105 protein-coding genes and 1 tRNA gene (2 of these 106 cut by a window edge) are annotated in these 112,935 nt (G+C 68.4%); 71 read left to right on the forward strand and 35 right to left on the reverse strand.

Going from position 1 to position 112,935, the window contains the following annotated elements; all coding sequences use genetic code 11:
- From leuC to AAG565_RS02475, 18 genes are all read left to right on the forward strand, one after another.
- On the forward strand, positions 1–313 hold the 3' portion of the coding sequence (gene leuC / locus AAG565_RS02390) for a 3-isopropylmalate dehydratase large subunit (RefSeq protein ID WP_348817944.1). Its footprint begins 1,091 nt before the window's first position; only the last 313 of its 1,404 coding nucleotides appear in the window; the start codon falls outside the window, past its left edge; its stop codon occupies positions 311–313.
- A 2-nt stretch (positions 314–315) separates the two neighbouring features.
- Positions 316–954, forward strand: a complete 639-nt coding sequence (leuD, locus tag AAG565_RS02395) for a 3-isopropylmalate dehydratase small subunit (protein ID WP_348817945.1) — start codon at positions 316–318, stop codon at positions 952–954.
- A gap of 101 nt (positions 955–1,055) precedes the next feature.
- Positions 1,056–2,135: a 3-isopropylmalate dehydrogenase gene (gene leuB, locus AAG565_RS02400; RefSeq protein ID WP_348817946.1), complete on the forward strand. Its 1,080-nt coding sequence runs from the start codon at positions 1,056–1,058 to the stop codon at positions 2,133–2,135.
- Between the two features lie 12 nt (positions 2,136–2,147).
- Entirely contained in the window at positions 2,148–3,263 is a 1,116-nt protein-coding gene (gene asd, locus AAG565_RS02405; RefSeq protein WP_348817947.1) for an aspartate-semialdehyde dehydrogenase, read from the forward strand.
- A gap of 44 nt (positions 3,264–3,307) precedes the next feature.
- A complete protein-coding gene (locus tag AAG565_RS02410; protein WP_348817948.1) occupies positions 3,308–4,327 on the forward strand; it encodes an Asd/ArgC dimerization domain-containing protein in 1,020 nt (339 codons plus the stop codon).
- A 127-nt stretch (positions 4,328–4,454) separates the two neighbouring features.
- Positions 4,455–6,956, forward strand: a complete 2,502-nt coding sequence (locus AAG565_RS02415; RefSeq protein ID WP_348817949.1) for a FimV/HubP family polar landmark protein — start codon at positions 4,455–4,457, stop codon at positions 6,954–6,956.
- A 33-nt stretch (positions 6,957–6,989) separates the two neighbouring features.
- On the forward strand, positions 6,990–7,649 hold the full coding sequence (locus tag AAG565_RS02420) for a hypothetical protein (RefSeq protein WP_348817950.1): 660 nt from the start codon (positions 6,990–6,992) through the stop codon (positions 7,647–7,649).
- Complete coding sequence (truA, locus tag AAG565_RS02425; protein ID WP_348818072.1) at positions 7,646–8,431, forward strand: tRNA pseudouridine(38-40) synthase TruA; 786 nt, start codon at positions 7,646–7,648, stop codon at positions 8,429–8,431. The genes AAG565_RS02420 and truA overlap by 4 nt, the downstream gene beginning before the upstream one ends.
- Position 8,432: 1 nt before the next feature.
- The gene (locus AAG565_RS02430; RefSeq protein ID WP_348817951.1) at positions 8,433–9,065 is read left to right on the forward strand and encodes a phosphoribosylanthranilate isomerase; all 633 of its coding nucleotides are present in this window, start codon (positions 8,433–8,435) and stop codon (positions 9,063–9,065) included.
- Complete coding sequence (trpB, locus tag AAG565_RS02435; RefSeq protein ID WP_348817952.1) at positions 9,062–10,258, forward strand: tryptophan synthase subunit beta; 1,197 nt, start codon at positions 9,062–9,064, stop codon at positions 10,256–10,258. Before AAG565_RS02430 ends, trpB begins: the two co-directional genes overlap by 4 nt.
- A gap of 49 nt (positions 10,259–10,307) precedes the next feature.
- Positions 10,308–11,114, forward strand: a complete 807-nt coding sequence (trpA, locus tag AAG565_RS02440) for a tryptophan synthase subunit alpha (RefSeq protein ID WP_348817953.1) — start codon at positions 10,308–10,310, stop codon at positions 11,112–11,114.
- A 42-nt stretch (positions 11,115–11,156) separates the two neighbouring features.
- Positions 11,157–12,041, forward strand: coding sequence for an acetyl-CoA carboxylase, carboxyltransferase subunit beta (gene accD / locus AAG565_RS02445; protein WP_348817954.1), 885 nt, complete (start codon positions 11,157–11,159; stop codon positions 12,039–12,041).
- Between the two features lie 29 nt (positions 12,042–12,070).
- Positions 12,071–13,315, forward strand: coding sequence for a bifunctional tetrahydrofolate synthase/dihydrofolate synthase (gene folC / locus AAG565_RS02450; protein ID WP_348817955.1), 1,245 nt, complete (start codon positions 12,071–12,073; stop codon positions 13,313–13,315).
- Positions 13,308–13,955 (forward strand): SPOR domain-containing protein, encoded by a 648-nt coding sequence (locus tag AAG565_RS02455; RefSeq protein WP_348817956.1) that lies wholly within the window; start codon positions 13,308–13,310, stop codon positions 13,953–13,955. Before folC ends, AAG565_RS02455 begins: the two co-directional genes overlap by 8 nt.
- Positions 13,956–14,031: 76 nt before the next feature.
- On the forward strand, positions 14,032–14,550 hold the full coding sequence (locus AAG565_RS02460) for a CvpA family protein (RefSeq protein WP_348817957.1): 519 nt from the start codon (positions 14,032–14,034) through the stop codon (positions 14,548–14,550).
- A gap of 2 nt (positions 14,551–14,552) precedes the next feature.
- Complete coding sequence (gene purF / locus AAG565_RS02465; RefSeq protein WP_348817958.1) at positions 14,553–16,064, forward strand: amidophosphoribosyltransferase; 1,512 nt, start codon at positions 14,553–14,555, stop codon at positions 16,062–16,064.
- 74 nt (positions 16,065–16,138) lie between these two features.
- Complete coding sequence (locus tag AAG565_RS02470; RefSeq protein ID WP_348817959.1) at positions 16,139–17,323, forward strand: O-succinylhomoserine sulfhydrylase; 1,185 nt, start codon at positions 16,139–16,141, stop codon at positions 17,321–17,323.
- The gene (locus AAG565_RS02475) at positions 17,320–18,078 is read left to right on the forward strand and encodes a ferritin-like domain-containing protein (RefSeq protein WP_348817960.1); all 759 of its coding nucleotides are present in this window, start codon (positions 17,320–17,322) and stop codon (positions 18,076–18,078) included. Before AAG565_RS02470 ends, AAG565_RS02475 begins: the two co-directional genes overlap by 4 nt.
- Here AAG565_RS02475 and AAG565_RS02480 read toward each other — a convergent pair.
- Genes AAG565_RS02480 through dusA form a run of 3 tightly spaced genes read right to left on the reverse strand, consistent with a single transcriptional unit; the run spans position 18,075 to position 20,413 of the window.
- A complete protein-coding gene (locus AAG565_RS02480) occupies positions 18,075–18,794 on the reverse strand; it encodes a UDP-2,3-diacylglucosamine diphosphatase (RefSeq protein ID WP_348817961.1) in 720 nt (239 codons plus the stop codon). The genes AAG565_RS02475 and AAG565_RS02480 overlap by 4 nt on opposite strands.
- Positions 18,795–18,807: 13 nt before the next feature.
- Entirely contained in the window at positions 18,808–19,350 is a 543-nt protein-coding gene (locus tag AAG565_RS02485; RefSeq protein ID WP_348818073.1) for a peptidylprolyl isomerase, read from the reverse strand.
- A gap of 55 nt (positions 19,351–19,405) precedes the next feature.
- A complete protein-coding gene (gene dusA / locus AAG565_RS02490) occupies positions 19,406–20,413 on the reverse strand; it encodes a tRNA dihydrouridine(20/20a) synthase DusA (RefSeq protein ID WP_348817962.1) in 1,008 nt (335 codons plus the stop codon).
- A 138-nt stretch (positions 20,414–20,551) separates the two neighbouring features.
- On the opposite strand from dusA, the gene AAG565_RS02495 reads away from it, so the two are divergent.
- Positions 20,552–21,475, forward strand: coding sequence for a DUF808 domain-containing protein (locus tag AAG565_RS02495; RefSeq protein WP_348817963.1), 924 nt, complete (start codon positions 20,552–20,554; stop codon positions 21,473–21,475).
- Here the strand turns inward: AAG565_RS02495 and AAG565_RS02500 are convergent.
- The gene (locus AAG565_RS02500) at positions 21,465–22,247 is read right to left on the reverse strand and encodes a heme ABC transporter ATP-binding protein (protein WP_348817964.1); all 783 of its coding nucleotides are present in this window, start codon (positions 22,245–22,247) and stop codon (positions 21,465–21,467) included. The genes AAG565_RS02495 and AAG565_RS02500 overlap by 11 nt on opposite strands.
- Complete coding sequence (locus AAG565_RS02505) at positions 22,244–23,284, reverse strand: iron ABC transporter permease (protein WP_348817965.1); 1,041 nt, start codon at positions 23,282–23,284, stop codon at positions 22,244–22,246. Before AAG565_RS02505 ends, AAG565_RS02500 begins: the two co-directional genes overlap by 4 nt.
- 63 nt (positions 23,285–23,347) lie before the next feature.
- Between AAG565_RS02505 and AAG565_RS02510 the strand changes: the two genes are divergently transcribed.
- From AAG565_RS02510 to clpX, 4 genes are all read left to right on the forward strand, one after another.
- Positions 23,348–23,432: transfer RNA gene (locus AAG565_RS02510), tRNA-Leu, on the forward strand.
- Between the two features lie 53 nt (positions 23,433–23,485).
- Positions 23,486–24,811 (forward strand): trigger factor, encoded by a 1,326-nt coding sequence (tig, locus tag AAG565_RS02515; RefSeq protein ID WP_348817966.1) that lies wholly within the window; start codon positions 23,486–23,488, stop codon positions 24,809–24,811.
- A 64-nt stretch (positions 24,812–24,875) separates the two neighbouring features.
- Entirely contained in the window at positions 24,876–25,496 is a 621-nt protein-coding gene (gene clpP / locus AAG565_RS02520; protein ID WP_348817967.1) for an ATP-dependent Clp endopeptidase proteolytic subunit ClpP, read from the forward strand.
- Positions 25,497–25,616: 120 nt separating this feature from the next.
- Complete coding sequence (gene clpX, locus AAG565_RS02525) at positions 25,617–26,891, forward strand: ATP-dependent Clp protease ATP-binding subunit ClpX (RefSeq protein WP_348817968.1); 1,275 nt, start codon at positions 25,617–25,619, stop codon at positions 26,889–26,891.
- 53 nt (positions 26,892–26,944) lie between these two features.
- Here clpX and AAG565_RS02530 read toward each other — a convergent pair whose 3' ends face one another.
- The 5 genes from AAG565_RS02530 to glgP all read right to left on the reverse strand — a co-directional run bounded on the left by AAG565_RS02530 (position 26,945) and on the right by glgP (position 35,368).
- The gene (locus AAG565_RS02530; protein ID WP_348817969.1) at positions 26,945–27,904 is read right to left on the reverse strand and encodes a glycerophosphodiester phosphodiesterase family protein; all 960 of its coding nucleotides are present in this window, start codon (positions 27,902–27,904) and stop codon (positions 26,945–26,947) included.
- A 254-nt stretch (positions 27,905–28,158) separates the two neighbouring features.
- A complete protein-coding gene (locus tag AAG565_RS02535; protein WP_348817970.1) occupies positions 28,159–29,523 on the reverse strand; it encodes an alkaline phosphatase family protein in 1,365 nt (454 codons plus the stop codon).
- 3 nt (positions 29,524–29,526) lie between these two features.
- Positions 29,527–30,672, reverse strand: coding sequence for a hypothetical protein (locus tag AAG565_RS02540; protein WP_348817971.1), 1,146 nt, complete (start codon positions 30,670–30,672; stop codon positions 29,527–29,529).
- A 330-nt stretch (positions 30,673–31,002) separates the two neighbouring features.
- On the reverse strand, positions 31,003–32,697 hold the full coding sequence (locus AAG565_RS02545; RefSeq protein WP_348817972.1) for a DUF1631 family protein: 1,695 nt from the start codon (positions 32,695–32,697) through the stop codon (positions 31,003–31,005).
- A gap of 163 nt (positions 32,698–32,860) precedes the next feature.
- Positions 32,861–35,368: an alpha-glucan family phosphorylase gene (gene glgP / locus AAG565_RS02550; protein WP_348817973.1), complete on the reverse strand. Its 2,508-nt coding sequence runs from the start codon at positions 35,366–35,368 to the stop codon at positions 32,861–32,863.
- A gap of 173 nt (positions 35,369–35,541) precedes the next feature.
- On the opposite strand from glgP, the gene AAG565_RS02555 reads away from it, so the two are divergent.
- Positions 35,542–36,375, forward strand: coding sequence for an SDR family NAD(P)-dependent oxidoreductase (locus tag AAG565_RS02555; RefSeq protein WP_348817974.1), 834 nt, complete (start codon positions 35,542–35,544; stop codon positions 36,373–36,375).
- Here the strand turns inward: AAG565_RS02555 and AAG565_RS02560 are convergent.
- Both AAG565_RS02560 and AAG565_RS02565 read right to left on the reverse strand, forming a co-directional pair.
- Positions 36,365–37,489, reverse strand: coding sequence for a HupE/UreJ family protein (locus AAG565_RS02560; RefSeq protein WP_348817975.1), 1,125 nt, complete (start codon positions 37,487–37,489; stop codon positions 36,365–36,367). The genes AAG565_RS02555 and AAG565_RS02560 overlap by 11 nt on opposite strands.
- Positions 37,490–37,493: 4 nt before the next feature.
- Entirely contained in the window at positions 37,494–38,321 is an 828-nt protein-coding gene (locus tag AAG565_RS02565) for a hypothetical protein (RefSeq protein WP_348817976.1), read from the reverse strand.
- Positions 38,322–38,394: 73 nt separating this feature from the next.
- On the opposite strand from AAG565_RS02565, the gene AAG565_RS02570 reads away from it, so the two are divergent.
- Positions 38,395–40,635 carry a DUF3604 domain-containing protein gene (locus AAG565_RS02570; protein WP_348817977.1) on the forward strand — a complete coding sequence of 747 codons (2,241 nt, stop codon included), beginning with the start codon at positions 38,395–38,397 and terminating at the stop codon, positions 40,633–40,635.
- A gap of 13 nt (positions 40,636–40,648) precedes the next feature.
- Here AAG565_RS02570 and AAG565_RS02575 read toward each other — a convergent pair whose 3' ends face one another.
- Positions 40,649–41,098 (reverse strand): DUF5610 domain-containing protein, encoded by a 450-nt coding sequence (locus tag AAG565_RS02575; RefSeq protein WP_348817978.1) that lies wholly within the window; start codon positions 41,096–41,098, stop codon positions 40,649–40,651.
- A gap of 294 nt (positions 41,099–41,392) precedes the next feature.
- On the opposite strand from AAG565_RS02575, the gene AAG565_RS02580 reads away from it, so the two are divergent.
- Positions 41,393–42,763: a diguanylate cyclase gene (locus AAG565_RS02580; RefSeq protein ID WP_348817979.1), complete on the forward strand. Its 1,371-nt coding sequence runs from the start codon at positions 41,393–41,395 to the stop codon at positions 42,761–42,763.
- Here AAG565_RS02580 and yjgA read toward each other — a convergent pair.
- Both yjgA and AAG565_RS02590 read right to left on the reverse strand, forming a co-directional pair.
- Entirely contained in the window at positions 42,744–43,313 is a 570-nt protein-coding gene (gene yjgA, locus AAG565_RS02585; protein WP_348817980.1) for a ribosome biogenesis factor YjgA, read from the reverse strand. The two genes, AAG565_RS02580 and yjgA, sit on opposite strands and share 20 nt — an antisense overlap.
- A 71-nt stretch (positions 43,314–43,384) precedes the next feature.
- On the reverse strand, positions 43,385–44,467 hold the full coding sequence (locus tag AAG565_RS02590; protein ID WP_348817981.1) for an MBL fold metallo-hydrolase: 1,083 nt from the start codon (positions 44,465–44,467) through the stop codon (positions 43,385–43,387).
- Between the two features lie 104 nt (positions 44,468–44,571).
- On the opposite strand from AAG565_RS02590, the gene AAG565_RS02595 reads away from it, so the two are divergent.
- From AAG565_RS02595 to AAG565_RS02610, 4 genes are read left to right on the forward strand one after another with little or no spacing between them, the layout of a single operon-like run.
- Positions 44,572–45,351: a peptidylprolyl isomerase gene (locus AAG565_RS02595; protein ID WP_348817982.1), complete on the forward strand. Its 780-nt coding sequence runs from the start codon at positions 44,572–44,574 to the stop codon at positions 45,349–45,351.
- Positions 45,348–46,322: a HupE/UreJ family protein gene (locus AAG565_RS02600; RefSeq protein WP_348817983.1), complete on the forward strand. Its 975-nt coding sequence runs from the start codon at positions 45,348–45,350 to the stop codon at positions 46,320–46,322. The genes AAG565_RS02595 and AAG565_RS02600 overlap by 4 nt, the downstream gene beginning before the upstream one ends.
- A 19-nt stretch (positions 46,323–46,341) precedes the next feature.
- Complete coding sequence (locus AAG565_RS02605) at positions 46,342–48,594, forward strand: DUF3604 domain-containing protein (protein WP_348817984.1); 2,253 nt, start codon at positions 46,342–46,344, stop codon at positions 48,592–48,594.
- A 46-nt stretch (positions 48,595–48,640) separates the two neighbouring features.
- Positions 48,641–49,495 carry an SDR family NAD(P)-dependent oxidoreductase gene (locus AAG565_RS02610; protein WP_348817985.1) on the forward strand — a complete coding sequence of 285 codons (855 nt, stop codon included), beginning with the start codon at positions 48,641–48,643 and terminating at the stop codon, positions 49,493–49,495.
- 23 nt (positions 49,496–49,518) lie between these two features.
- Here the strand turns inward: AAG565_RS02610 and AAG565_RS02615 are convergent, their stop codons facing one another.
- Positions 49,519–50,784, reverse strand: a complete 1,266-nt coding sequence (locus AAG565_RS02615) for a DsbA family protein (protein ID WP_348817986.1) — start codon at positions 50,782–50,784, stop codon at positions 49,519–49,521.
- Between the two features lie 96 nt (positions 50,785–50,880).
- Between AAG565_RS02615 and AAG565_RS02620 the strand changes: the two genes are divergently transcribed.
- Genes AAG565_RS02620 through AAG565_RS02635 form a run of 4 tightly spaced genes read left to right on the forward strand, consistent with a single transcriptional unit; the run spans position 50,881 to position 54,831 of the window.
- The gene (locus tag AAG565_RS02620) at positions 50,881–51,573 is read left to right on the forward strand and encodes a glutathione S-transferase N-terminal domain-containing protein (protein WP_348817987.1); all 693 of its coding nucleotides are present in this window, start codon (positions 50,881–50,883) and stop codon (positions 51,571–51,573) included.
- Positions 51,574–51,584: 11 nt separating this feature from the next.
- Entirely contained in the window at positions 51,585–52,688 is a 1,104-nt protein-coding gene (locus tag AAG565_RS02625) for a glutathione S-transferase family protein (RefSeq protein WP_348817988.1), read from the forward strand.
- Positions 52,688–53,827, forward strand: a complete 1,140-nt coding sequence (locus AAG565_RS02630; RefSeq protein ID WP_348817989.1) for a glutathione S-transferase family protein — start codon at positions 52,688–52,690, stop codon at positions 53,825–53,827. Before AAG565_RS02625 ends, AAG565_RS02630 begins: the two co-directional genes overlap by 1 nt.
- A complete protein-coding gene (locus AAG565_RS02635; RefSeq protein ID WP_348817990.1) occupies positions 53,827–54,831 on the forward strand; it encodes a glutathione S-transferase N-terminal domain-containing protein in 1,005 nt (334 codons plus the stop codon). Before AAG565_RS02630 ends, AAG565_RS02635 begins: the two co-directional genes overlap by 1 nt.
- 33 nt (positions 54,832–54,864) lie before the next feature.
- On the opposite strand, the gene AAG565_RS02640 is transcribed toward AAG565_RS02635, so the two are convergent.
- Positions 54,865–57,012: a DUF1302 family protein gene (locus tag AAG565_RS02640; RefSeq protein WP_348817991.1), complete on the reverse strand. Its 2,148-nt coding sequence runs from the start codon at positions 57,010–57,012 to the stop codon at positions 54,865–54,867.
- A gap of 111 nt (positions 57,013–57,123) precedes the next feature.
- Here AAG565_RS02640 and AAG565_RS02645 point away from each other — a divergent pair, with 111 nt between their 5' ends.
- Positions 57,124–58,533 (forward strand): DUF1329 domain-containing protein, encoded by a 1,410-nt coding sequence (locus tag AAG565_RS02645; protein WP_348817992.1) that lies wholly within the window; start codon positions 57,124–57,126, stop codon positions 58,531–58,533.
- A gap of 8 nt (positions 58,534–58,541) precedes the next feature.
- Here AAG565_RS02645 and AAG565_RS02650 read toward each other — a convergent pair whose 3' ends face one another.
- On the reverse strand, positions 58,542–59,174 hold the full coding sequence (locus AAG565_RS02650) for a helix-turn-helix domain-containing protein (RefSeq protein WP_348817993.1): 633 nt from the start codon (positions 59,172–59,174) through the stop codon (positions 58,542–58,544).
- A gap of 189 nt (positions 59,175–59,363) precedes the next feature.
- Here AAG565_RS02650 and AAG565_RS02655 point away from each other — a divergent pair, with 189 nt between their 5' ends.
- Positions 59,364–60,182 (forward strand): HDOD domain-containing protein, encoded by an 819-nt coding sequence (locus AAG565_RS02655; RefSeq protein ID WP_348817994.1) that lies wholly within the window; start codon positions 59,364–59,366, stop codon positions 60,180–60,182.
- Positions 60,183–60,194: 12 nt separating this feature from the next.
- On the opposite strand, the gene AAG565_RS02660 is transcribed toward AAG565_RS02655, so the two are convergent.
- The 6 genes from AAG565_RS02660 to AAG565_RS02685 all read right to left on the reverse strand — a co-directional run bounded on the left by AAG565_RS02660 (position 60,195) and on the right by AAG565_RS02685 (position 66,776).
- On the reverse strand, positions 60,195–61,625 hold the full coding sequence (locus AAG565_RS02660; RefSeq protein WP_348817995.1) for an alanine/glycine:cation symporter family protein: 1,431 nt from the start codon (positions 61,623–61,625) through the stop codon (positions 60,195–60,197).
- 158 nt (positions 61,626–61,783) lie between these two features.
- Positions 61,784–62,995: a SufS family cysteine desulfurase gene (locus tag AAG565_RS02665; protein ID WP_348817996.1), complete on the reverse strand. Its 1,212-nt coding sequence runs from the start codon at positions 62,993–62,995 to the stop codon at positions 61,784–61,786.
- Positions 62,992–64,050 carry a SufD family Fe-S cluster assembly protein gene (locus tag AAG565_RS02670; RefSeq protein ID WP_348817997.1) on the reverse strand — a complete coding sequence of 353 codons (1,059 nt, stop codon included), beginning with the start codon at positions 64,048–64,050 and terminating at the stop codon, positions 62,992–62,994. The genes AAG565_RS02665 and AAG565_RS02670 overlap by 4 nt, the downstream gene beginning before the upstream one ends.
- The gene (sufC, locus tag AAG565_RS02675; protein WP_348817998.1) at positions 64,050–64,793 is read right to left on the reverse strand and encodes a Fe-S cluster assembly ATPase SufC; all 744 of its coding nucleotides are present in this window, start codon (positions 64,791–64,793) and stop codon (positions 64,050–64,052) included. Before sufC ends, AAG565_RS02670 begins: the two co-directional genes overlap by 1 nt.
- Positions 64,794–64,850: 57 nt before the next feature.
- Complete coding sequence (gene sufB / locus AAG565_RS02680) at positions 64,851–66,314, reverse strand: Fe-S cluster assembly protein SufB (protein ID WP_348817999.1); 1,464 nt, start codon at positions 66,312–66,314, stop codon at positions 64,851–64,853.
- A 3-nt stretch (positions 66,315–66,317) separates the two neighbouring features.
- A complete protein-coding gene (locus tag AAG565_RS02685) occupies positions 66,318–66,776 on the reverse strand; it encodes an SUF system Fe-S cluster assembly regulator (RefSeq protein ID WP_348818000.1) in 459 nt (152 codons plus the stop codon).
- A gap of 113 nt (positions 66,777–66,889) precedes the next feature.
- Between AAG565_RS02685 and AAG565_RS02690 the strand changes: the two genes are divergently transcribed.
- A complete protein-coding gene (locus AAG565_RS02690; protein ID WP_348818001.1) occupies positions 66,890–67,348 on the forward strand; it encodes a thioesterase family protein in 459 nt (152 codons plus the stop codon).
- Here AAG565_RS02690 and AAG565_RS02695 read toward each other — a convergent pair.
- Complete coding sequence (locus AAG565_RS02695) at positions 67,321–67,704, reverse strand: hypothetical protein (RefSeq protein ID WP_348818002.1); 384 nt, start codon at positions 67,702–67,704, stop codon at positions 67,321–67,323. The genes AAG565_RS02690 and AAG565_RS02695 overlap by 28 nt on opposite strands.
- A gap of 41 nt (positions 67,705–67,745) precedes the next feature.
- Here AAG565_RS02695 and AAG565_RS02700 point away from each other — a divergent pair, with 41 nt between their 5' ends.
- Complete coding sequence (locus AAG565_RS02700) at positions 67,746–69,071, forward strand: aminotransferase class V-fold PLP-dependent enzyme (protein WP_348818003.1); 1,326 nt, start codon at positions 67,746–67,748, stop codon at positions 69,069–69,071.
- Positions 69,072–69,077: 6 nt separating this feature from the next.
- On the opposite strand, the gene AAG565_RS02705 is transcribed toward AAG565_RS02700, so the two are convergent.
- Both AAG565_RS02705 and AAG565_RS02710 read right to left on the reverse strand, forming a co-directional pair.
- Positions 69,078–69,503: a DUF3293 domain-containing protein gene (locus AAG565_RS02705; RefSeq protein ID WP_348818004.1), complete on the reverse strand. Its 426-nt coding sequence runs from the start codon at positions 69,501–69,503 to the stop codon at positions 69,078–69,080.
- A complete protein-coding gene (locus tag AAG565_RS02710; protein WP_348818005.1) occupies positions 69,500–70,042 on the reverse strand; it encodes an alpha/beta fold hydrolase in 543 nt (180 codons plus the stop codon). Before AAG565_RS02710 ends, AAG565_RS02705 begins: the two co-directional genes overlap by 4 nt.
- A 28-nt stretch (positions 70,043–70,070) precedes the next feature.
- Here AAG565_RS02710 and AAG565_RS02715 point away from each other — a divergent pair, with 28 nt between their 5' ends.
- Genes AAG565_RS02715 through murI form a run of 7 tightly spaced genes read left to right on the forward strand, consistent with a single transcriptional unit; the run spans position 70,071 to position 76,690 of the window.
- Entirely contained in the window at positions 70,071–70,364 is a 294-nt protein-coding gene (locus tag AAG565_RS02715) for a hypothetical protein (RefSeq protein ID WP_348818006.1), read from the forward strand.
- Positions 70,361–70,657, forward strand: coding sequence for a hypothetical protein (locus AAG565_RS02720; protein WP_348818007.1), 297 nt, complete (start codon positions 70,361–70,363; stop codon positions 70,655–70,657). Before AAG565_RS02715 ends, AAG565_RS02720 begins: the two co-directional genes overlap by 4 nt.
- The gene (locus AAG565_RS02725) at positions 70,654–72,069 is read left to right on the forward strand and encodes a hypothetical protein (protein ID WP_348818008.1); all 1,416 of its coding nucleotides are present in this window, start codon (positions 70,654–70,656) and stop codon (positions 72,067–72,069) included. Before AAG565_RS02720 ends, AAG565_RS02725 begins: the two co-directional genes overlap by 4 nt.
- Before the next feature lie 30 nt (positions 72,070–72,099).
- Positions 72,100–73,221: a beta-ketoacyl-ACP synthase III gene (locus AAG565_RS02730; protein WP_348818009.1), complete on the forward strand. Its 1,122-nt coding sequence runs from the start codon at positions 72,100–72,102 to the stop codon at positions 73,219–73,221.
- 21 nt (positions 73,222–73,242) lie between these two features.
- Entirely contained in the window at positions 73,243–75,120 is a 1,878-nt protein-coding gene (gene sppA / locus AAG565_RS02735) for a signal peptide peptidase SppA (protein WP_348818010.1), read from the forward strand.
- Complete coding sequence (locus tag AAG565_RS02740; protein WP_348818011.1) at positions 75,120–75,932, forward strand: alpha/beta hydrolase; 813 nt, start codon at positions 75,120–75,122, stop codon at positions 75,930–75,932. The genes sppA and AAG565_RS02740 overlap by 1 nt, the downstream gene beginning before the upstream one ends.
- Positions 75,929–76,690 carry a glutamate racemase gene (murI, locus tag AAG565_RS02745; protein WP_348818012.1) on the forward strand — a complete coding sequence of 254 codons (762 nt, stop codon included), beginning with the start codon at positions 75,929–75,931 and terminating at the stop codon, positions 76,688–76,690. Before AAG565_RS02740 ends, murI begins: the two co-directional genes overlap by 4 nt.
- A 12-nt stretch (positions 76,691–76,702) precedes the next feature.
- Here the strand turns inward: murI and nadC are convergent, their stop codons facing one another.
- The 3 genes from nadC to AAG565_RS02760 all read right to left on the reverse strand — a co-directional run bounded on the left by nadC (position 76,703) and on the right by AAG565_RS02760 (position 79,126).
- Positions 76,703–77,566 (reverse strand): carboxylating nicotinate-nucleotide diphosphorylase, encoded by an 864-nt coding sequence (gene nadC / locus AAG565_RS02750; RefSeq protein ID WP_348818013.1) that lies wholly within the window; start codon positions 77,564–77,566, stop codon positions 76,703–76,705.
- 4 nt (positions 77,567–77,570) lie between these two features.
- On the reverse strand, positions 77,571–78,473 hold the full coding sequence (gene argF / locus AAG565_RS02755) for an ornithine carbamoyltransferase (RefSeq protein WP_348818014.1): 903 nt from the start codon (positions 78,471–78,473) through the stop codon (positions 77,571–77,573).
- Between the two features lie 77 nt (positions 78,474–78,550).
- Positions 78,551–79,126 carry a Fe-Mn family superoxide dismutase gene (locus AAG565_RS02760; RefSeq protein ID WP_348818015.1) on the reverse strand — a complete coding sequence of 192 codons (576 nt, stop codon included), beginning with the start codon at positions 79,124–79,126 and terminating at the stop codon, positions 78,551–78,553.
- 211 nt (positions 79,127–79,337) lie between these two features.
- Between AAG565_RS02760 and grxD the strand changes: the two genes are divergently transcribed.
- On the forward strand, positions 79,338–79,667 hold the full coding sequence (gene grxD, locus AAG565_RS02765; protein ID WP_348818016.1) for a Grx4 family monothiol glutaredoxin: 330 nt from the start codon (positions 79,338–79,340) through the stop codon (positions 79,665–79,667).
- Between the two features lie 52 nt (positions 79,668–79,719).
- On the opposite strand, the gene AAG565_RS02770 is transcribed toward grxD, so the two are convergent.
- The gene (locus tag AAG565_RS02770; protein ID WP_348818017.1) at positions 79,720–80,265 is read right to left on the reverse strand and encodes a DJ-1 family glyoxalase III; all 546 of its coding nucleotides are present in this window, start codon (positions 80,263–80,265) and stop codon (positions 79,720–79,722) included.
- A gap of 119 nt (positions 80,266–80,384) precedes the next feature.
- On the opposite strand from AAG565_RS02770, the gene icd reads away from it, so the two are divergent.
- Positions 80,385–82,151 carry an isocitrate dehydrogenase (NADP(+)) gene (gene icd / locus AAG565_RS02775; RefSeq protein ID WP_348818018.1) on the forward strand — a complete coding sequence of 589 codons (1,767 nt, stop codon included), beginning with the start codon at positions 80,385–80,387 and terminating at the stop codon, positions 82,149–82,151.
- 54 nt (positions 82,152–82,205) lie between these two features.
- Here icd and AAG565_RS02780 read toward each other — a convergent pair whose 3' ends face one another.
- On the reverse strand, positions 82,206–83,528 hold the full coding sequence (locus AAG565_RS02780; protein ID WP_348818019.1) for a diguanylate cyclase: 1,323 nt from the start codon (positions 83,526–83,528) through the stop codon (positions 82,206–82,208).
- Between the two features lie 150 nt (positions 83,529–83,678).
- Here AAG565_RS02780 and AAG565_RS02785 point away from each other — a divergent pair, with 150 nt between their 5' ends.
- Positions 83,679–84,443 (forward strand): molybdopterin-binding protein, encoded by a 765-nt coding sequence (locus AAG565_RS02785; RefSeq protein WP_348818020.1) that lies wholly within the window; start codon positions 83,679–83,681, stop codon positions 84,441–84,443.
- Positions 84,444–84,448: 5 nt separating this feature from the next.
- Here AAG565_RS02785 and AAG565_RS02790 read toward each other — a convergent pair whose 3' ends face one another.
- Complete coding sequence (locus AAG565_RS02790) at positions 84,449–85,315, reverse strand: DMT family transporter (RefSeq protein ID WP_348818021.1); 867 nt, start codon at positions 85,313–85,315, stop codon at positions 84,449–84,451.
- A gap of 77 nt (positions 85,316–85,392) precedes the next feature.
- On the opposite strand from AAG565_RS02790, the gene AAG565_RS02795 reads away from it, so the two are divergent.
- From AAG565_RS02795 to AAG565_RS02870, 16 genes are all read left to right on the forward strand, one after another.
- Positions 85,393–85,848: a response regulator gene (locus tag AAG565_RS02795; RefSeq protein ID WP_348818022.1), complete on the forward strand. Its 456-nt coding sequence runs from the start codon at positions 85,393–85,395 to the stop codon at positions 85,846–85,848.
- A gap of 88 nt (positions 85,849–85,936) precedes the next feature.
- A complete protein-coding gene (locus AAG565_RS02800) occupies positions 85,937–86,215 on the forward strand; it encodes an FmdB family zinc ribbon protein (RefSeq protein ID WP_348818023.1) in 279 nt (92 codons plus the stop codon).
- A 41-nt stretch (positions 86,216–86,256) separates the two neighbouring features.
- Positions 86,257–86,880: a DUF502 domain-containing protein gene (locus AAG565_RS02805; protein WP_348818024.1), complete on the forward strand. Its 624-nt coding sequence runs from the start codon at positions 86,257–86,259 to the stop codon at positions 86,878–86,880.
- 153 nt (positions 86,881–87,033) lie between these two features.
- Positions 87,034–88,809: an aspartate--tRNA ligase gene (aspS, locus tag AAG565_RS02810; RefSeq protein ID WP_348818025.1), complete on the forward strand. Its 1,776-nt coding sequence runs from the start codon at positions 87,034–87,036 to the stop codon at positions 88,807–88,809.
- A 21-nt stretch (positions 88,810–88,830) separates the two neighbouring features.
- Entirely contained in the window at positions 88,831–90,243 is a 1,413-nt protein-coding gene (locus tag AAG565_RS02815; protein ID WP_348818026.1) for a hypothetical protein, read from the forward strand.
- A gap of 129 nt (positions 90,244–90,372) precedes the next feature.
- A complete protein-coding gene (gene nadA / locus AAG565_RS02820) occupies positions 90,373–91,470 on the forward strand; it encodes a quinolinate synthase NadA (protein WP_348818027.1) in 1,098 nt (365 codons plus the stop codon).
- 20 nt (positions 91,471–91,490) lie between these two features.
- Positions 91,491–92,777 carry a serine hydroxymethyltransferase gene (gene glyA / locus AAG565_RS02825; RefSeq protein WP_348818028.1) on the forward strand — a complete coding sequence of 429 codons (1,287 nt, stop codon included), beginning with the start codon at positions 91,491–91,493 and terminating at the stop codon, positions 92,775–92,777.
- A gap of 101 nt (positions 92,778–92,878) precedes the next feature.
- The gene (nrdR, locus tag AAG565_RS02830; protein ID WP_348818029.1) at positions 92,879–93,418 is read left to right on the forward strand and encodes a transcriptional regulator NrdR; all 540 of its coding nucleotides are present in this window, start codon (positions 92,879–92,881) and stop codon (positions 93,416–93,418) included.
- A 15-nt stretch (positions 93,419–93,433) separates the two neighbouring features.
- The gene (ribD, locus tag AAG565_RS02835) at positions 93,434–94,540 is read left to right on the forward strand and encodes a bifunctional diaminohydroxyphosphoribosylaminopyrimidine deaminase/5-amino-6-(5-phosphoribosylamino)uracil reductase RibD (RefSeq protein WP_348818030.1); all 1,107 of its coding nucleotides are present in this window, start codon (positions 93,434–93,436) and stop codon (positions 94,538–94,540) included.
- Position 94,541: 1 nt separating this feature from the next.
- Positions 94,542–95,144: a riboflavin synthase gene (locus tag AAG565_RS02840; RefSeq protein ID WP_348818031.1), complete on the forward strand. Its 603-nt coding sequence runs from the start codon at positions 94,542–94,544 to the stop codon at positions 95,142–95,144.
- An 84-nt stretch (positions 95,145–95,228) separates the two neighbouring features.
- Positions 95,229–96,374 (forward strand): bifunctional 3,4-dihydroxy-2-butanone-4-phosphate synthase/GTP cyclohydrolase II, encoded by a 1,146-nt coding sequence (ribBA, locus tag AAG565_RS02845; protein WP_348818074.1) that lies wholly within the window; start codon positions 95,229–95,231, stop codon positions 96,372–96,374.
- The gene (gene ribH, locus AAG565_RS02850) at positions 96,375–96,959 is read left to right on the forward strand and encodes a 6,7-dimethyl-8-ribityllumazine synthase (RefSeq protein ID WP_348818032.1); all 585 of its coding nucleotides are present in this window, start codon (positions 96,375–96,377) and stop codon (positions 96,957–96,959) included.
- A complete protein-coding gene (gene nusB / locus AAG565_RS02855; protein ID WP_348818033.1) occupies positions 96,956–97,393 on the forward strand; it encodes a transcription antitermination factor NusB in 438 nt (145 codons plus the stop codon). Before ribH ends, nusB begins: the two co-directional genes overlap by 4 nt.
- Before the next feature lie 28 nt (positions 97,394–97,421).
- Positions 97,422–98,363, forward strand: coding sequence for a thiamine-phosphate kinase (gene thiL, locus AAG565_RS02860; protein ID WP_348818034.1), 942 nt, complete (start codon positions 97,422–97,424; stop codon positions 98,361–98,363).
- Entirely contained in the window at positions 98,360–98,884 is a 525-nt protein-coding gene (locus AAG565_RS02865) for a phosphatidylglycerophosphatase A (RefSeq protein ID WP_348818035.1), read from the forward strand. The genes thiL and AAG565_RS02865 overlap by 4 nt, the downstream gene beginning before the upstream one ends.
- 110 nt (positions 98,885–98,994) lie before the next feature.
- On the forward strand, positions 98,995–100,791 hold the full coding sequence (locus AAG565_RS02870) for an acyclic terpene utilization AtuA family protein (RefSeq protein ID WP_348818036.1): 1,797 nt from the start codon (positions 98,995–98,997) through the stop codon (positions 100,789–100,791).
- A 3-nt stretch (positions 100,792–100,794) separates the two neighbouring features.
- On the opposite strand, the gene AAG565_RS02875 is transcribed toward AAG565_RS02870, so the two are convergent.
- Entirely contained in the window at positions 100,795–101,892 is a 1,098-nt protein-coding gene (locus AAG565_RS02875; RefSeq protein WP_348818037.1) for an OmpA family protein, read from the reverse strand.
- Between the two features lie 218 nt (positions 101,893–102,110).
- Between AAG565_RS02875 and AAG565_RS02880 the strand changes: the two genes are divergently transcribed.
- The 4 genes from AAG565_RS02880 (at position 102,111) to AAG565_RS02895 (ending at position 107,268) form a co-directional block, all read left to right on the forward strand.
- Complete coding sequence (locus AAG565_RS02880) at positions 102,111–103,772, forward strand: electron transfer flavoprotein-ubiquinone oxidoreductase (protein ID WP_348818038.1); 1,662 nt, start codon at positions 102,111–102,113, stop codon at positions 103,770–103,772.
- A gap of 127 nt (positions 103,773–103,899) precedes the next feature.
- Complete coding sequence (locus AAG565_RS02885; RefSeq protein WP_348818039.1) at positions 103,900–104,646, forward strand: electron transfer flavoprotein subunit beta/FixA family protein; 747 nt, start codon at positions 103,900–103,902, stop codon at positions 104,644–104,646.
- Positions 104,647–104,661: 15 nt separating this feature from the next.
- The gene (locus AAG565_RS02890) at positions 104,662–105,594 is read left to right on the forward strand and encodes an FAD-binding protein (RefSeq protein WP_348818040.1); all 933 of its coding nucleotides are present in this window, start codon (positions 104,662–104,664) and stop codon (positions 105,592–105,594) included.
- Positions 105,595–105,717: 123 nt separating this feature from the next.
- Positions 105,718–107,268: an alkaline phosphatase family protein gene (locus AAG565_RS02895; RefSeq protein ID WP_348818041.1), complete on the forward strand. Its 1,551-nt coding sequence runs from the start codon at positions 105,718–105,720 to the stop codon at positions 107,266–107,268.
- Here the strand turns inward: AAG565_RS02895 and AAG565_RS02900 are convergent, their stop codons facing one another.
- Positions 107,269–108,528 (reverse strand): citrate synthase family protein, encoded by a 1,260-nt coding sequence (locus tag AAG565_RS02900; protein WP_348818042.1) that lies wholly within the window; start codon positions 108,526–108,528, stop codon positions 107,269–107,271. It lies immediately after the preceding gene.
- Positions 108,529–108,627: 99 nt separating this feature from the next.
- Here AAG565_RS02900 and prpB point away from each other — a divergent pair, with 99 nt between their 5' ends.
- The 3 genes from prpB to acnD form a co-directional block, all read left to right on the forward strand.
- Complete coding sequence (gene prpB / locus AAG565_RS02905; RefSeq protein ID WP_348818043.1) at positions 108,628–109,521, forward strand: methylisocitrate lyase; 894 nt, start codon at positions 108,628–108,630, stop codon at positions 109,519–109,521.
- Between the two features lie 113 nt (positions 109,522–109,634).
- On the forward strand, positions 109,635–110,792 hold the full coding sequence (prpC, locus tag AAG565_RS02910) for a 2-methylcitrate synthase (protein ID WP_348818044.1): 1,158 nt from the start codon (positions 109,635–109,637) through the stop codon (positions 110,790–110,792).
- A gap of 100 nt (positions 110,793–110,892) precedes the next feature.
- On the forward strand, positions 110,893–112,935 hold the 5' portion of the coding sequence (gene acnD / locus AAG565_RS02915; protein ID WP_348818045.1) for a Fe/S-dependent 2-methylisocitrate dehydratase AcnD. 558 nt of this gene lie beyond the right edge of the window; only the first 2,043 of its 2,601 coding nucleotides appear in the window; its start codon is at positions 110,893–110,895; its stop codon lies off the right edge, out of view.

Genomic DNA, 112,935 nt, shown 5'->3' on the forward strand with positions numbered 1-112,935 from the left:
GGGCCGGCAGAAGGCCGCCCACGTCAAGCTGGCGCTGGTCGTGCCGGGCTCGGGTCTGGTGAAGGCGCAGGCGGAAGCCGAGGGCCTGGACCAGGTCTTCAGGGCTGCCGGCTTCGAGTGGCGCGAGCCGGGCTGTTCGATGTGCCTGGCGATGAACGCCGACCGCCTCGAGCCGGGCGAACGCTGCGCCTCGACCAGCAACCGCAATTTCGAGGGCCGGCAGGGGCAGGGCGGTCGCACGCACCTGGTCTCGCCGGCGATGGCCGCCGCGGCCGGCATTGCCGGCCACTTCGTCGATGTGAGGAGTTTCTGAACATGCGCGCCTTCACCGTGGTGACGTCCAAGGTCCTGCCGCTGGACCGCCCCAACGTGGACACCGACGCGATCATCCCCAAGCAGTACCTCAAGTCGATCCGCCGGACGGGCTTCGGTCCTTTTTTGTTCGACGACTGGCGCTACCTCGACCCGGGCACGCTGGACGTGGACCCGGCGACGCGTCGGCCGAACCCGGCGTTCGTGCTCAACGATGCGAAGCACCGGGGTGCCCAGATCCTGATCGCGCGCGACAACTTCGGCTGCGGATCCTCGCGCGAACACGCGGTGTGGGCGCTGGACGACTACGGCTTCCGGGCGGTGATCGCGCCGAGTTTCGCCGACATCTTCTACTCGAACTGCTTCAAGAACGGCGTGCTGCCGGTGGTGCTGAAGCCCGACGAAGTGCAGGCGATCTTCGCGCTGGTGAATGCCGATGCCGATGCCCGGATCACGATCGACCTGCCGGCGCAGCAGGTGCAGCTGGCCGACGGCCGCAGCTTCGGTTTCCAGATCAACCCGCACCACAAGCACAACCTGATCCACGGACTCGACGAGATCGGCCTGACGCTGCAGAAGGCCGATGCGATCAGGGCCTACGAAGCGAGGCGGCGCGTCGAAGCGCCGTGGCTGTTCAACTGACCCGAAGGGTCATCCCCGCGCAGGCGGGGATCCAGACCGCGGTGCGGAAATCTCCTGGATTCCCGCATTCGCGGGAATGACGAGAGAATCGAGCGACGTAAATGAGCAACAAGAAGATCCTGATCCTCCCCGGCGACTACATCGGCCCGGAAATCATGGCCGAGGCGGTCAAGGTGTTGGAGCTGTTCAAGGCCGAAGGCGAGCAGATCGAATGGACCTTCGGCCATCTCGGCGGTGCGGCCTACGATGCCGAGGGCCATCCGTACCCGCCATCCACGCAGAAGGCGGCGCGTGAGGCCGACGCAATCCTGATGGGTGCGGTCGGCGGCCCCAAGTACGACAGCCTGCCGCGTGCGGTGCGCGCGGAACAGGGCATCCTCGGCATCCGCAAGGACCTGGGCCTGTTCGCCAACCTGCGCCCGGCGCTGGCCTACGAGGAGCTGGCCGCGGCCTCGTCGTTCAAGCCGGAAGTGATTGCCGGCCTCGACATCCTGATCCTGCGCGAGCTGACCGGCGACATCTACTTCGGCCAGCCGCGCGGCCGTCGCCGGAACGCCGAGGGCGCCGAGGAAGGCTACGACACCATGCACTACAGCCGGCCGGAGGTGGAGCGCATCGCGCACGTCGCCTTCCAGGCGGCGCGCAAGCGCAACAAGCGGCTCTGCTCGGTGGACAAGGAGAACGTGCTGGAGACCTCGCGCCTGTGGCGCGAGGTCGTGATCGAGGTCGGCAAGCAGTATCCCGACGTCGCGCTGAGCCACATGTACGTGGACAACGCGGCGATGCAGCTGGTGAAGAACCCCAAGCAGTTCGACGTGATCGTCACCGGCAACCTCTTCGGCGACATCCTCTCCGACGAGGCTTCGATGCTGGCCGGTTCGATCGGCATGCTGCCGTCGGCCTCGCTGGACGTGAACAACAAGGGCCTCTATGAGCCGATCCACGGCAGCGCGCCGGACATCGCGGGGCAGAACAAGGCCAACCCGCTGGCGACGATCCTGTCGGTGGGCATGATGTTCAAGTACACGTTCAACCGTGCCGATCTGTCGGATCGCATCGATGCGGCGGTGAGAAAGGTGCTGCGGCAGGGTCACCGCACCGGCGACATCGCGCAGCCGGGCGAGAAGGTGATCGGTACACGTGAAATGGGCGATGCCGTTGTGCAGGCGCTGAAGAAGTAAGAGAGAAGGAACATGATGAAGCTGGGTATGGTGGGCTGGCGCGGCATGGTCGGTTCCGTGCTGATGCAGCGCATGCAGGAAGAGAACGACTTCGCGCTGGTGGAGCCGCATTTCTTCAGCACGTCGAGTGCCGGCGGAACCGGCCCCAAGGTCGGGGGCAGGGACACGCCGCCGCTGAATGACGCGAACAGCATCGACGCGCTCAAGCTGATGGATGTGATCATCACCTGCCAGGGCGGTGACTACACGAACGAGATCTTCCCGAAGCTGCGTGCCAGCGGCTGGAACGGCTACTGGATCGACGCGGCCAGCGCGCTGCGCATGAAGGACGATGCCGTCATCGTCCTCGACCCGGTCAACCGCGGCGTCATCGATACGGCGCTGGCCCGCGGCGTGAAGAACTACATCGGCGGCAACTGCACGAACTCCATTCTGCTGATGGGCGTCGGCGGCCTGTTCCGCGAGAACCTGGTCGAGTGGGTCAGTTCGATGACCTACCAGGCGGCGTCCGGCGGTGGTGCCAACCACATGCGCGAGCTGCTCAAGGGCATGGGCGTCGTGCACGGGGCGGTCGCCGACGAACTGGCCACGCCGTCGTCAGCGATTCTCGACATCGACCGCAAGGTCGCGGCCGCAATCCGCAACGAGGTGCCGACCGAGTTCTTCGGCGCGCCGCTGGCCGGCGGCCTGATCCCGTGGATCGATTCGCAGCTCGACAATGGCCAGTCCAAGGAAGAGTGGAAGGGCCAGGCCGAGGTCAACAAGATCCTCGGCAACACCGGCGACAAGATCATCCCGGTCGATGGCCTGTGCGTGCGCATCGGCGCGATGCGCTGCCACAGCCTCGCGCTGACCCTAAAGCTCAGAAAGGACCTGCCGCTGGCCGAGATCGAGGCCATCATCAAGAGCGGCAACGACTGGGTGAAGTGGGTGCCCAACGACAAGCCGGCGACGATCAAGGAATTGATCCCGGCGGCGATCACCGGCGGCCTGCAGGTGGGCGTCGGCCGCGTGCGCAAGCTCAATCTCGGCCCGCAGTACGTATCGGCCTTCGTGATCGGCGACCAGCTGCTGTGGGGTGCGGCCGAGCCACTGCGTCGCATGCTGCGCATCCTGCTCGCCCGCTGACGACGGGCTAGAATCGGCCGCCTGATCGCTCGCAGAGTCATGGGATGAGCCGCCGATTCGATGTGGCCGTGCTCGGTGCCGACAGTGCCGTCGGCGCCGCCGTGCTGGAACTGCTGGCCGAGCGGCGTTTCCCGCTCGGCGAGCTGTCGGCGCTGACGCTGGATGGCGAAGAGGCGGCGACGGTCGAGTTCGCCGGCAACCCTCTGCCGCTGGAGGACGCCGTCGGTTTCGGCTACGGGCAGGTGCAGCTGGCCTTCCTCGCCGGCGACGACCCACGCTACGTCGCGGAGGCGGAACGTGCGGCCGACGCCGGCTGCATCGTGATCGATGCCAGCGGACAGGACTGGCGCGATCCGCAGATTCCACGGGTGGTCACCAGCGTCAATCCGGTGGCGCTCGCCGATTTCAACGAACGTGGCATCGTCGCGGCGCCGGATCGCATCATTACCGCGCTGCTGCCGGCGCTCGACGCCCTCGACCGCGTCGGTGGCCTGCAGCGCGTCACCGCGACGGTGATCGTGCCGGTGTCCGATGCCGGACGCGCGGGGCAGGAGGATCTGGCGCGCGAGACCGCGGCGCTGCTCAATGCGCGCGCCTACGAGCGGCGCGTCTTCCCCCAGCAGATCGCGTTCAATGTGCTGGGACAGCTGGGCGCCACCGGCGAGGACGGACGCACCGGGCGCGAACGGCGTATCGTCGGCGAGTTGCGCGTGCTGCTGAATCGGCCGGAACTGCCGGTCGGGCTGCAGCTCGTGCACGTCGCGAGTTTCTTCGGCTATGCGATGTCGCTGGAGCTGGCGCTGGAGCGCATGCCGGAGGCTTCAGTGCTGGTCGAGGCGCTGGCGGGTGCACCGGGGGTCGAAGTGGCCGACAGCCCGGATCCGGCGGACTGCCCGTCGCCGGTGGTGGATGCCACGCGCAGCGCAGTCGTGCGCGTCGCGCGGTTGCGGCTCGGCGCCGGTCCGCAGGCGCTGGCGCTGTGGCTGACTGCCGACAATATCCGTTACGCCGCGGCGCTCAATGCGGTGACGGCCGCCGAGATCCTGGCGCGGGACCACCTCTGAAGCGGACGGTGGCGGCGGAAGTATTTGTTGCCCGATCAATAATTCATCGGGTATAAAAGGGCTTATACGCGCAAATTAACCTCCTGCGTGAACAGTTGAGGGACGCCGGTTGGATTCTGGAGAGGATATGAGGCGCTTGCTCCGACGCATCGCGGCCGTGCTACCGGTGCTCTGGCCCCTGCTGTGGGTGTCCAGCGCCGCCGCGTTGGGGCTGGGCGAAATCGATGTCCGCTCCGGGCTCAACCAGCGCTTCGTGGCGCAGATTCCGATCACGGCGGCCAGCGCCGAGGAGCTGGAAACCCTCAAGGTGTCCCTGGCCAGCAACGCGGAGTTCGAGAAGGCGGGCATCGAGCGGCTGTCCTACCTGTCCACGCTGCGCTTCGAGGTCAAGGGTGGCCCCGCGCCACGCATCGAGATCAGCAGCGACCAGCTGGCGCGCGAACCCTTCCTGACACTGCTGCTGGATGTGCGCCAGGCGGGCAATCGCCTCGTGCGCGAGTACACGGTGTTCCTCGATCCGCCGGAGTACCGGGCGCCTCCGAACCGGACCCCCGAGTTCTACGAGACCGCGGCGGAGCGCGCCGCCCGGCCGGCACCGACGCCGCAGCCCGCTGTTCCGGCGCCGCCGCGTGCGCCGGAGCCGCGCGAGCCGGTCGCGCAGCGTCCGCGCGCAGAGCCCTACGGCGAACCGATGCTGGCGGCCGATGGCGGCCGCTATGGCCCGGTCCAGGGACAGGAGACGCTGTGGAGCATCGCCGCGCGCCTGCGCCCGCCCGCGGCGACCATGGACCAGATGATGCTGGCGCTGTATCGCGGCAATCCTTCGGCCTTCGAGGGCGGCATCAACGGCCTGCTCAAGGGTGCGTTGCTGACGGTCCCCTCGGCCGAGGACGTGCTCGCGGTCGATCCGCAGACGGCGAAGGAAGAGGTGCTGCGCCTGCGTGGCCAGCGTGCGCCGGTGCGGCCGCAGCCGCGCACGGAACCGGCCGTGACGTCCGCGCCGGAACCGGTGCCGACGGTCCGTCCGCCGCCGATCACGACGCCGGTGCCCACACTGGCCCCCACCCCGGCGCCCAGCGCAGCACCCACCCCGGCGCCGACCGCCGAGCCGACCGCTCAGCCGACCCCACAGCCGACCGCCGAACCCACCGCGGGTCCGGCCGGCGAGATCACCGAACCGGTGACGGAGATCGGTGCGGTTCCCGCGGATGAAGTCGCGCCGACGCCCGCGCCCAAACCCAGGGTCACGCCGGCAGCCGACGACGTCGTGGCGACGAAACCGCGCCCCGAACCGGAAGCCGGGCTGCTGGAAACCTTGCTGCTGCCGCTGATCGGCGGTCTGATCGTACTCGGCGGGCTCGGCTATCTGGTGTCGCGCCTGCTGGCGCGGCGCAAGGCGGCGCCCGTCGCGCCGCCGCTGGCGGCGCGGCAGATGCCTTCCGCCAGACCGGTCGAACCGCCGGTGGTCGCGGTGGCCAAGCCTGCTGCGGCCGCCGCCGCAGCCGCCGCAGCGCCGGCCGCAGCAGCGGAGGCCGCGGCGCGCGCTGGCGCGGCCGGTTTCGACACCGAGCAGATCAAGACTCAGCAGATCCCGACCCAGCAGATCCCGGCTGCGGCGGCGCCGGCCGCGGCGGAACCCGCCCCGTCCGACGCGCTGCCGACGGATACCGTCGATTTCGATCTCACCGGGCAGTTCGAAGCGCAGACGGTGCAGATCAACCTGGATGCCAACGACCCGGTATCCGAGGCGGATTTCCATCTGGCCTACGGGCTCTACGACGAGGCCGCGCTGCTGCTCAAGCAGGCGGCGGAGAAGGAGCCGCAGCGCACCGACATCCGCGTCAAGCTGGCGGAGACCTATTTCGCGGCGGGCAAGCGCGCCGAGTTCGAACAGTGCGCGCGCGAGATGAAATCCATGTTGCCCGAGGCGGAGTGGCAGAAGATCGCCATCATGGGGCAGCAGCTCGCGCCGGACTCGGAGCTGTTCAAGGATGGTGCCGGCGCTGCGGCGGTCGGCCGCACCGATTTCGATCTCGATTTCGGTACGCCGTCCGCGGTGCCCGCCGCAGCCCCAGCGGCCGCGGCTGCGGCCGAACCCAGGCTCGACCAGGGCCTCGATTTCAAGCTCGAGGATCTCGAGGCGCCCAAGCTCGAACAGCCGAGTCTGGAGGTCGCGCCGGACAAGGGTGAAGCGCTGGAGTTCGATCTCAGCCAGTTCGACCTGGCCGAGTCCGCGCCGGCCGCTGCGGCGCCGGCTGCTGCGGCGAAGGACCAGGGCAATTCGCTGGATTTCGACCTGGATCTGTCCGGATTCGACGTGCGCGAGGCATCCGAGGTCGCGGCCAGCGCGCCGCCGCCCCCCGAGCCAGCCCCGGCTGCAGCGCCCGCGCCCAAGGCTGCGCCCGAAGACATGGGCGAGATCCGGCTCGACGACATCGACCTGGGCGAGTTCGGCGGCGAGCCACCGACCGCAGGCAGCGACGAGGTTTCCACCAAGCTGGATCTGGCCCGTGCCTATGTCGATATGGGTGACCACGACATGGCGCGCACCTTGCTCGACGAAGTCGCGCAGCAGGGCAACGCGGAGCAGAAGAAGGATGCCCAGGCGCTGATGGCGCAACTGGGTTGAGCCGGGCCGGTCCTGGTCCTGCAAGCACGCACAGTGCATCCCGCGGTTCGCGTCCTGGTGCTGCTGGTGCTGGCGTCCGCGCTGCCGGCGATGAGTGCGGCCGCGCTGGCGCTGCTCGGTGCGCTCAGTGCGCTGCTGTACTTCAGGTTCGCGCCGGATGCGCTGGATCGTCTGCGCACCGGCCTGCTGCGCCTGCGCTGGCTGCTGCTGGCGATCTTCGTCCTGTACGTCGGCTGCACGCAGGGCGAACCGCTGTTCGCGGCGCTGCCTGGATTGAGCCGTGAGGGACTGGCCGAGGGCACACGGCGTGCCCTGGTCCTCATTGATCTGCTGACGATGGTTTACCTGTTGCTCGCACTCACTCCGGTGCACCGGCTGGCGTCGGCGATCTGCCTGTTGCTGGGACCTCTGCGCTGGGCCGGTGTCGATCCGGCGCGCGTCGGTCTGCGCCTCGCATTGGCGCTCGATGCGGTCGGTGAGATGCACGCGCGGTTCAAGGCCGTCGTCCACCACGACCAGGGTGCCCGTGCCTCGCCCTGGCAGCGCGCGGCCGCGCTCGTCGAGCAGATCGAGACTCAGGCCGGCGCCGCAGCCGTCACGGTGCCGGCCACGGATGACAACCCGGCGCCGCACTGGTGGGAGTGGCCGATTCCGGTGCTGCTCGCCGTCGCGCTGCACACGTGGACGCCGTGACGCGCTACGCCGCGGGCGTCGAGTACGTCGGTACGGAGTTTTCCGGCTGGCAGGCGATCGAACGGCAGCGCACCGTGCAGCGTGAGCTGGAACGCGCCCTGAGTCAGGTCGCCGCGCACCCCGTCGAAGTCGTCGCCGCGGGGCGCACCGATGCCGGCGTGCACGCCCTGCAGCAGGTGGTCCACTTCGACTCGCCTGCGCCGCGCAGTGCCTACGCGTGGCTGCTGGGCACGAACACCCACCTGCCGCCGGACCTGTCACTGCGCTGGATCCAGCCGGTCGCTGAGCGTTTCCACGCACGCCACGACGCGCGCCGGCGCCGGTATCGCTACGTGATCCACAATCACCGCGCGCGCAGCGCCCTGCTGCGCCAGCGTGCCGGCTGGTGGCCGCAGACGCTGGACACGGCGGCGATGGACGCCGCCGCACAGTGCCTGGTCGGCGAGCATGATTTCTCCGCGTTCCGCGATTCGCAGTGCCAGTCGCCGACGCCGGTGCGCCGCGTCGAGTCGCTTGCGGTGCGCCGCGCGCAGGACTTCGTCGTGATCGACATCTGCGGCAACGCCTTCCTGCATCACATGGTGCGCAACATCACCGGCACGCTGGCGCTGGTCGGCCTGGGCAAGCAGCCGGTCGGGTGGGTCGCGCAGGTGCTGGCGAGCCGCGACCGCCGACAGGCGGGGATGACCGCGCCCGCCGCGGGACTCTATTTCGTGGGTCCGGAATATCCGGCAGAATTCGCCCTCCCGCCGCCGCCGCGGCCCTGGTTTCCTCCCCTGTAGCGTGTTTCGCACCCGCATCAAGTTCTGTGGCATCCGCCGTGCGGCGGACGCCAGGGCCGCCGTCGAGCTGGGGGTCGATGCCATCGGCTTCGTCCTCGTCGCGCAGAGCCGGCGCTACATCGCGCCGGAACGCGCCGCGCGCCTGCGGGCCCAGTTGCCGCCGTTCGTGTCCGCGGTGGCGCTGTTCATGGATGCCACGGCGGAGGAAGTGCGCCGGAGCGTCGATCTGTTGCGCCCGGACCTGCTGCAGTTTCACGGACACGAGGATCCGGCGTTCTGCGCGAGCTTCGGCGTGCCCTACATGAAGGCGATCGGGATGGGCGGCGCGTCGGCACCCGCGCGGTCCGCGCGGCGCTTCGGCAGCGCCGCGGCGCTGCTGCTCGACGGCCATGCGCCCGGGGCGATGGGCGGAAGCGGCGAGACCTTCGACTGGTCGAAGGTCGGCGGCTTGCGCCGCCCGCTGGTGCTGGCCGGCGGACTGACGCCGCGCAACGTGGGCCTGGCGATCCGGGCCTTGCGGCCCTACGCGGTGGACGTGTCGAGCGGAATCGAGCAGAAGCCCGGCGTCAAGGATCTGGACAAGATGCGCGCCTTCGTCAAGGCGGTACGGCGCGCCGACGAGGCAAAGAGATGAGCTATCACTACCCCGATGCGCGCGGACATTTCGGCCCTTATGGCGGACAGTTCGTCGCCGAAACCCTGATGCAGCCGCTGCGCGAGCTGGAGGACGCCTACGAGCGTCTGAAGAACGATCCGTCGTTCCTGCGCGAGTTCGGCGAGGATCTGCGCGATTACGTGGGCCGTCCGTCGCCGCTGTATCACGCCCGGCGCCTGACGCGGCAGTGGGGCGGTGCGCAGGTCTGGCTCAAGCGCGAGGATCTGAATCACACCGGCGCGCACAAGATCAACAACACGGTCGGCCAGGCGTTGCTGGCGAAGCATCTGGGCAAGACGCGCATCATCGCCGAGACCGGGGCCGGCCAGCACGGGGTCGCGTCGGCGACCATCGCGGCGCGTCTGGGACTCAAGTGTGTGGTTTACATGGGCTCCGAGGACGTGCAGCGGCAGTCGCCCAATGTGTACCGCATGAAACTGCTGGGTGCCGAGGTCGTGCCGGTGAACAGCGGCACCAAGACCCTCAAGGACGCGATGAACGAGGCCTTGCGTGACTGGGTGACGAACGTCGATGACACGTTCTACGTGATCGGCACCGCCGCAGGACCCCATCCGTACCCGATGCTGGTGCGCGATTTCCAGTCGGTGATCGGTCGCGAGGTGATGGCGCAGAGCCGCGACAAGTTCGGTCGCCTGCCGGATGTGCTGGTGGCCTGCGTCGGCGGCGGCTCGAATGCGATCGGCCTGTTCTACCCGTTCATCGACGAGCCCGAAGTGGCGATGTACGGCGTCGAAGCCGGCGGCCATGGGCTGACCACGGCCGATCATGCCGCGCCGCTGTCGGCCGGCAAGCCGGGCGTGCTGCACGGCAACCGCACCTACATCATGGCCGATGCCAACGGCCAGATCCTGCCGACGCATTCGATCTCCGCCGGTCTCGACTATCCCGGCGTCGGACCGGAGCACTCTTGGCTCAAGGACAGCGGCCGCGTCCGCTACGTCGCGGCCACCGACGACGAGGCGCTGGCGGCGTTCCACGAGCTGACGCGCCTGGAAGGCATCATCCCCGCGCTCGAATCCGCACACGCCTTCGCCTACGCGAGGAAGCTCGCGCCGGAACTCGGGCCCGAGCGCCACATGGTCGTCAACCTGTCCGGCCGCGGCGACAAGGACATCTTCACGATCGCCCGGCTCGAAGGCATCACGCTATGACCATCTCCTTCGCCAACCGGCCTTCCGCGGCCGGGCTTTCAGGATCAGCATGAACCGGCTCGAAACGACTTTTGCGGCGCTCAAGGCGGCCGGGCGCAAGGCGCTGATTCCGTACATCACCGCCGGCGATCCGCAGCCCGGCGTGACCGTGGAGCTGATGCATGCGCTGGTCCGCGGCGGTGCCGACGTGATCGAGCTCGGCGTGCCGTTCTCCGACCCGATGGCAGACGGCCCGGTGATCCAGCTCGCCTGCGAGCGGGCGCTGCGGCACGGCACCGGGCTGTGGGACGTGCTGGACATGGTCGCCGCGTTCCGGCGCGCGGATGCGCAGACGCCGGTCGTCCTGATGGGCTACCTCAACCCGATCGAATCCCGCGGGGCCGCGGTCTTCGCGCGGCGCGCGCGCGAGGCTGGCGTGGACGGCGTGCTGATCGTCGATCTCGCGGTCGAGGAGGCGCCGGAGTATCTGCCGGCGCTCCGCTCCGAAGGCCTCGACTGCATCTTTCTGCTTGCGCCGACCAGCCCCGACGATCGCATCGACGCAGTCGCACGCGCCGCCAGTGGCTATCTGTACTATGTCTCGCTCAAGGGCGTGACCGGCGCGGCAAGCCTCGATGTCGCCGCGGTGTCGGCGAAGCTCGACGTGATCCGCAGGCACACGCGGCTGCCGCTGGCGGTCGGCTTCGGCATCCGCGACGCCGCTACGGCACGCGCGGTCGGACGACTGGCCGATGGCGTCGTCGTCGGCAGCGCCCTGGTGGCGGAGATCGAGCGACTGCAGGACCGGCCAGGCGATCTGCCGTCGGTCATCGAGCAGCGCCTGCGCAGGCTCCGCGAGGCCTTGGATTCAATTTGAGGCGGCTGGCCTTAAGATGAGCGGCGAACTTCCGACGCGATCATGTCCGACTCCATGAGCTGGCTCGATAAAATTGCCGGATCCAAGCTGCTCGCCAGCGGCGCGAGCAAGCGCAACGTGCCGGAGGGGCTGTGGACCAAGTGCGACAGCTGCCAGTCGGTGCTGTATCGCGCCGAACTGGAGCGCACGCTGGAGGTTTGTCCGAAGTGCGGTGCGCACCACGCGATCGGTGCGCGGCAGCGCCTGGATCATTTCCTCGACGCAGAGCCGCGCCACGAGATCGCCGAGGATGTGGTCTCCAAGGACCCGCTCAAGTTCAAGGACAGCCGCAAGTACGTGGATCGCCTCAAGGAGGCGCAGGCCGATACGCATGAGAACGACGCGCTGATCGTCGTGCGCGGCCAGTTGATGGGCCTGCCGCTGGTCGCTGCAGCATTCGAGTTCGGCTTCATGGGCGGCTCGATGGGCAGCGTCGTCGGCGAGAAGTTCGTGCGTGGCGTCAACGCCTGCCTCGAATTCGGTGTGCCGTTCGTCTGCTTCCATGCGTCCGGCGGGGCGCGCATGCAGGAATCGCTGTACTCGCTGATGCAGATGGCCAAGACTTCCGCCGCGCTCGCCAGGCTCGCGGAACGCGGTCTGCCGTATGTCTCCGTGCTGACGCATCCGACGATGGGCGGCGTGTCGGCGAGCTTCGCCATGTTGGGGGACGTCCATATCGCCGAGCCCAAGGCGCTGATCGGCTTCGCAGGCCCGCGCGTGATCGAGCAGACCGTGCGGCAGAAGCTGCCCGAAGGGTTCCAGCGCGCCGAGTTCCTCCTGGAGAAAGGGGCCATCGACCTGATCGTCGATCGTCGCGAGATGCGCGAGCGCATCCACCGGCTGCTGGCGATGCTGACGCATTTCTCGCCGAGCGTCAGTTCGACCTGACCGGCGCGCTGGCCGCAGCGACGCGGACCATGACCCGCACACTGGATGAATGGCTGCGCTGGCAGGAGACCCTGCATCCGCGCGCGATCGAACTGGGCCTGCAGCGCGTCGCCGAGGTCGCGGCGCGCCTGCGTCTGCTCGAACGGTCGCCGCCGACGCTGGTCGTCGGCGGCACCAACGGCAAGGGGTCCAGCGCCCACCTCGCGGCGCTGATCTACCGTGAGGCGGGTTATCGCGTCGGCCTGTACACCTCGCCGCACCTGCGGCGCTACAACGAACGGGTGCGCGTCGATGATCGCTGTGCCGACGACGCGGAGCTGTGCGGCGCGTTCGCGGCGGTGGAAGCCGCGCGCGGCAGCACGCCGCTGACCTACTTCGAGTTCGGGACCCTGGCGGCGCTGTGGCTGTTCCGCGAGTCGGCGGTCGAGGCCCGCGTGCTCGAGGTCGGCCTCGGCGGTCGTCTCGACGCGGTGAACATCGTCGATGCCGATGCCGCGCTGGTCACCAGCATCGGACTCGACCATCTCGACTGGCTGGGCCCGGACCGTGAGTCCATCGCGCGCGAGAAGGCCGGCATCTTCCGTCCCGGCCGGCCGGCGGTGGTGGCCGAGCCCGATCCGCCGCGCAGTCTCATCGACACGGCGTGCGCGCTCGGCGCCGATCTGCGCGTGGCCGGCCGCGACTTCGGCCACGACGCGACGGCCGGTGGCTTCGACTGGCATGGCCGCGCCTGGCGCCTGGGTGGCCTGCCATCGCCGGGACTGCCGGGTGCGGTCCAGGTGCAGAACGCCAGCGGCGTGCTGGCCTGCATCGAGGCTCTGGCGCCATCGCTGCCGGTGGAGGAGGCGGCGATCCGGCGCGCACTGCCGGCGTTGCGCGTGGCGGGGCGCTGCGAGCAGCGCGGTCGCTACCTGCTCGATGTCGCGCACAACCGCGAGGCCGCCGAGGTGCTGGGTGCGCATCTGGATACTCTGGAGCGTGGCACGCCGCGGGTCCTGGTCCTGGGCATGCTCGCCGACAAGCCGCATGCCGCAGTCGCGCGGGTGCTGGCGCCGCGCGTCGATCACTGGGTGCTGGTGGACACGCCTGGCGAACGGGGCCTTGCGGCAACCGAGCTGGCGCGCCGGATCGGCACTGACGCGGGCGTCCGATGCTGCGACAATATGCGCGATGCGCTGTCCGCGGCTCGCGCGCTGGCCGGGCCGCGGGGGCGCATCGTCGTGACCGGTTCGTTCCTCACCGTCGCCGCAGCGGCCGCCGAACTCGATGGATGAAGCCCTCAAACGCCGCCTGATCGGCGCCGCGCTGCTGGTGCTGGTCGCGTTCGCGATCGCGTCGGTACTGCCCGAGCCCCAGCTGAGGAGCGCCCCACAAGACGGTCAGCAGGTCGTGACCATCGAATTGCGGGAACCGGAACCGACGCCCGTCGGCAGACGCACCGCGCCGAGCGACACGCCGGTGCCGGCGCCGATCGCCACGCCGCCGCCGGTCGAACGCAGTGCCGAGCACGGCGGAGATCCCGATGCGCCGCCGGAGATCGTGGCCGGCGACCGGCCCGATCCCGTGCCGGCAAGCCCGGCACCCACCGCGACGCCCAGGCCGGCGCCCACCCCTGCCGCGAGTCCGGCGCTCGCTGCGCAGGTGCCCGCACCGACGCCACCTGCCGAGCGTGCCGGCGCCGGAAGTCCGTGGTGGGTCCAGATCGGTTCCTACTCGGACATCGCCAACGCGCGCCTCGTCGAGTCGCGCATGCGCGCACTCGGTCAGACCGTGGTCATCGCGCCGATCGATACGCCGCGAGGTGTGCTGTATCGCGTGCGCTGCGGGCCTTACGCGTCGCAATCCGCCGGCCAGGAGGCGCATGCGCGCATCGTCGCGGCCGGCTATCCCGAGGCGCGCCTGATCAACCCCTAGGGTCACCGTGCGCATACGCGGCGGGGTAGTGCCGTGAAGTGATAAGATGCCGCGCTGCCGCACGTATTGCCCGCGCATGACTTGGATCGACTACTGCATCCTGTCCGTCTTCATCGTTTCCGTGCTGGTCGGCGTCTGGCGCGGATTCACCCGCGAGGTGTTGAGTCTGGCGACCTGGATCGCGGCCTTCGTCGCCGCGTGGCTGTTCAGCAGCATGGTCGGCGTGCGGCTCGAACCGCACCTCGGTGACCCGGCGCTGCGCGAGGCGGCCGCCAGCGCGATCGTGTTCCTGCTGGCGCTGTTCGCCGGTGCGGTGATCACGCATTTCATCGTCGTCGCCGTGCGCGACAGCCGCTTCTCGCCCGCCGACCGCACGATGGGCGGCGGCCTCGGTGTCGTGCGCGCGGTCGTTGCCGTCAGCCTGTTCGTGCTCGTCGCGGGTCGCATGGGTGCCGGCGAAAACCTGTGGTGGCGGCAGTCGCTGCTGATCGACCGCTTCACGCCGCTGGCGCGCGGCGCCGAGACGCTCATCCCGGCGCGCTGGCTGGACCTGCTCAAGCCGGCGCTTCCGTCCAGTTCCTCATCGAGCCAGTAACCATGTGCGGAATCTCCGGCATCGTCTCCCAGGGCAGCGCGGTCAACTCGGAACTGTTCGACGCGCTGACCATGCTCCAGCACCGCGGACAGGATGCCGCGGGGATCATCACCAATGAAGGACATCGCCTGTACCTGCGCAAGGAGAACGGGCTGGTGCGGGACGTGTTCAACGCCGACGACCAGATGGTCAAGCTGCGCGGCCGCATGGGTGTGGCCCATGTGCGCTATCCGACCGCGGGCTGTTCGACGTCGGCCGAGGCGCAGCCGTTCTACACCAACACGCCGTTCGGCATCTCGTTGTCCCACAACGGCAATCTGACCAATGCCGAGGAGCTCAAGCAGGAGCTGTTCCTGCAGGACCGCCGGCATCTCAACACGGAGTCGGACTCGGAAGTCCTGCTCAACGTCTTCGCACACGAGCTGCTGCAGCGCGGTGTGCTGCGCCTGACCCCGGAGGACGTGTTCGCGGCCGTGTCGGGGGTGCACCAGCGCTGCCGCGGTGCCTATGCCTGCGTGGCGATGATCACCGGTTACGGCATCGTCGGCTTTCGCGATCCCTTCGGCATCCGTCCGGCGGTGTACGGGCAGCGCGAGACGCCACGCGGCATGGACTACATGATCGCCTCGGAATCGGTCGCGCTGGCGGCGCTGGGCTACGAGATGATCGGCGACATCGCGCCGGGCGAGGCGGTGCTGATCACGCTGGATGGCAAGCTGCACAAGCGGCAGTGCGCGGCCAATCCGATCTATTCGCCGTGCATCTTCGAGCACGTCTATCTGGCGCGGCCGGACTCGGTGATGGACGACATCTATGTGTACAAGGCGCGCCTGCGCATGGGCGTGAAACTCGCGGAGAAAATCCTGCGCGAGTGGCCCGACCACGACATCGACGTCGTGATCCCGATTCCGGACACCTCGCGTGTCGCCGGCGCCGAGCTGGCGGCCCGTCTGGGCGTGAACTACCGCGAGGGCTTCATCAAGAACCGCTACATCGGCCGCACCTTCATCATGCCCGGCCAGGCGCAGCGCAAGAAGTCGGTGCGCCAGAAGCTCAATCCGGTCGATATCGAATTCCGCGGCAAGAACGTGCTGCTGGTGGACGACTCGATCGTGCGCGGCACGACCTCGAAGGAGATCATCCAGATGGCGCGCGATGCCGGCGCAAACAAGGTGTATTTCGCCTCCGCGGCGCCGCCGGTGCGCTATCCGAACGTCTATGGCATCGACATGCCGACCAGCTCCGAGCTGGTCGCGCACGGACGCAGTGTCGAGGAGCTGACCACGCTGCTCGGCGCCGACCGGCTGATCTACCAGGATCTCGAGGACCTGATCGAGGCGGTGCGCGCCGGCAACCCGGCGATCACGCGCTTCGACTGCTCGGTGTTCACCGGCGAGTACATCACGCAGGACGTTACCGCCGAGTACCTGAGTCAGCTCGAGCTGTTCCGTTCGGATTCGGCCAAGGCCGCGCGCCAGCGTGCGCAGACCATGATCGAACTGCCGAATGCCTGACGGCGGTTTCCGGTCGGCAGTTTCCGGACCGAGAACAACTGGAAACCGGAAGCCGGAAGCCGGAAACTAAACCGATGAACGAGTTTTTCGATCCCGACTGGGGTTACTCGACCCTCGGCGTGCGCGCCGCCGAGCCGCGCACCGAGAACCGCGAGCATTCGGCGTCGGTGTCACTGACGTCGAGCTACGTGTTTTCCAGTGCGGCCGAGGCCGAGGCCGTGTTCAAGGGCGAGGCGCCAGGCTACATCTACTCCCGCTTCACCAATCCCACCGTCGAGGCATTCGAACGCCGTCTCGCCGCGCTGGAGGGCGGGCAGAGCTGCGTGGCGACCGCCAGCGGCATGGCCGCGGTGCTGAGCCTGTGCCTGGCGCTGCTCAAGCAGGGCGATCACATCGTCGCGTCCAACGGCTTGTTCGGCTCGACGATCAACCTGTTCAACAACGTCATCGCACGGTTCGGCGTCGCCACCAGCTACGTGCCGATGGCCGATCTGGCCGCCTGGGAGGCGGCGATCCGGCCGAACACGCGGCTGCTGTTCGTCGAGACGCCATCCAATCCGCTGTGCGAACTGGCCGACATCGCCGCGCTGGCCGGGATCGCCCGACGCCGCGGCGTGTGGCTGTGTGTCGATAACTGTTTCCTGACGCCGGTGCTGCAGCAGCCGCTGCGCTTGGGCGCCGACTTCGTGATCCACTCGGCGACCAAGTACATCGACGGACAGGGCCGCTGCGTCGGCGGCGCGATCGTCGGTGATGCCGAGCGCGTCGGCAAGGACGTGTTCGGCTTCATGCGCACGGCCGGTCCATGCATGAGTCCATTCAATGCCTGGGTGTTCCTCAAGGGACTGGAAACCCTCTCGGTGCGCATGAATGCGCATTGCGCAAACGCACAGGCGCTCGCCGAGTGGCTCGACGAGCAGCCGGCGGTCGAGCGGGTCCATTACCCCGGTCTGGCCAGCCACCCGCAGCACGTGCTCGCGCAACGCCAACAGAGCGGGTTCGGCGGCATCGTCAGCTTCGAACTGAGTGGCGGTCGCGCGGCAGCGTGGAAGCTGATCGACAGCACGCGCATGGTTTCGATCACCGCCAACCTCGGCGACACGCGCACGACCATCACCCATCCGGCGACGACGACGCATGGACGCATCACGCCCGAAGCACGCGCCGCGGCCGGCATCGGCGAGGGTCTGGTGCGCGTCGCCGTGGGCCTGGAGGATGTCGCGGACATCAAGGCGGATCTCGCGCGCGGCCTGACGTGAACCTGCGCGCGCGGGCTTTCGATGCGCTGATCGAGCGCGATCCAGAGCGCAAGTGCACGCTCGTCCACGCGCTGACGGGCGCGAGCGGCGATCTCGCGGCATCCGGTTTCGACTGGACGCAGGTGCCCGGCCGGCCGCAGCGGCCGGTGCTGGTGGGCCCGCGCGAAGTGCCGCGCCGCGGACTCGGCACGGTCGAGGGGCGCTGTGCGCTGCTGCATGCGGTCGCACACATCGAGTTCAACGCCATCAACCTCGCGCTGGATGCCGTCTGCCGTTTCGATGGACTGCCGCCGGCCTTCCATGCCGACTGGATCAGCGTGGCCGAGGACGAGGCGCGCCACTTCGAGATGCTGCAGCACCGGCTGCGCCGCATGGGCCGCGCGTACGGCGACTTTCCCGCGCACAACGGGTTGTGGGAGGCGGCGGAGAAGACTGCGCACGATCCGCTGCTGCGCATGGCACTGGTACCGCGCGTGCTGGAGGCCCGCGGACTCGACGTGACCCCTTCGATCATCCGGCGCCTGCGCGACGTCGGCGACACCGACAGTATCGCCGTGCTCGAAGTGATCCTGCGCGAGGAAGTGCGCCACGTCGCCATCGGCACGCACTGGTTCCGTCACTTGTGCGCGCAGCGCGGGCTGGAGCCGGAGCCGACCTTTCGCAGGCTGCTGCAGGAACACGGCGTGCGCCTGCATCCGCCGTTCAACCGGCCGGCGCGGCTCGATGCCGGCTTCAGCGACGCGGAGCTGGTCTAGAGCACGATCCGGCGCAGCGCGCCACGGTCCGCCTCGAGGTACTCCATGCGCTGCGGGCGCCAGTCGGCGAGGACGATGCGCTGGGCGGGCTGTCCGTCGATGTGCAGCGCATGGTCGTCCGGACGATGCGTGTGACCATGGATCAGCAGGCGTGTGCCGCTGCGCCGCAACGCCCGTTCGATCGCAGCCGGGTTCACGTCCATGATCGCCTCCGGCTTGTTGCGTTTCTCGCTGTCACTGCGACTGCGCACGCCGCCGGCGACACGTTCGCGCAGCCGCCGGGGCAAGCGCACGAAGAGCGCCTGCGCGGCGCGGTTCCGCGAAAAACGCCGCCAGCGCTGGTAGGCGTGATCGTCGGTGCACCACAGGTCGCCATGCGACAGCAGCGCCGCCCGTCCATCGAGTTCGACGACGACCGGGTCTTGGGCCAGCGTCACGTCGGCCGCGTGCGCGAAACGCCGTCCGACGAGGAAATCGCGGTTGCCATGCATGAAGTGCACGGCGACGCCGTGCGCGGTCAGATCGCGCAGGGCGGCGACTTCGGGCGCATAGACCTGCAGGCCGACATCGTCGCCGATCCAGTACTCGAAGATGTCGCCGAGCAGCCACACCGACCGTGCGGCACGCGCAGGGCCGGCCAGAAAACGCAGAAAGCCCTCGCGCAGCGGCGAGGGCTCGGCGGGCAGATGCAGATCGGAGAGGAAGAGCGCCTTCATGCGCCCCGCTCCGTCATTTGACCTTGGTGGACGCCTCGACGACGCTGACGCGCTTGATCACCACCGGCGTCATCGGCACGTCGCGGCCGAACGGCGGGATGTTGCCGGTCGGCATCGCCGCGATCTTGTCCACGACGTCCATGCCTTCGACGACCTTGCCGAACACCGCGTAGCCCCAGCCATCCTGGCCCGGGTAATCGAGGAACGCGTTGTCGGCGTGGTTGATGAAGAACTGCGACGTGGCCGAGTTCGGCACCGCCGTCCGCGCCATCGCGATGGTGCCGCGCGTGTTCTTGAGGCCATTCTTGGCCTCGTTGTCGATCGGCGCGCGTGTCTTGCGCTGCGCGTAGGTCTCGTCGTAACCACCGCCCTGGATCATGAAGTTCTTGATCACGCGGTGGAACACCAGGCCGTCGTAGTGCTTGTCGTTGACGTACTGCACGAAGTTGGCCACCGACTTCGGTGCCTTGTCGGCGTCGAGTTCGAGCGTGATGTTGCCCATCGACGTTTCCATCAGGACACGGACGGGTGCAGCGGCATTGGCGGTGGTCATCATCAGGCTCAGGATCAGCGAGGTCAGGAGTGTCTTGATCGAATCGAGTTTCATTGGATCAGGCAGCAATGGCAGGGTTGGGAACGGAATCGACTTCGGCCAGGGCATGGTCGAGCAGTTCGAGATCGCCGGCGCCGTGGTGCACGCCCTCGGAGAGCGTCCTGCGGAAGCCGCGAGCGCCGGGCAGGCCGCGGTACAGGCCGAGGATGTGGCGCGTGATGTGGCCCAGCGGTGTGCCGCTGTCGAGTTCACGCGCGACGTAGGGCTTGAGCAACTCGACCACTTCGTGGCGTGACGGCGCGGGGCGGGCGTCGGCGAACAGATGCCGATCGACGTCGGCGAGGAAATACGGATGATCGTAGATCTCGCGGCCGAGCATCACGCCATCGACATGGCGCAGATGCGCGTCGCAGTCCGCCAGGGTCTTGATCCCGCCGTTGATGACGATGGTCAGTCGCGGGAACTCCTGCTTGAGCCGGTACACCTGCTCGTATTGCAGCGGCGGAATCTCGCGGTTCTCCTTGGGCGACAGACCCTTGAGCCAGGCCTTGCGGGCATGGACGATGAACACCTCGCAACCGGCGGCCGCGACGGTCTCGACGAAGTGGCGCATGAACGCGTAGTCCTCGGATTCATCGACGCCGATGCGGTGCTTCACGGTCACCGGCAGCGAGGTCGCCTGGCGCATCGCGCGTACCGAGTCGGCGACATGCCGCGGTTCGTTCATCAGGCAGGCGCCGAAGCGGCCTTCCTGCACCTTGTCGGAGGGACAGCCGCAATTGAGGTTCACCTCGTCGTAACGCCACTGCTCGGCGAACTCGGCGCACTGCACCAGTTCGTCGATCTCCGAGCCGCCGAGCTGCAGTGCGACCGGCTGTTCGCACGGGTCGTGGCGCAGCAGCCGGCGACGCGGGCCGTAGATCAGCGCCTGCGTACACACCATCTCGGTGTACAGGCGCGCGTGACGCGACATCTGGCGCAGGAAGAACCGGCAGTGACGGTCCGTCCAGTCCAGCATCGGGGCGACGGCAAAACGCCAGGGCGAATGGGCTTGATGGACGCTCATCGTGCGATTTTACACGGCCCGGGCCCGTTTCCGACCGCAGATCCTCTCGGCGGGACGATTCGCCGCTATGCTGCGCCCGCGGCGGGCTGCGGCGGCCGCCGTGGGTTCACTGCCGCGCAATCTTCCGGGATGGGTGTGATGGCAGGCAGCAGCTTGTTCGCATTGATCGACGACATCGCGACGATCCTCGACGACGTCGGGGTCATGACCAAGGTCGCCGCCAAGAAGACCGCCGGCGTGCTCGGCGACGATCTGGCGCTGAACGCGCAGCAGGTTGCCGGCGTCAGCGCCGACCGCGAGCTGCCGGTGGTCTGGGCGGTCGCGAAGGGATCGTTCGTCAACAAGCTGATCCTGGTGCCGGCGGCGCTGGCGATCAGCGTGCTGGCGCCGTGGGCGATCGTGCCGCTGCTGATGATCGGTGGTGCGTTCCTCTGCTACGAGGGCTTCGAGAAACTCGCGCACCGTTTCCTGCACGGCGCCGACAGCGGTGGCGACCTGCGTGCCGAGCGGCTCAGGGCGATCGCCGATCCGGCCATCGACCGGGTCGCGCACGAACGGGACAAGATCCGGGGCGCGGTGCGGACCGATTTCGTGCTGTCCGCGGAGATCGTCGTGATCTCGCTCGGGACCGTCGCGGACGCCGCGTTCGGCCGCCAGGTCGCCGTGCTGTCGGCCGTCGCGATCGCGATGACGGTGGGGGTGTACGGACTGGTCGCCGGCATCGTCAAGCTCGACGATCTGGGCCTTTACCTGAGCCGGCGCAAGGGCACGTTGCCGCGGCGCCTCGGTGCCGGGCTGCTGCGTCTGGCGCCTTCGCTGATGAAGCTGCTGTCGGTGGCAGGCATGCTGGCGATGTTCCTGGTCGGTGGCGGCATCCTCGCGCACGGGATTCCGGCGCTGCACCCCGCGGTCGAACACGCCGCCGCGACGTTGGCCGCGGTGCCGGGTGCGGCCGGCCTCGTGTCGGTGCTGGTCAACGCGCTGCTCGGCGTGCTGGCCGGTGCGCTGGTCCTGGCGGTGCTTCGCCTGTGGGGGGTGCTGGTGCGCGTGCTCAGGGCCTGACGGCGATGTACGGCCGGCTCGCGCCAGTGGCGCGCAGCAGTTCGACCTCGACGCCGTAGATCCGTGACAGACGCTCCGGGCTCAGTACGGCCTGCGGCGTGCCCTGCGCGATCGTCTCGCCGCAGCACAGCAGGGTGGCCGTGTCGGCATAGCTCATGGCCAGGTTCGGGTCGTGCAGGACGACGACCACGGCAACGCCCTGGGCGGCGAATTCGCGCGCGATCCGCAGGCAGCGGTGCTGGTGCGCGAGATCGAGGCTCGCGGTGGGTTCGTCGAGCAGCAGCGTGCGGGGGCCGAGGTCCACCGGGTTCCAGATCTGCGCCAGCACCCGTGCGAGCTGCACGCGGGCGCGCTCGCCTCCGGACAGGCTCGTGTAGCGGCGCTCACGCAGGTGACCGGCGCCGGTGCGCTCCAGCGCGGCGTCGATGATCGCGCGCTCCTGTTCCGGCGGCAGGTCGGGGCAGGGCAGGCGGCCCAGGTGCACGACCTCGGCTGCGGTGAAGCCGAAGCCGAGCTGGTCCCGTTGCGGCAGCACCGCGCGCAGGCGCGCCAGTTCGCGCGGGCTCCACGCGTGCAGCGCCCGGCCGGCGCATTCGACCGTCCCGGCCTGCGCGCGCAGCTCGCCCGACAGCAGCCGGAGCAGCGTCGATTTGCCCGCGCCGTTGGGGCCGAGCACGGCATGCACCTCGCCGCTGTGCACGTGCAGCGACACGTCGCGCAGCAGTGCGCGGCCGCCGGCGGCATGGCTCAGTCCGCAGGCCTTCAGGCTCATGCCATCTCCGCGCGGTCGCCGTGGCGCAGCAGCAGTCCGATGAAGAGCGGTCCGCCGATCAGCGCCGTCAGCACCCCGATCGGCAGCTCCGCCGGCGCGAACAGCGTGCGTGCGGCGGTGTCGGCGAGCAGCAGCAGCAGCGCGCCGAGCAGCATGCAGGCCGGCAGCAGCCGGCGATGGTCGGGACCGGTCCACAGCCGCACGAGGTGCGGCACGATCAGGCCGACGAAGGCGATGCTGCCGGCGAGCGCGACCGATGTCGCCACGGCGAGCACGACCAGAGCGATCATGCGCCGTTTCAGTGACTCGACATCGACGCCGAGGTGCTGCGCCTCGGCCTCGCCCAGCAGCAGGGCATTCAGCGACCGGGCGTGCAGCGCGATCGCCACCAGCGCCAGCAGCAGCAGCGGCGCGCCGATGCTCAACTCGGCGAGGCCGGCGCGGCTCAGCGAGCCGAACATCCACAGCGTGACCGCGCGCAGGGCGTAATCGTCGGCGACATACGACAGCAAAGCGATGCCGGCGGTGGCGACGGCGTTGAGCGCCAGGCCGGTCAGCAGCAGCGTGGCCACGCGGGTGCGGCCATCGACCAGACTCAGGCGCAGCACCGCCCACGCGGCGACGGCGCCGCCGGCGAAGCTGACCGCCGGCAGGGTCAGGGCCGGTGGCAGCCCGGGGCCGAGTCCGAGCACGATGAAGGCGGCAGCGGCGAGCGCGGCGCCCGCCGAGACGCCGAGGAGGCCCGGATCGGCCAGCGGATTGCGGACGATGCCCTGCATGCCGGCGCCGGCGACGGCCAGTGCCGCGCCGAGGAGCAGCGCCAGCAGCACGCGTGGCAGACGGATCTGCAGCAGCGCGATGCGCTCGAAGCCGTCCAGTGGCGGATCGGCCGGCCAGCCGGCCAGCGACGCCAGTTTGGGCAGGCTGATCGTCACCGGACCGGACAGCAGCGCAGCCGCGATCGCCGTGGCCAGCAGCAGCACGAGCGCGGCATAGGGCCACCGCGTATGGCGGCGAGCGGTCGGGTCCGGAGGCATGGCGCGCAAGGGTAGCCGATCGGTGCCGAGTCGGGCGATGGGCGCTGCTATACTGCGCGACCCGCGAAAGTGGCGGAATTGGTAGACGCACTGGATTTAGGTTCCAGCGCCGCAAGGCGTGAGAGTTCGAGTCTCTCCTTTCGCACCAGCTGCGGCGCCATAATCCTCATATAAATCTCTATTACGGTCAGAGTGTTAGAAATGGAAGTTCATGTCGAATCGCCGGGCGGACTGCACCGGCAGATGCGTGTCCGCGTGCCCGCCGAGCGTGTCGCCAAGGCCGTCGATGAACGCCTCAAGCGCTATGCCAGCCGCGCCAAGCTGCCGGGGTTCCGTCCGGGCAAGGCGCCGCGCAAGGTGGTCGAGCAGCAGTTCGGCGAGGCCGCGCGTATCGACGCGATCTCCGACATCGTCCAGCAGACCTACCCGGAAGCGATCAGCCAGGCCGGCGTGAATCCGGCCGGCCAGCCGAAGATCGACATCACCGCGGAAAAGACCGGCGAGGCGCTCGAGTACGTCGCGCACTTCGAGGTCTATCCCGAGATCAAGCTGCAGGCGCTCGAGGCGCTGAAGATCGAGAAGCCGGTGGTCGAGGTGTCCGAGGCGGACATCGACAAGCTCGTCGAGAACCTGCGCAAGGCGCGCCGCGAATTCGCCGTGGTCGAACGTGCGGCGGCAGCCGGCGACCGCGTCAAGATCGACTTCCTCGGCAAGCTCGACGGCGAGGCCTTCGCCGGCGGCGAGGGCAAGGACGTCAGCTTCGAGATCGGCGCCAGCCAGTTCCTGCCGGACCTGGAGAATGGCGTCGTCGGTCACCGCGCCGGCGAACAGTTCATCGTGGACGTGCGCTTCCCCGCGGACTACCGTGCCGAGAACCTGCGCGGCCGGACCGCGCAGTTCGAGGTGAACCTCAAGTCGGTCGAGGAAGCCAAACTGCCGGAGATCGACGCGGAGTTTCTCAAGTCGCACGGCGTCGAGGACGGTGGCGGCGTCGCGGCACTGCGCGCCAAGTGCAAGGCGGCGCTGGAGAAGGAGCGTGACAAGGGCGTGCAGAACCGGCTCAAGGCGCAGGCGCTGGACCAGCTGCTGGCGGCCAATCCGATCGAAGTGCCGGACGCGCTGATCCAGCAGGAAATCCCGCGCATGCGCCAGGAAGCCGCGGCGCGCATGAACGTCGCCAAGCTCGATGCGGACCGGCTCAAGGAGATGTTGCCCGACGCCGTGTTCGAGCCGCAGGCGCGCCGCCGCGTGAGCCTGGGACTGCTGATCGGCGAGGTCATCAAGTCGCGGCAGATCAAGCTCGATCCGGCGCGCCTGGACAAGGCGCTCGACAACATGGCCGCCGATTACGAGCAGCCGGATCAGGTCAAGGCGTTCTACCGCGCGCGTCCCGACCTGATGCAGGGGCTGGGCGCGATGGTGCTCGAGGACCAGGTCGTCGATGCACTGGTCGCCGGCGGCACGGTCAGCGACAAGTCCATGACGCTGGACGAGCTGCTGAATCCGCAGGCCGCCGCCAAGGCGTAGAGAAAGCCCGCAGTCCGGTACGCCGCTGCCGGACTCCGCCCCTCCACTCATGACACACCGAGCCATGACCGACATCCTGACCCGCGCGCAGCACCTCGTTCCGATGGTCGTCGAACAGACCGCCCGCGGCGAGCGCGCGTTCGACATCTACTCGCGACTGCTCAAGGAGCGCGTCGTGTTCATCGTCGGGCCGATCGACGACTACATGGCGAACCTGGTGGTCGCGCAGCTGCTGTTCCTGGAGTCGGAGAATCCGGACAAGGACATCCACCTGTACATCAACTCGCCCGGTGGCGTGATCACCTCGGGCCTGTCGATCTACGACACGATGCGCTTCATCAAGCCGGATGTCAGCACGATGTGCATCGGCCAGGCGGCGAGCATGGGGGCGTTCCTGCTGTCGGCCGGCGCGAAGGGCAAGCGTTATGCGCTGCCCAATGCGCGCGTGATGATCCATCAGCCGTCCGGCGGCGCGCAGGGCCAGGCCAGCGACATCGAGATCCAGGCGCGCGAGATCCTCTATCTGCGCGAGCGTCTCAACCAGATGATGGCCGAGCACACCGGTCAGCCGCTGGACAAGATCGCCCGCGACGTCGAGCGTGATTTCTTCATGAACGCCGAACAGGCCAAGGAATACGGCCTGATCGACCAGATTCTGGTCCAGCGGGTCGTTTTGGCTGCATGAATGGTGCATTCGGGCACGGTTTCGACGCCCGTTTTGCAGGAAAATGGCACTGTGCTATACAGAGACGGCCGGGCGAGCCATCGCCGCGGACGGCTCCACCGAGGTGAGTAAGGTAAGACGATGACGAGCGAGACCCGGAGCGGATCACATGGCGGACGCGTGCTGTACTGCTCGTTCTGCGGCAAGAGCGAGCACGAGGTTCGCAAGCTCATTGCGGGTCCTTCGGTGTACATCTGCGATGAATGCGTCGATCTGTGCAACGACATCATCCGCGAGGAGGTGCATGCCAAGCCGCAGACCAAGGGCCTGCCCAAGCCGCACGAGATCCGCGCGGTCCTCGACGAGTACGTGATCGGCCAGGACCAGGCCAAGAAGATCCTGTCGGTCGCGGTGTACAACCATTACAAGCGCCTGTCGCTCAAGGGCACGGCCGACGGCGTCGAGATCGCCAAGTCGAACATCCTGCTGATCGGTCCGACCGGCTCGGGCAAGACGCTGCTCGCGGAAACGCTGGCGCGCCTGCTCGACGTGCCGTTCGCGATCGCCGATGCGACGACGCTGACCGAAGCCGGTTACGTCGGCGAGGACGTCGAGAACATCATCGCGCGTCTGCTGCAGAAGTGTGATTACGACATCGAGAAGGCGCAGCGCGGCATCGTCTATATCGACGAGATCGACAAGATCTCGCGCAAGTCCGAGAACCCGAGCATCACGCGCGACGTGTCCGGCGAGGGCGTGCAGCAGGCGCTGCTCAAGCTGATCGAAGGCACGATCGCCAGCGTGCCGCCGCAGGGCGGACGCAAGCATCCGCAGCAGGAGTTCCTGCAGGTCAACACCGCCGGCATCCTGTTCATCTGCGGCGGCGCTTTCGCCGGTCTCGACAAGGTCATCCAGAGCCGCACCGAACGCACCGGCATCGGTTTCTCTGCGCAGGTGAAGTCGGAGAAGGACAGCAAGCGCGTCACCGAGCTGCTGGCGCGCGTCGAGCCGGACGACCTGATCCGCTTCGGCATGATTCCGGAATTCATCGGCCGCCTGCCGGTCTGCGCCGTGCTCGAGGAGCTCGACGAGACCGCGCTGATGGCGATTCTGCGGGAGCCGAAGAACGCCCTGGTCAAGCAGTACGCCAAGCTGTTCAGCATGGAGGGCGTGCAGCTCGAGTTCCGCGAGGAGGCCCTGCAGGCGATCGCCAAGCGTGCCAAGGAACGCAAGACCGGCGCGCGCGGCCTGCGCACGATTCTCGAAAACATCCTGCTGGACGTGATGTACGACCTGCCGTCGATGCAGAACGTCAGCAAGGTCGTGGTGGACGACGCCGTCGTGCGCGGCGAGGTCAAGCCCTTCGTCGTTTACGAGAACGCCGAGGTCAAGGCGCCGAAGAGCACAGCGGCCTGATCTGCGCGGTCCGTCTCAACGCAAGCCCCGCCCTCGTGCGGGGCTTCGCATTTTCAGCGGCATGGTTCGAGTTCGACGGCACCGGCTTCGGCGGGCGCGAGCCGGGCGGTGTGCAGGCGCTCCTGCATGGCCAGCAGGCAGCCGGGGTAGTTGGTGATGATGCCATCGACGCCGAGTTCGATCAGCGTGCGGATATCGGCTTCACGGTCGGCGGTCCAGGGTTCGACAAGTTTGCCGGCCGCGTGGGCCGCAGTGACGAACGCCGCGTCCAGGTCCGGCGAGTCGAACGAGGGTGCCACGTAGTCATGGCCGCCCGCGATGGCATAGGCGAGACTCAGGTAGGCGCCGCTGGGCGTCAGGTAGAGGGTCTTGATCGAGGCATCGAGCCGTTTGACGCTGTCGATCGCCAGCGGGTTGAAGGACTGCACGATGATGCGGTCGGCGATGCCGCTGGCGTGGATCAGTTCGACCAGCGCCGCGGCGGCCGTCGCGCCGAGCGGATCGGCCGGCGCGATCTTGATCTCGATGGTCACCGTCGGCGCATAGGCGCCCTGAAAGCCTGCAGCGAAGGCGAACAGCTCGGCGGCGGTCGGCACGGTCACGCCGCGGCCGCGCAGTGGATGCGCGCGTGCCGCGTCCGGCGAAGTCGTGGCCTGGCCCGGCGACCACCAATACGCGGCGTCGCAGCCGAGGATCTCCGCGTAGGTCTTGTCGGCGACGTTGCCGCTGCAGTCGGTGGTGCGGTCCAGCGTGTCGTCGTGGATCAGCACGGCGACGCCGTCGGCGGTCAGCAACATGTCGGTCTCGAAGTCGTCCACGCCCAGGCGCGCCGCATTGCGGTAGGCGAGCATCGTGTTCTCCGGCGCGTAGGCAGCACCACCGCGGTGTGCCGACACGAAGGGCACGGCGACGAACGACGCCGGCGGCGGCGTGTCTTCGCCGTCCGGCGCACCGGGTGCGGCGACCGGATCGGAACCCGCGCAGGCCACCAGCACCAGGATCGCCAGGAGCATCGACGGAGCGGCGGCTCGCCGGATCGACGGTGGTTTCATCTCAAGTCCCCATGGCCGGATCGCTGATCGAGTGGCGCCCGGTCTCGACGCGTCCCGCGATGCGCCGCCGCCGAGGATGCGAGCGGGCAGTCTGAGCCACCGGTGCTGAGCGCCGTGCCGAATGAGGTCGTTCGGCCCCACGGGAGCGGGATCGCCTCTGGCACAACGCAGGAGCGCCAGCGTCGCCAGCGTCACTGTCCGCCGACAGGGCGCGCTCATACCGGGAAACCGGCCAGTCGCGCCTTCGCGCGCAGGCTTTCGACCTCGGCGACGTGTTCCGCCATGCTCGCGCTGATGCCGGGCAGTCCGGGCAGCGACTGCTCACAGAACGGATCGCCGAACGGCCCCGCCGGCACGTCGAAAGCCGGAGCGTCGGGGTTCGCTGGCTGGTCGAAATCCAGCGCCAGGGCGAGATTGTTCGTCGTCGCCGAGCGCACGCCGAGCGGGCGCAGGTTCCAGCGCCATTCCATGAACTTGAGGATCGAGTTCGGCTCGAACAGCGTGTGCTCGACGTGGCCGCGGCGCACGCGCGGCCCGATCAGCACGCAGGGCACGCGGAAGCCCAGACGGCCATCGTTGTTCACGTTCGTCGCTTCGCGCTCCGAGACCGGCATGACAGGCGGCGGCACGTGGTCGTAGAAGCCGCCCCATTCGTCGTAATTGATCACCAGGAGCGTGCGCTCCCAGGTGGGGGCGCGGCGCAGCGCGTCGTAGATGCGGTTGAGGAAGGCCTGGCCGTTGCGCACGTCGGCGTGCGGGTGGTCGTCGTTGCACAGCGGATCGAAACCAGCCTGGTAGAAGAACGGATCGACGTAGGTGATGTTGGGCAGCTGTCCGGCCGCGCAGACCGCCTCGAACAGTTCGTAAGGTTTGGAGATCGCCAGGTACTTGTCCATCCACAGCGCGGTCAGCGGCAGGTTGCCGAAGAAGTAGCCGGCACGGATGCCGGCTTCGGCGGCGGCGTCCCAGAGGGTCGGCAGCGAGCAGGTTTTCGGCAGACCGGTGACCGGATCCGCGTCGTTGCTGCGGCGGTCGGTCTGCCCACAGTGCATGTAGACACGGTTGGCCTGCGTCGAGGCGAGGATGCCAGAGTGGTAGCGGTCGCAGATCGTCCAGTGCGCGGCGCAGCCCTTGTAGAACGGCAGGTCGTCGGCGCTGTAGTAGCCGATCGGGAACAGGTCGCCGGGTTCGGTTTCCTGGAGGAAGCCGTCCATCGCACCATTGTTGTAATGCACGCGGCCGGAGCCGTAGCCGTGGTGCGGATCTTCGAGTCCGCAGCCGGCAAAATCCGGACTCAGGCGGTGCGTGAACTGCGGCACGCCGTTCTTGTCCGGGAAGCTGAAGCCGTCCTGACGGCCATCGGCGCCGGGGACCCAGCCGAGCATGTGGTCGAAGGAGCGGTTCTCCATCATCACGACGACGACGTGGTCGATGCCGCTCTGACCCGGATCGGGCAGGCGGCGCGGATCGACCGCCACGCCTGCGGAGGCACCGTCGCTGCTGCAGCCCTGCAGCAACGGCCAGGTGGCGACGCCGGCGGCGGCGCGGATGAAGTCGCGGCGTGAGATCGGTGGAGCCATGTCTTATTGTCCTGTGATCCAGACCGGCGCGAGATAGGCCAGCGATCCGCCCTCGGGCGCATCCACGCGGACGAAGTACCAGCGCTCGGATCCCGCGACGATCGGCAGCGCGAACTCGGCCCGGGTGCCGCTGTGCGTGGCCAGTTCGTCGCCGCCGGGGCCGAACAGCCGGTAGGTGACGGCCACTGGGGTGCCGTCGCGCTCGGCCATTTGCACGCTCAGGGGCAGCGTGCCGGCGGACGACGGACAGGTCAGGCGTGCGCCCATCGGTGCCTGGTGATCGACGACCAGGTCGGCGCGCAGGTGCTGGCCGGGCGAGAGCGCGTAGGTGCGGCGCGCGAGCCAGGCTTCGCGGAAGTCGGCCTCGGTCAGCCCCTGCGCCAGCGTCACGGTCTTGGGGCGGTGTTCGACGGCGTACTCGGCGAAATGCTCGTCCTCGGACCCGACCGGTGCGAGATGCCAGCCCTTGTCGAGTGCTCGGACGTAGTAGGGCAGGTAGCGGTCCTCGCGGTTGGCGTCGTTATAGACCTCCATGCCGAACATGCGCAGGTCGGCGTCGGCGACGTAGGCGTAGTCGTTCCAGTCGCAGAAGCCGCGCGTCAGGTCGGTCGGGTCGTTGCCGGTCAGGCACTTGTTGTGCGGATGGTTGAAGTGCGCCAGGCCGTCGCCGCCGCCGCCGAAGGGCACCGGCGAAGACGCCGCACCGGCCAGGCCCGGCACCTGCGGATCGCGCGTGAACCAGTCCCAGAAGGTCTCCAGGGTGAGCGCGTAGCCGCCGTCGGTCTTCGCATTGGTGAAGTTCTGCGAGAAATAGACGTTGATGTGGCCAAACACGTCGGAGGTCCACTCGAAGCCGCGGATCGCCAGGAAACGGTCGCTGCTGGCGGCCTGCGCCTGGTCCTGCGTGGCCAGCCACTTCTGCAGCTTGTCTCCGGTCGGGTTGAGGAAGCAGTACTCGAGCGCGGTCGGATCGAAGCGGGACGACGTGGGATCGCAGCTCGCGTGCAGTGCCAGAAAATTGCCGGCATCGAGGCTGTCGGAGTGCTCGGAGCCGGCCATGTAGTCGTAGCCGTTCTGCAGGCCAATGTCGTAGTAGTCGGCTGGAATGAAGTGCGGATCACCGTCGGAGTAGGCCGAGTGCTCGTGCATCATGCCCTCGTAGTGTCGCAGGGACGCCGCTGTCGGGCCGACATACGGCTCACAGACCGCGGCCCCGTTGCGTGGGCCGTCGGTCGATCGGGCGGGTTCGGACGATGTTCCGCAGGCGCTCAGGACGACGGCGAGCAGCAACGCACCGCGGCCAGCCGGATACGGGCGAAACGGTCGATGGCGGGCGGATTCTGTGCAGCGGGACGGTCTCATCGGCAACGCGGCGCGGACATGGCGGGGCGCGCATGCTAGGAACGCCGCGTTACGACGGTTTGAAGGTCTCGTGAAGGCGCCCTGGTAAAAATCGCTCAAGGCGCGCCGGGGCGCGATTCAGAGCGAGAACTGTTGCTTCGGTGCCTGCCAGGCCGCATCGAGCAGCGCCAGCGCACGCTTGACCCGATCCTCGGACAGGCCGCCTTCGCGCAGGTCCTTGCCCATCGCCGCCGCGGTTTCCTGCCACTCCGCCGGCGGCGGCATCTGCTGGTCGGAAATCTCGAGCTGGTCGAGCATGCTCTCCATGCGGTCGATGCCGGCGCGCCAGTGCGCGCTGTCGGCGCCGTGCTGCAGCAGGCCCTTGACCAGCAGCGGTCCCCAGCAGGTGTTGAGGAACTTGATGGCGGGCGCCGGCACGGAACGGCCGAAGGTGCGCAGTTCGAGTTCGCGCACGACCAGGCGCTTGGCCTCGGCGACGACCGCTTCGCGGCGCTGCACGGTCTGTTCCTTCTGCGACTCGAAGAACGACTGGATCTGTTCTTCCTGGATCGGTTGCGCAGTGAGCATCGCCTCGCGGACGAAGTCGGGCGCGAGGTCGAACTGCACCAGCACCTGCTGCAGCACCTCGGCCATGCGCCGCGCTTCGGCGGTGCCGGTGATGCGCGATGTCGCCGACTTGAGCATCAGGTCGTTGACCAGCGCGCGCAGCGGATGCGTGACCGCCGTGAACAGCGTCGCGTCGGTGATCGCCGACTTGATGACCGGGAAGCGCACCGCCTCGTGCTGCTTCTCCTGGTCCTTCGGCACCAGTGGGTCGGCGATCGCCTCGTTGAGGAATTTGCCGGCCAGCGAGATGCGCTGCAGCGGCACCCAGCGCTGTTCGGGCTTGATATCGACGCCGGCCAGCGGTGCGTCGGTCTGCAGGGTCAGCAGATCCTGAGCCAGCGACACGTCGGAGTAGTCCTTGTCGGGCGGCGGCGGCTGCATGGCCACGCCCTTGAGCATCGACGCGGTCTTGCTGTCGATCTGCGGGGGCGGCGGCGGGGCGCCGGGTTTCGCGGCCGGTGCCGGCGCCGGCGTCTCGGCAGCGCCGGGCTGCAGCTGGCGCAGGGTCTCGGCGCGCGCCTTCTCGCGTTCCAGCAGGGCCGACGCCTCGGCGGCGCGCGCCTCGATATCGGCCAGGGCGTCGAGCACGACCTGATACAGGCGCGGCAGTTGCGGCAGTACGGATTCGTCGAACTGCTCGAACAGGATGCGCAGCGGCGCGCCGCTGCATTTCTGCGCCGTGGCGGCATCGAGCAGCGTGCGGCACAGCGCGGCCGGCGCCAGCGCACCGGCCCGGACCGGGAAGTGGGTCGTGCGGCGGATCTGGCCGAGCCGCACGTCGAGATCGGCGATCAGGGCGGCGTACTGGGTCTGCGCGCGCAGTTCGCGCTGGGTCAGGACGATGACGTCGTTGGCATCGGCTTCGAGCGGCTGGCGGTCGCCGGCGGCGACCGTGGCGATCAGATGGGCATCGAAGCGGGTGGTGAACTCCTGCAGCCAGCGTTCGGCGGCGGTACCGCCGGTCAGACGCGCCAGCTCGGCACAGCCGCGCTGTTCCGACGGCAGACTGCTGGCCTTGGCGCGCTGCGTGAGCGTGACTGGCAGGAAGCGTAAAAAATTGCCGATCAAGTCGGCCAAGGCGGCGTGCACCGTGCGGCGCAGTGCGTCCACGGCCGGATGCCCCAGCCGCTGCATGCGCGTGCGCTCGGGGGCGCTGTCGTCCATCGAGCCGGCAGGCGCCGGTGGCAACTGCGATGCGGTCTTCATCTGAACCTCTGATCGTCGGTCCCGGGGCCCGGATGCATCCATGCCGCCGGACCACCGGTCCGGACGGGCCGCCGGACGAGACATTACGCGATCCGCGGACAATTTCGTAGGACCGTCCGCTGCAGTGCGCCGCCCTCGTCGGGGGGCTCCGTCGAACCCGCGCTCAGGGCCACCAGCGGATCAGCGAGACTTCCAGCGGCACGATGGCCTCGGGGTGGTGGGGCAGGACGCGTGGCGTGAAATCGGTCGCCGGCCGTGCGCTGGTGATGGTCGTCTCGTAGTTCCAGGCGTTCAGGGCGCCGTCGATGGGTGCCTGGCGCCGCATCGTCCAATGCGTGGTGTCGCCGGCGCCGCGCGGTTCCGCATAGATCTGGACGGCCACGGCGTCGGCCGGCACCTCGCCGAGGTACAGCGGCACGCGGAACGACCAGCCGCCTTCGATCGGGTCGATGTCGAGCTTGCCGAAACGGATCTGCGACCAGCCCGTCGTCAGCGTGCGCTGCCAGTGCAGCAGCTCGGCGGCGAGGCGTGCGCCGTCGGCGCAACGACGGCGATGCGCGGCAGCGGCGGGGCGGTAGAGTGCATCGAGATACTCGTCGAGCATCCGGTTGCTGGAGTAGTGCGGGGCCAGCGTCGTCAGGCTGCCACGGATGCGCGCCAGCCATTGACGCGGCAGTCCCTCGGCATCGCGGTCGTAGAACAGGGGCACGACTTCGCGTTCGAGCAAGGTATAGAGCTGTTCGGCCTCGGCACGATCGGTGGCGGCGTCGGAGTCGCGGTCCGCGCGGATCGCCCAGCCGGCGTCCGCGCTATAAGCTTCGTCCCACCAGCCATCGAGCACCGAGATGTTGAGGCCGCCGTTGACCAGCACCTTCATCCCGGACGTGCCGCAGGCTTCCCAGGGACGCCGTGGTGTGTTGATCCAGGCGTCCACGCCCTGGACCATGCACTGGGCGAGATTGACGTCGTAGTCCTCGACGAACACCACCCGCGCACGCACGTCCGGACGCTGGACGAATTCGGTCCACGCGCGGATCAGGCGCTTGCCCTCGGCGTCCTGCGGGTGCGCCTTGCCGGCAACGACGATCTGTACGGGTTTCTCGCCGTGGGTCAGCAGGCGGGCGAGGCGGTCCGGATCGGTCAGCAGCAGATTGGGGCGCTTGTAGGCGGTGAAGCGGCGCGCGAGGCCGAGCGTGAGGACATTCGGGTCGAGCACGTGGGCAGCGGCCTCGACCGTCGCCGCGTCGAGTCCGCGCTGGCCGAGCTGGCGCTTGAGCCGCGAGCGGACCTGATTGACGAGCTCGAGCCGCTCGTCGCCGATCAGCCGCCACAACGCGTGATCGTCCACGCGCTGGATGTCGCAGGCCAGCGTCTTGAGATCGCCGCGCCAGCGTCCCTTGCCGCAGGTCTCGGTCCACAGGCGGTCGGCGGCCGGCGAGTCCCAGCTCGGCGCATGCACGCCGTTGGTGATGTGGCTGACCGGCACTTCCTGCCGAGGCCAGCGCGGGAACAGTCCACCGAACAGCCGGCGGCTGACTTCGCCGTGGATGCGGCTGACGCCGTTGACCGCGCCGCAGCTGCGCAGCGCCAGGAACGTCATGTTGAAGGGCTCGTCGCGCGAGCCCTGCAGTGGCTGCCCGAGGCGCGCCAGCTCGTCCTCGTCGATGCCGATGTCGCGCGCATAGACGCGGCCGTACTTGCGCGCCAGCTCGATCGGAAAGACGTCGAACGCCGCGGCGACGGAGGTGTGCGTCGTGAATACGTTGCCCGCGCGTGTCGCCCACAGCGCTTCGCGGAAGCCGATGCCGGTGCTGCGCATGAACTGGCGTGCCCGCTCCAGCGTGGCGAGCGCGGCATGTCCCTCGTTGAGATGGCAGACCTCGGGTTGATGGCCCAGCGCCGCCAGCGCGCGCCAGCCGCCGATGCCCAGCGCGATCTCCTGCAGGAAGCGCGCCTCCGGCGCTGCGGGATAGAGCGTGTTGGTGATGCCGCGATCCGCCGGACTGTTGAACGGGTGATTGCTGTCGAGCAGCAGCAGCGGCACGCGTCCCACCTGCGCCTGCCAGACGCGCAGCATCGCGTCCCGTCCGGGCAGGCGCAGCGTGACCGACAGCCACTCGCCGTCGGGACCGAGGGCCGGCGAGATCGGCAGGTCGCCGGGCACGTTCGCCGGATAGAACTCCTGCTGCGCGCCCACACTATCGAGCATCTGCCGGGCGTAGCCCTGCTGGTAGAGCAGTCCGACCGCGATCATCGGCAGGCCCAGGTCGCTGGCGGTCTTGAGCGTGTCCCCGGCGAGGATGCCGAGCCCGCCCGAGTACAGCGGCAAGGCTTCGGCGAGGCCGTATTCCAGGCAGAAGTAGGCGACCCGCGGTGCCGGCTCCGCACCGCTGCGTTCGAACCAGGCCGGCTGGTCGAGGTACTGGCGTCGTTCGGCGACGGCGCCGGCCAGCCGCTGGCGGAAGCCGGCGTCCGAGGCCAGCTGTTCCAGGCGCCGCCGCGAAACGGCCCGCAGGATCAGCCACGGGTTGCGCGTGCGCGACCAGATATCCGCGGACAGTGATTCCCACAGCGCGTCGGTCGCGTGATTCCAGGTCCAGCGCAGGTCGAGCGCCAGCTCGGTGAGCGCTTCGAGTCCCTGCGGCAGCCGGTTGGCGACGAAGGAGATCATGGGCGCCGACTATCGCCTGCCGCAGCCGGCGCGGCGCTGACTTGCGTCAAGACGGCCCTGCGTTGATCGGCCGCGCAGCCACGGATAAAGTGCCAGCGGCCAATGTCATCGTTGATGGCTTCGGGTTCCACTGCGCAGCCAGCACAACAGACTTCAAGCCAACGGACACATCGATGAAAAACTTCAGGAACAAGGTCGCCGCGATCACCGGCGCGGGCTCCGGCATGGGGCGCGAGCTCGCAGTCGAACTGGCCGGGCGCGGCTGCCACTTGGCGCTGTCCGACGTCAACGACGAGGGCCTCGCCGAGACCGTGCGGCTGGTGTCGGGCGCCGGCGTCAAGGTGACGCACGCGCATCTCGACGTGGCGGACCGCAAGGCGGTGTTCGCCTGGGCCGACGCGGTGGTGCGCGATCACGGCAAGGTCAACCTGATCTTCAACAACGCCGGCGTCGCGCTGGCGGCGACCGTCGAAGGCATGTCCTACGAAGACTTCGAGTGGTTGATGAACATCAACTTCTGGGGCGTCGTGCACGGCACCAAGGCTTTCCTGCCGTATCTGAAGCAGGCCGGCGAGGGCCACATCATCAATACGTCCAGCGTATTTGGCCTGGTCGGCATTCCGTCGCAGTCGGCCTACAACGCGGCGAAGTTCGCGGTGCGCGGCTTCACCGAGTCGCTGCGCATGGAGCTGGACATGCAGAGGTGCGGGGTCAGCGCCACCAGCGTGCACCCCGGCGGCATCAAGACCAACATCGCCCGTTCGGCGCGCATGTCCGGCAGCGTCGAACAGCTGGGCATGGACCGGAAGAACGCCACCGCCAGGTTCGAGAAGAACTTCATCACGACGGCCAATCGCGCGGCGCGCATCATCCTGCGCGCGGTCGAGAAGAACCAGCGCCGTGTGCTGGTCGGCCCCGATGCGCACGTCATCGACGGCGTGGCGCGCGCGCTGCCTTCGGCCTACCAGCGGCTCGTGACGCAGTTCAGCAAGGCGGTCATGAGCTGATCCGCTGCAGGTACCACGCGCAGCCGAGCGCGAGGATCACGGCAGGGACGATGGGCGAGCGCAGGCTCGCCCATTTTCGTGTGGCCCACCACAGCGGCAGCACGAACAGCAGCTGACCCAGCTCCACACCGAGATTGAAGCCGAGCAGCGGCAACGGCGGCACGGACTGTGCTGCGGACAGCTGCGCCAGCACTCCGGCAAAACCGAAACCGTGGAACAGGCCGAACAGTGCGGTCCTGGCGCTGTCGAGTGCCGGCGCGGTGCTGCCGTTGCCGAGCATCAGCAGCGGTACGGCCAGCAGCAAGGGCAGCGGCAGGGCGCCGGCGAGCCAGCCGGCCAGCGCCAGCGTCGCGGCGAGTGCGGCACCGTGCCACAGCGCGCGGCGGTGGCCTGCCAGCGCGCGTTCCGCGGCCGCGCAGACGATGGTCAGCGCAATGAAGCTCTCCACCAGCAGCGCGGACGGACGTATGCCGCCCAGTGCCGCCAGCGCCAGCGTCAGGCTGTGCCCGAGCGTGAAGCCGGTGACGCGCCACACCAGCGCAGGCAGCGTCGCGGCGCCCAGCAGCACGGCAAGCAGAAAGGCCAGGTGGTCCCAGCCCAGCAGGATGTGTTCGAGGCCCAGCGACAAATAGCGCTGGAACGACGGCGCCGGCGCGTCGCCGGTCGCGGTGTCGAAGGCAATCACGTCGTTCGCGGCGCTGAGCGCGAACGGTCCGTGCGTCGCATCCGCGGAGCGCCATTGCAGCAGATGCAGATGGCCCGGAATCGCGTCGAGCAGGAAGCGGGTGCGCAGCCGTACGGGCGGACCGGCGCAATGCCAGCGCGCGTCGATCAGGAACTGCTGTCCGGCCAGGCGCGCATCGACCTGTACCACGGCACAGGGAGCGTTCACGGATTCGGGCTGGAATCCATCACCGACGCGCTGCGCGATCAGGCCGGTGGTCGCCGGCGCGAATGGATCGAGGCTGAGCGGATTGAGTTCGGCGGTCGGCAGGCGCACCGTCGCGCGCAACTCGTTGCCGGCGACGTCCCAGTCCGAATACGACACCGAGCGGTTGTGCGCCCACGCCGGTGCGAGGCACTGCGCGCCGATCAGCAGGAGCGCGGACGCCAATCGCCTACGGCGCATCGGCGGTGCGGACCGGCGTGCTGCTGCGCAGGGTGACGAGCAGCCGTTCGAGCGCCGCTTCGGCCTGCCGTCGCGACAGTTCGGTGCGCACCGCATCGGCCACTTGGTCGTAACGCGGCATGTCGGCGAGACGTTCGTGCAGCATCAGGTACAGCCGCGCATCGCCGCCGCGCAACGGACCGAGCACGCGACCGCGCTCGGCGGTGCGCAGCAGTTCCGCGGCGCTGCCGCCCAGGCGCTGGGCGATCTGCGGCAGCGTGAGCGCCTGCGCCGGCAGTTCGATGGCTCTGAGCGGCGCGCGGACGTCGCCATCCCGCAGCGCCGCCGCCAGCCGCGCGTCGTCGGCCGCGGTGTCCGCAGGTGCCAGCACCGCGCCGATCCGCAGACGTGCCTGCGCCGAGAAGTAGGCGGGATCCTGCTCGAACAGCGCGCGCGCGTCGTTCTCGTCCACCGCCGCGCCGGCCGTCGTGGCATCGACCAGGCCTGCGACCAGCGTCTTGCGCAGCGCCGGGTCGTTGCGTGCCAGGCCGCTGTCGATGGCGTGCTGGAACAGCAGTTCCTCGTCGATCAGGCGCTGCAGGATCGCACGCCGCGCGGGCGCATCCAGCGGTGCGCCGCGGTCGGCTTCGACGGCCTGCACCGCACGCAGCCACTGGCTGCGCAGGATCGGCTGGCTGCCGACCATTGCGACGGCATCCGCCGGCAGCGCGTCACGACCGTCCACGTACAGTGTGACGGCGGCAATCAGGCTGCCGAGCAGCACGGCCGCCCAGGCGAGTGCGATGCGATGCCGGGTCCAGTACGCTTCAGCGTCCATCGTCGAGGGTCTTCTCTGGCTTCTGCCGGCACAATATTGACATACTGTAAACGTGACCATGGGGGAGTCGGGCATGAACGGGATCTCGAAGGGTGCGCTTGCGGCAGTGATGATCGTTGGCCTTGGCGGCGCGGTGCTGTGGCTCGATCGCCGGGTCGAACCGGAAGGCGCCGGCACGGTGGCGCCGCAGCGGGTCGATGCCGGCAGCCTGCGGCAACGCGCCTCGCAGAACGCGGCGCCGGAAACGTCGGATCCGGGTCCCGACCAGATTCTGTTCGGCGACCTGCACGTGCATACGACCTACTCGATGGATGCCTTCGCCTGGGCGATGCCGCTGATGCACGGTCCGGGTGCCCGTCCGCCGGCCGATGCCTGCGATTTCGCGCGTTTCTGCTCGTCGCTCGATTTCTACGCCCACACCGATCATGCCGAGAGCCTGACGCCGCGGCACTGGTCGATGATCAAGGACACGGTGAACGCCTGCAATGCCGCCGCGGGTCCGGCGGACAATCCGGACATCGTCGCCTTTCTCGGCTGGGAATGGACGCAGATGGGCAACACGCCGGCGACCCACTATGGCCACAAGAACGTGATCCTGCGCGAGACCGCCGATGAACGCGTGCCGAGGCGTCCGATCGTCGCCGGCGGCACCGCGTTCAAGGCGATGCGCAACGACCCGCTGCCGCCGATCGAGCGCGTGATCGGGCCGTATCTCGCGGATTTCACCCACCGCGACTACCAGTTCCTGCAGCAGGCCAAGCGCCGCGAGCTGATCGACACGCCGGTCTGCGCGACGGATGTGAACACGCGCGAGCTGCCGGCCGACTGCATCGAGGTCGCCGACACGCCGCGCGAGCTGTTCCGCAAGCTCGACGAATGGGGCGGCGAGGCGCTGGTGATTCCGCACGGCACCACCTGGGGCTACTACACGCCGCCCGGCTCCGACTGGACCAAGCAGCTCACGCGCGAGCAGCACGATCCCAAACGTCAGACGCTGATCGAAGTCTATTCGGGGCATGGCAATTCCGAGCCGTACCGCGACTGGAAGGCGGTGGCCTACGGCGCGGACGGCGAAATGGTTTGCCCGGAGGCGACCGACGACTATCTGCCCTGCTGCCAGCGCGCCGGCCAGATCATCCGTTCGCGCTGCGACGATCCGGACTCGGCCGAATGCGCCGCGCGCGTCGCCCAGGTCGAGCGCAACTATCTCGCTGCCGGCCGCGCCGGACACCTCACGGTCGCCGACGTGAAACCCGAGGACTGGCTCAACTGCGGACAATGCACGGACTGCTTCCAGCCGCCGTTCAATCATCGTCCGGGCAGCTCGGTGCAGGCGATCATGGCGCTGAGCAATCCGGCCGAGCGCGACGACGACGGCGGACCGCTGCGCTTCCATTTCGGCTTCATCGGGTCGAGCGACAACCACGCGGCCGAGCCCGGCACCGGCTTCAAGCCGGTCAACCGCCACTCCTCGACCGAGGCACGCGGTGCGGTCAACGCGCTGGTGCAGCGGCGTTTCGTCGATGCCGCCAAGCCCAAGGGCGACCCGCAGCGGCCGCGCGAGTACACGCTCGGCTCCGGGCCGTTCAACTTTCTGCAGGTCAACGAGACCGAGCGCCAGGCCTCGTTCTTCTACACCGGTGGTCTGGTCGCGGTGCATGCGCCGACGCGCGACCGCGACGCGATCTGGAACGCACTGCAGCGCAAGGAGGTCTATGGCACCTCCGGTCCGCGCATGCTGCTGTGGTTCGACCTGATCGACGCGCAGGGCGTGCGCCATCCGATGGGCTCGGAACTGCAGGGCAAGGACGTGCCGCGCTTTCGCGTGCGCGCGCAGGGTGCATTCGTGCAGAAGCCGGGCTGCCCGGCGTGGACCGAGGCGGCGCTGGGTGCCGATCGCGTCGAGCGCCTGTGTGGCGGCGAGTGCTACAACCCGGGCGACACGCGCACGCCGATCGAGCGTTTCGAGATCGTGCGCATCCGCCGCCAGGCCGATCGCGACGAGCCGCTCGGCGCGCTGATCGAGGATCCGTGGAAGGTGCTGCGCTGCGCCGATGAAGGGCAGGGCTGCAGCGCCGAGTTCGAGGACCCGGAGTATCCCGCCCTGGGACGCGAGGTGCTGTATTACGCGCGGGCGATCCAGCGCGCGGAGCCGGCGATCAACGGTGCGCAGCTGCGCTGCGAATACGACGACGCGGGACGCTGCATCGCCGTCCGGCCCTGCTTCGGTGACGCGCGCACGCCGCTCGACGACCGCTGCCTGGCCGACGTCGAGAACCGCGCGTGGTCGAGCCCGATCTTCATCCGGCCCTAGCGCGGTTCGCGCGTCAGGCGGCCGCTTCGGTCTTCGTGCCGCTGCGTTCCTTCTCGAACGCGGCGTAGCCTTGCTGCACCAGTTCGTAGGTCCGATTGATGCCGGCCGCGATATCGCCGGCGAAGACGCCCAGACCTTCGAGGATCGTCTTGGCCTCGTTGAAGCCCTTCTCGAAGCCGCTGCGGATCGTCTCCATGAACTTCTTCAGCACTTCGTCTTCCGGCTCGTTTCCATGCTGCTGCTTGAAGGCTTCGAAGAAGCCGGTGGACAGCGCGACGATGCGTCCGGCGGTGCCCTCCGGCGAGTTGTCCTGGTTCATTGCGTTCTGGATCGCGTTCTCACCGAGGGTGGGCTTGAGCGCCTCGTTGATCTGCTCGATCGCGGAGCGGAACAGCAGGGCCAGCGGCTCGTTGCCGGCGCTGATCGCGGCCTGCTCCGACGAGGCGACGATGGCGGCGTTCATTCGCGACCGCTGCTCCTTCAGTGCGGCGGTCGCGGACGTCCGTCCCGCGGCGCGTTCGGAGTTCGGGGCCGCCTGCGCTGCAGCATGGGATTTGACTGAAGAGCCGACCTGCGAAATGGGATTGGCCATGGTGATCTCCGAGCGGCGAGGCGGGTTGGACTGGATTGCCCCGCATCCGTTAGCGGCAGCGACAGCGCAATCTTGAGCCGCACAAGCGCCCCCGCGCTTGACCCAGGTCAACGCCCGCGAGGCGTCGAGCGGTGACCATCTCCACGATGAGGACCGGCCGGCGTCATGCGCACACAACGTCTTGATTTCGCGATCGCCGTCCTCGACTCACTGGCGGCACACATCGCCGTGCTCGACATGGACGGCCGTATCGTCGCGGTCAACCAGGCGTGGAGCCGCTTTTCTCGCTGCAACGGCGGCGAGGCCGGACGCAGCTATGTCGGGTCCAACTACATCGAGGTCTGCGAGAGCGCCGCGCGGGATGGCGGCGATCCGATCGCCCGTTCGGTCCTGGACGGCATCCAGGCCATGCGGGGCGGCGAGCGGGACGAGGTGACGCTCGAATATCCGTGCAATTCACCCGATCAGGAGCGCTGGTTCATCCTCCGCGTGACGCGCTGCGAGCATGATGGAGCCCAGTATCTGATCGTCTCGCACGACGACATCACCGCGCGCAGGCTGGCCGAGGCCGCGGTGCGCAGGACCGAACAGACGCTGCGCAGTGTCCTCGAGGCGCTGCCCGTCGGGGTCTGGCTGATGGATCGCGGCGGTCGCATCAGCTACGGCAATCCGGCCGGTCAGCGGATCTGGGCCGGCGCCCGTTACGTGCCGCCCGAGCAGTTCGGCGAATACAAGGGCTGGTGGCGCGCCACCGGCGAGCCGATCGCCGCGGACGAGTGGGCGGCCGCGCGCGCGATCCAGAAAGGCGAGACCTCGATCGACGAGGAGATCCGTATCCAGTGCTTCGACGGCAGCAGCAAGATCATCCTCAACTCGGCCATTCCACTGCGTGAGCCGTCCGGCGCGATCAGCGGCGCGATCATCGTCAACCAGGACATCACCGCGCGCACCGAGGCGGACGAGGCGCTGCGGCTCGCCAAGGCCGAAGCCGAGGCGGCCAATGCCGAGCTGCAGAAGGCACTGGCGCGCGAACAGCAGATGGCACGTACCGACGAACTCACCGGCGCCCACAACCGCCGGCATTTCTACGATCTGGCGCGCCAGTCTTTCGATGTCGCCCATCGCTACCAGCGCGCCTTGTCGATCATCGTGCTCGACGTCGATCACTTCAAGGACGTGAACGATCGCCTCGGCCACGAGGCCGGCGATCGGGCGCTGCAGCATCTGGTCAACACGGTGCGTCCGCTGCTGCGCGGGCCCGATGTGTTCGCGCGTTACGGCGGCGAGGAATTCGTCGTCCTGCTGCCGGACACACGACTCCCCCAGGCCGAACAGGTGGCGGAGCGGATCCGGCGGGCCGTGGCCGAGACCGAGATCGATCCGTCCGCGCCGGGATTTCGCATCACCATCAGCGCCGGAGTCACCGCGCTCGGATTTCCCGGTGACAGTCTGGACGCGATGATGCGCCGTGCCGACGCGGCCCTCTATGCGGCCAAGGCGGCCGGCCGCGACTGCGTCAGGCTAGCGGCGGCGTAGCGCCCGAAGCAGCGTCCTGCATCACGCGCCGGATGTGCTGGAACAGCGCGCGGTAGAACTTTCCCTTGGTCTGTGGAGCGCCGCGACTGGCTGCGGCGGACTCCGCAAGTTCCCTGTGAGCATTGCGCAGCAGCGAGTGGAATGCGCTGGTATCGCTCGCCGGGAAAGCATCCAGCCAAGCCTTGAGGCCGTCCTCGCTGCCGAGAATGCGCTCGCGCCAGCGCTCGACCGCATGCAGGGCTTCGGCATCGCGGCGCTTGCCGGCCCGATGTGCGGCCAGCGCCCGACGGAACGGCTCCGGATCTTCGGCGCGCAGCAGCTTGCTGACGTACTGCATCTGCCGCTTGCGGGCGCTGAAGGCGGTGATGCGCCGCAGCTCGGCAAAGGCCTCGCGCAACCGCTCGTCCATCTCGATCGCCGCGAACTGGTCGAGCGGCAGCTCCAGCAGATCCACGCCCAGCTGCTGCAAGTCGAGCATCGCCTGCTTGACCTGGGTCTTGCTCGGGCGTTCGGCTTCGGCGTCGTGATCGGACTCGGGGCGGCGGCGCATGGTCGTCGTGGCGCAGTTGGGGCGCGCAGCGTAGCGCAAGCCGTCCCGCTGCGTCTGTGGTGCGCGCCAATCTACGGTCGCAGAATGCTGATCTTTGCCCGACCACCGTCCAGTGGCAGCTCGATCAGCGTGCCATCGCGCGCCAGCACGACGCCGCCCTTGCGCACCGCGGCGACGCCACGCAGGAACACCGACTCGGCGATGCGATTGGGTGGCGGCGGGGTGAGGTGGTACATCAGCAGCAGGGGAACGCCGGCGGCATTGGCGACTTCGGCCGCCTCGACCGGGCTGGTGTGATAGCTGGGAATGTCGACGAGCACCTTCTGCAGGCGCGGGCGGTCCAGCGCCGACGCCGCGTCGTGCATGCGAGCGACGATGTCGTTGTTCTGCGCCTCGTGCGCGAGCAGGTCGGCACCGCGCGCCGCTTCGATCAGGTGCGCGTCCTTGACCGTATCGCCGCTGATGACCAGCGAGCGGCCCTTGTAGTCGAAGCGATAGCCGACCGCGGGCTCGATCGGCGTATGCGTGACCGGAAACACGCGCACGGTCAGATCGCCGTCGGTGAACGCGACCTGCGCGCTGCCGTCCGTGGCCAGTGCCAGCGGATGCGCTTCCATCATGCCGTCCGCCGGTGGCAGCAGCGCCGCGCCGTGATGCGCGGTGCGATAGCCGGCGTCCAGCGCGTAGGACTCGTTGAAGCCGGCGACGACGCGCTCGACGCCGGCCGGACCCCAGACCTTCAGCGGGGCACCGCGGCCGGCGACCCAGGTCTGCAGGTTGAATTCGCCCAGATCGCCGATGTGATCCGAATGGAAATGCGTCAGCAGCACGCCACCGATGCGCTGGCCGGGGATGCGCAGCAGCGCGAGCCGGTTCCACGACCCGGGACCGGTATCGACCACGTAGAACCTGCCGGCGGCGATGACGGCCAGGCACGGACGGGCGCGGTCCGGCGCGGGCAGCGGCGAGGAGCTGCCGCAGACCAGCAGGCGCAGCGCGTCGTCGGCGAACAGCGGCGCGCGGTCGGACTCGTCCATGCGGCTGCGGATCGCCGCTTCGATCAGGCGGTCCTGCAGCGCCGGAATCTGCAGCGCGGCGAGGCCGCCCACTGCGAGCGCGGCCAGTACGATGGCACCGATCAGCAGCTTTTTCATCCGTTTTCCCCGCATTGATGGCACATGCCCGCCGGCAACATATTGACATAGTGTAAACAACAAGACTCTAATGCCGTCAATCCGGAAACCGGCCGGTGACGACGATGACGATGCAGTCCCTCCTCGATGGTCTGAGCCGCCTGCAGCAGCGCCACGCGCTGCTGCTGTTCATCGCGCTCGGCGCGCTGTTGTTCGCCGTCGATGCGCAGCGGCGGCATCCGGCTGCGCCGATGCCTCCAGGGATCGTCGCCGCCGATCCGGTCGATGCGGCGCGCTGGCTGGAGGACGAGGTGCTGTACCGCGAGGCCGTCGCGCGCGGACTGGGCGAGGGCGACCTGATCGTGCGCCGGCGCCTGGTGCAGAAGATGCGCATGCTGCTGGAGGCGGGGGTGGAGGTTGCGGAACCCGATACCGCGACCCTCGACGCGTGGATCGACGCGCACGCGAGCCGCTACGGCGGGTTCGAGCGCATCAGCTTCGAGCAGGTGTTCCTGTCGCGCGGCCGCAACGAGGCGCGCATGGCCGCGGCCGCGCAGGCGCTGGGCGAGCGCCTGCGCAGCACGACCGCACCGGATCTGGCGGCGCTGAGCGACCCGCATCCGGGTGGTAACCGATTCGACGGCGCGTCGGCACGCGAGGTCGAACGTCTGTTCGGTTCGGCGTTCGCGCAACAGCTGGGCGAGCTGCCGGTCGGTGACTGGCAGGGACCGTTGCCGACGGCGCTCGGCCTGTACTTCGTGCGCGTGCACGACCGGCGCACGCAGGCGCCGGACCACGCCGCCGTGCGCGAGCGCGCGCTGCGCGACTACCTGCTGGAGCAGCGTCGCATCGCGACCGAGCTCGCGGTCGCCGATCTCAAGGCGCGCTACGGACTCGCGCCATGATCCGCGCGCTCCTCGCGCTTGTGCTGTGGTCAGTAGTCGGCACCGCATTCGCGCATTCGATGAACACCGCGCAGTGGCGCCTGAGCCAGCGCGACGCGCAGACCTGGAGCAGCCAGCTGCGACTGCCGGAGGACATCGAAGGCGAGCTGCTGACCCTGCATCCGCGCTGGCCCGCGGACTGCACGCGGCTCGACGCGCCACGCACTCAGCCGACCAGCAACGGCAGCGTGCTGAACTGGACGCTGCGCTGCCCGGACGGCCTGGTCGGCGAGCTGGCGCTGGACGGATTCAGCGCACGCCTGCCCGATGCGGTGTTGCAGTTCGAGCCGCTCGGCGCGGCGCCGCGACATGTCGTGCTGTCGGCGACGCGGCCGGCCTGGACGATCAGCGCCGTGCCCGAGCCGCCGCCGGTGGCGCATTACTTCCCGCTGGGTGTCGAGCACATCCTGCGCGGCCCGGATCACCTGCTGTTCGTGCTCGGGCTGTGGGCACTGTGGCGGCGCAGCGGCCGCGGCGCGAGCACGCTGGTCGGTACCCTGACCGCGTTCACGATCGCGCACTCGATCACGCTCGCCGGTGCGGCACTGGGCGGCTGGCAGCTGCCCGTCGCGGCGGTCGAGGCCTGCATCGCCGCATCGATCCTGCTGCTGGCGGTCGAGCTGGCCACCGGCGAACGCGGCATCGCCAGCCGCGCGCCGGCGCGCGTCGCGTTCGCGTTCGGCCTGCTGCACGGCTTCGGCTTTGCCGGCGCGCTGGCGCAGACCGGCTTGCCCGACGGCGCGCGCGCCTGGGCGCTGGCGGCGTTCAATCTCGGCGTCGAAGCGGGCCAGCTGCTGTTCGTGCTGGCGCTCGTCGCACTGGCCGCGATGGCGCGACCGGCGCTGCGCTACGCAACGGTCGCGTTGACCGTTTACGGCGCCGCGGCGGCGTACTGGCTGATCGAACGCAGCGCCGGGGTCTTTGCCGGGTGAGGGAACGATGATGCAGGGAATGTGCAGACGGACCGTGCCGCTGCTGCTGGGCTTGCTCGCCGGCTGCGGATCATCGAGCGTGCCGCCGACGCTGACGCCGACTCCGACGCCGCCCGGCGCGACGGTTGGCGACTGCGGGCCGGTCGTGCCCGGCCGCCAGCAGGCCTATTTCGGCGACCTGCACGTGCACACCAGCTTCTCGTTCGACTCGTACTTCTTCAACTCGATCAATGGCCCGCGCGAGGCGATCCGCTTCGCCAAGGGCGAGGCGGCCAGCCTGCCCGCGGGTGACAGCGATCCGGACACGCCGGCGACGACGATCACGCTCGACCGGCCGCTCGACTTCGTCGCAATCACGGATCACGCCGAGTTCCTCGGCGCGTTCAAGACCATCTGCGAGGCCGGCGGCCAGGTGCCGGCGGGGACCAACCCGGTCTGCAACCTCGTCGGCAGCAACATCCGTGGCGACATCCGCGCCTTCGTCGAGGGACGGACGACGCCGTTCCAGATCGCCGTGCAGACGCTGCTCGCCGACGCGCCGACCGATCGTCCGGCGTGGATCGAGGAGCAGGCGATCACCGACGACGAGGACGAGCCCTGCACGTTCACGACGCTGCACGGCTACGAGTTCAGCTCGAACAAGCGCGGGCAGATGTTTCATCGCAACGTCATCTTCCGCGGCGACGCGTCGCAGGTGCCGGACGTGGTGTTCTCGTCGGTGACGCCGTTCACCGGCATCGACGACCGCAACGTCAACGACGACTGGATGCTGTTCGATCATCTGCAGACCGAGTGCGGCGGGCTCGCAGGTTGCCGGGTGCTGACGATTCCGCACAGCGTGAACCTGTCCGACGGCCGCTTCTTCCTGCCGCGCGATCTGTCGACAGGGCTGCCGCCCGGGCGCGACGGCCTGCCGCTGACGCCGGCGGACGCGGCGCTGCGCCGCGGCTACGACCGCGTGTTCGAGATCTACCAGCACAAGGGCGGTTCCGAATGCGCCGCGGGGCTCGAAGGTCCCTACGTCGTCGGCGAGGAGACGCGCTGCGACTTCGAACTGGCGAAGAACGTCTGTGCCGGCCTGCCCGACGATCCGCCGGCCTGCGCGCGCTACTGCAGCGGCGATCCGTCGCGCGATCCGAGCTTCTGCTCGCTGCGCTTCGGTCCGACCTACCTGACCCGCGTCTGCGAAACGCAGGGACTCGACGGCGGCTCCGGTCCGGCCACGAACTGCACGGTGCCGCTCGACCAGTACCAGAACGCGATGGCCGAAGGTCTCACCCTGCGTGGACTGCTCGGTCTCAATCCGTACCGGCAGAACATCATCGCCTCGGTCGATACCCACAACGGCACGCCGGGCAACGTGCGCGAGCGCGGCTTCACCGGCCATGGCGGCGTGCTCGAAGACGAACCCAAGGACCATCTCGGCAGCTGGGACTGCGACAACCGCAACCGGCCGATCGACCCCGAGGATCCGGCCGATCCGGGCCACTGCACCAACCGCGTGTTCCTCGATCGCGCGCGCGGCTTCGGCCCCGGTGGCCTGGCCGGCGTGTGGGCGCCGGAGAACACGCGCGCCGCGATCTGGGACGCGCTGCACCGCGGCGAGACCTTCGGCACCAGCGGTCCGCGTATGCGCATCCGCCTGCAGGCGAGCTGGACGCCGCCGCCCGCGGACATCTGCTCGCGGCTTGCGCAGGGCGGGCAGAGCGTCGATGCGGCGAGCGGTGCCGTGATGGGCGGCGATCTGCCACCGCGGCCGGACGGCGCGACGGCACCGTATGTCACGGTGTGGGCGATGCAGGATCCGGGCGGCGAGTCGCCGGGGCTGCCGCTGCAGGCGATCGACATCGTCAAGGGCTACGTCGATGCCAGCGGCGCGCCGAAGGTCCACACCTACGAGGCGGTGGCGCACACCACGGACCCGGTCGAGCGGCCCGGGGCGGACTGTTCGGTCGCGCCCCGTCAGCACCCGGCGCAGCTGTGCGTGACCTGGCAGGACCCGGATTTCGATGCCGGACGCGATGCCTGGTGGTACGCGCGGGCACGCGAGATTCCGAGCTGCCGCTGGAGCACCTGGATGTGCGTCGAGGCCGGCGTCGATTGCGCGGCGCTGAGTCCGGCCAACGGTATCTTCCCCGCCGAAACGGGCTGGCAGGGTTACGAAGGCTGCTGCGTGATCGACGGCGCGCCGGGCGCGTTCAGTGGCCGCAACATTTTCGCGACGATCGAGGAGCGCGCCTGGGCGTCGCCGGTGTGGTTCGAGCATCGATGACTGCGCGCCTGCGCGCACAGATCCACTTCACTTCAAGAGCGATATCGTGATCAGGGAATTCCGTCAGAAACTCTGCGTCGTCACCGGCGGCTCCAGTGGCATCGGTCTGGCCGTGGCCAGTGCGCTGGCGTCCGAGGGCGCGCGCCTGCTGCTGGTCGCGCGTGATCCGGCCGCGCTGGACCGCGCCGCACAGGAACTGCGCGGGCGGGGTGCCAGCGAAGTGCGCGTCCTGAGCGCCGACGTGGCGCGCGACGACGAGATCGCCCGGCTGCCCGCGGCCATCGCCACGATGGGGCCCTGTGCCGATCTGGTCGTCAACTGCGCCGGCATCGTCAGCGGCGGCCTGCTCGCCGACGTGCCGATGGCCGAATGGCGCCGGCTGCACGAGGTCAACGTGATGGGCGTCCTGCGCGTGCTGCACGCGGTGCTGCCGGGGATGCTCGCGCGTGCGGCGCGTGGCGATGGCGGGGCACACATCGTCAACATCGCCTCGGGCGCCGGCCTGGTCGGATTCCCCGGCCTGTCCGCCTACGGCGCAACCAAGGCCGCGGTCGTCAGCCTGGGCGAGAGCCTGCGCGGCGAGCTGGCGGACGCGGGCATCGGCGTGACCACGGTGTGCCCCGGCTTCGTCAAGACGCCGATCGCGACGAAGTTCACGCTGTTCGGGCGCATGGACAACGCGCGCACGCAACAGAGAGTGCTGGACTGGTTCGAGCGCAACGATCTCGAAGCGGCAACGGTCGCGCGCAGGACGCTCGACGCGGTGCGCCGCGATCGCGCGCTGGTCGTCATCGGCAGGGATGTCGTATCCGGCTACTGGACCAAGCGCATTGCTCCCCGCGTGCTGGAGCGCGTGCTGCGCCGCATGGCGCCGCGCGCCCCGCGACGCGATGCGGCCTGATCACCGGACGCGGGCCGGACGGGTCAGGAATCGAGCAGCATCCACAGGCGATCCTGGCCCCAGGTCGCGAACGCGCCGCGCCGGAAGCTGGGCACGCCCCAGAGTCCGGCGGCAAAGAGTGCTTCGCGATTGGCTTCGGCCTGGTGTGTGTCGATGCCTTGCGCGAGCTTGCGCTGCGCGGCAGTCCAATCCAGTTCGCAACGCTCGATCACGCTGCGCAGCACATCGTCGCGACGCGCGTCGAGGCCCTCGGCCCAGACCGTCTGCCCGGCGATCGCGCAGTAACGCAGCTGCGTGTCGGCATCGGCGTCGTAGGGATACACCGTCAGCAGTCGCAGCACGCCGTCGCCGACGGGATCGTGGATGCGGCCGAAGGGGATGCGTTGCGCGTCTGCGCAACGCTGGACGTCGCGCACGATGTACAGGCGCTTGATGCGCGGCACCGGCAGCCCGCGCATGACCATCGGCAGCACCGGCCGGACCTGCAGATCGAAGCGCGCTCCGGCCGCACGCCGGCGCAGCAGCGTCACCGCGGCGAGATAGGAATATGGACTGCGGAAGCTGAACCAGAACTCGAGCGGACTGCCATCCGCAGGCGGCCGCTCCGGCAGCGCCGCGGGATTGAACATCGACAGCGGCACGTCGCCGTCCAGTGCCTGGTCTGCGCGCAGGCGCGCGTGCAGGAAGTCGAGCCGGTCGAGCCCCCAGAACCAGTCGCCGCGGTACTGCCACATCGCCGGCAGGTAGTGGCCCAGCGTGCGGCGACGCCGCGCGTTCGCTGCGAGACGCTCGCGGGTGGCCTGCGGATCGTCCGCCGAATCGCCGGCCAGGCTGCCGGCCTGGGCGAGACTGCGCATGCACTGCTGCTCGATGTCGAGGAAGCGGGTTGCGTCGTCTCCGGCCGCCGCGAGCCGCGTTTCAAGCATGCCGCGCAGGTCGCCGGCGAGCGCCACCGGCGCGGGCAGGCCGTGACAGGGCGCGATGCGCGCCGCGTCCGCCGCCGCGAAGGCCCGCTGGCGTGCTTCCTCGGGGAAGGTGCTCGGGTCGGGCGCCGGCACCAGACGGATCGTCAGGGGTACGCGCAGGCGCGGCAGGATCTGGCGCGCGAGCGCGGCGCACAGCTGCGAATGCGGATCGCCGGCTTCGTAATAGAGTTCGAGCGCGGACCCGGCGCGCAGGCGCGCAAGCGGGTCGCGGGACGAGGCGATGCGCGCGGCGATGCGCGACTTGACGCTCGGTCGCAGGCCGGCGGCAGGCAAGGACGCGTCGGGTACGGAAGTGAAAGGCATCGAGCGTGGGTCCTCGGTTCTTGACCGGAATCCGCAAAAGATTTACATAGTGTCAATATTGAGCGGGCAAATCGTCAAGCCACACGGAGCATACGCATGACCGGCATCGAGCTGTACACCGCACCGACGCCCAATGGCTGGAAGATCTCGGTGGCGCTGGAGGAACTCGGCCTGCCGTACACCGCGCGGCTGGTGAACCTGATCGCCGGCGACCAGCGCAAGCCGGAGTTCCTCAGGCTCAACCCGAACGGCCGCATCCCGGTGATCGTCGATCACGACAACGGCGGCCTGGTGCTGTTCGAGTCCGGCGCGATCCTGATGTACCTCGCCGAGAAGACCGGCCGCCTGCTGCCCAGGGATGCCACTGAGCGCTGGCACGCGATCCAGTGGCTGATGTTCCAGATGGGCGGCATCGGTCCGATGATGGGGCAGGCCAACGTGTTCTATCGCTACCTGCCGGAGAAGATCCCGCTGGCCATCGAACGCTACCAGCATGAATGCCGGCGGCTGTTCGAGGTGCTCGACCAGCGCCTGGGCGAGGCCGAGTGGCTGGCCGGCAGCGAGTACTCGATCGCCGACATCGCCAACTGGTGCTGGGTGCGCACCTACAAGTGGTCCGGCGTATCCATCGACAAGCTGCCGAACCTGCGGCGCTGGCTCGATGCGATGAAGGCGCGCCCGGCCTGCCAGAAGGGCATCAACGTGCCGGTGAAGCTGCCGGAGCCGGGCGGCAACGCGAAGGCGGACGACGAGTTCGCCAAGGCCGCGCGCACCCTCGTGCAACGCTGAGGACCCAACCCATGCAAGCGCCCTACATCCTGCACGGCTGGCATTTGTCGTTCTTCAGCGGCAAGACACGCGCCTATCTGCGCTACAAGGGCGTGCCCTTCATCGACCATCCGGTCGATGCGAGGACCCTGCTGTGGACCGTGCCGCGCAAGACCGGTGCGACGGTGATGCCGGTCGTCGTCACGCCGGAAGGCGAGTGGCTGCAGGACACCAAGGTCATTTGCGAGGTGATCGAGCAGCGCTTTGCGCAGGCGCCAGTGACACCTTCGACGCCGCGCCAGCGCATCGCGGCGATGCTGCTGGAAGCCTGGGCCGACGAATGGTGGATTCCGGTGGCAATGCACTATCGCTGGGTGTATCCGGAAAACTACCCGCTGTTCGAGGCCGACGCCGGCCGCGCGCTGCTGCCACGCGCGCCCGCTTTCGTGCAGAAGCGCTTGGCCGCCTACGTCGCCAACAAGATGCGCGGCTATCTTCCGGCGGTCGGCATCGTGCCCGAGCAGTACGCGGTGATGGAGCGATGGACGGAGCGGATGCTGGACGCCCTCGACGCTCACTTCGCGACGCTGCCGTTCCTGTTCGGCACGCGGCCGTCGGTCGCCGACTTCGGCCTGATCGGGCCGCTGTACGGGCACCTGAGCCGCGATCCGTATCCGAAGCGGGTGCTGGTCGAGCCGCGTCCGCATCTGCGCGCCTGGGTCGAGCGCATGAACGCGCCGCAGGCCGGCGCGGGCGAGTTCCTCGCCGACGATGCGATTCCGCCGACGCTGCAGCCCTTGTTCGACGCGGTGTTCACGGAGTTCTACCCGATGGTCGAGGGTATCCGCGATGAACTGCGTAAAGCCCTGCCGACGCTGCCGCCCGCGCGCAAGCGTCTGCCGCGCGTGCTGGGGATGATCGAGTTCCCGATGGGCGATGGCCGCTACCGGCGCGGCGCGATGCCGTACACGCTGTGGATGATGCAGCGCGTGCTCGACGCCTATCGCGCGCTCGATGCCGAGGGCCGTGCATCGGTCGATGCCTGGCTGGCCGAGCAGGATGCGGCCGAGGCGATGCGCTTCGACATCGGTGTGCGCCTCAAGCGCGCCGGCCTGCACGTCGCGCTCGAGTCCTGATGGCGCGCTACCGCGCGTATGTCTCCGACGTCTCGTACTTCAGCGGCAAGCTGGAGACCGCGTTGCGCGCCAGGCGCATCGACTACGACCGCGTCACCATCACGCCGCGCGTGCTGCTCGACGAGGTTCTGCCCAACACCGGCTGGATGAAGGTGCCGGCGCTGCGCCGCGACGACGGCCGGTGGCTGTGCGACACCACGCCGCTGCTGCGCTGGCTCGACCGCGAGCATCCGCAGCGCACGCTGATCCCCGCCGATCCGTATCGCGCCTTCCTATCCACATTGATCGAGGACTACTGCGACGAATGGCAGTGGCGCTCGGCGATGTTCTGGCGCTGGGCCTGGCCGGACAATGCGCGCTATCTCGGCAGCCGCCTCGGACGCGAGCTGTCACGCGGCACGGTGCATCCGGCCTGGGCGATGGGCCTGTATTTTCGCAAGCGCCAGCAGCGCATCTATCTGAGAGGCGACGGCGTGCGTGCCGACAATTTCGCCGCGATCGCCGCGCTGTATCCGCAGACGCTGGGATGGCTCGAAGCGCTGTTGAATGGCCGACGCTTCCTGCTCGGCGCGCGGCCGAGCCTGGTCGATGTCGCATGGATGGGGCCGATGTTCCGCCACTTCGCGCAGGACCCGCGCCCGGCCGCATTGATGGCCGAACGCGCGCCGCGCGTCTGGGCCTGGGTCGCGCGCCTGTGGAACGCGGGCAGCGAGGACTGGGCGGACGCCGCGCTCGACGATTTCGGCGATCCGGCCTGGAATCCGCTGTTCGCCGACATCGGCGCCGCGTACCTGCCGTACCTGCACGACAATGCCGCGGCCGTGGCCAGCGGTGCGGCGCGCTTCGCCGGCAGCTATGGCGGCATCCGTTATGCCGATCTGCCGGCGATCCGCTATCGCGCGCGCTGCCTGAACACCCTGCAGGCGGCCTACCGTGATCTGGGCGATGCGGTGCGCGCCGCAGTCGATGCACGGCTCGCGGGCAGTGGCATCGTCGAATGCCTGCGCCGCCCCGGCGCCGCGCCGACGCTGCCGGTCATCGACCGCGCGGAGGGCAGGGCGTGCCGCATCGGCGGCGCGCAGCGCCTGCGCTTCTATTTCACCGGCACGCCCTGGGATGCCGCCACGGAGGACTCCTGATGAACGCCGAATCCTATCGCCTCTATGGCGGCAACCCCTCGCCGTACTCGCGCAAGCTGCGCGCGATCCTGCGCTACCGCCGCTTGCCGCACGTGTGGAAGGTCGGCACGCCCGACACGCTGCCCGAGATCGCGCAGGTACGACCGCGGCTGATCCCGGTGCTGCGCATCCCCGAGACCGGCGAGTTGCGCGTCGATTCGACGCCGCTCGCGCTGCTGCTCGAACAGCGCCATCCCGATCAGCGCTCGATTCTGCCGCCGGACCCGGCCGACGCCTTCGTCTGCCACCTGCTCGAAGACTTCGCCGACGAGTGGCTGACCAAGCTGATGTTCCACTACCGCTGGCACGAGGACGCGACCGCGGACTGGGCCAGTCACTGGATCGTGCGCGACGCGATGCCCGCCGCGACGGGCAAGGCCCACGACCAGGCCGCGAGGATGTTCCACGAGCGTCAGCGCGGGCGCATGGCGATGGTCGGCTGTACGCCGGGCAACGCGCCGGTGATCGAAGCCAGCTACGAGCGCCTGCTCGACGTGCTCGGCCCCTTCGTCGGTGGTGCGCAGTATCTGTTCGGCAGCCGCCCGTCGCTCGCCGACTTCGCGCTGTATGGACAGCTCGCGCAGCTGACGATCGATCCGTGGCCGCAGCGCGTGTGCCGTGCGCGCGCGCCGGCCGTCGAGAGCTGGGTGATCACGCTCGACGACGCGGCCGGGATCGAAGGCGAGTGGCAGCCCGAACGCGGTGCCGCCGTGCGCAAGGCGCTGCTGGAGATGGTCGGCGCGGAGTACCTGCCGTTCCTGCGCGCGAATGCCGCGGCGCTCGACGCCGGTCGCGCGCGCGTCGAACTGGAGATCCGCGGCCGCGCTTTCGTACAGGAACCGTTCGGCTATCAGCAGAAGTGCTACGCGGAGTTGCGCCGCCGCTGGCAGTCGCTGGATGCCGCAGCGCGTACCACGCTGGAGCCGCTGCTCGAAGAAACCGGCTGCCTCGCGTTACTGGCCTGAGCTGCGCGTGTTGCGCAGCGGCGCGGACCGTCCTCAGAACACGTAGGCGACGTAGGCGGAGACGTTGTCGCGATCGCGCAGGCGGTGGCGCGTGCCGCCGCCCGAGAAGCGCTGGTACGTCAGACCGAGCGTCCAGTCGGATTCGAGTTCGGCGGTCAGGTTGCTGATCAGCACCTTGCGGCCTTCGAGGAAGTTGTACACCGGGGCCGGTGAGGTGCCGCCGACGTCGTGCAGCCAGATGAAGGTCGGGTGCAGCGTGATGCCGCCCGGCAGCGCGTTGTAGCTCAGGCGCAGCAGGCTGCGGTAGCCCCAGGAGAGGTCGTCGGCGAAGCCGCGGGTCATCTGCGTCGGGTTGACGCGGCGCGTGTCGGGCCGGCCGTCGGTGCTGCCGCTGCCGTCGGCGCCGGGCGAGGGATGCGTGCGGTCGCCGGCGCCTTCGATGTACAGCGCGCCGCGCGCGGGCAGGTCGTGCACGTACATCGCGCCGGCCTCGATGACCCACAGGATCTGCGCGGCGCCGAAGGGATTGCCGGTGAACGTACGGATGCCGGTCAGCGTCATCTGCGACACCTGCAGCCGTTCGTAGCCGGCAACGTAGTCGCCCGGCCCGATGGTCACGCCGCGATAGCGTGACAGGAAGTCGGGCACGGCGTGGTTCTCGCCGGGCAGCGTGAACGTGGCACCTGCCGGCAGCTGCGCCGACAGCACGGCGGCGAAGTCCTGCAGCGGCTGCACGAGCGTGGACGGCAGCTGCGCGAGCAGCGCGGGATCGCCGACGCTGCCCGCACCGATCGGGATGTCCTCGGCGGGGAAGGCTGGGCCGAGCAGTGCGAACAGCACATCGGACTGCAGCACCTGCAGCGGCTGGTTGGGACGGTAGGCGTACTCGCCGGACAACGCCCAGTCGCCGACGTTGGTGTTGAAGCTGACGCCGTAGAGGTCGATGTCTTCCGGGTAGTCGAGGAAGATGCGCGCGGTATCCACCGGCAGCGGTTCGCGCCCAAGGGGATTGAACGCGGCGTTGAAGCCTGCGCAGGCGACGAACGCGGCGGCGAAACCCGGCGCCTGCGCATCGCGCGTGCAGCTGGCGTCGGCCGCGTAGCCGCTGAGGATCGGGTAGCGGCTGTGATAGCGCAGGTAATGGAACGCCAGCTCGGTGCCGTTGTTGAGCCCGTCGGCGAGCCAGTTCAGGCGCAGGCCGTATTGGCCGCCGTCGCGCGGCGCGCCGAAGCCGGCGCCCGGCACCGGGACGGTGCGCGTGGACTGCGACACCGTCGCCGCCAGACCGGCTGGCCGGTACTGGCGCTGCGGATCCTCGTTGAAGTTGCCGAAGCCGAGGATCGCGTAGCGGCCACCACCGGCGACGTCGCTGAACGACAGCAGGCTGCCGCTGGCCGGCAGCCGGGCGCCGCGCCACTGCAGCTGGTACAGCGCTTCGAGGGCGAGCCCGTCGCCCAGGGTCAGGCTCGCCAGCGCCAGCGGCACGGCGAGCTGCAGCTGGCTCGGCTCCGAACCGGGCATCGCCAGTACCGGCGCGTCGAGCGGACTGATCTCGGACAGGGTATTGAACTGCACCAGATTGGCTTCGCCCCAGTTCAGCACCTGGTTGCCGATCTTGAGCAGCAGCTCGTGCTCGCCCAGCGACAGGCTGCCGGACGCGAACAGATTGCCGAGCCGGTAGCCGGACGCGAACAGACTCTCGGCCGCGCCGCTGCGTGGCGATCGCGACGGCTGGAAGCGGGTATCGGCGTGGCGCTCGTCGCGGCCGGCGTTGACGATGTCGTGGAACAGCAGGCCGGAAGCCTGGAACTGCCAGTCGTTCCAGACCAGTTCCAGCTTTGGCCGCAGCGCGATCAGCCCGGCGGTGGGATCGCCGCGGTCGTAGTTGAGGTTGCCGTTGTCCTCGTTGACGCCGGAGAAGGCGCCGCGCGCATCGACCAGGCGCTGGTTCGGTCCGGGGTTGCCGCTCTGCGACTGACAGTCGTCGGCGGCGCACAGGTCCTGCTGTCCGGCGACGGCCAGCTTGGCCACCAGTCGCTCGTCGCGGTCTTCGACGCGCATCGCCACGCCGAGCGACAGCCGGGTGTTCAGCGCGCCGCTGACCGGGCCCGCCTCGAACTCGATTGCCATTGCGGGCGTCGCCAGCAGCACGACGGCCGCTCCCAGTCCCCATCTCCTCATCGCATGCTCCGCCGGGGCCGTGGCCTCTTGACGTGTTATGGACAGCGTGTAAAGTTTACACATCGTAAAAAAGCGCGCAAGCGTCGCGCGACGTGCTGACGGAGGAGAGCGATGGCCAGGCGGATGCTCGGGTGGGCGGTGCTGGCGGTGCTGTGCGGGACGCTGCCCGTGCCGGTGCAGGCTGCGGTGAGCGCGGAGGAAGCCACTCGCCTCGGGCAGTCGCTGACGCCCGCGGGTGCGGAAGCCGCTGGCAATGCCGATGGCAGCATCCCGGCCTGGGAGGGCAGCCAGCGGTACCGACCGGAACAGCTGCGCCTGACCTATGCCGAGCTCAAGGCGCTGCGCGAGAAGAATCCGAAGGCGCTGGAGAGCCGGATCGCGCCGGTCGGCGCGGCCGCACCGCCGCTGTTCACGATCACCAGGGCCAATTTCGCACAGTACGCGGATCGGCTCAGCGCCGGCCATCGCGCCCTGTTCGAGCGCTATCCCGAATACCGCATGCCGGTCTATCCGAGCATCCGAGCGGCGTTCCTGAGTCCCGAGGTCGAGGCGGCGACACGCGAGAATGCGCTCAAGGCGACGCTCGATGGCACCGACAAGCTCGGTGGCGCGCGCCTGGGCGTGCCGTTCCCGGTTCCCAAGTCCGGTGCCGAGGTCATCTGGAACCACAAGCTCAAGTTCCGCGGCAATGCCGTGCGGCGCTTCAACAACGAGGTGATCGTTGCGCAGGACGGCAGCTACACCCTCGCGCGCATCATCGAGGACGTGAAGATGAAGTACGCCAACCCGAGAGCACCGAGCGCGATCGAGGACAGCCTGATCCTGCTCTACCTGCAGGAAGTGCTGTCACCCAAGCGCATCGCCGGCCAGATGCTGCTGGTGCACGAGACCACGGACCAGACCGAGGGCGGGCGCAATGCCTGGATCTTCAACCCCGGCCTCGGCCGGACCCGCCGCGCGCCCAATGTCGGCTACGACAACCCCAAGGCCTCGGCCGACGGCCTGATGTTCAACGACCAGACCGACATGTTCAACGGCGCGCTGGACCGCTACACGTGGAAGCTGCTCGGCAAGCGCGAGATGTACATCCCCTACAACTCGACGCGGATCATCGCGCCGGACGTGAGCTACGAGAAACTGATCCGCAAGGGCCACGTGAACCCGGAGCTGACGCGCTACGAACTGCACCGCGTCTGGGTGGTCGAGGCCGCCCTCAAGGCCGGTCTGCGCCACAGCTTCCGCCGCCGCGTGTTCTACGTCGACGAGGACAGCTGGAGCATCGCGATGGTCGATTGCTACGACGACCGCGATCAGCTCTGGCGTTTCCAGGAGGCGCATCTGGCGACCTTCCCGTTCGTGCCGGCGACGACCGGCAGCCCCGAGGTGCATCACGACCTGCAGAACGGGCGCTACTTCGTCACCGCGAGCTATACCGGCGACGACTACCCGGACTTCAGCGTGGACTTCGACGACGGCTACTTCCGCCCGCAGACGCTGGCGAGCCGCAAGCTGCGCAAGTAGGCGCGACCTCAGCCGCGATTCTTCTGCCGGGCGGGCTGCAAGCGCCCGATCAGGTCGTTGAACAGGCGCAGGCCGCGCGCGCGCGTCAGCTCGCCGTCGCGCACCAGCTGGCGCATGCCCCAGAAGGCCATCACCATCATCCACGCATAAGCCTTGGCATCGGCCGCGCTCACACCCAGTTCCGAACGGGTCAGCGGCGCCCAGATGCCGCTGATCAGTTCACGCAGGCCGCGCCGGATCGTCTCCAGCTCCGGCGCATCCGACGCCGTGCCGGCGATCAGCTGCCACAGCGCGTCGGCGCGTCCCACCGGCAGGTCCAGCGTGACCGCCTCGGCCGATTTCGCCGCCTCGGTCAGGTTCGACGGATGGGCGGACACCGAAGCCTGCGTGCCCTGCATCGTGTCGTTGAAGATGTGCCAGGCCGTGTCGGCGAGCAGCTTTTCCAGACTCGGGAAGTGCTGATAGACGAGCTGGCGGCTGGTGCCGCCCCGTTCGGCGAGCGCGCTCATCGACAGCGCGCCCCATCCCTCGCGTTCGACGATGCCGGCGGCGACGTCGAGCAGCGTCTGCCTGCGCAGATCGCGGTGGAGGTAGGCGCGCTTGGGCTTGTCCGGGCGCGGGCGTGCGGGGCGACGTGACATGGGCATGGCGTGAGATATGTACAGGCCGACAATATCGTCGTCCATTATGCGCGCCGCGGGCGGCGCATGCGATGGCGTGCGATGGACCTGGCGCGAGATTGACGCAGGCAGGAAAACCGTGAAAAGTTTTCGGGCACGCCGGCCCTGCGCGGAGTCGAGGCGGGCATCCGGTCCGGCATTGGAGCTTTTGTGAGCGACACCCAGGAAGCACTGCGTGCGGCGATCCTCGAGCGGGGCGTGACCCTGCCAAGCCTGCCGGCTGTGGCCGCTCGCGTCGCCGAGGCGATGCGGCAAGGTGATGTCACCTCCAAGCAGATTGCGGACGAGCTGGCGGCCGACCCGGCACTCGCTGCGCGGGTGATGCGCGTTGCCAACAGCTCCCTCTATCGTGCCGAAGGCCGCATCGACCGGCTCGATCTGGCCGTCACGCGCATCGGTCTGGATACGACGCGCCGCCTGGTGATGGCCTTCGCCCTGAAGCTGGCGTCGCAGAAGTCACCGTTGATCGTGCGCCATCGGATCACTGCGCTGTGGACGCGCAGCGTCGAGGTCGCGACGATCGCGCGCGTGCTCGGGCGTGGCGTATTCGGCCTGAATCCCGAAGAGGCGATGCTCGCCGGACTGCTGCACCGCATCGGCGAGCTGCCGCTGCTGAGCGTCGTCAGCACGATGCCCCAGCTGCTGCGGCAGCCGGAACGGCTGGATGCGGCGATCGATGCCGAGCAGGCCAAGGTCGGTGCCGTGCTGCTGCGCAGCTGGGGATTCCCCGACGAGATCGCGGACGTGCCGGTCCAGGTGGCAGACCTGACCCGCAGCCATTCAGGGCGGGCCGACTACGGCGACGTCGTGACCGTTGCGCGTCTGTACGCGCTGACCGAAGCCGAGGCGGGCGTCAGCGTCGATTACGCGACCGTGCCGGCGTTCGCGATGCTCGGACTCGCGCCGGAGCGCGAATCGGTCGAACTCGACGAGCACGAACTGGACGAGGCCCGTGCGTTGATGCAGTGACGGCCGCGCGTCTCATCGCCGGCGCCAGAAGCCTGCGTTGCGGATGCCCAGGGCGTCCGGGTCGAACACCGGTTCGAGGCCCGCCTTCTTCTGCTCTTCGTAGTCCGCGAGCGCCAGCAGCGCCGGTTTCTGCAGGATCAGGATCGCGACGATGTTGAGCCAGGCCATCAGGCCGACACCGATGTCGCCCAGCGCCCAGGCCGTGCCGGCGCTGCGCACGGTGCCGTAGCTCGCGGCCGCGAGGATGCCGATGCGCAGCGCGAGCACCAGCCACGGCCGATGCACCTTGCGGTTGATGTACTGGATGTTGGTTTCCGCCATGTAGTAGTAGGCGACGATGGTCGTGAATGCAAAGAACATCAGGGCGATCGCGACGAAGCCGGCGCCGTAACCCGGCAGCACAGACTCGACCGCGCGCTGCGCATAACCCGGCCCGGCCTCGACGCCGGGCAATGCCTCGACGAGTTTCTCGCCGGTGCGGGTGACGACGTTGTAGAGCCCGGTGGATAGGATCATGAAGGCAGTGGCCGAACACACCAGCAGCGTATCGACATAGATCGAGAAGGCCTGCACGTAGCCCTGTTTGGCCGGATGCGAGACCTCGGCCGCGGCGGCGGGGTGGGGACCGGTGCCCTGGCCCGCTTCGTTGGAATACACGCCGCGCTTGACGCCCCATTCGACGGCCAGTCCGAGCACGGCGCCGAAGGCAGATTCCATGCCCAGCGCGCTGCGCAGGATCAATGCGATCACGCCGGGCACCCTGTCGGCGTTCACGATCATGATCGCGACGGCGACCACGATGTAGCCCAGCGCCATGAACGGCACGACGAACTCGGCGAAGTGGGCGATGCGGCGCACGCCGCCGAAGATGATGAAACCCAGCGTCAGCGCGATCGCGGCTGCGGTCACCGTCGGCGTCACGCCGAAGGCGGTCTGCATGCTCGTCGCGATGCCGTTGGCCTGCACGCCGGGCAGCAGCAGTCCGGTGGCGATCACCGTCGCCACCGCGAAGGTCCACGCGTACCACTTCTGGCCCATCGCTTTCTCGATGTAATAGGCGGGACCGCCGCGATACAGACCGCGATCGTCCTTCTCCTTGTAGATCTGCGCGAGCGTGGATTCCACATAGGCGGTCGATGCGCCGAGGAAGGCGACCATCCACATCCAGAACACCGCGCCGGGGCCGCCGAAGGTGATCGCCGTCGCCACGCCGGCGATGTTGCCGATGCCCACGCGCCCGGACAGCGACATCGCCAGCGCCTGGAACGGTGAAACGCCTGCGTCCGAGCGCCGTCCGCGGAACATCAGCCGCAGCATCTCGCCGAAGCCGCGCACCTGCATGAAACGCGTGCGGATCGAGAAGTACAGGCCGGTACCCAGGCACAGGCCGATCAGCGCCTTGCTCCAGATCAGCGAATTGATGGCGTCGATGAGCGTGTCCACGGAGAAAAATCCGGTTGGGTGGGCCGCGCGGGCGGCGACGGCGCATCATGCCATCGCGCGCGCAGCAGGCCGAGCGGGTTTTCCCGCGGACGCTGCCGCTCGTTACAGCGTCGGGCGTGCCCGGCGCGGAACGTCCCGCGCACAGACGCGTGCCGGCGCTATGCGAACAGGCGATTGACCGTGCGCAGTGCGTCGATGAGCTGGTCGATGTCGTCCGTGCCGTTATAGACCGCCAGCGAGGCGCGCGCGGTGGCGCTCAGGCCGTAGCGTGCCATCAGCGGCATCGTGCAATGGTGGCCGGTGCGGATGGCGACACCGGCCATGTCGAGGACGCTGCCAATGTCCTGCGGGTGCGCCTTGTCCATCACGAACGACAGGATGCCGCTCTTGCGCGCCGCGGTGCCGACCAGGCGCAGGCCCGGCACCGAGCGCATGCGTTCGGTGGCGTAGTCGAGCACGGCGTGCTCGTGCGTCGCGATCGCCGCCAGCCCCAGCGCGCCGATGTAGTCGAGCGCCGCGGCCGCGCCGATCGCGCCGCTGATGTCGGGCGTGCCGGCCTCGAACTTGTACGGCACGTCGTTCCAGGTGCTGCCGTCGAAGGCGACCGTGCGGATCATGTCGCCGCCGCCGTCGCGCGGCGGCATCGCTTCGAGGTGCTCGCGCTTCGCGTAGAGGAAGCCAAAACCGGTCGGCCCATAGAACTTGTGCGCCGATGCGGCATAGAAATCGACGTCGAGGGCACGCACGTCCACGCTTTCGTGCGCAATCGCCTGCGCGCCGTCGATGAGCACGGGGATGCCGCGCGCGTGCGCCTCGGCGATCAGTTCGGCGATCGGGTTGATCGTGCCCAGCGCGTTGGAGATGTGGCCGACGGCGACGAGCTTCGTCCGGCCATTGAGCATCGCACGCCAGGCGTCGATGTCGAGTTCGCCGCGCTCGTTGACCGGCGCGGCGACGGTCTTCGCGCCGGCGAGCTGCCACGGCACGATGTTGGAGTGGTGCTCCATCGTCGTCAGCAGCACTTCGTCGCCGGCTGACAGCCGCGGCCCGAGGAAGCTGCGCGCGACGAGGTTGATCGCATCGGTGGTGCCGCGCGTGAACACGATCTCGTCGCGGCTGGCGTTGAGCCATGCGGCGATGCGTTCGCGTGCACTCTCGTAGGCCGCGGTCGCACGAGCGGCGAGTTCGTGCACGGCGCGGTGGACGTTGGCGTTCTGGTGGCGGTAGTAAGCGTCGAGCGCGCGCAGCACGCGGTCCGGTTTCTGCGTCGTCGCCGCGTTGTCGAGATAGGCGAGGCGCTTGCCGTGGATGGACTCGTCAAGGATCGGAAAATCGGCGCGCACACGCGCCAGGTCGATCGGCCCGGTCATCGCAGCATCCCGATGTCGATGTCGCCGCCCAGACGTTCGAGGAAACGACCGGTGAGCGTCGTGCGCAGCGCGGAATCGGCGATGTGCTGCAGGATCTCGTTGGCGAAGCTGTAGGTCAGCAGTGCGCGGGCCGAAGCTTCGGGCACGCCGCGCGTGCGCAGGTAGAACAGCGCGGCCGGGTCGAGACGGCCGAAGGTCGCACCGTGCGCGCACTTGACGTCGTCGGCGTAGATCTCCAGTTCCGGCTTGGCGTTGATCTGTGCCCGTTTGGACAGCAGCAGGTTGGCGATGCGCAGCTCGGAGTCGGTCTTCTGGGCGTGCCCATGCACCACGATCTTGCCGTTGAAGACGGCGCACGCGCGGTCGTAGGCAAGGCCGCGGAAGAAGCCGCGGCTGGCGCCGTGTGGCGCACGGTGATCGATGCGGACATGGTTGTCCACGTGGCCGCTGCCGCGGGGGGCGTACAGCCCATGCACGGTCGCTGCGGCGCCCGGCGCGTCGAGGCTGATGTCGAGATCGTGGCGCACGAAACGTCCGCCCAGGTCGATGGTGACGGCATCGAGGCGTGCGTCCTCGGCGACGCTGACCTTCAGCCGGATGATGCGGTGTGCCTCGGCGTCTGCGCCCAGCACGCGGGTCAGGCGCAGCCGCGCGCGCGGGGCGAGCTCGATGGCGAGGAAGCAGGTCGCGAAGCGCGCAGCGCCGCTGTCGTCCAGCAGCAGCTCGGCGTCGTCGGTCACGGTCAGACGGTAGCGGCCGTGTCGGCCGGTGTCGAGTTCGACGCGGCCTTCGATGCTGCGCGCCTGACGTCCGCCGGCGAGTGCCGTGTTGAGGGCGTCGAGCCCGCAGTCGTAGCCCTCCGGGAATTCGTGGGTGTCGATGTTCGGCGCGATGTCCTGCGGCGTAAGCGCGCTCAACGCCAACAGGTCGGTGTACTTCCAGTCTTCGTCCTGCGTACTCGGCAGGCCGTGGCGCAGCAGCGCTGCGAGCGCGGCGCGACGCTCGGGCGAAAGGTCCGGCAGCGCCTCGATAGCGGTGACGATGTTGTCCAGCATCAGGCGGCATCCAGCCAGCCGTAACCTTTCTCCTCGAGCTCGCGCGCCAGCTCGGGGCCGCCGGACTTCACGATGCGGCCGCCCGACAGCACGTGCACCACGTCGGGCTGCACATAATCGAGCAGGCGCTGGTAGTGCGTGACCAGCAGTGTCGCGCGCGTCGGCGCGCGCAGCGCGTTGATGCCCTCGGAGACGATCTTGAGTGCGTCGATGTCGAGGCCCGAGTCGGTCTCGTCGAGCACCATCAGCCGCGGTTCGAGCACCAGCATCTGCAGGATCTCGTTGCGCTTCTTCTCGCCGCCGGAAAAACCCTCGTTGACGCCGCGCGACAGCATCGCGGGGTCCATCTTCATCTGCTTGACGCGGTGCCGTACCCACGCGAGGAAGTCTCCGGCTTCCAATTCCGGCTCGCCGCGCTGCTTGCGCTGCGCGTTGAGCGCGGCCTTGAGGAACACCATGTTGCTGACGCCTGGAATCTCGACCGGGTACTGGAAGCCGAGGAAGACGCCGGCGGCGGCGCGCTGCTCCGGACTGAGGCCGAGCAGGTCGCGGCCGTCGAAGCGGATGCTGCCGGACGTGACGACGTAGTCCTCGCTGCCGGCGAGGATCTTCGACAGGGTCGATTTGCCCGAGCCGTTCGGTCCCATCACGGCGTGGACCTCACCGGCGTTCACGGTGAGGCTCAGGCCCTTGAGGATTTCGCGTTCGCCGATGGTGGCGTGCAGGTTGTGGATTTCAAGCATGGCTTCAATGAATTGACTTCACGTGTCGTGCAGGCGCGCCGGCCGGTTCTCCGACGGTCACCCCACGGCCCCTTCCAGCGAGACCTGCAGCAGTTTCTGCGCCTCGACGGCGAACTCCATCGGCAGCTCCTTGAACACCTGCTTGCAGAAGCCATTGACGATCATCGACACGGCGTCTTCCTCGCCGATGCCGCGCGAGCGGGCATAGAACAGCTGGTCGTCGCTGATCTTCGAGGTCGTCGCCTCGTGTTCGAGGATCGCGCTCGGGTTGCGGATCTCGGTGTACGGGAAGGTGTGCGCGCCGCACTGGTCGCCGATCAGCAGCGAGTCGCACTGCGTGTAGTTGCGCGCGTTCTCGGCGGATTCGAGCACGCGCACCAGCCCGCGGTAGGACTGCTGGCCGTGGCCGGCGGAAATGCCCTTCGAAACGATCGTCGAGCGCGTGTTCCTGCCGACGTGGATCATCTTGGTGCCGGTGTCGGCCTGCTGGCGGTGATGGGTCAGCGCGACCGAGTAGAACTCGCCGACCGAGTCGTCGCCGCGCAGGATGCAGCTCGGGTACTTCCAGGTGATCGCCGAGCCGGTCTCGACCTGGGTCCACGAGATCTTGCTGCGCTTGCCGCGGCAGTCGCCGCGCTTGGTGACGAAGTTGTAGATGCCGCCGCGGCCTTCCTCGTCGCCGGGGTACCAGTTCTGCACGGTCGAGTACTTGATCTCGGCGTCGTCGAGCGCGACCAGCTCGACGACCGCGGCGTGCAGCTGGTTCTCGTCGCGCTGCGGCGCGGTGCAGCCCTCCAGGTACGAGACGTGGCTGCCTTCCTCGGCGATGATCAGGGTGCGTTCGAACTGGCCGGTGTTGCGCTCGTTGATGCGGAAGTAGGTGGACAGCTCCATCGGGCAGCGCACGCCCTTGGGGATGAACACGAAGGATCCGTCGGTGAACACGGCGGAGTTGAGCGCGGCGTAGAAGTTGTCGCCGAACGGCACGACCGAGCCGAGGTACTTCCGGACCAGTTCCGGGTGTTCCTGCACCGCTTCGGAGATCGAGCAGAAGATCACGCCGGCCTCGGCCAGCTTTCTGCGGAAGGTCGTACCGACCGATACCGAATCGAACACGACATCGACCGCGACCTGCGGCTGAACGCCGGCGAGCATCTCCTGCTCCTTGAGCGGGATGCCGAGCTTGTTGTAGGTCTCCAGCAACTTGGGATCGACCTCGTCCAGCGACTTCGGCCGGTCCTTCATCGACTTCGGCGCCGAGTAGTAGGAGATCGCCTGGTAGTCGATCGGCGGGTACTGCACGTGCGCCCAGCGCGGCTCGCTCATCCTCAGCCAGCGCCGGTAGGCCCTGAGGCGGAATTCCAGCAGCCAGTCGGGTTCCTGCTTGCGTGCCGAGATCGCACGGATCACGTTCTCGTCGAGGCCGGGCGGCAGGGTCTCCGATGCGATGTCGGTGACGAAGCCGGCGTCATAGCTGCGGTTCTTGACGAGGCTGTGGACGTCCTGGGATTGCGCGGACATGGTTCAGACCTGCGCCGAAGGCCGATGGAAGGTCAGCGGGAACTCGTCGCGCGCCTTCGGCAGCGGCAAGGCCATGCGGTCGAGCGTGACCGCTTCGAGGGCGTGGCGGATCGCAGCATTGATCAAGCGCCAGTTGGCACGCGTCGTACAGCCCGATTCGAGCGTGCAGCCGCCCGGATGCGTCGCGCATTCCGTCACGCCGATCGGGCCTTCGAGCGCGGCGATGATGTCGGCGACCGAGATGCGCGCCGGTGCGCGCGCCAGCCGGTAACCGCCCCGTGCGCCGCGCAGGGACTGCAGCAGGCCGCCGCGCGCCAGCGACTTCAGCAGCTTGGCGACGGTGGGTGCCGGAACACCGCTGCGCTCGGCGAGTTCCTGGCCGGTGTGCACGCGCGTGGCGTCGCGCGCGATGAGGGTCATCAGCACGGTGGCGTAATCGGCGAGTTTGCTGAGTTTCAGCATAAAACAGACTGATTTGGTACGAAATGAATTGTACGCGCGCTGCGACGGGCGTCGCAACGGATGTCCGGCGGCGGGCGCAGGGTAAGCTGTCGGCAGGATCGACAGGACAGGACATGAACGAGGCAGAGATCGTTGCGGCAGCGGAATGGGACGTCGAGCGGCCGTATGTCGAGCCGGTGGTGGTCGCCACGGAGCACCTGGACCGCTTCGGGCATACCAACAACGTCGTTTATCTGTCCTGGCTGGAGCAGGTGGCCTGGGGACATTCCGTCAGCCTGGGCCTCGACTTCTCCGCCTACGAGCGACTCGGCGCCGGCTGCGTCGCGCGCCGGCACGAACTGGACTACCTCGCACCGACCTTCGCCGGTGATCGCCTGTGGCTGGCGACCTGGGTGCACGAGAACGACTTTCGCCTGTCGATGTGGCGGCGCTACCAGATTCTGCGCGAATCGGATCGCAGGACCGTGCTGCGCGGGCAGACGCAGTGGGTCTGCGTGGACATGAAGACCGGCCGGCCGCGGCGGATGCCGCCCGAGTTCCGCGCCTACGCGCCGTGGCCGCGACGCGCATGAGTCGCGCGTAGCGACCCCGCCAGGCCGGCGGCCGCGGACAGGCCGGCGCCGGCGAGCAGGAGCAGTGCGGTGTCGGCGATGCCGTGCCGCAGCTGCGCGGCGAGTATGCGATCGCCGGTCAGCGGACAGGCGGACAAGGCGGTCACGAGCACGGCGGTGATCGTAGCGGCGAGCAGCAGGATCATTGCGCGGATCGCGTTCGCGCCGCGGTGTCGCGCCGGTCCCGCGGTGACGAACCACCCGGCCGCGAGCGCGGCACCGATAGTGAGCGGCGCCGCGGGGCCGGCGCCTGCGAACATGCGCACCGCGAACAGCGCGGTCCACTGCAAGGTCAGGAGCCAGTCGGGTGCGTGCATCGCAGGCGCTACGATAGCAAGGAACCCGGAGCGGAGCGCCCATGGCGACGCGTCGTCAACTGATCGGCTGGACCCTGGCGGGCACCGGCGCGCTGGCGGTGCGCCACGTGCTGAGCCGCGATGACACATTGATGCCGCTGAGCGCCGAAGAACCCTGGGGCGCGGTGCGCGCCGGTTTCGATTTCAGCGATGCGCCCGAACCGCGGATTCCGATGAACGCCGCCAATCTCGCGCCGCCGTGGCGCACCGTGCGGCTGCGGGTCGCCGAGGCTGCGGCGCAGCTCGACCGCGATCCGTCGTTTCACCACCGCGAGCTGTTTCTCGGCGTCGAGCGCCGGCGCGCGAAGGCACTGCTCGCCGCGTCCCTGGGCGTCGCATCGGCCGACGACCTCGCACTGGTGCGCAACACCAGCGAGGCGAACTCGATCATCGTCCAGGGAATCGACCTGGATGCCACCGACGAAGTGGTGATCTGGGACGAGAACCATCACAGCAACAACCGCAGCTGGGGTTACCGCCGCCAGCGCAGGCCGTTCGCACTGCGCGTCGTGCGCCTGCCGGAAGCGGTGCGCGGCACCGATCAGGTCGTCGAAGCCTTCCTGGCGCAGCTGAGCCCGCGCACGCGCGTCGTGACGTTTTCGGAGATCTCGAATATCTCGGGCCTGCGCCTGCCGGTCGCGGAGCTGTGCGCGGCGATCCGCGCGCAGCGGCGCGACGTGTTCATCCACGTCGATGGTGCGCAGTCCTGGGGCGCGACCGCGCTGGATCTGCAGCGCATGGGCTGCGACAGCTTTGCGGCGAGTGCGCACAAGTGGCTCTGTGGTCCGCGCGAGCTGGGGATCCTCTACGTGCGCCGCGAGTCGGCCGCGCGGCTGTGGCCCGGTACGCTCGGTTACGATCTGCACTTCGAGTATCCCGAGGACGCCTTGCCCGACAGCGCACTGCGTTTCGAGAGCCTCGGTCAGCGCCACGACGCCGCCGTCGCCGGCCTGGTCACCGCGCTGGAGCATCAGCAGGCCGTGGGTGCGGTGCGCATCGAGCGGCGCATCGGCGAACTGGCGACCCGGCTGCGCAGCGCGCTGGAGTCCGCGGGCGTGCGCGTGCCCGGCAGCGAGGCGCCGCATCTGCAGCACGGCGTCGTCGTCGCCGATGTGGGCGAGGGTCGCCGTGCCTTCGCGGTGTTCCGCGCCCTGTACGAGCAGCACCGCATCTCGGCGGCATTCGTGCACCGCAATCGCGTGCTCGGCAGCCCGGAACAGGTCGATCCGCGCGCCGACCGGTTGCGGCTGCGCCTGTGTCCGCACATCTACAACACGACGGATGATCTCGAACAGGCGGCCGCCGCGATCCGCGAGGTCGTCGCCTGAGCGGCCTCAGGCAGAGGTTCCGATCCACAGCAGGGTGGGCGCGGCGCCCGGCGTACCGGCGACGATGGCGAGCTGGCCGTAGTACGCGGCCAGTTCGACGACGCGGGTTTGCGGAGCGTCGAGGATGCAGAATCCGGGTTCCTGCCAACGGCCCTCTTCATCCGTGTTGAGCGCGGGCAGTGCGATCCAGCCATATCGCGTGAGCTCGGTGCGCAGCGCCGCGACGCGCGACGCATTGTCCGCGTCGCTCAGGCGCCGGGAGCGCGGATTGCAGGGCGTCAGGACATGCCAGTGACTCCGGCAGCCGGCGGCCGTCAGCGCCGCGTCGGCGGATGCGTCGATCCGGCCGATGCGCCGTTCGATCCACTGCGTTCCGCAGTCGATCCGGTAGCGGGCGCTGCGATAGGCGGCGCGCAGCGCAGGATCGGTCATGAGGCCAGCGCGCGGGCGAGGAAGTCGTCGAACAGCACGGCAACGGTATCGATGCGCGCGTTGAGCGTGTGCTCGGCATCGATCAGATGCAGTTCGGCGCGGTGGCGTCGGGCGAAGCGCAGCGCGCGCTCGGCCGGCACGATGTCGTCGTGCCAGCCATGCACGACGCTGCACAGGGAAGGGATGTCCTCCGGTTCCTCGTCCCAGCCGGGGAAGTACAGCGCCGGCGCCATCAGGAACAGTGCGTGCGGGCGCAGCTGCGCGCAGGCCATCGCCGAGACATAGCCGCCCATGCTGGATCCGACCAGCACCAGGCGACGCGCCTGCGGCTTCAGGCCGACGAGCTGCGCGACGCGGACGCGCGGGTCGGGCGTGTGACTATAATCCGGGCTGAGGATCTCGCAGCCCTGTTGACGGGCGATCTGCGCAAGGCGGGTGATCTTCAGCCCCCAAGGGCCGCTTTCCTTGCCGTGGGCGAAGCAGACGAGCCGCTCGGCGGTGGCCGGAGAGGCTGTCGGAGGCTGCGGAGCGTCGGTCATGGCGGCAGGCAGGGTGGACGGAGCGCGCATGATAAGAAAGAGAGCCGATGCGGAGATCAAGCCACGCGGCCGTCGCGAGCGCCTGCGCAAGGGCGATCCGCTCGAAGTCGAGCTGACCGTCAGCTTCCGCTTCGGCGACGAAGCCGGTGATCAGGTGACGCCGATCCGCGAACGCAAGGTGCCCATGGTCGATTCCGTGTTCAAGAACCGCGACCGCATCATCCGCGGCTTCGTCAAGCTGTTGGTCAAGACCGGCCTGACCAGCCCGCAGGTCGTCGGACATCTGCTGCCACTCGGCGCGCGTCGCCGGCCCCGCCGATGAAGGCGCTGCAGATCGCCAGCGCCGTGCTGCTGGCGCTGACGGTGACCTTCGCCGTGACGCTGGGCGTGGTCTGCCTCATGTACTACGTGAACCTGGAGTCCTCGCCGCAGATGCGCGAGGAATGGCCGAGCCTGCTGGCGGTGACCGCGATCTTCTGGGTGCTGAGCGCGTTTGCCGCGATGTCCTGGTGGGCACAGCGGCGGCAGGCCGCCTGGATGTGGCCGGCGCAGATCCTCAGCGTCCTGGGCGTCGTCGTCGGTGCGATGTTGCTCGTGAAGGTGCTCGGCTCGTGAGCGTGCAGTTGCAGGCGCCGCGGCAGCATGAATGGCTGAGCCTGGTGCCGATCGCCGCCGGGCTGTACTGGCTGTTCGCCGGCGACGGCGGCGCCTGGCTGCTGTGGGCGCTGTTGCCGGGGGCGCTGCTGCTGTCATCGGGGCTGGCTCTGGCCTTGATGCCGGGCGATCCGCGCATTCTCGGCCTGATCGCCGGCGGCGGGGCGCTCGGCGCGTTGCTGTTCCCGTTCGCCTGGTACGCCGCCGATCTGGCGACGGCGTTCTATGCGCTGCTCGGCTCCTTGTCCAGCCTGCTTGCGGCCGGACGTCTGGGGCTGCGTTTCGAGCCGCTCTACGAAGGTGCGCAGCCGCCGCAGATCGGCTCGTCGATGGATCTGAAGGCCGGGCTCGACGAGGCGCTGCTCGGATACTTCGTCTGCACCGCGCGGGTGCCCAGTGGCCGTGACGCGGAACGCATGTGCGGCGACGCCCGGCAACTGGAGGCGCACTACCGTGCGCACGGCTGGGATGCCGATCCGGCGCGGATGCACGCTGCGCCACCGCCGCCGGACGAGGTGTTCGCGGAGTCACGCCGCCTGTGGGGCATCGACTACGAGAACCTGCGCTTCGACAGCGGATTCCAGCTGCCCGCCGAGCTGCCCGGCGCGGCGCGCTGGGCCGATTACGAGGCCAATCGCAGCTGCCACGTGCGCGTGCTGCGGCATCGCGGCCGCAGGCGCCCGTGGCTGCTGTGTCTGCACGGCTACCGCATGGGTGTGCCGTGGCTGGACCTGAGCCTGTTCTCGCCGGGCTGGCTGCACCACCGCCTCGGCTTCAATCTCGTGCTCCCGGTGTTGCCGCTGCACGGCCCGCGCAGCCCCGGCTGGCGGTCCGGCGATCGCTTCCTCGACGGCGACCTGCTGGATCTGGTCTATGCGCAGATGCAGGCGCTGTGGGACCTGCGCCGCACGCTGGCCTGGCTGCGCGCGCAGGAAGACGAGCCGCGGATCGGCGTGCTCGGATTCTCGCTGGGCGGATACAACGCCGCGCTGCTGGCCGGGTTCGAGCGCAGGCTCGACTTCGTCGTCGCCGGCATCCCGGTGATCGACTTCGCCGCCGCGCTGTGGCGCTTCCTGCCGCCGATGCACCTGCGCTATCTGGTGTCGCAGGGGCTCGACGAGGCGGCCTATCGTCACCTGCTGTCGCCAGTGTCGCCGCTGAGTTTCGCGCCGCTGCCGGAGCGCCGTCAGCTACACGTGTTCGCTGCCGCCGGTGACCGTATCGTGCTGCCGAGTCATCCGCTGGCGCTGGGCCGGCACTGGGACGTGCCGGTGTGCTGGTACCAGGGTTCGCACCTGAGCGTGCGCCGCGAGCGGACGACACGCGAGGTCGTGCAGCAGGCGGTCGAGAGAGCGGGCTGGACGGTGGAGTAAACTGACCGTCCCTGGGAACAGTCCATCCACATGATCCAAGCCGCCATCACCGGCACCGGTCTTTACACGCCGCCACAGTCGATTTCCAACGACGAACTGGTCGCGTGCTACAACGCCTGGGTCGAGCGCTACAACCGTGACAATGCCGCCGCGATCGCCGCGGGCAGCGTGCCTGCGCTGCAGGCCTCGTCCAGCGAGTTCATCTTCAAGGCTTCGGGCATCCGCTCGCGCCACGTCGTCGATCGGGACGGCATCCTCGATCTCGATTCCATGCGCCCGCGCATCCCGCTGCGCGCGGACGACGAGCCCTCGCTAATGTGCGAGATGGGGGTCACCGCGGCGCGCGAGGCGCTTGCCAGGGCTGGCCGCGAGGCCGGCGACGTCGATCTGGTGATCGTCGCCTGCTCCAACATGCAGCGTGGCTACCCGGCGATCGCGGTGGAGATCCAGCACTTCCTCGGCGCCGGTGGATATGCCTACGACATGAACGTCGCCTGCGCCTCGGCGGCGTTCGGCATCCAGGCCGCGGTCGATGCGGTCCGCATGGGCAACGCACGCGCCGCGCTCGTGGTCAGCCCGGAGATCTGCAGCGGCCACCTGAACTGGCGCAACCGCGATTGCCATTTCATCTTCGGCGATGCGGCAACGGCGGTGCTGGTCGAGCCGGCCGCGGAGGCCCGCTCGGCGCGGCGGTTCGACGTACTCGGCACCCGCCTGCGCACGCAGTTTTCCAACAACATCCGCAACAACTTCGGCTTCCTCAATGCCTGCGAACGGCCGCAGCGCCCCTGGGACGACGTGCTGTTCCATCAGGAAGGGCGCAAGGTCTTCAAGGAGGTCGTGCCGCTGGCCGCGGAACTGATGATCGGTCACCTCGGCGACCTGGGCATCGAGCCGGCCAGCGTCCGTCGGTTCTGGCTGCACCAGGCCAATCTGGGCATGAACCAGTTGATCGCCAAGCGGGTCTTAGGGCGCGAACCGGACGCTGCCGAGGCGCCGGTGATCCTCGACGAGTATGCCAACACCAGTTCTGCGGGGTCGGTCATCGCGTTTCACAAGTATCAGGATGATCTGCGCAGCGGCGATGTCGGCGTGCTGTGCGCGTTTGGTGCCGGCTACTCGGTCGGCTCGGTGGTGATGAAGCGCGTCTGAGCGGCGCGCGGTTGAGTGTCCATGAGTCCATCCAATTCCACGCAGGGCAAATCCCTGCTGCGCCGCGCGTTCGACTGGGTCTGGGGCGCGATCGTCACGCTATACCGTGCTGCCGTCATCGTCGGCGTGCTGCTGGCGGTGATCCTGGTCTGGTTCGCGTTGCGCGGCGGCAAGCCGGTCGTCGTCGAGGACAATGTCGCGCTGGTGCTGGCGCCGACCGGCACGCTGGTCGAGCAGATCGACCAGGATCCGACGCAGCGCTTCGTCGAGAACCTGAGCGGCGAGATGCCGGCGCAGTCGAGTCTGCGCGAGCTGATCGAGGCGCTGGAATCGGCGCGCGACGACGACCGCATTACGCTGGCCGTCCTCAAGCTCGACAGCCTCTGGGGCGCCGGACTGGCACAGCTCGATGAGCTGCGCGCGGCCATGGCCGAATTCCAGGCGGCCGGCAAGCGCATCATCGCCTGGGGACCGTGGTACGACCAGATGCACTACTACGCCGCGTCGCAGGCGGACGAGGTCGTGCTCGACCCTTACGGCTTCGTGCAGATCGAGGGATTCAGTCTTTACAACAACTACTTCCGCGACGCGCTCGACAAGCTCGGCGTCGAGGTTCACGTGTTCCGCGTCGGCGAGTACAAGTCCGCGGTCGAACCGTTCACGCGCAATGACATGTCGGTCGAGGCACGGCAGGCCAATCTCGACTGGCTCGGCGACCTGTGGGGGGCGTATGGGCGCGCGGTGGCTGCGGGACGCAAGCTGCCGCAGACCGCGGCGGCGGATTACGTTGCCGGGCTGCGCGCCGGCATGAAGGAACGCGGCGGCGATGCTGCGGCCTATGCGCGCGATCGCGGTCTGGTCAGCCGGCTGGAGACGCTCAGCGAGTTCCGTGCGCGCGTGGCCGAGACGGTCGGCATGGATCCCGACCACGGCAGCTTCCGCCAGATCCACTACCGGGATTACCTCAGCGCGGTGCACCGGCATGCGGCGATGAAGGCGCCGAAGAAGGCGGGCAAGGCGGTCGCGCTGGTGGTGGTGCAGGGCGAGATCGTCGATGGCCCCGGACAGGCCGGACAGGCCGGCGGCGATACGATCTACGACCTGCTCGATGACGCGCGCCGCGATGACGACGTCGCGGCCGTCGTGCTGCGCATCGATTCGCCGGGTGGGAGCGTGTTCGCCGCCGAACAGATCCGCCGCGGCGTGCAGAACCTGCGTGCGGCCGGAAAGCCGGTGGTGGCGTCGATGTCCAGCGTGGCCGCCAGCGGTGGCTACTGGGTGGCGATGGACACCGACCAGATCTGGGCGCACGAAACCACCATCACCGGCTCGATCGGCGTGTTCGGCCTGATCCCGACGCTGGACAAGTCGCTGGCCAAGCTCGGCATCCACACCGACGGGGTCGGCACGACCGCCCTCGCGGGCGCGTTCCGCATCGACCGCCCGCTCAACGAGGAAGCCCAAGCGATCATCCAGCTCGGCGTGGAAAAGGTCTATCACGATTTCATCGGCGGCGTCGCCGCGGCGCGCAAGCTGCCCCTGGACCGGGTCAATCTGGTCGCGCGCGGCCGTGTGTGGAGTGGCGAGGATGCGCGCGAGCTGGGCCTGATCGACGAGTTCGGTGATCTGCACCAGGCCGCCGATGCCGCGGCGCGGCTGGCCGGACTGGAGATCGACGCCTACCGCCTCGACGAGCGCCAGCCTCGGCGCGGGTTCGCCTCGGAACTGCTGTCGCAGTTCTTCGGCCGCATTCAAGTCCGCTGGCTGCCGGGCCTGGCGAGCTGGATCGACGCACTGCGCGCGCGGGCAGACGTCCAGCGCATGCTGGCTTCCTTCAACGATCCGCGCGGACTGTACGCGCACTGCTTCTGCACCGTGTCGTGGGGGCGCGGCCGCTGATGCCGAAGCTGCACATCGACGACATCGACGTGAACTACCAGGAGGCGGGCCACGGCCCGCCTCTCGTCTTTCTGCACGGTCTGGGCGGCAGTTCCGAAGACTGGGAACAGCAGATCCCGTACTTCGCCACGCGCTATCGCGTGCTCGCGCCGGATTTCCGCGGCTTCGGCGGGACGCCGGCGGGAGGACGGAGGCTGAGCATCGCGCGCCTGGCCGCCGACACCGGCGCCTTCGTCGATGCGATGGGGCTGAGCCGGTTCCGCCTGGTCGGTCATTCGATGGGCGGCGCAGTCGCGCTGCAGTATGCGCTGACTCATCCCGGCAAGATCGAGAGGCTGGTGATCGCCAACAGCGTGCCGAGCTTCCGGCCGCAATCGGCCCGGCACTATCTGGAGTTCCTGTATCGGCTGGCGGTGATGGGCGTGCTGGGACCGGCGAAGCTGGCGGAGATCAGCGCGATGCGCCAGTTCCCCGAACCGCAGCACGAGCCGCTGCGCGCCAAGCTGATCGCGCGGGGTGCGCGCAATACGCGCGCGACCTATCTGGCCGCCCTGGCCTCGCTGGGCCGCTGGTCGGTGATCGAGCGGCTGCACGAGCTGAAGATGCCGGTGCTGGTCGCGGCCTCGCAGCACGACTACTTCGGCCACGACGAAACGGTGAAGTTCGCGCACGCCTTGCCGCGCGGACGTCTGCATCTGTTCAAGGGTGCCCACCACGGCCTGCCGCTGGAGCAGCCGGATGCCTTCAACGCGGTGCTGGAGCGCTTCCTGCGCGGTGCCGGTCCGGTCCCGCACCAGGACACGGTGGCATGAGCGCCGCACCGATCGGCATCTTCGACTCCGGCGTCGGCGGCATCTCGGTGCTGCGCGAGATCCACCGTCTGCTGCCGGCCGAGGATGCGATCTATTACGCCGACAGCGGGCATTGCCCTTACGGCGGCAAGCCACGCCAGGAAATCGTTGCGCGGGCATCGACGATCACGGAGTTCCTGCTGGCACGCGGCGCCAAGCTGATCGTCGTGGCCTGCAATACCGCGACGATCGCGGCGGTGGAGCATCTGCGCGCGACCTATCCATCGCCGTTCGTCGGCATGGAGCCTGCGGTCAAGCCCGCAGCGGCACTGACCCGCAGCGGCGTCGTCGGTGTGCTGGCGACCGGCGCCGCGCTCGCGGGCGAGAAGTTCCACCGGCTCGTCGCGCAGCACGCCGGCGGCGTGCGCGTCATCACGCAACCGTGCCCGGGACTGGTCGAGCAGGTCGAGGCCGGCGAGATCGACACGCCGCGCACGCTCGATCTGATCCGCCAGTACACCGCGCCGCTGGTCGCGGCCGGCGCCGACGTGCTGGTGCTGGGCTGTACGCACTATCCGTTCCTGCGGCCGCAGATCCAGGCCGTCGTCGGGCCGCAGGTGCGACTGCTGGATACGGGCGAGGCGGTCGCGCGGCAGGTGCGGCGGCTGCTCGAGCGCGATGCCCTGCTGAATCCGCAGCAGCGTCAGGGACGCGTCGAATGGCATACCAGCGGCGACCCGGCGTTGTTCGAACGCCTGCACCGCAGGCTGATGCCCTGAAGTGCGTGCGCTTCAGATGAGGCGCATCGACAGGTCGATCGCGTGCAGGTGCTTGGTGATCGCGCCGACGGAAATGCGATCCACGCCGGTGTCGGCCAGCGCACGGATCGTCTGCAGCGTCACGCCGCCGGAGTACTCGAGCAGGGTGTGCCCGCCGCGCGCACGATGCGCACGCACCCGCTGCACCGCTTCACGCAGCTGATCGTCTGCGAACTCGTCCACCAGCAGCAGATCGACATCGGCCTGCAGCGCCGCATCGACCTCGTCGAGCGTCTCCGCCTCGGTCATCAGTGGCACGCCGGCGCCGAGCGCGCGCGCCTGCGCGATCGCGGCGCGGATGCCGCCGGCCGCGGCGATGTGGTTCTCCTTGATCAGGATGCCGTCGTACAGTCCGATGCGGTGGTTCACGCCGCCGCCGCACAACACGGCGTACTTCTGTGCGTTGCGCAGCCCGGGCAGGGTCTTGCGCGTGTCAGCGACCTGGCAGCCGGTGCCGGCGATGGCATCGGCGTAGCGACGCACCGCGGTGGCGGTGCCGGAGAGCGTCTGCAGGAAATTGAGGGCGGTGCGCTCGCCGGTCAGCAGGGCGCGTGCCGGACCTTCCAGCCTGAACACGCTCTGTCCGGCGGCGACCGTCGCGCCTTCCGTCACCTGCCAGTCCAGCGTCACCGCGGGGTCGAGCTGACGGAACACCTCGTCCACCCAGGGCCGCCCGCAGACGACCGCCGCCTCACGGGCGATCACGCGCGCCTGCGCGCGCTGCGCCGCCGGTACGAGCAGCGCGGTGACGTCGCCACCGCCGATATCCTCGGCCAACGCGCGGCGCACGGTCTCGGCGATGTCGTTGACGTAGCTCGGCAGCGCGATCATCCGCATGGCTTCAGTGGACGCCAAACAGGAATTCCAGCAGCGCCATCTGCGCCCAGAGACGGTTCTCGGCTTCGTCCCATACGACGGATTGCGGTCCGTCGATGACGTCGGCCGAAACCTCTTCACCGCGGTGTGCCGGCAGGCAGTGCATGAAGACCGCATCCTTCTTCGCGCGCGCCATGAGCGCGCGATCGACCTGGTAGCCGGAGAAGGCAGCGAGCCGTTTCGCCGTTTCCGCCTCCTGCCCCATGCTGGTCCAGGTGTCGGTCACCACCAGATCGGCGCCGTCCGCGGCCGCGCCGGCATGGTCCACGAGCACGGCGTGCCCGCCGGCGGCAGCGACGATCGCCGCGTCCGGCTCGTAACCGCGAGGCGCCGCGATGCGCAGCGTGAAGCCGAACAGGCGTGCTGCTTCGATCCACGAATGGCAGACATTGTTGCCGTCGCCGATCCAGGCCGCGACCTTGCCAGCCGGATCGCCGCGGTGTTCGAACCAGCACTGCATGTCGGCGAGCAACTGGCACGGGTGATGCGAGTCCGACAGGCCATTGACCACGGGCACGCGCGAATGGGTGGCCAGTTCCTGCTGGTCGGCCTGCGAATCGTTGCGGATCATGATCGCGTCGCACATGCGCGACAGCACCTTCGCCGTGTCCGCGATCGGCTCGTCGCGGCCGAGCTGGGTGGTGCCGGCGTGCAGGAACAGCGCATGTCCGCCGAACCTGGCCATGCCGGCCTCGAAGCTGACGCGCGTGCGCGTCGAATTCTTGGTGAAGATCATCGCCAGCGTCTTGCCGACGAAGGGCCGAAAGGCGGGGTCCGGGCGGGCGCGCAGCGCCATCGCACGCGCGATCACCTGCCGGGCTTCGGCCGGCGAAAGGTCCGAAAGACGAAGGAAATGCCGGACTGCCATCACTGATGCTCCAAACGAAAAGGGCCGCGCACTCGCGCGGCCCGGATGAACTCCGGTCGTCGGCAACCGGGTCGGACTCAGGCGAGATTCTTCTCCACGAAGTCCCAGTTGACCAGCGCCCAGAAGTGCTCCAGGTACGTCGGGCGCGCATTGCGGTAGTCGATGTAGTAGGCGTGCTCCCAGACGTCGCAGGTCAGCAACGGCTTCTTGCCTTCGGTCAGCGGCGTCGCGGCGTTGGCAGTGTTGACGATCGCCAGGCTGCCGTCGGCGTTCTTCACCAGCCAGGTCCAGCCGGAGCCGAAGTTGCCGAGCGCGGATTCGGTGAACTGCTTCTTGAAGTCCTCGACGCCGCCGAAGGCCTTGACGAGCGCGTCGGTGAGCTTCTTGCCGGGGCCGGTCTGCTTGGGCGTCAGGCAGTTCCAGAAGAACGTGTGGTTCCACACCTGGGCCGCGTTGTTGAAGATCTTGCCGGAGGATTTCTTGACGATGTCCTCGAGCGCCATGTTCTCGAACTCCGTGCCGGCGATCAGCTTGTTGCCGTTGTCCACGTAGGCTTTGTGGTGCTTGCCGTAGTGGTAGTCCAGCGTCTCCGCCGACATGTGCGGCGCCAGCGCGTCGCGTGCGTAGGGGAGTTCGGGGAGGGTCATGGCCATGATGGTGTCCTCGGTCTGGCTCTGGCTGTGGAGTACAAGGGGGCAAAAGGGCCAACAAAATAGGCGACGGGACCGTCAAATTCAATACTTGAAAGCCGCGCATCCGCCCCGATCATCGCATTGTGGCTGCCGATGGCCAGAGCGCTTCACCGGGTGTTCACATGCGCGCGTATAATCCGCGGCCGTTATCACTCCCTTGACGGAGACCTCGATGGACGCACTCGAGCGTATCAAGAAGCAAGTCACTGAAAACCCGATCATTATCTACATGAAGGGTACGCCGGACTTTCCCCAGTGCGGCTTCTCCGCGCGGGCGGTCCAGGCGATCAAGTCCTGCGGCGTGCCGTTTGCCTACGTCAACATCTACGAGGACGAGGAGATCTACCGCGCGCTGCCCAAGTTCGCCAACTGGCCGACCTTCCCGCAGCTGTACGTGAAGGGCGAGCTGATCGGCGGCTGCGACATCACGCTGGATCTCCACCAGTCCGGCGAGCTGGAGAAGATGCTCAAGGAAGCGGTCGGCGAGAAGAAAGCCGCGTAGCGTACGTCTGCACAAACCGGGGCCATCCAGGGCCCCGCCTTTCGATACCAGCTCAAACCGGATAGAGCAAACCCGCGGCGATCTCCTTGCGGCGCTGAGTGCCGCACAACGCTTCGACGAGCTGCAGCGCGAAGGCCATGGCCGTCGCCGGGCCCTGACTGGTGATGCAGTGGCCATCGACGACGACCGGTCGATCGACGTAGTGCAGCAGCTCGGTGCGAAACGCGGGGTAGCAGGTCGCCTGCTTGCCGTCGAGCAGGCCGTGCGGCGACAGTGCCAGTGCCGGCGCCGCGCAGATCGCGCCGTACCAGCGATGGTTGAGCCGCTGGGTGCGCAGCTTGTCCATCAGCGGTGCGCATTGCGCGAGTGCGCGTGCGCCGTTTTCGCCGCCGGGCAGTGCGATCAGGTCGAAGTCCTGGTCGGCGACGTCCCCGAACAGTGCGTCGGCTTCGAGCGTGATGCCGCGCGTGCCCTCGACGCCGCGGTCCGCGCCGATGCTGGCGACGGTGACCTCGACGCCGGCGCGCCGCAGCACGTTCACCATCGTCACCGTTTCCAGCGATTCGGAACCCGGTGCGATCGGGATCAGGGCTTTCATGGATGCGCTCCTCGGGACTCGGCCCGCACGTTAGCGGTTTGCGGCGGCTTGGGCAAAGCAGCGTAGAATCAGCGCCTCACAGACTGCACGACAGCACAAGAAATTCGGAGACTCGAAACATGTCCGCGTATCGCCATATCAGGATTCCCACGACGGGCGAGAAAATCAGCATCAAGAACGGGCAGCTGCACGTGCCCGACCAGCCGATCGTCGGTTATGTCGAAGGCGATGGCATCGGTCCGGATATCACCAAGGCCTGCCTGCGCATCTGGGATGCGGCAGTCGAGAAGGCCTACGGCGGCAAGCGCAAGATCCACTGGTGCGAAACCTACCTCGGCGAGAAGGCCGCGGGACTCTACGACGGGAACTACTGCCCGGACGAGACGATCAAGGCGCTGGCCGACCTGGTCGTGTCGATCAAGGGTCCGCTGACCACACCGGTCGGCGGCGGCTTCCGTTCGCTCAACGTCGCATTGCGCCAGGACCTGGACTTGTATGCCTGCGTGCGCCCGGTGCGCCACTACGCCGGCGTGCCGAGCCCGCTCAAGCGTCCGGACAAGGTCGATGTGGTGATCTTCCGCGAGAACACCGAGGACGTGTACACCGGCATCGAGTACAAGGCCGGCTCGCCGGAGAACGAGAAGCTGACCAAGTTCCTGCGCGAGGAGATGAAGGCCAAGTTCTTCGACGGCGCCGGTCTCGGCGTCAAGCCGATCTCCGCGTTCGGCACCAAGCGCCTGGTGCGCAAGGCCATCCAGTACGCGATCGACAACGGGCGCGAATCGGTGACCCTGGTGCACAAGGGCAACATCATGAAGTTCACCGAAGGCGCCTTCCGCAACTGGGGCTACGAGGTGGCGCGCGAGGAATTCGGCAACGTCACCATCACCGAGGAACAGCTGTACGCCGAGTACAAGGGCAAGCAGCCGGAAGGCAAGATCGTCATCAAGGACCGCATCGCCGACATCATGTTCCAGATGATGCTGCTGCGTCCGGAGGAGTTCGACGTCATCGCGACGATGAATCTCAATGGCGACTACCTGTCCGACGCCATCGCGGCGGAGGTCGGCGGCGTCGGCATCGCGCCGGGCGCGAACATCGGCGACCACGTCGCCGTGTTCGAGGCGACGCACGGCACCGCACCCAAGTACGCCAACCTCAACAAGGTCAATCCGGGCTCGCTGCTGTTCTCCGGCGTGATGATGCTGGAGTACATGGGCTGGAAGGAGGCCGCGGACCTGATCACGCTGGTCTATCCCGAAGTCGTCTCCGACGGCATCGTCACCTACGACTTCGCGCGTCAGATCGACGGCGCCAAGGAGGTCGGAACCAGCCAGTTCGCCGATGCGCTGATCGAGCGCATCCAGGGCGGCGTGGACCTGGAGGCCAAGCGCAAGGCGCAGCAGGCGCAGCTGGCCAAGGAGCGCAAGCAGCGCGAGATCCGCCGCCTGCTGCAGCCGATGGAGGAAATGGTCGAGACCGGCCGCGTGCCGCACACGGTCGCCGACCTGATGACGCGCGCGCTGATCACGGTGACCGACAGCGAAACGGTCGAGACGGCGATGCACGTGATGACCGACAACGACATCAGCTCGGTCGTGGTCGAAGCCGACGGCAAGGGCGAGTGGGGCATCCTCACGCGCCGCGACATCGTCAGCAAGATCGTGCACGCCGGCAAGAATCCGGCGACCACACGCGTCAAGGACATCTGCACGCGTCCGGTGGTTTCGGTGCCGGCCGAGATGAGCATCCGTGAGGCGGCGGCGACCCTGTCGCGGTCGAACTTCAGCCGCGTGACGGTGGAGCAGGGGGGCAAGATCATCGGTATCGTCACCGAGACCGACATCTTCAACGCGGTGGACAAGTTCGCCTGGGCGCTGGAGTAGCGCGGCCGCGCCGAACGTGCCGCCCGCGACGCACGGACCGGGTGGCGCTGCGGTTCAGGCGAGGATGCAGCGATTGCGGCCTTGGTGCTTGGCCTGGTAGAGCGCGCGGTCGGCGCGCTCGAACAGGCTTTCCGGGGTGTCGCCGGCAACGAGTTCGGCCAGGCCGCAGGACACGGTGACCGAGATGCGCTCGCCGCGCGCCGCGAAGCCGGCGCCTTCCACGGTCCTGCGCAGTTGGTCGGCACGTGCGAGTGCCTCATGCCGGCCGGTGCCGGTCAGCAGCATCACGAATTCCTCGCCGCCGATGCGGGCGACGAAATCGCTCGAACGGACGTTGCGCAGCAGTAGCTGCGCAACCACCCGCAGCAGCTTGTCGCCGGCCGGGTGGCCGTAGCGGTCGTTGATCCGCTTGAAGTGGTCGATGTCCCAGACGGCGAGCAGCACCGGCGTCCCGGCGCCGGCATCGGCGAACACCTGCTGGATGCGGTGCTCGTAGGCGAGGCGGTTGGGCGCGCCGGTGAGCGCGTCGGTCAGCGCGAGCTTCTGGCCCTCCTCGGCAGACTGCCTGAGCGCCTGCGCACCTCGTTCGAGCTCCTCGATACGGCTGCGCATGCGGCTGGCATCGGCTTCGTGCTGCTGGCGCCGCTGTGCCTCGCGCTCCTGGTAGCTTCGCAGGTGTTCGCCGATCAGCTCCAGCCGCCGGCGGACCTGGTCCTGCAGCGATGACAGCGAGACCGCGGCGCGCACGCTGTCGTCGATCGCCTGCATCTCGCCGCGCAGGTCCGAATCGAGCCGCTGCCCGCTGGCGGCCGCAGCCTGGCGGTTCTGCGATTCGCGTTGCAGATAGCCGGCCATCTCGTCGAGACGCGCCGTGACCTGTTCGAGCAGTCGCTCGGCGGCGACTTTCTCGTTGCGCAGCGCGGCCCGATCGAGCGCGATCAGTTCGGCGAACTCTTCGGCGGCACCGGAGGCGTCACCGCGCGCGAGCCGCTCGCGCAGGCTCTGCGCGCGCGGCTGCTGCGCGGGAGAGAAGACCACCAGCTCGAGGACCTCCGCGGGCAGCGCCGCCGGTCCGATCGGCGCGGGAGTCGAGGATCTGGCCACTCCGCGATCGGGCAGCAGGGCCACGGCGCGCGAAACGGACTCGGCGAGCGGCCCGAGCTGCTCGAAGCTGTGCGGTCGGGACAGCGCCGCAGTCAGGCGCTCCAGCTCGCCGTCGAGCCGGCCGTCGAGTCCGCGCGCGGCGGCGCAGAGCCGGCCGATGAGGCGCCGCTGCAAGGCATCCATCGACACCCAGCGCTGCCGGTCCGCCTCGTGCTCCTGCGTGGCGTTGCGGTACTTGAGCTGCCAGGAGTTGTCGTTGTCCGAGGCGGCCATCGTGGGAATCGGTCTTGATCGTCGCAGTATCGCCGATACGGCCGGGCACCGGACGCCGGTCCGACAAAAGGCCAGTGACCGCCTCATGCGCGGCCCGTGCCGGAACCGCACGGACATCCGTCGCGTGGCGTCCGTCTATCATGCGCGGGCATGGACATCGGACTGTTGATCATCGGCGACGAGATCCTGTCGGGCAAACGACAGGACCGGCACTTCGCACGCGTCATCGAGATCCTGCGCACGCGCGGCCTGGAACTGGCCTGGGCGCAGGTCCGCGGTGACGACGAGATCGACATCGCCGACGCGCTGATCTGGGCGCGCACGCGCGGCGATCTGGTGCTGTCCTGCGGCGGCATCGGCGCGACGCCGGACGATCGCACCCGCCAGGCGGCGGCGCGCGCTTTCGGCGTCCCGGTCGAACGGCATGCCGGCGCCGAGGCACTGATCGTCCGCCAGTACGGCGACGCGGCCCATCCGCACCGTGTGCTGATGGCGGATTTCCCGCGCGGCGCCGGTCTGATCCCGAACCCGGTGAACCAGGTTGCCGGCTTCTTCGTCGAGGACTGCAATTTCGTGCCCGGTTTCCCGGAGATGGCCTGGCCGATGCTCGAATGGGTGCTCGATGCCCGCTATCCGCATCTGCAGCGGCGGAGCGCAACGGCCGAATACCGGCTGCGCGCGGTCGGCACCAGCGGCGAGGGTGATCTGTTGCCGCTGATGGAAGACACGCTCGCGCGCTTCCCGTCGATCAGGCTGTCGAGCCTGCCGTTCCGTGGCGACGCGACGCGGCCACGGCACATCGAATTCGGCTTCAAGGGCGAGCCGGCGGCTGCGGCCGCGGCGTACCGCCACTTCGCGGCACGGCTGGCCGCCGAATTTCCGGTCGAGATCGAGACACTCGACGCGCCGGCGTGAACGCGTCAGCCGGCGGTGCGCGCGACCTGGCCCCGTATCGACACGAGCACGCAGGTCGCGGCGACGAGCAGCGCGCCGAGCGCGGACCAGGCATCGATGCGCTCGTCCCAGAACAACCAGCCGAGACCGGCGGAGATGATCACCGCCGCATAGGTGAACGGGCTGATCAAGGCGGCCGGCGCACAGCCGTAGGCCCGCGTCAGGTGGATCTGGCCCACCGTCGCCAGCAGGCCGGCGCCGAGCAGCCAGGCCAGCGTCGTCGGCGCGGGAACCGTCCAGGCCCACAGCAGTGGGACGCTGGCGATCGCCGTCCCCAGCAGCGCGAAGTAGAACACGATGCGTGCCGGGGGCTCGGTGTCGGAGATGCGGCGGATGCTGACCATCGCACAGCCGGCGAGGATGCCCGAGGCGGTGCCGACCAGTCCTGCGGTGGTGTCGATGGGATGCAGGCCGGGTTTGACGATCAGCGCGATGCCGACCAGCCCCAGCAGCGCGGCCGGAAACGCCACCGCGGCCGGCCTTTCGCCGATCCAGGCCCAGGCGATGAACGGAATCCACAGCGGGGTGGAATAGGTGAGCAGGATCGCCTCGGCCAGCGGCAGGTGGGCGATGGCGTAGAAAAAGGTGTACATGGCCAGGATGCCGAAGCCGGCGCGCCACAGGTGCCCGCCCAGGCGCGCGGTGCGGATGCCGACGCCCCCCTTGCGCAGCAGCCACGGCAACAGGATGGCGAGGCTGACCAGGCAGCGGATGAAGACGACGACCTCGTTGGGGGCCGAGCGCGCTGCGAACTTGATGCACACGCCCATCACCGAGAAGGCGGTGGCGGCGATCAGGGCATGCAGCGCGCCGCGGCGCAGGTCGTCGTGCATGGTCGTCGAGTGGCGGCGCGGGATTTTTTGCGGCGGGCATTGTAGCCTCGCGGCGGATATCGGTCCGGAGAACGTGAATGCACAGCAGTGATGGGCGCGGCGCCGCACGGCCTCCGGTGTTGTTGCTGGTCGAGGACAATCCGGCCGACATCCGTCTGGCGCAGGAGGTGCTGCGCATGGCCGGCTTCGAGCACGAATTGCTGCTGGCACGCGACGGGGAACAGGCGCTGCGGCTGCTGCGTCGCGGCAGCGGCTACGAATCGGCCCCGCGTCCGGCGCTGGTGCTGCTCGATCTGAACCTGCCGCGGCTTGACGGGCGCAGCGTGCTGCGCGAGATCAAGCAGGATCCGGCGCTCCTGCGGATCCCCGTGATCGTCCTGAGCACATCCAAGGCCGACAGCGACGTCAGTGCCTGCTACGACGCCCATGCCAACTGCTACTTGGTCAAGCCGGTGGACGTGCTCGAATTCACCCGGCTGGTCGAACTGATCCGCGACTTCTGGTTCGGTGTGGTGCAGTTGCCGCCGGCCTGAGCGGCTGGCTGGACCGCGCGCGGCCGAGCCTTGAAAATACCGCGTCCCGCCCCCAGTTGCGGTGGGGCGGGTCCATCCGAGGTCGATCATGCCGATTTACGAGTACGTCTGCACCGCCTGCGGTGCCGAATCCGAAGTCATGCACAAGGTGTCCGAAAGCCCCGGCGAGTGCCCCGCCTGCGGCAAGGCGAAGCTGGCCAAACTGATGTCGGCCGCCGGCTTCCGGCTCGGCGGCGGTGGCTGGTACGAGACGGACTTCAAGTCCGGCAACAAGCGCAATCTCGCCGGCAACGACGGCGCCTCGGCCTGCACGCCGGCAGGCTGCGACAAGCCGGGCTGCGCCGCCAAGGCGGAAGCATCGGCCTGAGCCACGGCGCCCGGCGGCACGCGGGCGCGGAGTCGTTCGACTTGAGCAATCTTCTCCGTCGCTGGCTGATCGCCGGCATGCTGATCTGGCTGCCGCTGGGCGCCACGCTGCTGGTCATCCGCTTCGTCATCAACCTGCTCGATACGAGCCTGCTGCTGATTCCCGAGGTCTATCGGCCCGACATCCCCGGGCTCGGCGCGCTGCTGTCGATCGTCCTGGTGCTCGGGACCGGTGCGATCGCCGCGAACTACCTGGGTGGCCGCGTGGTGGTCTGGACCGAGGCCATGCTCGGCCGCATCCCGCTGGTCCGCACGGTGTATGGCGGGATCAAGAAGCTGGCGGAGACGATCTTTTCCGACAAATCGGTGTCGTTCCGGCAGCCGATCCTGATCGAGTATCCGCGCAAGGGGCTGTGGTCGGTGGCCTTCATCACCGGCGATCCGATCGGCGAGGTGCAGGACAAGACCGCCGAGCACGTGCTGACCTGCTTCGTGCCCACCACGCCGAATCCGACCTCCGGCTTCATCGTGCTGGTCCCGGAGAAGGACATCATCCGCCTCGACATGCCGGTCGAACAGGCCATGCGGCTGGTGATTTCGCTGGGCGTGGTGACGCCGGACGTCCTGCCGCGCAAGAACGGCGACGCGGCCAGCGATCGCCTCTGAGGCCTGCGCCGGCGCCGTTCGACAGCGTGCCGCCGGATTCATACACTACGCGGCTTCCTGACGAGCCCCCGCCACGCCGGCGGCGGTCCGCCTCGCGCCAGGCGACTCCCGCCGGGCCGCCCTTTCGATTGACCAGACGATTCATCAGCAAACATGCGTAGTCATTACTGTGGCCAGGTGACGGAGCGGCAGGTCGGCGAGACCGTGACCGTCTGCGGCTGGGTTCATCGCCGCCGCGACCACGGCGGCGTCATCTTCATCGACCTGCGCGACCGCGAGGGCCTGCTGCAGTGCGTGTTCGACCCGGACACGAAGGGCGCCTTCGAGGCGGCCGATCGCCTGCGTTCGGAGTATGTCGTGCAGATCAGCGGCCGCGTGCGCCTGCGCCCAGCCGGCACCGAAAATGCGCAGCTGACCACCGGCAAGATCGAGGTACTGGGCCAGTCGGTCAACCTGCTGAATCGCGCCGAGACGCCGCCGTTCCACCCGGACGACGAGACGGTGGGCGAGGACACGCGCCTGAAGTACCGCTACATCGACCTGCGCCGGCCCGAGATGCAGAAGAACCTGCGCCTGCGCCACGACGTGATCAAGCGCATCCGCGATTTCATGGATGCCAATGGCTTCGTCGATGTCGAGACGCCGATCCTGACCAAGGCGACGCCGGAAGGCGCGCGCGATTACCTGGTGCCGTCGCGCACGCACCCGGGCCAGTTCTTCGCGCTGCCGCAGTCGCCGCAGCTGTTCAAGCAACTGCTGATGATGTCGGGCCTGGACCGCTACTACCAGATCGCGCGCTGCTTCCGCGACGAGGACCTGCGCGCCGACCGCCAGCCGGAGTTCACGCAGCTCGACGTCGAGACCTCGTTCATGTCGCAGGATCAGATCATGGATCTGATCGAAAGGCTGGTGAAGGATCTGTTCCAGGCGGTGCTTGGTGTGGATCTGGGCACGCTGCCGCACATGGCCTATGCCGAGGCGATGCAGCGCTACGGCTCCGACAAGCCGGACCTGCGCAACCCGCTGGAGCTGGTCGAGGTCGCCGATCTGGTCAGGGATGTCGATTTCAAGGTCTTCGCCAGCCCGGCGAACGATCCGAAGTGTCGCGTCGCCGCGCTGCGCGTGCCGGGCGGCCGCGAGAAGCTGTCGCGCGGCGAGATCGACAAGTGCACCGAGTTCGTCAAGATCTACGGTGCGAAAGGCCTGGCCTACATCGTCGTCAACGACAAGGCGAGGGGCCGTGACGGCCTGCAGTCGCCGATCGTCAAGAACCTGCACGACCGCGCGCTCGCCGGCATTCTCGAACGCACCGGCGCCCAGGACGGCGACGTGATCTTCTTCGGTGCCGACAAGTGGAAGATCGTTTGCGACGCGCTCGGCGCACTGCGCCTCAAGCTCGGCCACGATCTGGGCCTCACCGCGCCGGGCTGGAAGGCACTGTGGGTCATCGACTGGCCGATGTTCGAGTACGACGACGAGGCCGGGCGCTGGGTGTCGCTGCACCATCCGTTCACCGCGCCCAAGCCCTTCGACGCCGACGCGCTGCGCGCGAATCCGGGGGCGACGCTGTCGCAGGGATACGACATCGTCCTCAACGGGATCGAGATCGGCGGCGGCTCGGTGCGTATCCATACCGCGGCCGTGCAGCAGGCGGTGTTCGAGCTGCTCGGCATCGGTCCGGAGGAGCAGCAGCAGAAGTTCGGCTTCCTGTTGCAGGCGCTGTCCTACGGTGCGCCGCCACATGGGGGCATCGCACTCGGGCTCGACCGCCTGGTGATGCTGATGGCCGGCCGGCCGAGCATCCGCGACGTCATCGCCTTCCCCAAGACGCAGACCGCCCACTGCCCGATGACCGACGCGCCCAGCAGCGTCGATGCGCGGCAGCTGCGGGAACTGCACATCCGTTCGACGGTCCAGTCCAAGGCCTGATACCTCGTGGAGCTCTCCCGCATGTCCCGCATCCGCCGTCCGCTGTTCATCGCCGTCGTGGCGCTGTCGCCGGCTCTGCTCGCCGCCTGCAACATCAACGGCATCGGCAGCGGCAACAAGCTGGAGACGCTCGAGATCAGCCGCCAGACGGCACTGATCGACCGCAGCAGTCCTGCGTCCTATGTCTGTTTCACCGACAAGCTGCAGTTGATCGGCACGTTCACCAACGGTGGCCGGGCGGACTACAGCGCGCGGGGACGCTGGCGGTCCTCGAATCCGGATATCGTGGCCGTGAGCAACGGCGACATCCTGTTCCCGGGCAGCACCACGACTGCCTATGCCTCGGGCACGATCGTGCCCAAGGCCGAAGGCACCGCGACGATCACCGCGGAATTCGTCGGGCTGAGCGCCAGCTACGACGTCGAGGTGCGCCGGCTGCCGGACGATGCCATCCAGCTCACCGAGTCGGCGATCACGCTGGCGCCGGAGACGGTGCGCGGCCTGAGCCTGACCGCCGACGTGGACGGCTACCTGCTCAACGTCACCGGCGCGGCGAACTGGTCGTTCGTCGATGAGGGCAGCGGCGTCACCGCGGCCGATTTCGCGACGATCGGCGTCGGCAGCGGCATCGTCGTCGCCAAGCTCGCCGACAATCTGCCGGTCACGCTGCGCGCCCGTGCCGAATTCCCGCTGTGCCAGGATACCGGCGGGACCGACCCGCTGCGCTACGAGGCCGACGTGACCGTCGCACCGCTCACCGGCCTGACCCTGGAGCGCGAGTTCACCGATGCGCCGAACGACGAGCTGATCGTCGGCACGACCGAGGCGTTCAAGGTGACCGGACACTTCGACAGCGGTGCGGTACAGGATCTGACCGGACAGGTGCCGCTGAAGAGCGACAACGTCGAGGTCGCGACGGCCCTGGCGCTGGTGCGCAACATCGTCAGCGCGCTCAAGGCGGGAACGGTCGGCATCACCGCCGTCTATGGCGGCGACGATGGCAACAATGCCGCGGACGACCGCGATCCGCCGCAGGTGGACAGCAACACGGTCACGCTCAACACCGTCGTCGGCGAACTGCAGGGGTTCACGATCGCGCCGCTCGACGCCACGCTCAAGGCGCTGGGGCGACAGCAGTTCACCGCGACCGGCACCTTCCTGGTCAACGGCGAGACGCGCAGCCAGCCGATCACGCGCGGCGTGTCGTGGCTGGTGACGACGACCGACGGCAAGGCCACCGCCGCGGCGTCCTACTCGAATGCGCTCGGTTCGGCGGGGCTGGTCGCCTCGCTGCTGCCGCAGGCGGACACGGTGAAGGTCAAGGCGACGCGCGGCAGCGGCGACAGCGCGCAGAGCCAGGAGACGACGCTGTGCATCTACACGCCGGACACGGCTGCGCCCGATTGCCCGCCGCCCAGCGACGGCAACCCCTGATCGTGCGGCGGCGAACCGCCGCATGCGGCGCACGGACGACAAAGGGTAGGGTTCGGTCCACCCGCGCGCTACAATAGCTTGTTGTTCGGAGCGGACATTTCCGCCGCAGGGCATGCCGGAGGCCTGGATATGGCAGCCGTTCTCAAATTCGATGACTTCAATCTGCTGGACGACGGCGAGTGCGACGCACGCATCGTCGCGGCGAAGCGCGTGCTCGGTGAGCGTCTGTGCATCCTCGGTCATCACTACCAGCGCAACGAAGTCTTCAAGCACGCCGACTTCTCCGGCGACTCGCTCAAGCTGTCGCAGATGGCGGCCAAGACCCGCGCCGAGTTCATCGTCTTCTGCGGCGTGCACTTCATGGCCGAGGTGGCCGACATCGTCACCGGCGGCGAGCGCACGGTCATCCTCCCGGACCTGGCCGCCGGCTGCTCGATGGCGGACATGGCGAATCTGGCCAAGGTCAACAAGTGCTGGCAGGAACTGGCGGGCGTGCTCGATCCCGACCAGGCCGTGACGCCGGTCACCTACATCAATTCGGCCGCGGACCTGAAGGCGTTTTGCGGCAGCCATGGCGGCATCGTCTGCACGTCGAGCAACGCGCGCGCGGTGCTCGAATGGTCGTTCGCGCGACGTGAGAAAGTCCTGTTTTTCCCGGACCAGCACCTCGGCCGCAACACCGCCTTCGACATGGGCATCCCGCTCGACGAGATGGTGGTGTGGGATTTCAGCAAGCCGCTGGGCGGGCTGACGGCCGAAGCGATCCGCAAGGCGAAGATGATCCTGTGGAAGGGCTTCTGCTCGGTGCACCAGATGTTCCAGCCGGCGCATATCGAGCATTTCCGGACGCGCGTGCCGCACGGCAAGGTCATCAGCCATCCGGAGAATGCCTTCGAGGTCTGCCGGAAATCCGACTTCGTCGGCAGCACCGAATACATCCTGCGCACGGTGCGCGCCTCGCATCCGGGCGATCACTGGCTGGTCGGTACCGAGCTGAACCTGGTCAACCGCCTCGCCGACGAGATGAAGCCGCATGGCGTCACCGTCGAGTTCATGTCGCCGACCGTGTGCATGTGCTCGACGATGTTCCGTACCGATCCGCAGCACCTGGCATGGACGCTGGACAACCTCGTCGCCGGCAAGGTGGTCAACCAGATCCGGGTGCCCGCCGAGGTTGCGAGGCCGGCACGTGCCGCCCTCGATCTGATGCTGGAAGTCGTCGATTAACGCCTCACGAGTAATAGCCGATGTGGACCAACGCCCCGAGCCTCGCCCAATTCGATCCTGAGCTGAACGCCGCGCTGCTCAAGGAAGCCCGCCGCCAGGAGGCGCACATCGAGCTGATCGCGTCCGAGAACTACGCCAGCCCGGCGGTGATGCAGGCGCAGGGTTCGCAGCTGACCAACAAGTACGCGGAAGGTTATCCCGGCAAGCGCTATTACGGCGGCTGCGAGTATGTCGATATCGCCGAGACGCTGGCGATCGAGCGCGTCAAGCAGATCTTTGACTGCGACTACGCCAACGTGCAGCCACACTCTGGCGCCCAGGCCAACGCGGCGGTCTTTCTCGCGCTGGTCAGCCCCGGCGACACGGTGATGGGCATGAATCTCGCCCAGGGCGGTCATCTCACTCATGGCAATCCGGCGAATTTCTCCGGCAAGCAGTACAGGATCGTGCCCTACGGCCTCGATCCGGCCACCGGCCTGATCGACTACGACGAGATGGCGCGCATCGCGCTGGAGACGAAGCCGAAGATGATCATCGGCGGCTTCTCGGCGTATTCGCGGGTCAAGGACTGGAAGCGCATGCGCGAGATCGCCGACCAGGTCGGCGCGTGGTTCTGGGTGGACATGGCGCACATCGCCGGCCTGGTCGCCGCCGGCGAGTACCCGAGTCCGCTGCCGCACGCGCACGTGGTCACCTCGACGACCCACAAGACGCTGCGCGGCCCGCGCGGCGGCATCATCCTGTCCAAGGGCCAGCCCGAGGAGTTCAACAAGAAGCTCAACTCGGCGGTGTTCCCCGGCATCCAGGGCGGCCCGCTGATGCACGTGATCGCCGCCAAGGCGGTGGCCTTCAAGGAGGCACTCGATCCCGGCTTCAAGATCTACCAAAAGCAGGTGATCGCCAATGCACGCGCGATGGCCAGGGTCCTGCTCGAGCGCGGCTACAAAGTCGTGTCCGGCGGCACCGACAATCATCTGTTCCTGCTCGACCTGATCGCCAAGAACGTCACCGGCAAGGACGCCGAGGCCGCGCTGGGCAAGGCGCACCTCACCGTCAACAAGAACTCGGTGCCCAACGATCCGAAGTCGCCGTTCGTGACCTCGGGCCTGCGCCTGGGTTCACCGGCCTCGACGACGCGCGGCTTCAAGGAAGCCGAGATGGCGCAGGTGGCGAACTGGATCGCCGACATCGTCGATGCGATGAGTGCCGGCGGCGATGTCGATCGGGCGATCGCGCGCGTGCGCGGCGAGGTCGAGCAGCTGTGCGCGCGGTTCCCGGTGTATCAGGCCGCGCAGCGCGCGGCCTGATGTGAGACGTGAGGAGTGAGACGTGAGACGTGATCAGCTAATGAACGCCGCTTGCAGTCGTCTCACGTCTCACGTCTCACGTCTCACGAGCGTGTAGCGCGATGCAATGCCCGTTCTGCAAGGCGCCGGACACCCGCGTGGTCGATTCGCGCCTGGCCGAGGACGGCACGCAGGTGCGGCGGCGGCGTGAGTGCGAAGCGTGCGGCGGGCGCTTCACGACCTTCGAGCGCGCGCAGCTGGCGATGCCCAACATCATCAAGCGCAGCGGCGATCCGGAGCCCTTCTCGGAGGACAAGCTGCGCCGCGGCATGGAAAGTGCGCTCTACAAGCGGCCGGTCACCGCCGAGCAGCTCGATCATGCGATCGAGAATCTGAAGCGCAAGCTGCGCGCGTCCTCGGAACGCGAAGTCCACTCGCAGCAGCTGGGCGAGTGGGTGATGGAGGAACTGCGTGACCTCGATCACGTCGCCTACGTGCGTTTCGCGTCGATATATCGCAGTTTCGAGGACGTCAATGCCTTTCGCGAGGAGATCGAGCGCCTGCAGACCCTGCCCAGTGCCGAGGAGCGGCGCTCGCAGCTCTCGCTGATCGAGGAAAGCACCGGGAACCGTCAATCGAGAGCCGGGAATCGTAAAAGCTGAAGCGCCGTGCCGACGATGTCCGACTCCCGAGTTCCCGTCCCCGAGCGCCTGATGGCGCGTGCGCTGCGCCTGGCCGAGCGCGGTGGCCCGACGACGCATCCGAATCCGCGCGTCGGCTGCGTGATCGTGCGGGACGGTGAGGTGATCGGCGAGGGCTGGCACGAGCGCGCCGGCGAACCGCACGCCGAGGTACATGCCCTGCGCGCCGCCGGCGAACGCGCCCGCGGCGGCGAGCTGTTCGTCACGCTCGAACCCTGTTCACACCACGGACGCACGCCGCCCTGTGCCGATGCCGTGATCGCTGCCGGCGTCCGCAAGGTCTGGGTGGCGATGCACGATCCGAATCCGCAGGTGGCCGGGCAGGGGATCGCGCGTCTGCGCGCAGCCGGCATCGAGGTCGTCGAGGGCCTGATGGAGCGCGAGGCGCGCGCGCTCAATCGCGGCTTCGTATCGCGCATGACGCGACAACGGCCCTGGGTCACGCTCAAGCTCGCCGCGAGCCTCGATGGACGCACGGCGATGGCCAGCGGCGAGAGCCGCTGGATCACCGGCGCCGAGGCGCGCGCCGACGTGCAGCGCCTGCGCGCGCGCGCCGGCGCGGTGCTGACCGGGGTCGGGACCGTGCTGGCGGACGACCCGCAGCTGAACTGTAGGGAATCGGCAATCGGCGACCGGCAATCGTTTTCGCGGCAGCCGGACCGGATCGTGCTCGATTCCGACGCGCGCGTTCCTGCGCAAGCCAAGGTGTGGAATCCGGGTGCGCGGCGCTTCTGGGTCACGGCACAGCCGGGATCTGCGCCGCACGGCGTGCAGCGCCTGACCGTGCCACGCAGCGCATCGGGCCTGGCCCTGGATGGGGTGCTGGCCGCTCTGGCCGGACACGAGGTCAACGAAGTGCTCGTCGAATGCGGCGCGCGCCTGGCCGGTGCGTTTCTGCAGCAGCGGCTGGTCGATGAGCTGATCCTGTACCTGGCGCCGTGCCTGCTGGGCGACGACGGGCGAGCGCTGGCGCAGCTCGCGGGCATCGATCGTCTGGACCAGCGGCTGCGGCTGGAGTGGCTGGACCTGCGCCGTGTCGGCCCGGATCTGCGCATCACCGCGCGCCCTGTCGAGGAGTCTTGAGATGTTTACCGGCATCATCGAAGCGCTGGGCCATGTCGCAGCCGTCGAGGAACTGGGCGGCGACCGCCGCATGCGCTTCGCGGCCGACGCTGATCTGGACGGCGTGCGCCCCGGCGACAGCATCGCCGTCAACGGCGTCTGCCTGACCGCCACCGCGCTGGACGCGCATCAGTTCAGCGCGGACCTGTCCGCTGAAACGCTCGCCTTGACCACCGCAGGCGGCTGGACCGTGGGGCGCCGGGTCAATCTGGAGCAGGCGCTGACCGCCGGCAAGCCGCTGGGCGGACATCTGGTGACCGGGCATGTGGATGGTGTCGGGCACCTGATCGAGCGGTTCGAGGATGCGCGCTCGTGGCGCTTCCGTTTCGAGGCGCCGCCGGACCTGGCGCGTTACATCGCCCGCAAGGGCTCGATCTGCATCGATGGCGTCAGCCTGACCGTCAACGACGTCGAAGGCAGCCGCTTTGGAGTTAACATCATTCCGCACACCCTGAGTCAGACGACGCTGGGCGGCTTGCAGGCGGGCGATCCGGTCAATCTCGAAGTGGACGTGATCGCACGCTATCTGGAACGGTTGTTGGACAGTCGCCGGGAGGTCGTTTGACATGCCGGCGACAGGTGATGAATGCCGGCGCCACGGACCGCGCCGTCCCGTGCGGGATGCACAAGAGGTGGCAGCGTGAGCAAGATTGCGAATATCGACCAGCGGCGCGAACAGGACCAGCCGGCCAGGCTGGATTCGCCCGAGGACATCATCGCCGACATCAGGGCCGGCAAGATGGTGATCCTGATGGACGACGAGGACCGCGAGAACGAGGGCGACCTGGTCATGGCCGCCGAGCGTGTGCGTCCCGAGGACATCAATTTCATGGCGCGCTACGGGCGCGGCCTGATCTGCCTGACGCTGACCGCCGAGCGCTGCCGGCAGCTGCGACTGCCGCAGATGGTGTCGCACAACGAGGAAAGCCATCGCACCGCCTTCACCGTGTCGATCGAGGCGGCCAGCGGCGTCACGACCGGCATTTCCGCGCACGATCGTGCGCATACGGTGCGTACCGCGGTGAAGCCGGATGCGCGTCCCGAGGACCTCGTGCAGCCCGGGCACATCTTTCCGCTGATGGCGCAGCCGGGCGGTGTGCTGACGCGCGCCGGGCACACCGAGGCGGGCTGCGATCTGGCGCGCCTCGCGGGCCTGACGCCGGCCGCCGTGATCGTCGAGATCCTCAACGAGGACGGTACGATGGCGCGGCGGCCCGATCTGGAGCGGTTCGCGCGCGAGCACGGACTCAAGCTGGGCACGATCGCCGACCTGATCCGCTATCGCCTCGACAACGAGCACACGGTGGAACGGGTCGCCGAGACGCATGTCGAGACCGAGTTTGGCGAGTTCCGCCTGGTGACCTACCAGGACAGCCTCGACAACACCGTGCACCTGGCGCTGGTCAAGGGAACGGTCGATCCGGCCCGGCCGACGCTGGTGCGCGTCCATATCCGCAACACGCTGCAGGACGTCCTCGGCGTGCGCCACGAAGACTTCTCCTGGCCGCTGCGGCGCGCGCTGCAGCGCGTCGCCGAGGAGGGTGCCGGCGTGGTCGTGCTGCTGCGCAAGCCGGAGAGTTCGCGCGAGCTGGTCCAGCAGATCGTGTCACTGAACAAGGCGACTCTGGACGAGCACACCCACGATCCACGGCAGGTGCTGCGCACTTACGGCATCGGCGCGCAGATCCTTTCGGATCTCGGCGTGCGCAAGATGCGCGTGCTGTCCGCGCCCAAGCGCATGCAGGGCATCTCCGGCTTCGGGCTCGAAGTGATCGATTACGTTCCCTGCGACTGAATGAAGAAGAACAACCAGCGTGCGGGTTCGGTCCCCGCCGGCGCCGACGCGGCGCCCAAGCGTCGCAAAGCCGGTGCGGAAGGCACCGGACTACCGCCCGACGCCAAGACCGGTTATGCCGCGCCCGACGCGCCGGCGCATGGCGAGTTTGCAAACACCCGCATCGCGCTGCTGTCCACGCGCTGGAATGTCGGCATCGTCGATGCCTTGCGTGCCGGCGCACGCGCCTGCCTTGAGGACTGGGGCGTGCCGGCGGCGAAGATCGTCGAGCATCGCGCGCCCGGCGCGTATGAAGTGCCATTGGCCGCGATGCTCTTGCTGCGCGACGGTGACTATGACGGCGTCGTCGCGCTCGGTGCAGTGATCCGCGGCGAGACCCCGCATTTCGATTATGTCGCCGGGGAGTGTGCGCGCGGCCTGATGCAGGTGCAGCTGAAGACGCGCAAAGCCGTCGGTTTCGGCGTGCTCACCGTGAATACGGTCGAGCAGGCGTGGGCGCGGGCCGGCGCGGGCCGCGGCAACAAGGGATACGAGGCTGCAGCGGCCGTGCTCGAAATGATCCGTCTGTCGCGGAGCCTGAAGTGACCGGCGAGAACCTGCAGCAGAGCCGCCGTGGCCTGGCACGCCGCCTGACGGTCCAGGCGCTCTACCAATGGCTGATCAACGAGAGCACGCCGGCAGCGCTGCTGCGCCAGTTCCGCGAGCAGGAAGAAGGCCTGGGGCGTGCCGATCCGGCCTATTTCGAAGAGCTGCTCAATGGCGTCGTGACCTACGCGTCCGAACTGACGCTGGACGTCGTGCCGCATCTCGACCGTCCGTTGAACCAGCTCGATCCGGTCGAGCACGCGATCCTGCTGCTCGGGGCTTTCGAGCTGCGGCACAAGCCGGAAGTGCCGTGGAAGGTCGTCGTCAACGAGTCGGTGAATCTCGCCAAGATCTTCGGCGCCGAGGACGGCTACAAGTTCGTCAACGGCGTGCTCGACAAGCTCGCGCGCCAGCTGCGGCCGCACGAGACCTGAAGTCCGACAATCGGCGGCGCGGCCTGGCGTGGACGAGTTTGCGCTGATTCGTCGCTATTTCGGCGAGCTGACTGCGGCACGGCGCGGCGTCGTGCGCGGTGTCGGCGACGACGCCGCGCTGCTCGCGCCGGCGGCTGGACGGCATCTGGTCGTGACCTGCGACACGCTCATCGCCGGTCGGCATTTCCCGTTGGACACGGCGCCGTATGACATCGGCTGGAAGTCGCTGGCGGTGAATCTCTCGGACCTCGCGGCGATGGGGGCCGTGCCGCGCTGGTTCCTGCTGGCATTGAGCCTGCCATCGGCCGACGAATCGTGGCTCGCGCAGTTCTGCGACGGCCTCAAGGTGCTGGCCGACCGTCACGGCATCGCACTCGTCGGTGGCGACACGACCCGCGGAGATCTCAGCATCACCATCACCGCGATGGGCGAGGTGCCCGTGGGACAGGCGCTGCCGCGCGACGGAGCGCGTGTCGGCGACGCGGTGTGCGTGACGGGCACCCTCGGCGATGCCGCGGCAGGTCTTGCGGCCCTCCAGGACGGTGTGCGCGACACGCCGCTGCTGTCCCGCTTGAACCGCCCCGAGCCGCGCGTCGCCGCCGGCCTCGCCCTGCACGGCCTCGCACACGCGGCGATCGACCTGTCCGACGGCCTGGCGGGCGATCTGCAGCACATCCTCGACGCCAGTGGCGTCGGCGCCGTCGTCCAGGTGGATGCGCTGCCGGTCTCCGGCGCGCTGCGCCGGCGATTCCCGGATCGCGAGTCGCGGCTGCCATTGCAGCTGTGCGGTGGTGACGACTACGAGCTGTGCCTGTGCGTTCCGCCCGATCGCCTCGCAGCCGCGCGGACCGTGCTCGACGTGCCGCTGACCGTGATCGGCGAGATCACGGCGGAGCGCGGCCTGCGTTTCGTCGATGGAGCCGGTATAACGGTGTCCGTGCAACGGACCGCCTATCGTCATTTTTCATGAAAGCCAAGACTGCCATCACGCCGCGCCCGCCGCGTCAGCTGATCCTGACCACGCCGGAGCATCTGCTCGCCTTCGGCTTCGGCGCGGGTCTGTCGCCTTTCGCGCCAGGCACCGTCGGCACGCTGGTCGGAATCGTGCTGTTCCTTCCGCTGTCACGGCTCGATCCGGCGCTGTACGCGGTTGCGGTGGCGCTGCTGTTCGTCTTCGGCTGCTGGGTCTGCGGCGAGAGTGCGCGCCTGCTCGGCGTCCACGATTACGGCGGCATTGTCTTCGACGAGATCGTCGGCTATCTAATCGCCGCTGCGCCCCTCGTGCTGTTCCCGCAACTCCCGGCGGCAGGTTTCGGCGCCGCAATGATCCTGGCTTTCGTCTTGTTCCGGCTGTTCGACATCGTCAAGCCATGGCCGATCCGCGCACTCGACCGCAACGTGCACGGTGGCTTCGGCATCATGCTCGACGACGCGCTCGCAGGCGTCTTCGCGGCGCTGCCGCTCTGGGTCGTGCTGCGCTACGTCGGGTAATCCATCGTTTCCTTGAAAAGCGTCCTCGGCACGACCATTCTTGCGCGCTGAACGAGCCGCCGCTTCGCGGCGGACGACAAGTCCCGTGACGGCCACTGGCAGGAGTGGAGATGGCGCAAGGAATCCGCATCGGCTGTGCCTCGGCGTTCTGGGGTGACACCCACACAGCGGCCGCGCAGCTGGTCGAGCGCGGCGGGATCGACTACCTGGTATTCGACTATCTGGCCGAGATCACGCTGTCGATCCTCGCGGCCAAGCGCATGAAGAATCCCGAGGAGGGCTACGCGACCGACTTCGTCGAGCACGTCATGACGCCGCTGCTGCCCGCGCTCAAGGACCGGGGCATCAAGGTGGTGGCCAACGCCGGCGGCGTGAACCCGCTGGCCTGCAAGAAGGCGCTGGAAGATGCCGCGGCCAGGGCCGGCATCTCACTCAAGGTCGCGGCCGTGCTCGGCGACGATCTGCTGCCGCGCAGGAAGGAGTTCGCCGACTGCGTCGAACTCGACAGCGGTGCGCAGCTGCCGGCGACACTGGTGTCGATGAATGCCTACCTGGGCGCATTTCCGATCGCGCGCGCGCTCGATGCCGGCGCCGAGGTCGTCATCACCGGGCGCTGTGTCGATTCTGCCGTCGTGGTCGGGCCGCTGATTCACGCGTTCGGCTGGCGTGCGGACGACTATGACCGTCTGGCCGCGGGCTCGGTCGCGGGACACATCATCGAGTGCGGCGCGCAATGCACGGGCGGCAATTTCACCGACTGGGAACTCGTGCAAGCCGGCTATGCCGACATGGGCTTCCCGATCGTCGAGGTGCAGGCCGACGGATCTTTCTTCGTCACCAAGCCGGAAGGCACCGGCGGCCTCGTGTCCGTGCACACGGTCCTGGAGCAGTTGCTCTACGAGATCGGCGATCCGCGCGCCTATCTGCTGCCGGACGTGGTGGTCGATTTCACCCAGGTGCGGCTGGAACAGGCCGGCACGGACCGCGTGCAGGTCAGCGGCGCACGCGGACAGGCGCCGACGTCGAGCTACAAGGTCAGCGCGACGTATCCCGCAGGGCTGCGCTGCGCGGCGCTGTTCATGATCGGCGGCATCGACGCCGCGAAGAAGGGACGGGCGTCGGCGCAAGCCATCGTCGAAAAGGTGCGCCGCCAGCTGCTCGCCGCCAAGCTCGGCGATTTCAGCGGAGTCGATGTGCATTGCATCGGTGCCGAGGAGAGCTACGGTCCGCACGCGCGCCCCGGCGCCGCGGCGACGCGCGAAGTGGTCGTCAAGATCGCCGTGCAGCATCCGAATCCGAAGGCGCTCAAGCTGTTCGCGCGCGAGATCGCCCAGGCCGCGACCGGCATGGCGCCAGGCTTCACCGGCTACTTCGGCTCCGGGCGCCCGGAGCCGCACATGATTCCCCGACTGTTCTCGACGCAGGTGCCCAAGTCACGGGTGCCGATCGAGGTCGTCGTCGGCGATCGGCGTTTCGCCGTCGAGGTGCCGACGGCGGGCGGCTTCGTGCCGCCATCCGTGCAGCGGGAGGAAATCCCGTCGGTCGATCGGAACGGGACGATCCCGGTGCCACTGATCCGGCTCGCGTTGGCGCGTTCGGGCGACAAGGGCGATCACGCCAACATCGGCGTGATCGCGCGCCGGCCGGAATATCTGCCGTACATCGAAGCGGCGCTGACCACCGAGGCCGTGCGGACCTACTTCGCGCACGTCTTGGCCGAGGGCGCCGAGGGGCGGGTGGAACGCTGGCGCCTGCCGGGCACGCACAGCCTCAACTTCCTGCTGCACCATGCCCTGGGCGGCGGGGGCGCCGCCTCCCTGCGGACGGATCCGCAGGGCAAGGCCTTCGCGCAGATGCTGCTGGACTTCGCGGTGCCCGTGCCGGCGGCGCTGGCCGCCGGCCTGTGACGCTCAGGGCGCGGAACTGCCGCGGATCTGCAGCTCGACGCGGCGGTTCCGGGTACGGCCTTCCTCGGTGTCGTTGCTGTCGATCGGCCGCGATTCACCGTAACCGACTGCGGTCAGCTGCGCGGGCGATACACCGCGCGAAACCAGATAGGCGCGCACGGCATCGGCGCGCTGCAGGCTGAGCTTCTTGTTGTAGGCGTCGCTGCCGCGGCTGTCGGTATGTCCGGCAATCTCGGCACGTACCGAAGGCTGACTGGTCAGGAAGCGCACGGCCGGCTCCAGCACTGCCTTCGCGTTCTCGGTCAGCGCGGCCGAATTGAACTGGAAGGTCACGTTCTGCAGTTCGATGGTCTGCGGTTTGACGACACAGCCGAAGCCATCGACCTGCGCGCCGCGGATGGTATTCGGGCAGCGGTCGAAGGCATCCGCCACTCCGTCGCCATCTGAATCCAGCGGCGGCTGCGGCGGGGCCTCGACGATCTTCACCGTCTCGATGACCTGCGGCGGGGGCGGAGGGGGTTCACGGAACGAGCCGAGCACGACTTCGAGTCCGAGACCCAGACGCACGTCGAGCTGGTCGTCCAGATAGCGGTCGTTGACCAGGCGCGCCTCGGCGCGATAGCGCAGCCAGCGCGTGTTCAGCTTGCCGACGATGCCGCCGCCCAGATTCAGGTAGGCACTGGTGTCGTCGAAATCCGCATCGTTCTTGATCTGGCCGCCGCCGAACAGCACGTAGGGCGTCGGCTTCTCGCGATCGCCGAAGTTGGCGACGAAATCCACGCCCCAGCCGGTCTGCGAGAAATTGTCGCCCGAACCGTCGCTTTCGAGCGCGCCCTGGAACAGGTTGGCCTCGACCGACATCCAGTCGAGTACCGGCACGCCGAAGCCCAGTTGACCACCGTAGCCGATGTCCTTGGCGCCCCGGTCCTGGTCCGGGAAGACCAGTGCACCGAGGATATAGCCATACGCCGGGGCATCGGTCACGGTCCAGTCGAAGCGCTGCGCACTGACCGCCGGGCCCGCTGCGAATGCTGACACGGCGACAGCGATGGCAGTGCGGCGCAACGCGCCGACGTAGCGCTTGAACTTCACATCGAGCATGCGAATTCTCCCAATTGTGCTTTTCGGCGGTACAGCGGCCCGCTGCGGCGTGGCCCAGCGTCATCACTCTACACCACTGATCAGGCTCGTTGTCCATCGGCCGCGCTTGTCGCGGCGCGCGCACGCTGCGACGGCGCGCCATGTCGCATAGAATACGCGCCCCAATTCTCCAGACCCGGCCCGGGCGTCCGGCTCCAGGCCCGCCAGGAAGCAAACGCATGTCCGTAGAACGCGATGTCATGGAATACGACGTGGTCGTCGTCGGTGCCGGTCCTGCCGGTCTGTCGGCGGCCTGCCGGCTCAAGCAGCTGGCGGCAGCGGCCGGCAAGGACATCAGTGTCTGCGTCGTCGAGAAGGGTTCCGAGGTCGGTGCCCACATCCTCTCCGGCGCGGTGTTCGAGCCGCGCGCGCTCGATGAGCTGTTCCCGGACTGGAAGGCCCAGGGTGCCCCGCTGAACGTGCCGGTCACCGGCGACGACATCTACTTCTTCCGCAGCGCCGACAAGGCGTTTCGCATGCCCGGCCTGTTCGTGCCCAAGACGATGCATAACGAGGGCAACTACATCATCTCGCTGGGCAACCTGTGCCGCTGGCTCGGCCAGCAGGCCGAAGCACTGGGCGTGGAGATCTATCCGGGTTTCGCCGCGCAGCACGCGATCGTCGAGGAGGGCGTCGTCAAGGGCATCACCGTCGGCGACATGGGCATCAACCGCGAAGGCGAGCACAAGCCCGACTTCGCGCCGGGCATGGAGCTGCGTGCCAAGTACACACTGTTCGCCGAGGGCTGCCGCGGCCACCTCGGCAAGCAGCTGATCGAGCGGTATCAGCTCGCCAGGGATGCCGACCCGCAGCACTACGCGATCGGCATCAAGGAGATCTGGACCGTCCCGGCGGAGCAGCACCGGCCGGGCCTGGTCGTGCACGGCGCCGGCTGGCCGCTCGATCTGATGGGAACCGACGCGATGGGCGGCTCGTTCCTGTATCACTTCGAGAACAACCAGGTGCTGGTCGGACTGATCGTCGATCTGTCGTACACCAACCCGTATCTGTCGCCGTTCGACGAGTTCCAGCGCTTCAAGCATCACCCGGTGATCGCCCAATATCTGAAGGGCGGCACGCGCACGGCCTACGGTGCGCGCGCGATCTGCAAGGGCGGCTTCAACTCGCTGCCGAAGATGGTGTTTCCCGGCGGCGCGCTGGTCGGCTGCGATCTGGGCACGATGAACTTCGCCAAGATCAAGGGCAGCCACACGGCGATGAAGTCCGGCATGATCGCGGCCGAGGCGGTCGCCGAGGCGCTGCTGGCCGGCGACGCGGGCGGCAAAGCGCTGGACAGCTATCCGGCGAAGTTCAAGGCCAGCTGGCTCTATGACGAGCTGTACCGCTCGCGCAATTTCGGTCCCGCGCTGCACAAGTTCGGCGCGCTGATCGGTGGCGCGATCAATTACATCGAACAGAACTGGTTCGGCGGCAGGTTCCCGTGGACCTTCCACGACCTCAAGCCGGATCACGCCACGCTGCGGCCGGCGGCGCAGTCGCAGAAGATCGCGTACCCGAAGCCGGACGGCAAGCTGTCCTTCGACAAGCTGTCGTCGGTGTTCCTGTCGAGCACCAATCACGAGGAGGACCAGCCGGTCCACCTGCAACTCAAGGATCCGAGCATCCCGATCGCGAAGAACCTGCCGATGTACGACGAACCGGCGCAGCGCTACTGTCCGGCCGGTGTGTACGAGGTGGTCGGCGAGGGCAGCGCCAAGCGCTTCCAGATCAATGCGCAGAACTGTGTGCACTGCAAGACCTGCGACATCAAGGATCCGGCGCAGAACATCAACTGGGTCGCGCCGGAAGGCGGCGGCGGCCCGAACTACGCGAACATGTGACGCTCCACCAGGAGCGTCATCTCCGCGCATGCGGGGATCCGGACCGGGAAGCTCGGGAGTGAACTGGATTCCCGCCTTCGCGGGAATCACGAAATGGTTTTAGGTAGCAGCAACAGGAACTGAAACGATGAAAGCACTCGTCAGCGTCAAGCGTGTGGTGGACTACAACGTCCGCATCCAGGTGAAGTCGGACGGCAGCGGTGTCATCACCGACGGCGTCAAGCACTCGATGAATCCCTTCGACGAAATCGCGATGGAAGAGGCGGTGCGTCTCAAGGAGAAGGGCAAGATCACCGAGATCGTCGCGGTGACCATCGGCGGCGCGAAGAACGAGGAGACGCTGCGCACCGCGCTGGCCTTCGGCGCCGACCGCGCGATCCACATCAAGGACGAGGGCGAGGTGCAGCCGCTGACCGCCGCCAAGGCCCTGGCTGCAGCGATGAAGAAGGAAGGCGCGCAACTGTTCCTGTGCGGCAAGCAGGCGATCGACGACGACGCCAACCAGACCGGCCAGATGGTCGCCGCGCTGCTCGACATCGCGCAGGCGACGTTCGCATCCAAGGTCGAGGTCGAGGGCAACAAGGCAGTCGTCACCCGCGAAGTCGATGCCGGCCTGGAGACGCTGGAAGTCGATCTGCCGGCGGTGATCACCACCGACCTGCGCCTCAACGAGCCGCGTTACCTCAAGCTGCCGGACATCATGAAGGCGAAGAAGAAGCCGATCGAGACGGTGAGCTTCGGCGACCTGGGCGTCGCGCCATCCGCCGGCGTCAAGACCACCAAGACGGTGCCGCCGCCGACCCGCTCGAAGGGCGTGATGGTCAAGACCGTCGATGAACTCGTCGCCGCCCTGAAGAACAAGGGCCTGCTGTAAGGAAGGAATGACAACATGAGCAAGATTCTGATCGTTGCCGAGCACGCCGAAGGCAAGCTCAACGCCGGTATCGCCAAGACCGTCGCCGCCGCGAAGGGCGTCGGTGGCGAAATCCATGTCGCCGTGTTCGCGGCCGATGCGTCCGCGGTCGCCGCTCAGGCGGCCAAGCTCGACGGCGTCGCCAAGGTGCTGGCGGTCAACAACGCCGCCAACGCCAACCCGGTGGCCGCGGTGCTCGCGCCGCAGGTCGTCGAGGTGGCGAAGGGCTACTCGCATGTGTTCTTCCCGGGCACGACCTTCGGCAAGGACCTCGCGCCGCGTGTCGCCGCCAGGCTCGACGTGCAGCAGATCAGCGACGTGATGGCCACGCACGGCGCGACGAGCTTCGAGCGCCCGATCTATGCCGGCAACGCGATCACGACGGTCGAGGCCGCACCGGGCACGGTCGTCGCCACGGTGCGTCTGGCTTCGTTCCAGGCGGTGGGTGCGAGCGGCAATGCGCCGGTCGAGACGGTCAGCGTCCATGCCACACTCCCGACCCATACCCGCTACGTGAAGCTCGAGGCGCAGAAGTCGGAGCGTCCGGACCTGCAGTCGGCCGGCCGCGTGGTGTCCGGCGGCCGTGCGCTGGGCAGCTCGGAGAACTTCAAGATCATCTACGCGCTGGCCGACAAGATCGGTGCGGCCGTCGGCGCCTCGCGCGCGGCGGTCGATTCCGGCTACGTGCCCAACGACATGCAGGTCGGCCAGACCGGCAAGATCATCGCGCCGGAGCTGTACTTCGCGATCGGCATCTCGGGTGCGATCCAGCACCTGGCCGGCATCAAGGACGCGCGCACGATCGTGGCGATCAACAAGGATCCGGAGGCGCCGATCTTCGAAGTCGCCGACATCGGCCTCGTCGGCGATCTGTTCCAGGTCGTCCCGGAACTGACGCAGAAGCTCTGAGTCGGGCGTTCGAGTGAGCAGGGGCGTGGCCATCGCGGCCGCGCCCCTTCGCGTTTGCGGCGCGGGTATCATCCCTGTCCAACGAAGATCCGCCGGCGCAGCAGGTCCGGTGAGGAGGATGCGATGAGAGGGGTCTCTGCGATGGTGCTGGCCACGGCGATGCTCGCCGCCTGTGGTTCGGGGAACCGGTCGGATGGCAATGGCGGGGCGCAGCCGACCCCGACGCCGCCGGCGCTGGGTTCGAAGACGCTGACGGTCGTCGTCGCCGTCGTGGACAGCCTGATGCCCAGCGACATCGGTCCGCAGACGCCGACACTGCAGAGTCTGATCGATCAGGGGACGATGTACGCCGAAAGCCGTTCGGTGTTCTCCGCCGAGACCATTCCCAATCACGTCGCCATGATGACCGGCGTGGTGCCGGAGCGGAGCGGCATTCCCACCAACAACTTCCTCGATTTCGACGTCGGCGGCGCGGAGCGCGATCTGTCGGTGCCCGAGAAGCTGACCGCCAAGACGCTGTTCACTTGGATCACCGAGAAGTGCGGGGTCAACGGTGCGCCGACCCATCTGCGTCACGGTGCGACGCTGTCGAAGAAATATCTCTACGAGATCTTCCAGGGCGACGCGGCCGATCCGCAGCGGCAGAACGACGATCCGGCCGTCTTCAATGTGCCGCCGGAGAGCTACTGGGATCCGCGCAGCAGCCCGCTCTACATCGGACCGGGTTCCGAGCACACGCCGGACATTCCGACGATGCAGCAGGCACTGACGCAGTTGCCCGATCTGGACTTCCACTTCATCAATCTGGGCGATGTGGATCGCTCGTCGCACGCCGGAGGGCAGGTCGCGCGCCTGCTGGTGCTGGCGGACACCGACCTGATGCTGAGCCGGCTGGTGAGTCAGCTGCAGTCGAGCGGACGCTGGGAGAACACCGTACTGATCGTGCTGTCGGATCACGGCATGGATTACACCTTGCCCGGACCGATCCAGGCGGTCAGCGTGCAGCCCTTGCTCGACCAGATGGCGGCCTGCCATGCGCCGATGCAGGCCGTGCAGAACGGCGGCACCGACAGCCTGTACATTCAGGACCGCAGCACACCGCCGGCCGAACGCCAGGCGGCGCTGCGCGCGGTGCGCGCCTGCCTGCTCGGCACGGCCGACTGTGGCGCCCTGTGCCCGGGCGCGAGCCGGCCATTCAACGCCGGCAACATCGCCTATGCCTGGTACACGCAAGACGATCCGACCGATCCGGACGGCAACATGCCGGCGTCGGTCCGCTCGAAGCACCCGAATCTCGGTGATCTCGTGCTGGTGGCATCCGGTGGCCTGAAGTTCTCCGAGCCGGACGAGAGCGGCAATCCGATCCCCGGCAACCACGGCCAGCTGGCGACGATCCACAACTTCATGCTGGTCACCGGTGGCTCGCCGTGGGTGAAGAAGGGTCAGCTGATCGCACCGTCGGTTCCCTCTCCCGGTCCGTTCGACCGCCTGCCGGAGCAGAGCGAAACCATCGACGTCGCGCCGACGGTCGCCTGGCTGCTGGGCCTCGGCATCCGTGCGCAGGACTTCCCGGACGGCGCGGGCTTCGACGGGCGCGTGCTCAAGGAAGCTTTCGTGCAGTTCGACGGCAGCGCGAACCCGCCGGCACCGACCGTCTGCGGCCGTTTCGACTGATCAGCCGCGGCCGCGCCGCCGCGACGCCGGAACGAGGCTCGGCTTGGGCGGAAGGCCCACATAGCTCGCGCGCGGCCGGATCAGTCCGCCGCTCGCCTGCTGTTCGAGTGCATGCGCGAGCCAGCCGGCGACGCGGCCGGCCGCGAACAGGACCAGTCCGGATTCCACGTCGAGTTCGTACACCGCGGCCAGCGCGGCGAGCGCCAGATCGGTGCTCGGCGTCTTGCCGGTGGCTTGGCTGGCGGCCTCGATCAGTGCCTGCACGCGCGCCAGGCGCGGGGGCTGCGGGCGCAGGTCCGCCAGCTTGCGCAGCATCAATGCCGCGCGCGGATCGCCATCGGGATACAGCGGATGGCCGAACGCCGGCAGACCTTCACCGCGCTGCAGGCGCGCCAGCACGTACCGGGGGATCGACTCGGCGTTCAAGGCGTCCTCGATGAACGCGTGCGCACGCGCGGTGCCGCCACCATGTTCCGGTCCGGACAGGGCAGCGAGCCCCGCCGCGACGGCGCCGTGCAGACTCGCGCCGGTGGACGCGACGACGCGCGCGGCGAAGGCCGAGGCGTTGAGCTCGTGATCCGCGCACAGCAGCAGGGCCGTGCGGACCAGATCCTCCAACTTCCGGTCGCCGGGACGCCAGGCCTGTGCGATCACCTGGTGCGCCGGACGCGGGTCGGGTTCGACGCCGGCCAGCAGCGCCGTGGTCTGGCGCAGCAGCGCCGCTGCGCTTTCGCGGCGGCGCACCGGATCGCTGGACAGGTCGCGCACGGTGCCGGCGGACAGCAGCGGCAGCGCCGCCGCGGTGCGCTCCAGTGCAGGCAGGCCGTGCTCGTCGAGCAGCCGGCGCACCGCCGGCGGCCAGGCCGGCGGCGCGGGCAGGGCGAAGGGATCGTCTTCGCCGCAGTCCCAGAGCAGCCGCGCCACGTCCTCGAGCGTCAGGCCGGACTCGACGAGTTCCGCGACCGGCCGGCCGCGGTAGTAGTGTCCTTCGGGACGGATCAGCGAGATGCGCGTTTCCAGCACCGGCAGGCCCCAGGCGAGGCTGCGTGCCGCGCCCTGCGCGGCGCTGCGGCCGGCCTGGCGCCGCGCGATCAGCCGCTCGATGTCCTGCGCGAGATAGAGGCGGCTGCGCGCCCCGGGGCCGGGCCGCGAATGGACGTGACCGCGGCTGACGTAGGCGTAGAGCGTCGCGAGGCTCACGCCGAGACGCTGCGCGGCGTCGCGGGCGCTGAGGTAGTCGTTGCCGTGCGAGGCACTCATGACTCTATATTGACTGCAATAATCAAGATTGATCAATAAATGATCCGGTGCGAGAGTACGCGCTGGCGGGTGCGCCCGCAAACCTTCCGGAGCGATGACATGACGACACAGCCCTCATCCCCAGGCGCGCGGTTCCGCGCCGCGCTGGCAGCGGAGAAGCCGCTGCAGGTCATCGGTGCGATCAACGCCAATCACGCGCTGCTGGCGCGGCGCGCCGGCTTCAAGGCCATCTATCTGTCCGGCGGTGGCGTCGCGGCCGGCAGTCTGGGCCTGCCGGATCTGGGCATCAACACGATGGACGATGTCCTCGTCGATACGCGGCGCATCACCGATGTCTGCGATCTGCCGCTGCTGGTCGATATCGACACCGGCTTCGGGCCTTCCGCGTTCAACATCGAGCGCACGATCAAGTCGCTGATCAAGGCCGGCGCGGCGGCCTGCCATATCGAGGACCAAGTGGGCGCCAAGCGCTGCGGTCACCGTCCGGGCAAGGAGATCGTCAGCAAGGACGAGATGGTCGATCGCGTCAAGGCCGCCGCCGACGCCAAGACCGACCCGGCGTTCTTCCTGATCGCGCGCACCGATGCAATCCAGGCCGAGGGTGTGGATGCGGCCATCGAGCGCGCCATCGCCTGCGTCGAGGCGGGCGCCGACGGCATCTTCGCCGAGGCCGCCGTCGATCTGCCGACGTACAAGAAGTTCGTCGATGCAGTGAAGGTGCCGGTGCTCGCCAACATCACCGAGTTCGGCGCGACGCCGCTGTTCACGCGCGAGGAACTGGCTTCGGTCGGTGTCGGCATCCAGCTCTATCCGCTGTCGGCGTTCCGTGCGGCCAACAAGGCCGCCGAGGCGGTCTATACGGCGATCCGCCGCGACGGCCATCAGAAGAACGTCGTGGATCTCATGCAGACCCGAGCCGAGCTGTACGACCGCATCGGCTACCACGCCTTTGAGAATAAACTCGACGCCCTGTTCGCGGCGAAGAAGAAGTGACGCGCCGCGTCATCCCCCTCGGAGTCAGGGATCCACCGTGCAGAATGGCACTGAAGTCAAAAACTGGATTCCCGCCGTCGCGGGAATGACCGAAACGAGATCAGGAGATTGAGATGAGCGAAACCACTGCCGCACCGGGCTTCAAGCCGAAGAAGTCCGTTGCGCTGTCCGGCACCGCTGCCGGCAATACCGCGCTGTGCACCGTCGGCCGCAGCGGCAACGACCTGCACTATCGCGGCTACGACATCCTCGACGTCGCCACCACCTGCGAATTCGAGGAGATCGCCCATCTGCTGGTCCACGGCAAGCTGCCGAACGTCGCCGAGCTGGCGGCCTACAAGGCCAAACTCAAGGCCCTGCGCGGCCTGCCGGCAGCCGTGAAGACGGCGCTGGAGCAGCTGCCGCCGTCCGCGCATCCGATGGACGTGATGCGCACGGGCGTCTCGGTGCTCGGCTGCGTCAGGCCGGAGAAGGACGACCACAATCACCCGGGTGCGCGCGACATCGCCGACAAGCTGATGGCCTCGCTCGGCTCGATGCTGCTGTACTGGTACCACTACGCCTACAACGGCAAGTGCATCGACGTGGAGACCGACGACGACTCCATCGGCGGCCATTTCCTGCACCTGCTGCATGGCGTCAAGCCGCGCGAGTCCTGGGTGCGCGCGATGCACACCTCGCTGATCCTGTACGCCGAGCACGAATTCAACGCGAGCACCTTCACGACGCGCGTGGTCGCCGGGACCGGCTCGGACATGTACTCGGCGATCTGCGGCGGCATCGGCGCGCTGCGCGGACCCAAGCATGGTGGCGCCAACGAAGTCGCCTTCGAGATCCAGAAGCGCTACGACAACCCGGACGAGGCGGAGGCCGACATCCGCGCGCGCGTCGAACGCAAGGAAGTGATCATCGGCTTCGGCCACCCGGTCTATACCGTGTCCGATCCGCGCAACAAGGTCATCAAGGAAGTCGCACGCCAGCTGTCGGCCGAGCAGAACAACATGAAGATGTTCGACATCGCCGAGCGCCTCGAGACGGTGATGTGGGACATCAAGAAGATGTTTCCGAATCTCGACTGGTTCAGTGCGGTGAGCTACCACATGATGGGCGTGCCGACGGACATGTTCACGCCGCTGTTCGTGATCGCGCGCACGTCCGGCTGGAGTGCGCACATCATCGAACAGCGCATCGACGGCAAGATCATCCGCCCGAGCGCAAACTACGTCGGTCCAGAGGACCGGAAGTTCGTGCCTCTGAAGGATCGTGCATAGCGCGATCCTTCGTGAGACGTGAGAAGTGAGACGTGAGACGTAATAGACCGCGCCTTCGCTTATCGACGTCTCACACCTCACGTCTCACGTCTCACGACCTATGAACACCGCATTCCGCAAGAACCTCCCCGGCACGTCGCTCGACTACTACGATGCATGCGCAGCCGTGGACCGCATCCGGCCCGGCGCTTACGCGAAACTGCCCTACACGGCGCGCGTCCACGCCGAGAACATCGTCCGCAGGGGCGAGCCCGGGAAGATCGACGCGTATCTCGGCCAGCTGATCGAGCGCCGGCGCGATCTGGACTTCCCGTGGTTCCCGGCGCGCGTCGTCTGCCACGACATCCTCGGCCAGACCGCGCTGGTCGATCTCGCCGGCCTGCGCGACGCGATCGCCGAGATGGGCGGGGATCCGGCCAAGGTCAACCCGGTCGTGCCGGTGCAGCTGATCGTCGATCACTCGCTGGCCGTCGAGCACGCGGGCTTCGAGAAGGACGCGTTCGCCAAGAACCGTGCGATCGAGGATCGCCGCAACGACGACCGCTTTCACTTCATCAACTGGACGAAGCGGGCGTTCAAGAACGTCGATGTGATCCCGCCGGGCAACGGCATCATGCACCAGATCAACCTGGAGCGGATGTCGCCGGTGATCTACGTGCAGGACGGCGTCGCCTTCCCCGACACCTGCGTCGGCACCGACAGCCATACGCCACACGTGGATGCGCTCGGCGTGATCGCGATCGGCGTCGGCGGCCTCGAAGCCGAGAACGTCATGCTCGGCCGCGCCTCGTGGATGCGCCTGCCGGACATCGTCGGCGTCGAGCTGTCCGGCAAGCCGGGGCCGGGCATCACCGCGACCGACGTGGTGCTGGCGCTGACCGAGTTCCTGCGCAAGGAGAAGGTGGTCGGCGCCTATCTGGAGTTCCACGGCGAAGGCGCTCGCGCACTGACACTCGGCGATCGCGCGACGATCTCGAACATGGCGCCGGAGTACGGCGCCACCGCGGCGATGTTCTTCATCGACGCCAACACCATCGACTATCTCAGGCTGACCGGCCGCGACGAGCAGCAGGTCCGGCTGGTCGAAACCTATGCGAAGACCGCGGGCCTGTGGGCCGACGATCTGAAGACCGCGGAGTACGAGCGCCGGCTTTCGTTCGATCTCGGCACCGTCGTGCGCAACATGGCGGGACCGAGCAATCCGCACAAGCGCCTGCCGACCTCGGCGCTGGCCGAACGCGGCATCGCCGCGCAGTGGGAGATGCCCAGGGATGGCACGATGCCCGACGGTGCCGTCATCATCGCCGCGATCACCAGCTGCACGAATACCTCCAATCCGCGCAACGTCATCGCCGCCGGCCTGCTGGCGCGCAACGCGGTGCGCAAGGGTCTGGCGCGCAAGCCCTGGGTCAAGACTTCGCTGGCACCCGGATCGAAGGCGGTGGAACTGTATCTGAAGGACGCCGGCCTGCTCGGCGACCTGGAGCAGCTCGGCTTTGGCATCGTCGCGTTCGCGTGTACGACCTGCAACGGCATGTCCGGCGCGCTCGACCCGAAGATCCAGCAGGAAATCATCGACCGCGATCTGTATTCCGTCGCCGTGCTGTCCGGCAACCGCAACTTCGACGGCCGCATCCATCCCTACGCCAAGCAGGCGTTCCTGGCCTCGCCGCCGCTGGTCGTCGCCTACGCGATCGCCGGCACGATCCGCTTCGACATCGAGAAGGACGTGCTCGGCGCGGACCGGGACGGCAAGCCCGTCACGCTCAAGGACCTCTGGCCGTCGGACGAGGAGATCGACGCCATCGTCCGCGCCAGCGTCAAGCCCGAGCACTTCCGCGCGGTGTACGAGCCGATGTTCAGCTTCAAGGTCGTCGAGGACCGGACGATCAAGCCACTCTACGACTGGCGCCCGCAGTCCACCTACATCCGCCGTCCGCCGTACTGGGAAGGCGCGCTGGCCGGCGAACGTACGCTCAGGGGCATGCGTCCGCTCGCGGTGCTGCCGGACAACATCACCACCGATCATCTGTCGCCGTCGAATGCGATCCTGCCGGACTCCGCGGCCGGCGAGTATCTGGCGAAGATGGGGCTGCCGGAGGAAGACTTCAACTCCTACGCGACGCATCGCGGCGATCACCTC

Source organism: Fontimonas sp. SYSU GA230001 (assembly GCF_040066175.1).
GTDB lineage: Bacteria > Pseudomonadota > Gammaproteobacteria > Nevskiales > Nevskiaceae > Solimonas.

Excerpts from the sequence above, each read along its gene's own strand:
- leuD (WP_348817945.1), top strand. The coding sequence starts at position 316 with ATGCGCGCCTTCACCGTGGTGACGTCCAAGGTCCTGCCGCTGGACCGC.
- leuB (WP_348817946.1), top strand. The coding sequence starts at position 1,056 with ATGAGCAACAAGAAGATCCTGATCCTCCCCGGCGACTACATCGGCCCG.
- asd (WP_348817947.1), top strand. The coding sequence starts at position 2,148 with ATGATGAAGCTGGGTATGGTGGGCTGGCGCGGCATGGTCGGTTCCGTG.
- AAG565_RS02410 (WP_348817948.1), top strand. The coding sequence starts at position 3,308 with ATGAGCCGCCGATTCGATGTGGCCGTGCTCGGTGCCGACAGTGCCGTC.
- AAG565_RS02415 (WP_348817949.1), top strand. The coding sequence starts at position 4,455 with ATGAGGCGCTTGCTCCGACGCATCGCGGCCGTGCTACCGGTGCTCTGG.
- trpB (WP_348817952.1), top strand. The coding sequence starts at position 9,062 with ATGAGCTATCACTACCCCGATGCGCGCGGACATTTCGGCCCTTATGGC.
- trpA (WP_348817953.1), top strand. The coding sequence starts at position 10,308 with ATGAACCGGCTCGAAACGACTTTTGCGGCGCTCAAGGCGGCCGGGCGC.
- accD (WP_348817954.1), top strand. The coding sequence starts at position 11,157 with ATGTCCGACTCCATGAGCTGGCTCGATAAAATTGCCGGATCCAAGCTG.
- folC (WP_348817955.1), top strand. The coding sequence starts at position 12,071 with ATGACCCGCACACTGGATGAATGGCTGCGCTGGCAGGAGACCCTGCAT.
- AAG565_RS02455 (WP_348817956.1), top strand. The coding sequence starts at position 13,308 with ATGGATGAAGCCCTCAAACGCCGCCTGATCGGCGCCGCGCTGCTGGTG.
- AAG565_RS02460 (WP_348817957.1), top strand. The coding sequence starts at position 14,032 with ATGACTTGGATCGACTACTGCATCCTGTCCGTCTTCATCGTTTCCGTG.
- purF (WP_348817958.1), top strand. The coding sequence starts at position 14,553 with ATGTGCGGAATCTCCGGCATCGTCTCCCAGGGCAGCGCGGTCAACTCG.
- AAG565_RS02470 (WP_348817959.1), top strand. The coding sequence starts at position 16,139 with ATGAACGAGTTTTTCGATCCCGACTGGGGTTACTCGACCCTCGGCGTG.
- AAG565_RS02480 (WP_348817961.1), bottom strand. The coding sequence starts at position 18,794 with ATGAAGGCGCTCTTCCTCTCCGATCTGCATCTGCCCGCCGAGCCCTCG.
- AAG565_RS02485 (WP_348818073.1), bottom strand. The coding sequence starts at position 19,350 with ATGATGACCACCGCCAATGCCGCTGCACCCGTCCGTGTCCTGATGGAA.
- dusA (WP_348817962.1), bottom strand. The coding sequence starts at position 20,413 with ATGAGCGTCCATCAAGCCCATTCGCCCTGGCGTTTTGCCGTCGCCCCG.
- AAG565_RS02495 (WP_348817963.1), top strand. The coding sequence starts at position 20,552 with ATGGCAGGCAGCAGCTTGTTCGCATTGATCGACGACATCGCGACGATC.
- AAG565_RS02500 (WP_348817964.1), bottom strand. The coding sequence starts at position 22,247 with ATGAGCCTGAAGGCCTGCGGACTGAGCCATGCCGCCGGCGGCCGCGCA.
- AAG565_RS02505 (WP_348817965.1), bottom strand. The coding sequence starts at position 23,284 with ATGCCTCCGGACCCGACCGCTCGCCGCCATACGCGGTGGCCCTATGCC.
- tig (WP_348817966.1), top strand. The coding sequence starts at position 23,486 with ATGGAAGTTCATGTCGAATCGCCGGGCGGACTGCACCGGCAGATGCGT.
- clpP (WP_348817967.1), top strand. The coding sequence starts at position 24,876 with ATGACCGACATCCTGACCCGCGCGCAGCACCTCGTTCCGATGGTCGTC.
- clpX (WP_348817968.1), top strand. The coding sequence starts at position 25,617 with ATGACGAGCGAGACCCGGAGCGGATCACATGGCGGACGCGTGCTGTAC.
- AAG565_RS02530 (WP_348817969.1), bottom strand. The coding sequence starts at position 27,904 with ATGCTCCTGGCGATCCTGGTGCTGGTGGCCTGCGCGGGTTCCGATCCG.
- AAG565_RS02535 (WP_348817970.1), bottom strand. The coding sequence starts at position 29,523 with ATGGCTCCACCGATCTCACGCCGCGACTTCATCCGCGCCGCCGCCGGC.
- AAG565_RS02540 (WP_348817971.1), bottom strand. The coding sequence starts at position 30,672 with ATGCACGAGCACTCGGCCTACTCCGACGGTGATCCGCACTTCATTCCA.
- AAG565_RS02545 (WP_348817972.1), bottom strand. The coding sequence starts at position 32,697 with ATGAAGACCGCATCGCAGTTGCCACCGGCGCCTGCCGGCTCGATGGAC.
- glgP (WP_348817973.1), bottom strand. The coding sequence starts at position 35,368 with ATGATCTCCTTCGTCGCCAACCGGCTGCCGCAGGGACTCGAAGCGCTC.
- AAG565_RS02555 (WP_348817974.1), top strand. The coding sequence starts at position 35,542 with ATGAAAAACTTCAGGAACAAGGTCGCCGCGATCACCGGCGCGGGCTCC.
- AAG565_RS02565 (WP_348817976.1), bottom strand. The coding sequence starts at position 38,321 with ATGGACGCTGAAGCGTACTGGACCCGGCATCGCATCGCACTCGCCTGG.
- AAG565_RS02570 (WP_348817977.1), top strand. The coding sequence starts at position 38,395 with ATGAACGGGATCTCGAAGGGTGCGCTTGCGGCAGTGATGATCGTTGGC.
- AAG565_RS02575 (WP_348817978.1), bottom strand. The coding sequence starts at position 41,098 with ATGAACGCCGCCATCGTCGCCTCGTCGGAGCAGGCCGCGATCAGCGCC.
- AAG565_RS02580 (WP_348817979.1), top strand. The coding sequence starts at position 41,393 with ATGCGCACACAACGTCTTGATTTCGCGATCGCCGTCCTCGACTCACTG.
- yjgA (WP_348817980.1), bottom strand. The coding sequence starts at position 43,313 with ATGCGCCGCCGCCCCGAGTCCGATCACGACGCCGAAGCCGAACGCCCG.
- AAG565_RS02590 (WP_348817981.1), bottom strand. The coding sequence starts at position 44,467 with ATGAAAAAGCTGCTGATCGGTGCCATCGTACTGGCCGCGCTCGCAGTG.
- AAG565_RS02595 (WP_348817982.1), top strand. The coding sequence starts at position 44,572 with ATGACGATGCAGTCCCTCCTCGATGGTCTGAGCCGCCTGCAGCAGCGC.
- AAG565_RS02600 (WP_348817983.1), top strand. The coding sequence starts at position 45,348 with ATGATCCGCGCGCTCCTCGCGCTTGTGCTGTGGTCAGTAGTCGGCACC.
- AAG565_RS02605 (WP_348817984.1), top strand. The coding sequence starts at position 46,342 with ATGTGCAGACGGACCGTGCCGCTGCTGCTGGGCTTGCTCGCCGGCTGC.
- AAG565_RS02615 (WP_348817986.1), bottom strand. The coding sequence starts at position 50,784 with ATGCCTTTCACTTCCGTACCCGACGCGTCCTTGCCTGCCGCCGGCCTG.
- AAG565_RS02620 (WP_348817987.1), top strand. The coding sequence starts at position 50,881 with ATGACCGGCATCGAGCTGTACACCGCACCGACGCCCAATGGCTGGAAG.
- AAG565_RS02625 (WP_348817988.1), top strand. The coding sequence starts at position 51,585 with ATGCAAGCGCCCTACATCCTGCACGGCTGGCATTTGTCGTTCTTCAGC.
- AAG565_RS02630 (WP_348817989.1), top strand. The coding sequence starts at position 52,688 with ATGGCGCGCTACCGCGCGTATGTCTCCGACGTCTCGTACTTCAGCGGC.
- AAG565_RS02635 (WP_348817990.1), top strand. The coding sequence starts at position 53,827 with ATGAACGCCGAATCCTATCGCCTCTATGGCGGCAACCCCTCGCCGTAC.
- AAG565_RS02640 (WP_348817991.1), bottom strand. The coding sequence starts at position 57,012 with ATGAGGAGATGGGGACTGGGAGCGGCCGTCGTGCTGCTGGCGACGCCC.
- AAG565_RS02645 (WP_348817992.1), top strand. The coding sequence starts at position 57,124 with ATGGCCAGGCGGATGCTCGGGTGGGCGGTGCTGGCGGTGCTGTGCGGG.
- AAG565_RS02650 (WP_348817993.1), bottom strand. The coding sequence starts at position 59,174 with ATGTCACGTCGCCCCGCACGCCCGCGCCCGGACAAGCCCAAGCGCGCC.
- AAG565_RS02665 (WP_348817996.1), bottom strand. The coding sequence starts at position 62,995 with ATGACCGGGCCGATCGACCTGGCGCGTGTGCGCGCCGATTTTCCGATC.
- AAG565_RS02670 (WP_348817997.1), bottom strand. The coding sequence starts at position 64,050 with ATGCTGGACAACATCGTCACCGCTATCGAGGCGCTGCCGGACCTTTCG.
- sufC (WP_348817998.1), bottom strand. The coding sequence starts at position 64,793 with ATGCTTGAAATCCACAACCTGCACGCCACCATCGGCGAACGCGAAATC.
- sufB (WP_348817999.1), bottom strand. The coding sequence starts at position 66,314 with ATGTCCGCGCAATCCCAGGACGTCCACAGCCTCGTCAAGAACCGCAGC.
- AAG565_RS02685 (WP_348818000.1), bottom strand. The coding sequence starts at position 66,776 with ATGCTGAAACTCAGCAAACTCGCCGATTACGCCACCGTGCTGATGACC.
- AAG565_RS02690 (WP_348818001.1), top strand. The coding sequence starts at position 66,890 with ATGAACGAGGCAGAGATCGTTGCGGCAGCGGAATGGGACGTCGAGCGG.
- AAG565_RS02695 (WP_348818002.1), bottom strand. The coding sequence starts at position 67,704 with ATGCACGCACCCGACTGGCTCCTGACCTTGCAGTGGACCGCGCTGTTC.
- AAG565_RS02700 (WP_348818003.1), top strand. The coding sequence starts at position 67,746 with ATGGCGACGCGTCGTCAACTGATCGGCTGGACCCTGGCGGGCACCGGC.
- AAG565_RS02705 (WP_348818004.1), bottom strand. The coding sequence starts at position 69,503 with ATGACCGATCCTGCGCTGCGCGCCGCCTATCGCAGCGCCCGCTACCGG.
- AAG565_RS02710 (WP_348818005.1), bottom strand. The coding sequence starts at position 70,042 with ATGACCGACGCTCCGCAGCCTCCGACAGCCTCTCCGGCCACCGCCGAG.
- AAG565_RS02715 (WP_348818006.1), top strand. The coding sequence starts at position 70,071 with ATGATAAGAAAGAGAGCCGATGCGGAGATCAAGCCACGCGGCCGTCGC.
- AAG565_RS02720 (WP_348818007.1), top strand. The coding sequence starts at position 70,361 with ATGAAGGCGCTGCAGATCGCCAGCGCCGTGCTGCTGGCGCTGACGGTG.
- AAG565_RS02730 (WP_348818009.1), top strand. The coding sequence starts at position 72,100 with ATGATCCAAGCCGCCATCACCGGCACCGGTCTTTACACGCCGCCACAG.
- sppA (WP_348818010.1), top strand. The coding sequence starts at position 73,243 with ATGAGTCCATCCAATTCCACGCAGGGCAAATCCCTGCTGCGCCGCGCG.
- AAG565_RS02740 (WP_348818011.1), top strand. The coding sequence starts at position 75,120 with ATGCCGAAGCTGCACATCGACGACATCGACGTGAACTACCAGGAGGCG.
- murI (WP_348818012.1), top strand. The coding sequence starts at position 75,929 with ATGAGCGCCGCACCGATCGGCATCTTCGACTCCGGCGTCGGCGGCATC.
- nadC (WP_348818013.1), bottom strand. The coding sequence starts at position 77,566 with ATGCGGATGATCGCGCTGCCGAGCTACGTCAACGACATCGCCGAGACC.
- argF (WP_348818014.1), bottom strand. The coding sequence starts at position 78,473 with ATGGCAGTCCGGCATTTCCTTCGTCTTTCGGACCTTTCGCCGGCCGAA.
- AAG565_RS02760 (WP_348818015.1), bottom strand. The coding sequence starts at position 79,126 with ATGGCCATGACCCTCCCCGAACTCCCCTACGCACGCGACGCGCTGGCG.
- grxD (WP_348818016.1), top strand. The coding sequence starts at position 79,338 with ATGGACGCACTCGAGCGTATCAAGAAGCAAGTCACTGAAAACCCGATC.
- AAG565_RS02770 (WP_348818017.1), bottom strand. The coding sequence starts at position 80,265 with ATGAAAGCCCTGATCCCGATCGCACCGGGTTCCGAATCGCTGGAAACG.
- icd (WP_348818018.1), top strand. The coding sequence starts at position 80,385 with ATGTCCGCGTATCGCCATATCAGGATTCCCACGACGGGCGAGAAAATC.
- AAG565_RS02780 (WP_348818019.1), bottom strand. The coding sequence starts at position 83,528 with ATGGCCGCCTCGGACAACGACAACTCCTGGCAGCTCAAGTACCGCAAC.
- AAG565_RS02785 (WP_348818020.1), top strand. The coding sequence starts at position 83,679 with ATGGACATCGGACTGTTGATCATCGGCGACGAGATCCTGTCGGGCAAA.
- AAG565_RS02790 (WP_348818021.1), bottom strand. The coding sequence starts at position 85,315 with ATGCACGACGACCTGCGCCGCGGCGCGCTGCATGCCCTGATCGCCGCC.
- AAG565_RS02795 (WP_348818022.1), top strand. The coding sequence starts at position 85,393 with ATGCACAGCAGTGATGGGCGCGGCGCCGCACGGCCTCCGGTGTTGTTG.
- AAG565_RS02800 (WP_348818023.1), top strand. The coding sequence starts at position 85,937 with ATGCCGATTTACGAGTACGTCTGCACCGCCTGCGGTGCCGAATCCGAA.
- aspS (WP_348818025.1), top strand. The coding sequence starts at position 87,034 with ATGCGTAGTCATTACTGTGGCCAGGTGACGGAGCGGCAGGTCGGCGAG.
- AAG565_RS02815 (WP_348818026.1), top strand. The coding sequence starts at position 88,831 with ATGTCCCGCATCCGCCGTCCGCTGTTCATCGCCGTCGTGGCGCTGTCG.
- nadA (WP_348818027.1), top strand. The coding sequence starts at position 90,373 with ATGGCAGCCGTTCTCAAATTCGATGACTTCAATCTGCTGGACGACGGC.
- glyA (WP_348818028.1), top strand. The coding sequence starts at position 91,491 with ATGTGGACCAACGCCCCGAGCCTCGCCCAATTCGATCCTGAGCTGAAC.
- nrdR (WP_348818029.1), top strand. The coding sequence starts at position 92,879 with ATGCAATGCCCGTTCTGCAAGGCGCCGGACACCCGCGTGGTCGATTCG.
- ribD (WP_348818030.1), top strand. The coding sequence starts at position 93,434 with ATGTCCGACTCCCGAGTTCCCGTCCCCGAGCGCCTGATGGCGCGTGCG.
- AAG565_RS02840 (WP_348818031.1), top strand. The coding sequence starts at position 94,542 with ATGTTTACCGGCATCATCGAAGCGCTGGGCCATGTCGCAGCCGTCGAG.
- ribH (WP_348818032.1), top strand. The coding sequence starts at position 96,375 with ATGAAGAAGAACAACCAGCGTGCGGGTTCGGTCCCCGCCGGCGCCGAC.
- AAG565_RS02865 (WP_348818035.1), top strand. The coding sequence starts at position 98,360 with ATGAAAGCCAAGACTGCCATCACGCCGCGCCCGCCGCGTCAGCTGATC.
- AAG565_RS02870 (WP_348818036.1), top strand. The coding sequence starts at position 98,995 with ATGGCGCAAGGAATCCGCATCGGCTGTGCCTCGGCGTTCTGGGGTGAC.
- AAG565_RS02875 (WP_348818037.1), bottom strand. The coding sequence starts at position 101,892 with ATGCTCGATGTGAAGTTCAAGCGCTACGTCGGCGCGTTGCGCCGCACT.
- AAG565_RS02880 (WP_348818038.1), top strand. The coding sequence starts at position 102,111 with ATGTCCGTAGAACGCGATGTCATGGAATACGACGTGGTCGTCGTCGGT.
- AAG565_RS02885 (WP_348818039.1), top strand. The coding sequence starts at position 103,900 with ATGAAAGCACTCGTCAGCGTCAAGCGTGTGGTGGACTACAACGTCCGC.
- AAG565_RS02890 (WP_348818040.1), top strand. The coding sequence starts at position 104,662 with ATGAGCAAGATTCTGATCGTTGCCGAGCACGCCGAAGGCAAGCTCAAC.
- AAG565_RS02895 (WP_348818041.1), top strand. The coding sequence starts at position 105,718 with ATGAGAGGGGTCTCTGCGATGGTGCTGGCCACGGCGATGCTCGCCGCC.
- AAG565_RS02900 (WP_348818042.1), bottom strand. The coding sequence starts at position 108,528 with ATGAGTGCCTCGCACGGCAACGACTACCTCAGCGCCCGCGACGCCGCG.
- prpB (WP_348818043.1), top strand. The coding sequence starts at position 108,628 with ATGACGACACAGCCCTCATCCCCAGGCGCGCGGTTCCGCGCCGCGCTG.
- prpC (WP_348818044.1), top strand. The coding sequence starts at position 109,635 with ATGAGCGAAACCACTGCCGCACCGGGCTTCAAGCCGAAGAAGTCCGTT.